105 protein-coding genes and 1 riboswitch (1 of these 106 running past the window's edge) are annotated in these 115343 nt (G+C 35.2%); of the genes, 46 read left to right on the forward strand and 59 right to left on the reverse strand.

Features of this window, described 5'->3' with window-relative positions:
- Window positions 1-136: 136 nt before the first annotated feature.
- A complete protein-coding gene (gene murI, locus H3T80_RS11015) occupies window positions 137-964 on the reverse strand; it encodes a glutamate racemase (protein WP_198201720.1) in 828 nt (275 codons plus the stop codon).
- Window positions 965-1174: 210 nt separating this feature from the next.
- Between murI and metK the strand changes: the two genes are divergently transcribed.
- The 4 genes from metK to H3T80_RS11035 all read left to right on the forward strand — a co-directional run bounded on the left by metK (window position 1175) and on the right by H3T80_RS11035 (window position 4281).
- Window positions 1175-2326 (forward strand): methionine adenosyltransferase, encoded by a 1152-nt coding sequence (gene metK / locus H3T80_RS11020; protein WP_198201722.1) that lies wholly within the window; start codon window positions 1175-1177, stop codon window positions 2324-2326.
- Window positions 2310-2813 (forward strand): SprT family zinc-dependent metalloprotease, encoded by a 504-nt coding sequence (locus tag H3T80_RS11025; RefSeq protein ID WP_198201725.1) that lies wholly within the window; start codon window positions 2310-2312, stop codon window positions 2811-2813. Before metK ends, H3T80_RS11025 begins: the two co-directional genes overlap by 17 nt.
- 257 nt (window positions 2814-3070) lie before the next feature.
- Window positions 3071-3445 carry a hypothetical protein gene (locus tag H3T80_RS11030; RefSeq protein ID WP_110448542.1) on the forward strand — a complete coding sequence of 125 codons (375 nt, stop codon included), beginning with the start codon at window positions 3071-3073 and terminating at the stop codon, window positions 3443-3445.
- Window positions 3439-4281, forward strand: coding sequence for a 23S rRNA (adenine(2030)-N(6))-methyltransferase RlmJ (locus H3T80_RS11035; RefSeq protein WP_110448543.1), 843 nt, complete (start codon window positions 3439-3441; stop codon window positions 4279-4281). Before H3T80_RS11030 ends, H3T80_RS11035 begins: the two co-directional genes overlap by 7 nt.
- An 83-nt stretch (window positions 4282-4364) precedes the next feature.
- Here the strand turns inward: H3T80_RS11035 and H3T80_RS11040 are convergent, their stop codons facing one another.
- The 32 genes from H3T80_RS11040 to pgk all read right to left on the reverse strand — a co-directional run bounded on the left by H3T80_RS11040 (window position 4365) and on the right by pgk (window position 40953).
- Window positions 4365-4733 (reverse strand): diacylglycerol kinase, encoded by a 369-nt coding sequence (locus H3T80_RS11040; protein ID WP_144190411.1) that lies wholly within the window; start codon window positions 4731-4733, stop codon window positions 4365-4367.
- 20 nt (window positions 4734-4753) lie between these two features.
- Complete coding sequence (accA, locus tag H3T80_RS11045; protein ID WP_086362808.1) at window positions 4754-5713, reverse strand: acetyl-CoA carboxylase carboxyl transferase subunit alpha; 960 nt, start codon at window positions 5711-5713, stop codon at window positions 4754-4756.
- 240 nt (window positions 5714-5953) lie between these two features.
- Entirely contained in the window at window positions 5954-9433 is a 3480-nt protein-coding gene (dnaE, locus tag H3T80_RS11050) for a DNA polymerase III subunit alpha (RefSeq protein ID WP_198201727.1), read from the reverse strand.
- Window positions 9434-9600: 167 nt separating this feature from the next.
- Window positions 9601-10692, reverse strand: coding sequence for a glycerol dehydrogenase (locus H3T80_RS11055; RefSeq protein WP_198201729.1), 1092 nt, complete (start codon window positions 10690-10692; stop codon window positions 9601-9603).
- 238 nt (window positions 10693-10930) lie between these two features.
- Window positions 10931-12175: a beta-ketoacyl-ACP synthase II gene (gene fabF / locus H3T80_RS11060; RefSeq protein ID WP_065614599.1), complete on the reverse strand. Its 1245-nt coding sequence runs from the start codon at window positions 12173-12175 to the stop codon at window positions 10931-10933.
- 158 nt (window positions 12176-12333) lie between these two features.
- Window positions 12334-12567, reverse strand: a complete 234-nt coding sequence (gene acpP / locus H3T80_RS11065; RefSeq protein ID WP_025316503.1) for an acyl carrier protein — start codon at window positions 12565-12567, stop codon at window positions 12334-12336.
- A gap of 150 nt (window positions 12568-12717) precedes the next feature.
- Window positions 12718-13452 carry a 3-oxoacyl-ACP reductase FabG gene (gene fabG / locus H3T80_RS11070; RefSeq protein ID WP_198201730.1) on the reverse strand — a complete coding sequence of 245 codons (735 nt, stop codon included), beginning with the start codon at window positions 13450-13452 and terminating at the stop codon, window positions 12718-12720.
- A gap of 18 nt (window positions 13453-13470) precedes the next feature.
- Window positions 13471-14406: an ACP S-malonyltransferase gene (gene fabD, locus H3T80_RS11075; protein ID WP_198201731.1), complete on the reverse strand. Its 936-nt coding sequence runs from the start codon at window positions 14404-14406 to the stop codon at window positions 13471-13473.
- A 35-nt stretch (window positions 14407-14441) separates the two neighbouring features.
- Complete coding sequence (locus H3T80_RS11080; RefSeq protein ID WP_110448550.1) at window positions 14442-15395, reverse strand: beta-ketoacyl-ACP synthase III; 954 nt, start codon at window positions 15393-15395, stop codon at window positions 14442-14444.
- 4 nt (window positions 15396-15399) lie between these two features.
- On the reverse strand, window positions 15400-16446 hold the full coding sequence (plsX, locus tag H3T80_RS11085) for a phosphate acyltransferase PlsX (RefSeq protein WP_232350190.1): 1047 nt from the start codon (window positions 16444-16446) through the stop codon (window positions 15400-15402).
- Window positions 16447-16479: 33 nt separating this feature from the next.
- Window positions 16480-16647 (reverse strand): 50S ribosomal protein L32, encoded by a 168-nt coding sequence (gene rpmF, locus H3T80_RS11090; RefSeq protein WP_025316508.1) that lies wholly within the window; start codon window positions 16645-16647, stop codon window positions 16480-16482.
- A 4-nt stretch (window positions 16648-16651) separates the two neighbouring features.
- The gene (yceD, locus tag H3T80_RS11095) at window positions 16652-17161 is read right to left on the reverse strand and encodes a 23S rRNA accumulation protein YceD (protein WP_198201732.1); all 510 of its coding nucleotides are present in this window, start codon (window positions 17159-17161) and stop codon (window positions 16652-16654) included.
- Window positions 17162-17458: 297 nt separating this feature from the next.
- The gene (locus H3T80_RS11100) at window positions 17459-19378 is read right to left on the reverse strand and encodes a transcription antiterminator (RefSeq protein ID WP_198201733.1); all 1920 of its coding nucleotides are present in this window, start codon (window positions 19376-19378) and stop codon (window positions 17459-17461) included.
- A gap of 3 nt (window positions 19379-19381) precedes the next feature.
- Window positions 19382-20122 carry a KDGP aldolase family protein gene (locus H3T80_RS11105; RefSeq protein WP_198201734.1) on the reverse strand — a complete coding sequence of 247 codons (741 nt, stop codon included), beginning with the start codon at window positions 20120-20122 and terminating at the stop codon, window positions 19382-19384.
- The gene (locus H3T80_RS11110; protein ID WP_198201735.1) at window positions 20122-21261 is read right to left on the reverse strand and encodes a DgaE family pyridoxal phosphate-dependent ammonia lyase; all 1140 of its coding nucleotides are present in this window, start codon (window positions 21259-21261) and stop codon (window positions 20122-20124) included. The genes H3T80_RS11105 and H3T80_RS11110 overlap by 1 nt, the downstream gene beginning before the upstream one ends.
- Complete coding sequence (locus H3T80_RS11115; protein WP_198201736.1) at window positions 21239-22393, reverse strand: amidohydrolase/deacetylase family metallohydrolase; 1155 nt, start codon at window positions 22391-22393, stop codon at window positions 21239-21241. The genes H3T80_RS11110 and H3T80_RS11115 overlap by 23 nt, the downstream gene beginning before the upstream one ends.
- A gap of 49 nt (window positions 22394-22442) precedes the next feature.
- Window positions 22443-23096: a DUF4310 family protein gene (locus tag H3T80_RS11120; RefSeq protein WP_086358844.1), complete on the reverse strand. Its 654-nt coding sequence runs from the start codon at window positions 23094-23096 to the stop codon at window positions 22443-22445.
- Between the two features lie 18 nt (window positions 23097-23114).
- On the reverse strand, window positions 23115-23867 hold the full coding sequence (locus H3T80_RS11125; RefSeq protein ID WP_110448556.1) for a DUF4311 domain-containing protein: 753 nt from the start codon (window positions 23865-23867) through the stop codon (window positions 23115-23117).
- A 15-nt stretch (window positions 23868-23882) separates the two neighbouring features.
- Window positions 23883-24179: a DUF4312 family protein gene (locus H3T80_RS11130; RefSeq protein ID WP_065578355.1), complete on the reverse strand. Its 297-nt coding sequence runs from the start codon at window positions 24177-24179 to the stop codon at window positions 23883-23885.
- Between the two features lie 13 nt (window positions 24180-24192).
- Window positions 24193-24561, reverse strand: a complete 369-nt coding sequence (locus tag H3T80_RS11135; protein WP_034884881.1) for an SFCGS family glycine-rich protein — start codon at window positions 24559-24561, stop codon at window positions 24193-24195.
- 45 nt (window positions 24562-24606) lie between these two features.
- Window positions 24607-24936: a PRD domain-containing protein gene (locus tag H3T80_RS11140; RefSeq protein WP_110448617.1), complete on the reverse strand. Its 330-nt coding sequence runs from the start codon at window positions 24934-24936 to the stop codon at window positions 24607-24609.
- Between the two features lie 356 nt (window positions 24937-25292).
- The gene (locus H3T80_RS11145; RefSeq protein WP_198201737.1) at window positions 25293-26210 is read right to left on the reverse strand and encodes a YgcG family protein; all 918 of its coding nucleotides are present in this window, start codon (window positions 26208-26210) and stop codon (window positions 25293-25295) included.
- A 5-nt stretch (window positions 26211-26215) separates the two neighbouring features.
- Window positions 26216-26815 (reverse strand): LemA family protein, encoded by a 600-nt coding sequence (locus H3T80_RS11150; RefSeq protein ID WP_086358839.1) that lies wholly within the window; start codon window positions 26813-26815, stop codon window positions 26216-26218.
- 361 nt (window positions 26816-27176) lie between these two features.
- Window positions 27177-27488, reverse strand: a complete 312-nt coding sequence (locus tag H3T80_RS11155) for an antibiotic biosynthesis monooxygenase (RefSeq protein WP_198201738.1) — start codon at window positions 27486-27488, stop codon at window positions 27177-27179.
- Window positions 27489-27572: 84 nt separating this feature from the next.
- Window positions 27573-31793: a DNA-directed RNA polymerase subunit beta' gene (gene rpoC, locus H3T80_RS11160; RefSeq protein ID WP_198201739.1), complete on the reverse strand. Its 4221-nt coding sequence runs from the start codon at window positions 31791-31793 to the stop codon at window positions 27573-27575.
- A gap of 90 nt (window positions 31794-31883) precedes the next feature.
- On the reverse strand, window positions 31884-35912 hold the full coding sequence (rpoB, locus tag H3T80_RS11165) for a DNA-directed RNA polymerase subunit beta (RefSeq protein ID WP_198201740.1): 4029 nt from the start codon (window positions 35910-35912) through the stop codon (window positions 31884-31886).
- A gap of 243 nt (window positions 35913-36155) precedes the next feature.
- Window positions 36156-36524, reverse strand: coding sequence for a 50S ribosomal protein L7/L12 (gene rplL, locus H3T80_RS11170; protein ID WP_034901671.1), 369 nt, complete (start codon window positions 36522-36524; stop codon window positions 36156-36158).
- A gap of 58 nt (window positions 36525-36582) precedes the next feature.
- Window positions 36583-37080: a 50S ribosomal protein L10 gene (rplJ, locus tag H3T80_RS11175; RefSeq protein WP_086362789.1), complete on the reverse strand. Its 498-nt coding sequence runs from the start codon at window positions 37078-37080 to the stop codon at window positions 36583-36585.
- 223 nt (window positions 37081-37303) lie between these two features.
- Window positions 37304-38005, reverse strand: a complete 702-nt coding sequence (gene rplA, locus H3T80_RS11180) for a 50S ribosomal protein L1 (protein ID WP_198201741.1) — start codon at window positions 38003-38005, stop codon at window positions 37304-37306.
- 3 nt (window positions 38006-38008) lie between these two features.
- A complete protein-coding gene (rplK, locus tag H3T80_RS11185) occupies window positions 38009-38437 on the reverse strand; it encodes a 50S ribosomal protein L11 (RefSeq protein WP_110448561.1) in 429 nt (142 codons plus the stop codon).
- Window positions 38438-38633: 196 nt separating this feature from the next.
- Complete coding sequence (fbaA, locus tag H3T80_RS11190) at window positions 38634-39713, reverse strand: class II fructose-bisphosphate aldolase (protein ID WP_086362787.1); 1080 nt, start codon at window positions 39711-39713, stop codon at window positions 38634-38636.
- A gap of 76 nt (window positions 39714-39789) precedes the next feature.
- Entirely contained in the window at window positions 39790-40953 is a 1164-nt protein-coding gene (gene pgk, locus H3T80_RS11195; protein ID WP_198201742.1) for a phosphoglycerate kinase, read from the reverse strand.
- 230 nt (window positions 40954-41183) lie between these two features.
- Here pgk and rpsT point away from each other — a divergent pair, with 230 nt between their 5' ends.
- The 4 genes from rpsT (at window position 41184) to dtd (ending at window position 43449) form a co-directional block, all read left to right on the forward strand.
- Entirely contained in the window at window positions 41184-41447 is a 264-nt protein-coding gene (gene rpsT / locus H3T80_RS11200; protein WP_034901681.1) for a 30S ribosomal protein S20, read from the forward strand.
- 116 nt (window positions 41448-41563) lie between these two features.
- Complete coding sequence (locus tag H3T80_RS12440) at window positions 41564-42151, forward strand: SPOR domain-containing protein (RefSeq protein ID WP_110448563.1); 588 nt, start codon at window positions 41564-41566, stop codon at window positions 42149-42151.
- Window positions 42152-42164: 13 nt separating this feature from the next.
- A complete protein-coding gene (locus tag H3T80_RS11210) occupies window positions 42165-43007 on the forward strand; it encodes a virulence factor BrkB family protein (protein WP_198201743.1) in 843 nt (280 codons plus the stop codon).
- Between the two features lie 7 nt (window positions 43008-43014).
- Window positions 43015-43449 (forward strand): D-aminoacyl-tRNA deacylase, encoded by a 435-nt coding sequence (dtd, locus tag H3T80_RS11215; RefSeq protein ID WP_034901687.1) that lies wholly within the window; start codon window positions 43015-43017, stop codon window positions 43447-43449.
- A gap of 54 nt (window positions 43450-43503) precedes the next feature.
- On the opposite strand, the gene H3T80_RS11220 is transcribed toward dtd, so the two are convergent.
- Complete coding sequence (locus tag H3T80_RS11220) at window positions 43504-44883, reverse strand: histidine-type phosphatase (protein ID WP_198201744.1); 1380 nt, start codon at window positions 44881-44883, stop codon at window positions 43504-43506.
- A 192-nt stretch (window positions 44884-45075) separates the two neighbouring features.
- Here H3T80_RS11220 and dauA point away from each other — a divergent pair, with 192 nt between their 5' ends.
- Both dauA and H3T80_RS11230 read left to right on the forward strand, forming a co-directional pair.
- A complete protein-coding gene (gene dauA, locus H3T80_RS11225) occupies window positions 45076-46749 on the forward strand; it encodes a C4-dicarboxylic acid transporter DauA (RefSeq protein WP_198201745.1) in 1674 nt (557 codons plus the stop codon).
- A 187-nt stretch (window positions 46750-46936) separates the two neighbouring features.
- Window positions 46937-47482 (forward strand): HdeD family acid-resistance protein, encoded by a 546-nt coding sequence (locus H3T80_RS11230; protein ID WP_198201746.1) that lies wholly within the window; start codon window positions 46937-46939, stop codon window positions 47480-47482.
- Window positions 47483-47572: 90 nt separating this feature from the next.
- On the opposite strand, the gene rsgA is transcribed toward H3T80_RS11230, so the two are convergent.
- Window positions 47573-48598: a small ribosomal subunit biogenesis GTPase RsgA gene (gene rsgA, locus H3T80_RS11235; RefSeq protein ID WP_198201747.1), complete on the reverse strand. Its 1026-nt coding sequence runs from the start codon at window positions 48596-48598 to the stop codon at window positions 47573-47575.
- Between the two features lie 80 nt (window positions 48599-48678).
- Here rsgA and orn point away from each other — a divergent pair, with 80 nt between their 5' ends.
- From orn to H3T80_RS11260, 5 genes are all read left to right on the forward strand, one after another.
- On the forward strand, window positions 48679-49251 hold the full coding sequence (orn, locus tag H3T80_RS11240) for an oligoribonuclease (RefSeq protein ID WP_065614655.1): 573 nt from the start codon (window positions 48679-48681) through the stop codon (window positions 49249-49251).
- Window positions 49248-50516, forward strand: coding sequence for a lipid IV(A) 3-deoxy-D-manno-octulosonic acid transferase (gene waaA / locus H3T80_RS11245; RefSeq protein WP_232350191.1), 1269 nt, complete (start codon window positions 49248-49250; stop codon window positions 50514-50516). The genes orn and waaA overlap by 4 nt, the downstream gene beginning before the upstream one ends.
- Before the next feature lie 3 nt (window positions 50517-50519).
- Complete coding sequence (gene hemH, locus H3T80_RS11250; RefSeq protein ID WP_198201748.1) at window positions 50520-51497, forward strand: ferrochelatase; 978 nt, start codon at window positions 50520-50522, stop codon at window positions 51495-51497.
- A gap of 155 nt (window positions 51498-51652) precedes the next feature.
- Window positions 51653-52984 carry a CoA-disulfide reductase gene (locus H3T80_RS11255; RefSeq protein ID WP_198201749.1) on the forward strand — a complete coding sequence of 444 codons (1332 nt, stop codon included), beginning with the start codon at window positions 51653-51655 and terminating at the stop codon, window positions 52982-52984.
- 139 nt (window positions 52985-53123) lie between these two features.
- A complete protein-coding gene (locus tag H3T80_RS11260; protein WP_198201750.1) occupies window positions 53124-54545 on the forward strand; it encodes a cation:dicarboxylate symporter family transporter in 1422 nt (473 codons plus the stop codon).
- A 90-nt stretch (window positions 54546-54635) separates the two neighbouring features.
- On the opposite strand, the gene galU is transcribed toward H3T80_RS11260, so the two are convergent.
- From galU to H3T80_RS11290, 6 genes are all read right to left on the reverse strand, one after another.
- Complete coding sequence (gene galU, locus H3T80_RS11265; RefSeq protein WP_198201751.1) at window positions 54636-55550, reverse strand: UTP--glucose-1-phosphate uridylyltransferase GalU; 915 nt, start codon at window positions 55548-55550, stop codon at window positions 54636-54638.
- A gap of 20 nt (window positions 55551-55570) precedes the next feature.
- The gene (locus tag H3T80_RS11270; RefSeq protein ID WP_198201752.1) at window positions 55571-56071 is read right to left on the reverse strand and encodes a DUF2569 domain-containing protein; all 501 of its coding nucleotides are present in this window, start codon (window positions 56069-56071) and stop codon (window positions 55571-55573) included.
- Window positions 56072-56081: 10 nt separating this feature from the next.
- The gene (locus H3T80_RS11275; RefSeq protein WP_198201753.1) at window positions 56082-56531 is read right to left on the reverse strand and encodes a hypothetical protein; all 450 of its coding nucleotides are present in this window, start codon (window positions 56529-56531) and stop codon (window positions 56082-56084) included.
- Between the two features lie 102 nt (window positions 56532-56633).
- Entirely contained in the window at window positions 56634-56783 is a 150-nt protein-coding gene (locus tag H3T80_RS11280) for an entericidin A/B family lipoprotein (RefSeq protein WP_065578372.1), read from the reverse strand.
- A 24-nt stretch (window positions 56784-56807) separates the two neighbouring features.
- Window positions 56808-58004, reverse strand: coding sequence for an amino acid aminotransferase (locus tag H3T80_RS11285; protein ID WP_198201754.1), 1197 nt, complete (start codon window positions 58002-58004; stop codon window positions 56808-56810).
- Window positions 58005-58269: 265 nt separating this feature from the next.
- The gene (locus H3T80_RS11290) at window positions 58270-58653 is read right to left on the reverse strand and encodes a RidA family protein (protein ID WP_110448577.1); all 384 of its coding nucleotides are present in this window, start codon (window positions 58651-58653) and stop codon (window positions 58270-58272) included.
- 147 nt (window positions 58654-58800) lie between these two features.
- Between H3T80_RS11290 and ffh the strand changes: the two genes are divergently transcribed.
- The gene (gene ffh, locus H3T80_RS11295; RefSeq protein WP_065651701.1) at window positions 58801-60168 is read left to right on the forward strand and encodes a signal recognition particle protein; all 1368 of its coding nucleotides are present in this window, start codon (window positions 58801-58803) and stop codon (window positions 60166-60168) included.
- A gap of 68 nt (window positions 60169-60236) precedes the next feature.
- Here the strand turns inward: ffh and H3T80_RS11300 are convergent, their stop codons facing one another.
- A complete protein-coding gene (locus tag H3T80_RS11300; RefSeq protein ID WP_198201755.1) occupies window positions 60237-61109 on the reverse strand; it encodes an EamA family transporter in 873 nt (290 codons plus the stop codon).
- A 166-nt stretch (window positions 61110-61275) separates the two neighbouring features.
- The gene (gene ispB, locus H3T80_RS11305) at window positions 61276-62259 is read right to left on the reverse strand and encodes an octaprenyl diphosphate synthase (RefSeq protein ID WP_110448580.1); all 984 of its coding nucleotides are present in this window, start codon (window positions 62257-62259) and stop codon (window positions 61276-61278) included.
- A 155-nt stretch (window positions 62260-62414) separates the two neighbouring features.
- Between ispB and H3T80_RS11310 the strand changes: the two genes are divergently transcribed.
- Entirely contained in the window at window positions 62415-63260 is an 846-nt protein-coding gene (locus H3T80_RS11310) for a TonB family protein (protein ID WP_110448581.1), read from the forward strand.
- A 106-nt stretch (window positions 63261-63366) separates the two neighbouring features.
- On the opposite strand, the gene pepP is transcribed toward H3T80_RS11310, so the two are convergent.
- Together pepP and H3T80_RS11320 are read right to left on the reverse strand one after the other, a co-directional pair.
- Window positions 63367-64680, reverse strand: a complete 1314-nt coding sequence (gene pepP, locus H3T80_RS11315; protein WP_232350192.1) for a Xaa-Pro aminopeptidase — start codon at window positions 64678-64680, stop codon at window positions 63367-63369.
- A gap of 32 nt (window positions 64681-64712) precedes the next feature.
- Window positions 64713-65255, reverse strand: a complete 543-nt coding sequence (locus H3T80_RS11320) for a UPF0149 family protein (RefSeq protein WP_086362765.1) — start codon at window positions 65253-65255, stop codon at window positions 64713-64715.
- A gap of 123 nt (window positions 65256-65378) precedes the next feature.
- Here H3T80_RS11320 and H3T80_RS11325 point away from each other — a divergent pair, with 123 nt between their 5' ends.
- The 4 genes from H3T80_RS11325 (at window position 65379) to crr (ending at window position 68415) form a co-directional block, all read left to right on the forward strand.
- Window positions 65379-65723, forward strand: a complete 345-nt coding sequence (locus H3T80_RS11325; RefSeq protein ID WP_034901722.1) for a hypothetical protein — start codon at window positions 65379-65381, stop codon at window positions 65721-65723.
- A gap of 142 nt (window positions 65724-65865) precedes the next feature.
- Window positions 65866-66123 carry a phosphocarrier protein Hpr gene (gene ptsH / locus H3T80_RS11330; protein WP_034901724.1) on the forward strand — a complete coding sequence of 86 codons (258 nt, stop codon included), beginning with the start codon at window positions 65866-65868 and terminating at the stop codon, window positions 66121-66123.
- 51 nt (window positions 66124-66174) lie between these two features.
- Window positions 66175-67902 carry a phosphoenolpyruvate-protein phosphotransferase PtsI gene (gene ptsI, locus H3T80_RS11335; protein WP_086356827.1) on the forward strand — a complete coding sequence of 576 codons (1728 nt, stop codon included), beginning with the start codon at window positions 66175-66177 and terminating at the stop codon, window positions 67900-67902.
- Window positions 67903-67911: 9 nt separating this feature from the next.
- On the forward strand, window positions 67912-68415 hold the full coding sequence (gene crr / locus H3T80_RS11340; protein ID WP_065614627.1) for a PTS glucose transporter subunit IIA: 504 nt from the start codon (window positions 67912-67914) through the stop codon (window positions 68413-68415).
- 63 nt (window positions 68416-68478) lie between these two features.
- On the opposite strand, the gene pgi is transcribed toward crr, so the two are convergent.
- Window positions 68479-70128 (reverse strand): glucose-6-phosphate isomerase, encoded by a 1650-nt coding sequence (pgi, locus tag H3T80_RS11345; RefSeq protein WP_198201756.1) that lies wholly within the window; start codon window positions 70126-70128, stop codon window positions 68479-68481.
- Between the two features lie 256 nt (window positions 70129-70384).
- Here pgi and H3T80_RS11350 point away from each other — a divergent pair, with 256 nt between their 5' ends.
- A complete protein-coding gene (locus tag H3T80_RS11350) occupies window positions 70385-71134 on the forward strand; it encodes an IclR family transcriptional regulator (RefSeq protein ID WP_198201757.1) in 750 nt (249 codons plus the stop codon).
- A 55-nt stretch (window positions 71135-71189) separates the two neighbouring features.
- Here the strand turns inward: H3T80_RS11350 and H3T80_RS11355 are convergent, their stop codons facing one another.
- Window positions 71190-72332, reverse strand: coding sequence for an iron-containing alcohol dehydrogenase (locus H3T80_RS11355; protein ID WP_198201758.1), 1143 nt, complete (start codon window positions 72330-72332; stop codon window positions 71190-71192).
- Between the two features lie 219 nt (window positions 72333-72551).
- On the opposite strand from H3T80_RS11355, the gene H3T80_RS11360 reads away from it, so the two are divergent.
- From H3T80_RS11360 to fucO, 13 genes are all read left to right on the forward strand, one after another.
- The gene (locus tag H3T80_RS11360; protein ID WP_198201759.1) at window positions 72552-73457 is read left to right on the forward strand and encodes a dihydrodipicolinate synthase family protein; all 906 of its coding nucleotides are present in this window, start codon (window positions 72552-72554) and stop codon (window positions 73455-73457) included.
- Between the two features lie 33 nt (window positions 73458-73490).
- Window positions 73491-75011: a UxaA family hydrolase gene (locus tag H3T80_RS11365; protein WP_198201760.1), complete on the forward strand. Its 1521-nt coding sequence runs from the start codon at window positions 73491-73493 to the stop codon at window positions 75009-75011.
- 44 nt (window positions 75012-75055) lie between these two features.
- Window positions 75056-76354: a lactate racemase domain-containing protein gene (locus tag H3T80_RS11370; protein WP_198201761.1), complete on the forward strand. Its 1299-nt coding sequence runs from the start codon at window positions 75056-75058 to the stop codon at window positions 76352-76354.
- Between the two features lie 75 nt (window positions 76355-76429).
- A complete protein-coding gene (locus H3T80_RS11375) occupies window positions 76430-77707 on the forward strand; it encodes an MFS transporter (RefSeq protein WP_198201762.1) in 1278 nt (425 codons plus the stop codon).
- A gap of 124 nt (window positions 77708-77831) precedes the next feature.
- Entirely contained in the window at window positions 77832-79133 is a 1302-nt protein-coding gene (locus H3T80_RS11380) for a LarC family nickel insertion protein (RefSeq protein ID WP_198201763.1), read from the forward strand.
- Window positions 79130-79951 (forward strand): hypothetical protein, encoded by an 822-nt coding sequence (locus H3T80_RS11385; protein WP_198201764.1) that lies wholly within the window; start codon window positions 79130-79132, stop codon window positions 79949-79951. Before H3T80_RS11380 ends, H3T80_RS11385 begins: the two co-directional genes overlap by 4 nt.
- 24 nt (window positions 79952-79975) lie before the next feature.
- Window positions 79976-80653 carry a nickel pincer cofactor biosynthesis protein LarB gene (gene larB / locus H3T80_RS11390; RefSeq protein WP_198201765.1) on the forward strand — a complete coding sequence of 226 codons (678 nt, stop codon included), beginning with the start codon at window positions 79976-79978 and terminating at the stop codon, window positions 80651-80653.
- A 16-nt stretch (window positions 80654-80669) separates the two neighbouring features.
- On the forward strand, window positions 80670-81446 hold the full coding sequence (locus tag H3T80_RS11395; protein WP_198201766.1) for a class I SAM-dependent methyltransferase: 777 nt from the start codon (window positions 80670-80672) through the stop codon (window positions 81444-81446).
- A gap of 614 nt (window positions 81447-82060) precedes the next feature.
- Window positions 82061-82819 carry an IclR family transcriptional regulator gene (locus H3T80_RS11400; protein WP_110448589.1) on the forward strand — a complete coding sequence of 253 codons (759 nt, stop codon included), beginning with the start codon at window positions 82061-82063 and terminating at the stop codon, window positions 82817-82819.
- 28 nt (window positions 82820-82847) lie between these two features.
- Window positions 82848-84053, forward strand: coding sequence for an L-rhamnonate dehydratase (gene rhmD / locus H3T80_RS11405; protein WP_086362754.1), 1206 nt, complete (start codon window positions 82848-82850; stop codon window positions 84051-84053).
- A 144-nt stretch (window positions 84054-84197) separates the two neighbouring features.
- Window positions 84198-85463 (forward strand): MFS transporter, encoded by a 1266-nt coding sequence (locus H3T80_RS11410; protein WP_198201767.1) that lies wholly within the window; start codon window positions 84198-84200, stop codon window positions 85461-85463.
- A gap of 55 nt (window positions 85464-85518) precedes the next feature.
- Window positions 85519-86325 carry a 2-keto-3-deoxy-L-rhamnonate aldolase gene (gene yfaU / locus H3T80_RS11415; RefSeq protein ID WP_198201768.1) on the forward strand — a complete coding sequence of 269 codons (807 nt, stop codon included), beginning with the start codon at window positions 85519-85521 and terminating at the stop codon, window positions 86323-86325.
- Between the two features lie 18 nt (window positions 86326-86343).
- Complete coding sequence (gene fucO / locus H3T80_RS11420) at window positions 86344-87495, forward strand: lactaldehyde reductase (RefSeq protein ID WP_198201769.1); 1152 nt, start codon at window positions 86344-86346, stop codon at window positions 87493-87495.
- Between the two features lie 86 nt (window positions 87496-87581).
- Here the strand turns inward: fucO and metA are convergent, their stop codons facing one another.
- The 6 genes from metA to rne all read right to left on the reverse strand — a co-directional run bounded on the left by metA (window position 87582) and on the right by rne (window position 95065).
- Entirely contained in the window at window positions 87582-88514 is a 933-nt protein-coding gene (metA, locus tag H3T80_RS11425) for a homoserine O-succinyltransferase (protein WP_198201770.1), read from the reverse strand.
- Between the two features lie 188 nt (window positions 88515-88702).
- A complete protein-coding gene (locus H3T80_RS11430) occupies window positions 88703-89515 on the reverse strand; it encodes an ATP-binding cassette domain-containing protein (RefSeq protein ID WP_086365112.1) in 813 nt (270 codons plus the stop codon).
- A 21-nt stretch (window positions 89516-89536) separates the two neighbouring features.
- The gene (gene sapD / locus H3T80_RS11435) at window positions 89537-90526 is read right to left on the reverse strand and encodes a putrescine export ABC transporter ATP-binding protein SapD (RefSeq protein ID WP_086362748.1); all 990 of its coding nucleotides are present in this window, start codon (window positions 90524-90526) and stop codon (window positions 89537-89539) included.
- Between the two features lie 2 nt (window positions 90527-90528).
- Entirely contained in the window at window positions 90529-91389 is an 861-nt protein-coding gene (locus tag H3T80_RS11440) for an ABC transporter permease subunit (RefSeq protein ID WP_198201771.1), read from the reverse strand.
- Window positions 91382-92311 (reverse strand): ABC transporter permease subunit, encoded by a 930-nt coding sequence (locus tag H3T80_RS11445; RefSeq protein WP_198201772.1) that lies wholly within the window; start codon window positions 92309-92311, stop codon window positions 91382-91384. The genes H3T80_RS11440 and H3T80_RS11445 overlap by 8 nt, the downstream gene beginning before the upstream one ends.
- A 69-nt stretch (window positions 92312-92380) precedes the next feature.
- Complete coding sequence (gene rne / locus H3T80_RS11450) at window positions 92381-95065, reverse strand: ribonuclease E (RefSeq protein WP_198201773.1); 2685 nt, start codon at window positions 95063-95065, stop codon at window positions 92381-92383.
- 743 nt (window positions 95066-95808) lie between these two features.
- Between rne and syd the strand changes: the two genes are divergently transcribed.
- From syd to gluQRS, 5 genes are all read left to right on the forward strand, one after another.
- Entirely contained in the window at window positions 95809-96342 is a 534-nt protein-coding gene (gene syd, locus H3T80_RS11455; protein ID WP_198201774.1) for a SecY-interacting protein, read from the forward strand.
- A gap of 129 nt (window positions 96343-96471) precedes the next feature.
- Window positions 96472-97647, forward strand: a complete 1176-nt coding sequence (locus H3T80_RS11460) for an amino acid aminotransferase (RefSeq protein ID WP_198201775.1) — start codon at window positions 96472-96474, stop codon at window positions 97645-97647.
- Window positions 97648-97906: 259 nt separating this feature from the next.
- A complete protein-coding gene (gene folK / locus H3T80_RS11465) occupies window positions 97907-98392 on the forward strand; it encodes a 2-amino-4-hydroxy-6-hydroxymethyldihydropteridine diphosphokinase (protein WP_198201776.1) in 486 nt (161 codons plus the stop codon).
- Between the two features lie 136 nt (window positions 98393-98528).
- Complete coding sequence (gene dksA / locus H3T80_RS11470) at window positions 98529-98984, forward strand: RNA polymerase-binding protein DksA (protein WP_110448602.1); 456 nt, start codon at window positions 98529-98531, stop codon at window positions 98982-98984.
- A 35-nt stretch (window positions 98985-99019) separates the two neighbouring features.
- Complete coding sequence (gene gluQRS / locus H3T80_RS11475; protein ID WP_198201777.1) at window positions 99020-99910, forward strand: tRNA glutamyl-Q(34) synthetase GluQRS; 891 nt, start codon at window positions 99020-99022, stop codon at window positions 99908-99910.
- On the opposite strand, the gene moaA is transcribed toward gluQRS, so the two are convergent.
- The gene (gene moaA, locus H3T80_RS11480) at window positions 99890-100864 is read right to left on the reverse strand and encodes a GTP 3',8-cyclase MoaA (RefSeq protein WP_110448604.1); all 975 of its coding nucleotides are present in this window, start codon (window positions 100862-100864) and stop codon (window positions 99890-99892) included. The genes gluQRS and moaA overlap by 21 nt on opposite strands.
- A riboswitch (molybdenum cofactor riboswitch) is annotated at window positions 100861-100986 on the reverse strand. Its footprint overlaps the gene before it by 4 nt.
- 407 nt (window positions 100987-101393) lie before the next feature.
- Between moaA and ppnN the strand changes: the two genes are divergently transcribed.
- The gene (gene ppnN / locus H3T80_RS11485; protein ID WP_110448605.1) at window positions 101394-102770 is read left to right on the forward strand and encodes a nucleotide 5'-monophosphate nucleosidase PpnN; all 1377 of its coding nucleotides are present in this window, start codon (window positions 101394-101396) and stop codon (window positions 102768-102770) included.
- 94 nt (window positions 102771-102864) lie between these two features.
- Here the strand turns inward: ppnN and radA are convergent, their stop codons facing one another.
- The 3 genes from radA to H3T80_RS11500 all read right to left on the reverse strand — a co-directional run bounded on the left by radA (window position 102865) and on the right by H3T80_RS11500 (window position 105766).
- A complete protein-coding gene (gene radA, locus H3T80_RS11490; RefSeq protein WP_086320860.1) occupies window positions 102865-104241 on the reverse strand; it encodes a DNA repair protein RadA in 1377 nt (458 codons plus the stop codon).
- A 9-nt stretch (window positions 104242-104250) separates the two neighbouring features.
- A complete protein-coding gene (serB, locus tag H3T80_RS11495) occupies window positions 104251-105225 on the reverse strand; it encodes a phosphoserine phosphatase (RefSeq protein ID WP_086360351.1) in 975 nt (324 codons plus the stop codon).
- Between the two features lie 199 nt (window positions 105226-105424).
- Window positions 105425-105766, reverse strand: a complete 342-nt coding sequence (locus tag H3T80_RS11500; RefSeq protein WP_232350194.1) for a helix-turn-helix domain-containing protein — start codon at window positions 105764-105766, stop codon at window positions 105425-105427.
- A gap of 111 nt (window positions 105767-105877) precedes the next feature.
- On the opposite strand from H3T80_RS11500, the gene H3T80_RS11505 reads away from it, so the two are divergent.
- A complete protein-coding gene (locus H3T80_RS11505; RefSeq protein WP_198201778.1) occupies window positions 105878-106417 on the forward strand; it encodes an NAD(P)H-dependent oxidoreductase in 540 nt (179 codons plus the stop codon).
- A 56-nt stretch (window positions 106418-106473) separates the two neighbouring features.
- Here H3T80_RS11505 and rsmB read toward each other — a convergent pair whose 3' ends face one another.
- Window positions 106474-107763 (reverse strand): 16S rRNA (cytosine(967)-C(5))-methyltransferase RsmB, encoded by a 1290-nt coding sequence (gene rsmB, locus H3T80_RS11510; protein ID WP_198201779.1) that lies wholly within the window; start codon window positions 107761-107763, stop codon window positions 106474-106476.
- A gap of 31 nt (window positions 107764-107794) precedes the next feature.
- Entirely contained in the window at window positions 107795-109138 is a 1344-nt protein-coding gene (locus H3T80_RS11515) for a Na+/H+ antiporter family protein (RefSeq protein WP_110448607.1), read from the reverse strand.
- 361 nt (window positions 109139-109499) lie between these two features.
- Here H3T80_RS11515 and H3T80_RS11520 point away from each other — a divergent pair, with 361 nt between their 5' ends.
- From H3T80_RS11520 to fdnG, 4 genes are all read left to right on the forward strand, one after another.
- Entirely contained in the window at window positions 109500-110372 is an 873-nt protein-coding gene (locus tag H3T80_RS11520; RefSeq protein WP_198201780.1) for a shikimate dehydrogenase, read from the forward strand.
- Between the two features lie 23 nt (window positions 110373-110395).
- Window positions 110396-111160 carry a type I 3-dehydroquinate dehydratase gene (aroD, locus tag H3T80_RS11525; protein ID WP_086360357.1) on the forward strand — a complete coding sequence of 255 codons (765 nt, stop codon included), beginning with the start codon at window positions 110396-110398 and terminating at the stop codon, window positions 111158-111160.
- A gap of 349 nt (window positions 111161-111509) precedes the next feature.
- Window positions 111510-113930: a glycerol-3-phosphate 1-O-acyltransferase PlsB gene (gene plsB, locus H3T80_RS11530; RefSeq protein WP_198201781.1), complete on the forward strand. Its 2421-nt coding sequence runs from the start codon at window positions 111510-111512 to the stop codon at window positions 113928-113930.
- A gap of 293 nt (window positions 113931-114223) precedes the next feature.
- On the forward strand, window positions 114224-115343 hold the start of the coding sequence (gene fdnG, locus H3T80_RS11535; protein WP_198201782.1) for a formate dehydrogenase-N subunit alpha. The gene runs 1949 nt beyond the window's last position; only the first 1120 of its 3069 coding nucleotides appear in the window; the start codon lies at window positions 114224-114226; its stop codon lies off the right edge, out of view.

Consider the following 115343-nt stretch of genomic DNA (forward strand, 5'->3'; position numbering starts at 1 on the left):
TAAAATTTTTGACCTTGCTCACTAACACTGGTTTTGTCTGCTTGTCGCTGACGCCGTGTCAGTGGATGCGCATTATAGGCACTTCTTTTTTTTTGGCAAGTGAAAAATTGCAATTATTTATTTGTTCGAATAAGCTTTAATCAGCATGAACGCTAATGCAATGATATTTATTAAGATTATATTCAGTGAATTTTTTAGTTAATTTTTCAACCTGCTGATTATGTAATGTACTTATTACAATATTATCTAGAGTGGATAGTTCACTTAAACTATTTAGATCATACTGATCATTAAGCAATGTATTGACTCTTGAAGCAATTGCATATCCTGAATCGATGAAAGTTGTATTAGGAAAAAGTATTTTTAACTCATCTTTAATAAATGGATAATGAGTGCAGCCGAGCACAATAGTATCGGGGATAGTAGATAAATTAAGCCATGGCTGCAATAATGTTTCAAGTTGCTGCATATCAACAGCAATCCCTTGTAGCTTATTTTCAGCGATATGAGCTAATTCTGATAAACCAAGTAACTTTACACTACAATCTGGCGCAAATTCTTGGATCAAATTATTTGTATATGCCCGTTGTATTGTTGCCTTTGTTGCCAATAAACCTATGCATTTATTTTTAGTAACTTTGCTGGCAGGCTTAATTGCAGGTACAACACCAACAATTGGAAAGGTAAAGTTTGTTCGTAAACTGGGTAAACAAATAGTGCTAGCGGTATTACATGCAATGACTGTTAAATCAATAGAGTATGATTGTAAAATGGTAGCAATGATACGATTCACTCTAGTGATTAAATATTCAGATGATTTATCACCATAGGGAAAACCTTCATTATCAAAAGCATAAATATAATGTAGATTCGGTATTTTATTATAGATTTCATTATAAATAGATAATCCACCGATACCCGAATCAAAAACTAATACTGTGGGAGATTGTTTTACAATATTCATATATAGTTAATGAAGGTTAAAAAAATAAACGAGCCATATCCTAAATTGATTAAAATTTTATGCAAGTAATTTTGTTTGCGGTAGTGCTGGCTTTTTTTAAAATAAATCATTAAAATGGACGTCTAGATGGTAAAACTGCTAAACACAAGCATCTTTCATCGTTATTTTATATTTAGAGAATTGCACTAAATAAGTTAAAGAAGGTAAAACATGTCAGAATTTCTATTTACTTCAGAATCTGTATCAGAAGGTCATCCAGATAAAATAGCCGATCAAATATCTGATGCAGTATTAGATGCTATTTTAGAACAAGATCCTAAAGCACGAGTTGCTTGCGAAACTTACGTAAAAACAGGTATGGCATTAGTCGGTGGAGAAATTACAACTTCGGCTTGGGTTGATATTGAAGAATTAACCAGAAAAACCATTAATGATATTGGTTATACTAGTTCAGAAATGGGTTTTGATGCCAATTCTTGTGCAGTTCTCAATGCAATTGGTAAGCAATCGCCGGATATTAACCAAGGTGTTGATCGTCAAAATCCACTGGAACAAGGTGCTGGTGACCAAGGTATTATGTTTGGCTATGCTACCAATGAAATGCCTAACTTAATGCCAGCAGCAATTAGTTATGCTCATGATCTTATGCGTCGTCAAGCTGAAGTAAGAAAAAATGGTAGTCTCCCATGGTTAAGACCTGATGCCAAAAGCCAAGTCACATTAATTTACCAAGATGGAAAAATTCAAGGCGTTGATACTATAGTTTTATCGACCCAACATTCAGAAGACATTGAACAAAAAGCATTACATGAAGCGGTAATGGAAGAGATCATTAAACCAACCCTACCAAGCGAGTGGTTAACTTCAAGAACAAAATATTTTATCAATCCTACTGGACGTTTTGTTATTGGTGGTCCTATGGGAGATTGTGGTTTAACTGGTCGAAAAATTATTGTTGATACTTATGGTGGTGCCGCACGACATGGTGGTGGAGCATTTTCAGGGAAAGATCCTTCAAAAGTGGATCGTTCAGCAGCTTACGCTGCAAGATATGTTGCCAAAAATATTGTAGCCGCAGGACTTGCTGATAAATGTGAATTACAAATTTCTTACGCTATCGGTGTTGCTCACCCAACTTCTATTTATGTTAATACTTTTGGCACTGAAAAAATTGCTCAAGATAAAATTATATCATTAATAAAAGAATTTTTTGATTTACGTCCTTATGGATTAATTCAAATGCTTGATCTTATCCAGCCAATTTATCAAAAAACAGCAAGCTATGGCCATTTTGGTCGAGATATCTTCCCATGGGAAAAAACCGATAAGGCAGCTATTCTTCGCGATGCAGCAGGATTATAAACGCGTACCAATTTATCTCCAAAATCAAGTATTGGCTTGTTTAAGAACACACTTAATTCAAGCCAATCAAATATTAACAACCAATTATAAAGAGCCTAAAATCAGTTACAAACCAAAAGGTACTATTGCTGGATGCGCATTATTAACCCGTTGGGAAATACAACTTAATAGCACAATGCTCTATGAGAATAGGGAAGATTTTATTAATGAAGTTGTGCCTCATGAATTAGCTCATCTCATTACTTTTCAATACTTTGGTAAAGTAAAACCACATGGCAAAGAATGGCAATATGTCATGTCTGAAATAATGAAAAAAGAACCAAAAGTGACCCATAATTTCAAGATTAAACGCAACGAATATATATATTTTTGTGACTGCCAAGAGCATTATTTATCACCAATACGACATAACAAAATTATAAATAATAAAACTAGTTATCAATGTCGTAAATGCGGTACTATACTAAAACTTAAAAACTTTAGTTAATTTTAAAATAAATTATGCCTAATTTTGATACCCACTTTTACAAAAGTTCTATATTTATTGTACTCTTAAGCTTTTTCTTATATATCGTAGGTAACTTTTGTCTGCCATTATATGGCAAACTAACCGTAAGTTTAGTCGAACATCTCCAGTCATTATTTTTATTATTTATGTGCGGTTATAGCTATTTTTATGCGAAAAGTGTTAAAAATCATTCAAACCTGTATAAATTTTGGATTTGGACAATATTTTGGTGGTTTATGCTGTTTGGTAGAGGTATCAGCTGGGGACGAGATTTTTTCCCAGATGTTCCTCGTTTTTATTATAAAATTATTGCTGGTATTATCATGGCAATTCCATTACTAACTACATTTTTGCCAACTATTCGCCAAGAAATAATTCGTCGATATAAATATGAAACAATTCCGGTCTGGCATCTATTTTTCGCCTTTTTATTCTTAGGTATCGCCGATACTGCTGAACACCGTCGTTTAGGTTACCAATTTTTGGTGTTAGATCCACAGCGCAAAGATTTAATTGAGGAGTTAATGGAAATACCCTGCCTGTTAAGTCTAGCTTTAACTACTTTTTATATGCAAAAAAATGAAAAAAAGAGGTTAAATAAGTCATGTTAAGCTATCGTCATAGCTATCACGCAGGCAATCATGCCGATGTATTAAAACATATTGTATTAACATTATGTATTAACTCATTAAAAGAAAAAGAAAAACCATTTTTATACTTAGATACTCATTCTGGAGCTGGTCGTTATTTACTACAAAGTGAACATTCTGAAAAAACAGGAGAATATTTATCTGGTATCAATTTAATTTGGCAACAATCCGAAACACCTGAATTACTTAATACTTATTTATCGGTTTTAAAACGTTATAACCCTTTCGATAACTTGAAATATTATTTAGGCTCACCTTTAATTGCTAAACAATTACTAAGAGAACAAGACAAAATCAATCTTACAGAACTTCATCCTACAGATTATCCATTATTGCGACAAGAATTCAGTAAAGATAAACGGGCCCGAGTTTTAAGAGAAGATGGATTTTCACAATTAAAATCAAAACTACCTCCCGAATCTCGTCGAGGCATCGTTTTGATTGATCCTTCATATGAAATAAAAGATGATTATCAAAAAATCCCTAAAGCATTATTAGAAGCATATAAACGTTTCGCAACTGGCATTTATTTAATTTGGTATCCGGTTGTTTCTCGAACTCAAACGCAAAAGATGATAGATGAAATTGTCAACTTAGGCATTAAGAAAATTTCTCAATTTGAATTTGCAATCAAACCAGATAATAACCAGAAAGGTATGACGGCTTCAGGTATGATCGTTATTAATCCGCCATGGAAATTACAGCAACAAATGCAAACCATTATGCCGTGGTTGAAAAACACCCTTGATACAGAAAAAACAGGGAATTATCTTATCAAGGAATTAGTTCCAGAATGATTTCTAATGGTTATAGATCAAAAATGCGAGAATCTCTCGCATTTTTAATAAATAATATTTAAACAACAGCTAAATATTTAAAATTAAGGAAAGAAATGACAAGCAAACAGATAAATCCATAAAATTATAGTTAGTAACAGGGAAAGGAAAACCGCTGCAGAACCATAATCTTTTGCCCGTCCAGACAATTCATGCCTTTCACTACCAATACGATCAACCACGCATTCAATGGCACTATTGAGTAATTCAACAATCATCACAACGCCAATTGATCCCAATAATAAAATGCGTTCATAAATTGAAAAATCGATTAACATTACTGTTATATAAGCAAGAATTAATACAATTAATTCTTGACGAAATGCGACTTCATATTTAATTGCAGACTTAAATCCCTTCAAAGAATATTTTGTCGCATTAATAATGCGTTGCAATCCGGTCGGTTTATTCATATTTACCTTCGATCCCTAAATTATCGCACATAACCGTAGTTCATAAGGCGTTGGAATCTTCTTTCAAGCAGTTCAGGTAATGCTAAACCTTCTAATTCATCCAGATCAGCTAATAATTGTGCTTTAAGTGAAGTAGCAACAGCAGTATAGTCACGATGAGCACCACCAAGAGGTTCAGGTACGACAGAATCGATCAGATTCAATTTTATCAATTTGTCAGCTGTCATATTCATTGCTTCTGCTGCTACTGGTGCTTTATCAGCACTTTTCCATAAAATCGATGCACATCCTTCCGGAGAAATAACGGAGTAAGTACTATACTGTAGCATATTGACTTTATCTGCGACACCAATTGCAAGTGCTCCGCCCGAGCCACCTTCACCAATGACAGTACAAATTGTTGGTACATTTAATCGTGACATCTCACGCAGGTTACGCGCAATTGCTTCTGCTTGTCCTCTTTCTTCTGCACCAATTCCAGGATATGCACCTGGCGTATCAATAAATGTAATAATTGGTAACTTAAATCGCTCAGCCAGTTGCATTAATCTCAATGCTTTACGGTAACCTTCTGGAGCTGGCATACCAAAGTTACGATAGATTTTCTGTTTAGTTTCACGACCTTTTTGATGGCCAATCACCATAACAGGGCGATCATCTATACGCGCTATACCGCCAACAATTGCCTTATCATCAGCATAAGCTCTATCTCCAGCTAACTCATCAAAATCAGTAAAAATTTCATTAATATAGTCTAATGTGTAAGGACGATTAGGGTGCCTAGCTAACTGAGCCACATCCCAAGGCGATAGATTAGAAAATATTTTTTTAGTCAATTCACGACTTTTCTGATTTAATTGCTTAATTTCTTTATCTAAATTAATATCTAATTCAACTTGTTGCGAATCAATATTCTTTAAGGAATTAATTTTTGCTTCTAATTCCGCTATCGGCTTTTCAAATTCCAAAAAATTGTTCATAACGCTTGTGATTGCCTCTTGTATTATTTGTATTTTATAAAAAATACGTTACTAAATTTAGTATACAGACTATTTATTAAAAGAAAATTAAATCAATTTTACTATGTAATCGTCATTGAAGTCATCAATATTTATTATTAATACACTTAAACAGGTTAAATAGCACCTTTAATGTTTATTTAAATCTTTACATCTAAATAGCCCAGATTTTTTATTACTTATTCGATTAATATAACTTAATTAATCAAATTCAAAATTCACACGTTCATTACCTAGTAAGGTTTTTAGTTCTATTATTAATGCATCTTCAGGTACTATACGCCAAGTGGTACCAAATTGCAGGCGTACGATGGAGTCTTCTCTTTGATAATATAAATTAACAGGCACACTACCATGTCGATAAGGTTCTATAATTTGTTGAAGCCTTTGTAGGATTGTCCGATTAACCTCAATATCAGTTAATGTAACAGCTAACCCTTTAACATATTTAGCCCGAGCATCTTTTAAGTCAACAATGTCTCGCACAGATAATTTAAAGCCACCATTGAAATCATCATGACTTACTTGACCAGAGACAATTAAAATTTTATCTTTTACAAGTAAATGCCCAAATTTATCTAATGCTTCAGAAAAAAGCATTCCATCAATTCGTCCTGACCTATCATCTAAAGTGAATAATCCAATTTTATTACCTTTTTTGGTAATCCGAACTCTGGCATCAACAACTATACCGGCAAAAGTAGCCATTTTTCCCCATCCAGTAGGTGCTGCCTCGCTAATACGAACACCTCCGGAATATCGATTGAGTTCTTTTAAATATTGGGTAACCGGATGTCCGGTTAAATAAAGTCCTAATGCTTCACGTTCACCTTCAAGTAAAACTTGTGCTGGTAATTCAGGTACAGCAGCATATGCGTGCTCAACTTGTTCTGGCTCTTCAGCAAGTACGCCAAACATATCTTCTTGACCAATATTCTGCGCTTTAGCGTATTGATCTGCCGCTTGCATGGCATCATTGATACTATGTAAAATAGCCGCTCTATGTGGTCCTAATTTATCAAAGGCACCAGCCATAGTTAATTTTTCTAACACCCGACGATTAATTTTTTTCATATCAGTTCGAGCACAAAGCTCAAAGATATTTTTAAAATAACCACCACTATTACGAGCTTCAACAATAGCTTCTATTGGGCCTTCCCCTACTCCTTTTATAGCACCAATACCGTAAACAATTTCACCTTTATCATTGACATGGAAATGGTAAAGACCACTATTAATATCAGGAGGATTAACTTGCAACCCCATTCTTAGACATTCGTCAACTAAACCAACAATTTTATCAGTATTATCCATATCAGCAGTCATTACTGCAGCCATAAATTCAGCTGGATAATGTGTCTTTAACCATAAAGTCTGATAGGAAACAAGCGCATAAGCAGCAGAGTGAGATTTATTAAAGCCATAACCAGCAAATTTTTCAACCAGGTCAAAAATATGCATTGAAAGTTCACCATCAACGCCTTGCTTTTCCGCACCTTCTTTAAAAACAGAACGCTGCTTAGCCATCTCTTCTGGTTTTTTCTTACCCATCGCTCGTCGTAACAAGTCTGCGCCACCTAGCGTATAACCAGATAGTGTTTGGGCAATTTGCATAACTTGTTCTTGATATAAAATTATGCCATAGGTTGGCTCTAATATTGGTTTAAGAGATTCGTGTTGATGATTGATATCTGGATAAGATACTTCTTCTCGTCCATGCTTACGGTCAATAAAATTATCCACCATCCCTGACTGTAACGGCCCAGGTCGAAATAAAGCAACTAAAGCGATCATATCTTCAAAACAGTCGGGCTTTAACCGCCTGATTAAATCTTTCATACCACGCGATTCCAATTGGAAGACCGCTGTTGTTTCAGCCTTTAATAATAATTGGAAAGATTCTTCATCATCTAATGGAATACGCGTAATATCAACTATTGGCTTACCATCCCTTAACTGGCGCTCATTAATCATTTTAATCGCCCAGTCAATAATGGTTAAGGTGCGTAATCCTAAGAAGTCAAATTTAACCAGTCCTGCATATTCAACATCATTTTTATCAAATTGAGTTACAGGATGGAGCCCCTCGGGATCACAATAAATAGGAGAAAAATCAGTAATCTTAGTTGGTGATATTACGACACCTCCAGCATGTTTACCCGCATTTCGAGTAACACCTTCCAACTGTCTTGCGATATCAATAAGAGACTTAACTTCTTCATTATTATCATAAAGCTCTTGCAATTGTGGTTCAGCTTCAAATGCTTTAGCTAAGGTCATACCAGGATCAAGAGGAATTAATTTTGATATACGATCAACAAATCCATAAGGATGGCCAAGTACTCGCCCTACATCACGAATAACCGCTTTAGCAGCCATAGTACCAAAGGTAATAATTTGAGATACCGCATCTCGACCATACATATCAGCAACGTGATCAATAACCATATCACGCTTTTCCATACAAAAGTCGACATCAAAATCCGGCATGGAAACCCGTTCTGGATTCAAAAAACGTTCAAAAAGTAAATCAAATGCTAATGGATCTAAATCAGTTATTTTTAAAGCATACGCAACCAGTGATCCTGCCCCTGATCCACGCCCAGGGCCAACGGGAATATCGTTATCTTTTGACCATTGAATAAATTCCATCACGATCAAAAAGTAACCAGGAAAACCCATCTGATTTATTACGTTTAATTCTGTTTCTAATCGCTCATCATATTCTGGACGTTTTTGTTTTCGTTCTTCCGGATCAGGAAAAAGAAATTCTAATCTCTCCTCTAAACCTTCTCGAGATTTATGTACCAAAAAATCTTCCGTCGACATATCACCAGTAGGAAATTGCGGTAGGAAATATTCACCAAGCCTTATAGTCACATTGCATCGCTTAGCTATTTCTACGCTGTTTTCTAATGCCTCTGGAATATCTGAAAATAAATCGCACATCTCTTGTTCAGTACGCAAATACTGTTCAGCAGAATAATTTTTCGGTCTATTAGGATCTTCAAGTGTATTACCATCATGAATAGCAACTCGAATTTCATGAGCCTCAAAATCAGAAGGTTTCAAAAATCGCACATCATTAGTCGCCACAACAGGTAAGGAATATTGTTCAGCCAGCTTAATGGCGCTATGAATAAATAATTCTTCATTAAGGCGATTAGTACGAACTAATTCAAAATAAAAGTGTTGATTAAAATTTTCTCGATAAAAGTTAATTGCATCTTCAATAATTTCCTGATTATCGCGAATAATACCAATACCTATATCACTGTCACGACCAGCTAATATAATTAAACCATCGCGATGCGACCTTAACCATTCCTGATCAACAACCGGCATATCTCCAATATAGCCACGCTGGTAAGCTTTAGAGATTAATAATGTAAGATTTTGATAGCCTTCATTGTTTGCTGCTAACAATGTTAATCGATAAACATCATCACTTAATTGTGAATTTTTAACGGCTAAATCGGCACCAATAATCGGTTTGATGCCCTTACCCATTGCTGAACCATAAAACTTCACCAGTCCACACAGATTGGTAAAATCAGTAATGGCAAAAGCAGGCATTTGCAACTTGCTTACTTCATTAACTAAAGTACCTACTTTAGCTATGCCATCAATCATTGAAAAATCGCTATGTAAATGAAGATGAATAAACTTAGGTTCAGTCATATTTACCAAAAATAATTACCCAGAAAATTAGCCACAATTATAGCATAAACCATATGAATATTCTTATTGTCTTTATTTATCACTAAATATACCAACTATCCAATTACAAAAACGTCCGTTATATAACAACGGACGTTAATCGAATTAGTGTTGATAAATGCGAAACGTTATTTGCGTCGTAAACCTTCAGCATTTGCGGCTTTTATTGCTGCAAATACTGTGTCGGGAGTGATTTCAGCAGGAGAATTATAAATTGACTCACCTTGCGCACAAGCTAAAATTGCCACTTGCATTAAGTCATCATCGCTAACATTAGCTAAGCCAATTTCTGCTAATGTGATTGGCAACCCAACGGACTGACAGAAATCATAAACGGTTTCAATCATTTGTGGATCACTATCAATTAACATTAACATAGCAAGTGTACCAAACGCCACTTTTTCACCATGCCAGTAATCATGTGTCGCTTCTAATGCAGTAAATCCATTATGAATGGCATGTGCAGCTGAAAGGCCACCACTTTCAAATCCTAATCCAGATAGTAACGTATTAGCTTCAATAACGTGTTCCAGTGCTGAGGTTACTACTTTTTGTTCACAAGCATTTTTAGCTTGTACACCATATTTTAACAATATTTCAAAACAAAATTTTGCTAGCGCAAATGCGGTCATTGGGCCAGGTCGCCCACTCATATTCCCTGCTTTTGATTGCCTACAATCTTCGGCTTCAAACCAAGTTGCTAAAGCATCGCCCATACCTGCAACTAAAAATCTTGCAGGAGCATTAGCGATAACTTTTGAATCAACTAAAACAACATCAGGATTTCTTGGTAGCACAAAATAGCGTTTAAATTCACCTGTTGAAGTGTAAATTACTGATAAAGCACTGCAAGGTGCATCTGTTGAGGCCAGAGTTGGCACAACAACACAAGGATAATGAATAGTTGCGGCTACTGCTTTCGCTGTATCAATAACCTTCCCTCCACCTATACCAACAATCACATCAATGTTTTGAGTTTTGGCTAACTCAATTATTCTTGTAATTTCTTCATCACTACATTCTCGGTTAAAAATATCAACGACACTTTCAATCTTATCTGATAGTGATTTTTCGATAGTTTTAGATAAATTTTTGTGGGCAGATGGACTTTCAAGCAATAACGCTTTTTTTCCAAGTCTCGCTAATTCTTCGCCTAAACTATTTTCAATTGCATTAAAGCCTTGAATGTATCGATTGGGGAAAAGTGCAGTAGTAATCATAATAACAGCTCCTAAAAATTAAAAAATCCTGCATAGATAAATCTTATTACCATTATTCAGCAAAATATTTTTTATCCATGTATTAAGTTAAAACATACGCTTTTATTAATATTAAGCTACTAAATATTTTTAAAAATGAGGTATATGCCACATTTTTTAATCTGTGAAGTGTATTATCAAAAAAAAAGATAATAGAATAGGTGATTCCCATCACTTAATTGTGATGGGAAGAAAAAGATTAGATCTTCTTGAATAAAACTGAACCGTTAGTACCACCAAAACCAAATGAATTACAAAGCGCATATTCTAAGTTTTTCACTTGACGAGCTGTATGTGGAACATAATCCAGATCACAACCCTCATCAGGGTTATCAAGATTAATTGTTGGTGGAACAGCTTGATCACGTAATGCAAGCACTGTAAAGATAGATTCAACAGCACCAGCAGCACCTAATAAATGCCCAATCATCGATTTAGTTGAACTTACCATTACTTTATTAGCATTTTCTTGGAAAATACTTTTAACTGCTTGCGTTTCTGCTTTATCGCCAGCCGGAGTTGACGTACCATGCGCATTAATATATCCAACTTGTTCAGCCGTTATACCTGCATCACGAATAGCACATTTCATAGCTAATGCTGCGCCACTACCATTTTCTGGAGGTGAAGTCATATGATAAGCATCGCCACTCATACCAAAACCAACGATCTCAGCATAAATTTTAGCGCCACGTTTTTTAGCATGTTCATATTCTTCTAAGAACATGATACCTGCACCATCACCAAGCACAAAACCATCACGATCTTTATCCCATGGGCGACTAGCAGCTTTAGGATTATCATTGTTTGTTGATAATGCACGAGCAGCACCAAAACCACCGATACCCAATGGTGTACTAGCTTTTTCACCACCACCGGCTAACATTGCATCGGCATCACCATAAGCAATCATACGTGCAGCATGACCAATATTATGCACGCCCGATGAACAAGCGGTAGCAATAGTAATACTTGGCCCCTTTAATCCGTAGATAATTGATAAATGACCAGCAATCATATTGACTATTGTTGATGGCACAAAAAATGGGCTAATTTTACGAGGTCCACCATTGACTAATGCACTATGATTTTCTTCAATTAATCCTAGTCCACCAATACCTGAACCGATAGCACAACCGATGCGTTCTGCGTTTTCTTCAGTAACTTCAATGCCAGCATCTTGCATTGCTTGCATACCTGCAGCAATACCATATTGGATAAAATAATCCATTTTACGAGCATCTTTACGTGAAATATTATAATCTTCGCCATTAAAGTCTTTAACCATCGCTGCGAAGCGGGTTGCAAAAGGGGCTGTATCAAAGTGTTCTATAAGTTCTACGCCACTTTGACCTGCTAATAAAGCTTGCCAAGTAGACTCAACTGTATTACCTAATGGAGATATCATGCCCATTCCAGTAACAACAACTCTGCGTTTAGACACATTGTCCTCCAGAAAAGGATTGAAATGAAATTTGAATCATTGAAAATTTTATTATGAGTTTTCAGAATTAAATTATGTCAAATTCACTCTATAAAAATAGAGACATAAATAAAAACTAGGCGATCATTTGACCGCCTATTGTGAAAACTCTGCTAACCTTATTGATTTGCAGTAATATAATCAATTGCTGATTGTACAGTTGTAATTTTTTCAGCTTCTTCATCAGGAATTTCTGTATCAAATTCTTCTTCTAAAGCCATAACTAATTCAACTGTGTCAAGAGAGTCAGCGCCAAGATCTTCAACGAAAGAAGATTCATTCTTAACTTCGTCCTCTTTCACACCAAGTTGCTCAACAATAATTTTCTTAACTCGCTCTTCAATAGTGCTCATACTCTTTTTTTTCCTATAAATATCGCCGAAAGTGGCGGTGAATGTAAGTTTATAAAATGTTGAAAAAGATGCCAATCATTTTTCAACCCAATTGCTTATTTTTTGTTCAAAACTTCAAATTATTGGTTCATTTTACACTATTCTGATCAATTACACCATATACATGCCGCCATTGACATGTAAAGTTTCACCTGTAATGTAAGATGCTTCATCAGAAGCCAAAAATGCCACCGCATTAGCAATCTCAGCCGGTTCACCTAAACGTCCTGCTGGTACTTGCGCTAACGTTAAAGCTTTTTGCTCATCCGTTAGGGCTTCTGTCATATCAGTTGCAATAAATCCTGGTGCAACAACATTAACTGTAATTCCACGAGATGCAACTTCACGTGCTAAAGATTTACTAAATCCGATTAATCCGGCTTTTGCTGCAGCATAATTAGCCTGACCAGCGTTACCCATAGTGCCTACAACTGAGCCTATAGTAATAATTCGACCATAACGTTTTTTCATCATAGTACGCATTAATGCTTTTGATAAACGAAAAACTGATGTTAAGTTAGTATTTAAAATATCTTGCCATTCGTCTTCTTTCATTCGCATTAATAGATTATCACGGGTAATACCTGCGTTATTAACTAAAATATCAATATCGCCAAACTCCGTTTTAATTGCATTAATAACTGATTCAATAGATGCTTCGTCAGTTACATTTAGTGCCAAACCTTTTCCGTTAGAGCCTAAATATTCACTTATTGCCTGTGCGCCTTTTTCTGTCGTTGCAGTACCAATCACTGTTGCACCACATGCAACTAATTTTTCCGCAATGGCCTTTCCAATTCCACGGCTTGCACCAGTTACTAAAGCAATTTTTCCTGATAGGTTCATAACTACCCCTTTTGTATTCTATTTAGTATTTTCAATTGCAACATCTAATGACGCTTTATCATTAACAGCACAAGCTGATAATGAATCAACAATACGTTTAGTTAAGCCCGTTAAAACTTTACCTGGGCCCATCTCAACTAACAGTGTTACACCTTGTTTTGCCATTTCTTCAACTGTTTCAGTCCAACGAACTGGGCTATATAACTGAGCTATTAATGCCGCTTTAATATTATCTGCCGATGATTCAACTTTTACATCAACGTTATTAATCACAGCAAATTGAGGTGTATTAAACGTCATGTTATTTAAAGTTGTCGCTAGTTTATCAGCGGCTGGTTTCATTAATGCGCAATGTGAAGGAACACTTACCGCCAATGGTAACGCACGTTTAGCGCCGGCCTCTTTACAAAGCGCACCGGCACGTTCAACGGCTTCTTTATTACCGGCAATAACAACTTGGCCTGGTGAATTAAAATTAACTGGCGCAACAATTTGACCTTGAGCCGCTTGTTCACATGCTTTTTGAATTGAATCGTTATCTAAACCAATAATAGCAAACATTGCACCAGTACCACTAGGCACTGCCTCTTGCATTAATTTACCGCGTAACTCTACTAATTTAATAGCGTCTTTGAAATCAATCACGCCAGCACATACTAATACAGAATACTCACCCAAACTGTGACCAGCCATAAATTCTGGTTGAGGGCCATTAATACTTTGCCAAACTCGATAAATCGCAACCGATGCAGCAAGTAATGCCGGTTGTGTTTGCCAAGTTTTATTTAATTCTTCAGCGGGACCATCTTGAACTAAAGCCCATAAATCATAACCTAATACTTGTGATGCTTCATCGAAAGTTGATTTCACAACTGGATAATTTTCAGCAAGATCTTTTAACATACCAACAGCTTGTGAGCCTTGTCCTGGAAATACCATTGCAAATTTGGTCATTTTGAAATCCTTGATTACCTAAATAATTTATAAAATTAAAATCTAACGAGTGCTGAGCCCCAAACAAAGCCGCCACCGAAAGCTTCTAATAAAATTAGTTGTCCTCGTTTGATACGCCCATCTCGCACACCTGTATCTAATGCACAAGGTACTGATGCAGCAGAAGTATTACCTTGTTTATCAAGTGTAACAATCACCTTACTCATATCCATATCAAGACGTTTGGCTGTAGCTGAAATAATCCGTAAATTAGCTTGATGTGGTACTAACCAATCTAAATCAGATTTATTAAATGTATTTTCGGTTAAAAGTTCATCAACTAGATTAGAAAGTTCTTTGACTGCAATTTTGAATACATCGTTACCTTGCATTGTCATATAGAGAGGATCATTAAGTGATCGGCGATCAACATATGGGTATTTTAATAATTCGCCATAACGGCCGTCGGCATGTAAATGAGAGGCAATAATACCAGGCTCTTCAGAAGCTCCAACCACAACTGCTCCAGCACCATCACCAAAAATGATAATTGTACCTCTATCTGTTGGATCAACACCACGGGTTAACATATCAGAACCAACAACTAAGGCATATTTTATTACACCACTTTTTACGTATTTATCAGCAATATCTAATGCATAAATAAATCCAGAACAAGCTGCCGACACATCGAAGGCAACCACATCACCGAGATCTAATTTAGCTTGTAATTCTGTAGCCGAGCTAGGAAAAGCGTTAGCAGACGTTGCTGTTGCAACAATAATCAAACCAATCTCTTGTTTATCAATATCCGCCATTTCAATAGCTTTAATCGCCGCTTCATAGGCCATACTAGTAACAGTTTCATCGGGTGCAGCTATCCTTCTTTCTTTAATACCCGTACGAGTAGTTATCCATTCGTCACTAGTATCCACCATTTTTTCAAGATCGGCATTAGTTCTTATTTGTTTTGGAAGATAACTTCCTGTTCCTAATATTTTTGTATACATCGAATTATTCGCTCTTGGGTAGTGCAGAAGAAAGGCTATTGGCAATCTTCTCTGGTATATTTGTTTCGATAGCTAAAATAGCTTGCTCTATTGCTGCAAAAAATGATTTTTGATTGGCACTACCGTGACTTTTAATCACAATACTTTGAAGACCAAGTAAACACGCACCATTATATCGCCCAGGGTCTAAATAACCAAAATTTTTTACTAATTTTCTTTGCAGCCATTTACTCAAAAACTTCATAACTAATGAGTTGTGCCCTAAAAGCATTTTGAACGAAGATAGAAAAATTTTAATTAACCCTTCTACCGTTTTCAAAGTCACATTACCAACAAAGCCGTCACAAACTAATACATCTGTTTTACCAGTTAATAGCTCATTACCTTCTAAATAACCAATATAATTAATTTGATGATTAGCTTTCAAAATAGACGCAGCAGCACGAATTTTATCCAATCCTTTGATGTCTTCTTCACCAATATTAAGCAAAGCAACACGAGGATTTTCAATATGAAGAACCGATTTTGCTAGTATTTCACCCATTATAGCAAATTGAACCAGCATATCGCTATCACATTCAGCATTTGCTCCCAAATCAAGTACCACAGTATTTTGATTATTTAACGCCGGAATGGTGGCAACTAATGCTGGTCTATCAATACCGGTTAGAGAATGTAATAATAACTTAGACAACCCCATCAGCGCACCCGTATTACCAGCACTAACACAAGCTTGAGCTTTATTATTTTTTACTAACTCTAATGCAATTCTCATTGACGAACCTTGACTATGCCTAATCGCATAAGAAGGTTTCATATCATTAGTAATGATAGATGTTGATTCTGTCACCATCAAGCGACCAGTTTCTTGGTACTGGGTAACTAGCTTGGTATTTTCTTTAGATAAAAAAAATCTAACTTCCTTTATGTCACCAACAAGAAAGATAGAAAGATTTGGATAATGATGTAATGCTTGAATTGCAGCAGGAACAACAATACGAGGACCAAAGTCCCCGCTCATAGCATCTAACGCAATGGTTAGATTATCCAAAATGTCACCTGAAGATTTCTAATTACTAATTAATTATTTAGAAATCACTTTTCGGCCGCGATAATAACCATCAGCGGTTACGTGATGACGTAAATGAGTTTTACCTGATTCATCAACTGAGATATTAGCAACAGTTAATGCATCATGAGAACGACGCATACCACGTTTTGCACGAGTTTTACGATTCTGTTGAACAGCCATGGATTTACCCCTTATTCTTTAAACTAACTAAAATTGCAAATGGATTTGGTTTTTCATTCTCAGCAGGAATTTCACCAAACACCATATCTGCCTCTGACACTTCGCAGTGTTTACTATCATGCACCGGCGCAATTGGTAATGAGAGAATAATTTCGTCCTCAATTAACGCTAATATATCTACTTCACCAAACTCGTTAACTAAAACGGGTTCATAATGTTCCGGTAATGTCTCTGCTTGAGCATCGCTCTTAACAGGACTAAATTTATTCATCACATGAACTTCAGTGATAAAAGGTTTAAAACAACGCTGACAAATTTGTTCTAGCGTCATTTTTGCATCAATAGTGATAACGCAAAGTCTTTGCTCATCAAAATCAAAAGACAAATGACATTCGATATCACTTTTTGGACTTTCAATCCTTGTTGCACTTTTTGCTGGATAATATCCAGCATAATCAAGTCTTTTTTGTGCTGCTTTGATTGGGTCAATTGTTAATGGTAATTTATTTTGCATAAGATATGCATGCCTACCTTAAAAATTATTAAGTGCAGCTAAAAACCACACAAAGCCATAAGGCGCGCATAATACCTTTAAATCACCATTTCGTCAATGGGCAAGCACATGATAATTTGTTTTAATTGTTGATTATTTCTTAAATATTTATAATTATAATTTTACTTATTTCTTAACAAAAAATTTTGAGGAACGGGGTTTTTTAGCGTTCACAATTGTTATTTATTTAATCACTAAATAACTTGTGTTACTCGCTTAGTTAAATCCCTTTTTTAATTGCAAATTAAATCGAGTTTATTACGATAAACGCCCAAAACTATCTTTTACAATAGCTTGAAAATCATCAAAATTACGACTATTTAACAACCGCTTAGTTGATCTCTCTTTAACAAAATTGACGACTAAGTTATAAATTCGCATCGCATCTTCGTATTCATCTTTGCTAATTGCTAATAAGAAAATAACATGCGCAATTTCATTTTTATTCCATTCAATACCTTGAGGAGCCAAAATAGTGGTAACTACTGTCTTTTTGGCCAACAACCCAACTGAATGAGGAATAGCAATATTTTCACCGATTAAAGTCGATACAATACTTTCTCGTTCTACTACCGATGGATAAAAGTCCTGTCCCACATATCCAAATTTTTCCAGCCGTTGACAAACTCTCTGGAATAGTTCGCTTTGTGTCATCGGTTTGTCAATAATTAGGAAAAATTTTTCATTAAAAAAACGCTCAATAATATATGGCATAGTGCGATCAACCATTGATAAACGCCCTAATTGTTCTAGTTGATAAGGCGTTGGAAATGGTGCTATTTTCACTATTTGCTTATCTTTTTCGTTTAAGCGAACCGTCGATACCACAAAATCTTCTTCAATATGCGTTAACTGTTCATATTCTCTATAAGAAATCGTTCGATTAATTAAAATATGAGGAAAATCGCGTTTAATTTTTGATTCAATCATACGTAAAGTGGCGTTACCTAATTCACTGACTAATAAAATTTGCACTAATCTTTTATATCCTGCACTATAATTGCGCTCTAATGCTACCCCTATATGAATTGCTAAATAGCTGATTTCGTCTTCAGTCATTTTCACATCAGTAAACTTAGGAATATTCGCTAATGCCGATAAAGTAATATCATAAGCAAAAGGATAATATTGTTTAATTTCATGTAATAACGGATTAGAAGTATGAATTTGATATTTTATACGAGATAGCAACGATGAAATATGAATTAACATATCTTGACGTAGCTTCATATCTTGTTTCAAATTATAGTGATAAGAATCATTGATATAAGATAAGATATGTTCAAATAACTCTAAACTTTTAGCTTGATTAGGTGATTCCATAATAGTGCGCGACATAATCTGCACACATAAATAGTTGAATTCAGCATCAGAAAGGGTACTACCTAAAAAATAGGAGAAGCCTTCAGAAACCTCACGTGCAGCGCCAATAACAGTCGAATCAATATTATCGACTTGATATTCAACTAGTTCATACCCTTGCGTAATTCTGGTGATTGAAACAGCACAACAATAGAGCAAATACCCTTGCCCTTCCGAGGTTAATTTTAATTCAAAACGTTCAAACTGATTTTGTAGTACACTTTCCAGATAATCTAAATCAATATCAGATAATATCGTCTGAATTAACCGATTAACATTGATAGTGTCCCCTGTGATATGATGTTGCCATAAAATATCAGTTAAACATGCTCGAATAGCCGATTCCTCACCAACTAATCGCATACCTGAATAAGGACGATTATCCAGCGATAAATGGTATTTATCTAAATATTGCTTAACTTCAATAACATCATTTTGTAATGTATTACGGCTCAAGAACCATTCACCTGCAATATCATCCAATTTTACCGACTTTGATTGAGTTAAAAATGCAATCAATAAAGCGGAAACGCGCTCTTTATTAGTTCGAGGAACCCGTTCTATTTGCTGAACAACCGGAATGGTTGCATACAGATTAGGATCTGTTATGACAAGGTGATAACCAACGTTTTTAATATAATCAACTTGCGCACCATACTTATTTAATACATCGTTAAGCGCAACAATATCAGATCGAATCGTTCTGATTGATACTGTAAAACGATTTGCTAGCTCTTTTTGAGGTAGCAATTCGTTTTTTATGGTATCAAAAATATACGCTAATCGTTGATAAGGGAATAGCAATTTAGATGCCATTACTCATCCTGCTAATTTTTGCGTAATCGCTAATAGTTGTTTAACATCTTCAGTTCTTGTCGCCCCAGTTGTTTTATCAATAATTGAGGTATAAATATGTGGAATAACTTTTTTCACACCGGCATTTAAGGCAATTTTTAAAATTGTTTCATAATTGTCTAAATCAATACCACCAGTAGGTTCTAGATAGAAATTATGTTCAGCACAGCATTTAGCCACATACTCATATTCATCTATATGTTTTAACCCGCCCATAGGAAAATATTTAATTGAGCTTCCTCCCATATCTTTTAATAAAGCAATAGCGGTTTCAACCGGAACGATAGCAGCTGGTGATTTTGAGCTTAGTGGTCCTGTAGCTATATTAACTAATCCTACTTTCCCTGTTGGTGATACAAGACCATTAATTACCGTTTCTTTTTGTCCTAATAAAGCACGACTTGTTGCCACCCCTGTAAAAACTTGATTAACATGTTGAGGCTGTAGAACTGCAGATATTTCTGACACCATAGTAGATTGATTAGGATCACCCGCTCCCAGACCAACTGAAATAGCATTATCAATGGCTAACGCATATTTTTTCATATCTTCTATTGCTTGCTGATTATCTGGATAATTTTTAGATAACACTCCCACAACAACATAAGTTTGTGCAGCTTCATAAATAGCACTAGCATTATCAATTGAATTGGCTAATACGTTTAAACAAACGCGTTCGTTAAAATAATTTGGTGTCAATTGCATTATTTAACTCCTTGAATAATTTTTATAATTTTGTTATAGACAATATCAAGCTGTTCCGCCGTTACACTACGAACATCTGCATCTACTTTACCCTCATTGGCTTTATATTCCCGAAAATAGACTGCAATCTCGCCTTGCTTCATCAGGTCTATCATTTCAACAGCACTTTTACCAATAACCTTTGCATCAAATGATATTTCTGCACGAGCAATATCTCGGCCAGCACCATCCCAGACAACTTTTGCCGATATACCATTAATAGAATTTAACTTTTCGATAAATGGTGTCATTTTGACAACCATTTCTTGCCCAGTTTCTTGTTTAGGATCGTTAATATATAACTCAATTGCCCTGGTTAAGCCTAAAATACCTTCTTTACCAACCTTCATTGGTCGGCCAATACCTTGAGACTGAAGTTTAAGCCATTCAATGGCTTGGTGGCGGCCAATAACTAAGCCACTAGTTGGCCCTTCAATTGCTTTTGCACCACTATAAATAACTAAATCAGCGCCTTGTTGATAATAGGTTTGTAAATCCTCTTCCGCTGCGGCATCAACAATTAATGGAATATTATATTTTTTGGCCACTGTTACGGCTTGCGCAACTGATAACATACTTTTTTGCACACAATGATGTGATTTAACATATAAAATAGCTGCGGTATCAGAATTAATTAATGATTCAATGTGCTCTGGTTTGCACTCATTTGCATAACCCGCTTCAACCACAATTCCACCACCTAGAGCGACCATAGTACTAATAGGTGCACCAAAATTTACGTTATGTCCTTTTGGCACAATAATTTCCCTTGCTACCCATTTATCAGAACTATGTAAATTAAATAATAAATCACGATCATCTTTAACGATTAAACCTGCGACAGCTTGCGCAATGCCAGCAGAGGCACATGATACGACCACAGCGTTTTCGACATTGAGTAATTTAGCAATGTATTGACCAGTTTTATCAACTAAATCTTTTATTTCAAAATATTCATTTAATCCGTGGGATACAGTATCAACCACTTCTGCTCTAGGTGTTGAAACACCTAAAATAGTCATTCGCCCCGAAGCATTAATCACTTTTTTCAAGTGGTATTTACTGTATATTTCTTTTTCAGTTTGAGATTCTGAGCTCATTTTTACTACCTTCTTGTGTTATTTCAATGTGTGTAACTTTTTTGGTTGTATTCGTTACGATAGCGGCTAAAGGAACAAACTGTTCATGGCATTCCCTCTGCTCACCTTCTGAATCAGTTAAAGAGACGGTTTGCTGTTTTATATCAAAAATAGTCAAATCGGCATCATAGCCAATAGCTATTTCCCCTTTATCGTTTAAATGCAAAATTTGTGCCGCATTTTTAGTGACACTATCAATAATTCTAGTTTTGCTATAACCTAGACAGATAAATTTATTCATCACATTTGCTAAGTTAAATACAGGACCTTGCAAGCGATTTTTAGAATATATATCAGAGCTGATAGTGTTTGGATAAACATCTAAGCATTTAGCTCGCTCAGCTACCGAAAAACTGAAACTTTCACCACCATGACCAATATCTAAAATCACCCCACGTTCAATGGCGCGTTTAATTGAATCACGCAGATTATTCTGCTTATCAAATATTTGGTTTGGCTTACCATTAAAACAATGAGTAATAATATCGCCTTTAGTTAATAAATCAGCAATTTCATCAAGTTCAGGCGGATTATTTCCTACATGAATCATTAGTGGCAAACCCGTCTTTTTCTGCATCTCTTTCGCTTTGATTAACGGTAAAATACCATTTTCGCCAACAACGCTACGACTCATCCTAACTTTTATTCCAATAATAAAATTAGGATATTTAACTAAAGTTTGGTCAAATAACGGCACATCTATATCTTGCATATCAGCAAGCTCACTTTGCCTTATTAAACCAATTTTTGAGATATTTAAAAAAGAATAAACATGAGTTTTAGCCAGCATCGCTAAATCATAAAATTCGTCCGCATCAAGTGCGCCAACACTACCAGCATCAACCACTGCCGTCACACCAGTTTTAACACCAATGAGATCTGGTTCATCGTGGTAAATTGGTGAGTGAGCAAAGCAATGAGTATGGGAATCTATCCAGCCGGCACTTATATAGTGTTGATTTTGTAAATCCAATACTTGATTTGATGTTGTGATTATATTTTTGCCAATTTCCACAATTTTGCCTTGTTGAATGGCAATATCGGTTATTGAATTATCAATGAGTTTGGCATTTTTTATAATTAAATCATACATAATTTAATCCAATCCCCTCGACCATAATCATGATAGAGGGGACATAATATTATATAATTGGGAAGATACCGCCAAAAATCATGGCACCTAATATTGCACCACCTGTAATAGGCTTTTTCCATACATAAAATAATAGTGCACCAAGCAATGACCCTATACCAATAGGAATAGATGCAACCATAGCTGATAAAATAATCATTGGGCCAAGAAATCGACCTGATGCATTTCCCGCTCCCATCATGACATCTGCGCCAAAGGTTGATCCACCACCACTGTTAACCGTAAATTTACGAATAAGGATGATAAGTAAGCCGATTACCATACCGAGCAATAAACCGGTTAATAACGCTACCAAAAAATTCTCAATTGGCAATGTATAGCCACCCGCTAATAACAACGCTGGCACACCTAAACCAATACCTGTTTGTAGCGCACCACCAATATCAAGTATCCCAACCAGCGATCCCTCAATGACACGCGCAAATAAAAAGCTAGCACCAAAAGCGGCTACGGCACCATAATCACCTGTCGTCATACCAGATTTAAGCATTGCAACAAATGCTATTTCGTTAAAAGCACCAATCCCATATACATAAAAAGTATGTGTTCCAGCGAAAATACCTGCAGAGAGTAATCCACAAAGAATAGGGAATGACCAATCGGCATACCAAAAACTTTTATTAATGGTTGTTTGAGTATTCATAATCTGTTGTTCCCTATATTATTTAAACCAATAAGACAAACCATCTCGGAATGAATTAATCATTTTCATATCAAATCCACGGAAATATCCGCTCATGATAAATAAAACAATTACCGCAGCTAACATGATTTTCATCACTCGATTCCAACCACTATCATCCACTCCTTTACCAATCAAAATACCTAACACTAAACCAGGTACTGCATTACCCATAATTAATTGCGCTAGCCCACCAAACAAAGTTCCCCAAAAACCACTTCTTCTACCGGCATCTAAAGCTGCCAACCAGAAAATAACCGGCATCACAGTCGCGACTAGTAAATTTGCGGCTGGAACTAAAACTTTAGTTGCGGTAATTTTTAAAGAATCAGGAATAACCGAGGTGGTTGTATTTAAAAATAACACAACAATCACACCGATAAATGCACAAGCAAAGGCCATTTTCTTAGGATCATGTAACGTTTGTGCTAAATTTCGGTTTTTTATCATCAATAGTGCAGCACCCCAGTTTGGAATGATACGATGATCAACATCTTGGGTAAATGAACCAGCAGCAACAGATGAAGCCCAGGCATTAAAAAAGAATCCTAAGCCAAATGAAAAATGTGCAGCAGGATCACCCTCACAAGAATTAAGTTCACCTAGGGTACGAAAAGCCCCCATACCTTGATAAGTTGGAGCATGAAACATTCGAGCTGCACCAGCGCCTACTCCAAATCCACACAGTCCACCAATTACAATGGACTTCAATGCTATAATTAGAATTTCCATGACTTTCCTTTTACGTTATTTAGAGATAAATTTAATATCGTTCAGATCGATAAACGTAACATTTACTGAGACATCGAGTGTGATGTCATAAAATGTCTTTTTTCTAGGTAAAAAGATAAATAAAAAGCGTTCTGTAGTTATCTTTTCAATAGCAGAAACAACACTAATATCAAGCGGTTCAATTCGTAACATGACATTATTAGTATTTTTAAGTACCTGCTTTTGCACTTGATTTAGCGCTATAGCAAACGCACGCTGCTTCGAATCTCCTTGCCCAGTTACTCTTACTTGTATCTGCTCAGTTTTTTTCATATTTCTAACCTATTTAAGAACGAGGATATTTTTTCAAAAATGCTTGGGCTATACGTTGGCCAAGTTCTACTGTATCCATAAAACCAAAACCTAATACTTTACAACCGTCATTAATGGCTGTTTCACCTTCTTCAATTGAACGCATACCGTGTCGTTGAGAATAGCCATATTTATTTTGTGCCGTTATGGCGCCTGCACCGCCACTGCCACAAAACGAAAGCCCTAGATCTGCATTCTCATTATTCATTACGTCACCCAATTTCATATCAGCTGCCATACCTGGAATAACAATTGCACGACACCCTTCTATAGAATTAATTCCCTCTGCAATTTTTTGTCCTTTGCCCATTCTATCGCCGATGACAATGATTACTTCTGCCATAATTATGCTCCTATCAATTATTGTTTTTTAAATTTATTAATTCGTTTAATTTGCTATAGCTACTTCATAATGAACAGCCAGTAAATAAGCCTCTTCCATTGGTAGACTATTGAATAATTGTATGGTTTTACGTGCAAGCATTAAGGATTGCTCTGAGAGCTCATCAAATAAAGAAGGATCAACCTCAGGTAATTTTTCTAGCGTTTTCGCTCTTTCAACCATTGCTTTAACATGTGATAACAACATCGCTTTTTGCACGTCATTTTGGGATATTTGATGATCAGTCAACCAACGATTAATAATTTCTATCGTTTGCGCAGTCACAACTTCGGGATCTAAATCATCTTCGATCATACGGAATTGTATTTGTGCCATAGTCATTCTAATTCTCTTGTTTCTTTTTAAGATGACTTAGCCTAAAGGAAATAATTATCAATGTGGAGAGAGACTTTTTCCTATTGCAAAAGGAAATTTATTGTCAGGCAGGCTAAAAGCTATTGTAAACAAGGATTATTATGTAGGATGTAATTGAAGATTAACTAAATTGATTTTAAATTTAAACAAACTATTACTTAAAAGTATCATTAATAAATTTTTATGATATAAAAAACCCCTCTCCTCAAAATTTTTCAAGCACAGATAGTTATTTTTGTTATCGAGGCTATAAACCTAAGTGGTATTTTTGTTAAAAAAGTAAATTGTCAATTTCTTTTGGTACTTTTTAAGAAAGGTTACCAGCTGCCAGAGGCACCGCCGCCACCACTACGGCCACCGCCTCCACCACCAAATCCGCCGAATGAACCTCCGCCAAAACCACCACCATTACCCCCACCGAAACCGCCTCCTCGACCACCACGTCCGCTACCGCCACTCATAGTTAAAATTCCACTTAAAATCGCACTGGCAACAAATGCTAAAAATATTAGAGGTAAGACAATATGTAATGAATAACCATTGAACAAAGTAAAACCGCCAACTGATATAGCATTTAGTAAACCAGTACCTAAACTTCGGCTAGCACTACGTTTAGAGGAAGTAATCGAAAATAAGCTAGCAATAGTGAAACAAATAAAAAAGGATGCTAATCCATAACTAAATAAATTGGCACCAAAATCACCAGCAAGTACCGTTTTGAGATCTGGATCACTATTAGTCGCTGGTACCTGTTGAGGATCATTCAACTTATTAATTAAAACTGAAAGCGCATCATGTATACCTTGATAATAGTTATTTTGTCTAAATTGTGGCACTAATTGTTCACGAATGATATGACTAGCAATTAAGTCGGTAATGATGCCTTCAAAACCATAACCAACTTCGATTCGCATCAACTTATCATCTTTAACAATTAATAATAAAATACCATTATCTTGCTCTTTTTTACCTATTTTCCATTGAATAAACACCCTATCGGCATACTGTTCAACCGTTTCATTATCGAGTTTGGGGATCATTAATACCGCGATCTGTGCACCATCAGTTCGCGTTTTCTCAAAAGAAATCAAGCTTGATTCCAAATCATCTATTTGTGATGGTTCTAAAGTATCTGACGTATCAATAACACGGTGATCAAATGTTGGAATTTCAGTTAATGCATAACTTACAACACTAAAAAACAGTAAACAAAAGAGCAGATAATATTTTTTCATTATGCTTATTGTCCAAAATTGACTGCTGGTGGATTCGAAATTTGTTGTTCATTTTCAACAGTAAACTGTTGTTTTGGTTGTACCCCTATAACATTTGCAATCCACTTGGTTGGTAATTGACGGATATAAGTATTAAATGATTGTACTGTTTCTATATATCGGCCTCTAGCAACCGTTATCCGGTTTTCAGTACCTTCCAATTGGCTCATTAAATCTTGATAAAGTGTGTTTGCTTTAAGTTCTGGGTAATTTTCACTAACCGCAATTAAGCGACTTAATGCGGAACTTAATTCTGATTGGGCTTGTTGGAATTTTGAGAATAAAGCGGGATCGCTAAGTTGATCTGCATTAATTTGGATCGAACCCACTTTCGCTCTCGCATCTGTTACCTGAGTAAAAACATCTTTTTCATGAGTTGCATATCCTTTTACTGTATTGACAAGATTCGGAACTAAATCTGCTCGACGTTTATACTGATTAATCACTTCCGACCAAGATGCAGCAACTTTTTCGTCTTGAGTTTGAATACTGTTATAGTCTTTAAAAAAGAAAAATCCACCAACAATGATTAAAATAAGAATAAGCAATAGTAATTTCGATTTCATGGCAAGCCCCTGTAAATAGTTAAACTTTCAAATAACTTAAAAAAGCTATGATAATTAGAAAATACTAACCAGTAGCCTAAAAATTTGGTTACTAACAAACTTATAATGCTTAATTGAAGAATATATTTTTACAACTTTTTATAAAAATAATTATGAACTATAAAATATAAAGAAGAGACTTTTAGATAATGGACTTAACTTACATGGGCTGATCGCCTTCTTTAATAGATGTTATGCTCATGTAATTTTATTTGATTATATCTTTTTTTATGTAATTTGCGAAGAATTATCATCGGTAATTTTTTATTGGTATTGCTCACAATGCTTATTTTTAAATTTGATTTTTTAGTTTAAAAATTACTTAGATAATGACTTCAAAACATTCAAGTTGAGCCGGTTCAAAATAGATATCTTCGTTATTTGGACGACTATCGGTGTTACGGTGAGTATGTTTGAAATGAGCAGAATTAACCCAATTTTCAAAATCTTGTTTTGATTCCCATTCGACATATGATGAAAACAATGTGTAATCTTCATAAGTTTTACCTCTAAGGAAATAAAAACGATTAAAACCTTTCATCTCTTTTAAATGGCTATCACGATTACGCCATATTTCAATAAAAGTGTCTTCACTACCTAACTTAATTTTAAAACGATTCATTACAATATACATCTAATACTCCTTTCATACCTCATACACTCGACAAAAAAAATAGCACGTGATAACACGTGCTACTTTAGTCGATTTATCTAAAATCTATTGATTTTCTTCTGCTGAATTCAATAATTCCGCTAAGTTAGCTGTAGCTTCCTCAGCTGAAACAGTTGTTGGTTGAATTGCATCATCAGATGGCATTGCGCGTTTACGCAAACGCTCTTTATGATATGCATAACCAGTACCAGCTGGAATTAAGCGACCAACAATAACGTTTTCTTTCAGACCACGAAGTTCATCATTTTTACCTGCAACTGCTGCTTCAGTTAATACGCGAGTCGTTTCTTGGAACGATGCCGCAGAAATAAATGACTCAGTAGTAAGTGATGCTTTAGTAATACCAAGCAAATCATGCAAGTAAACAATTGGTTCTTTACCTTGTGCTTCAAGCTCACGATTAATAATCTTCAAGCGTGAAACTTCAAGTTGTTCACCATCAAGTAAACGAGAACCACCAGGATGAATAACAGTTGCTTTACGTAACATTTGACGAACAATAACTTCAATATGTTTATCATTAATTTTTACACCTTGTAAACGATAAACTTCTTGAACTTCATTCACAATATAACGAGTTACTGCATTAACACCACGTAGACGTAAAATATCATGTGCTGATTCAGGACCATCAGAAATCACATCACCACGGCCAACTTGTTCGCCTTCGAATACGTTAAGTTGACGCCATTTTGGAATCATCTCTTCATATGGTTCACTACCATCTAGTGGAGTGATAATTAAGCGACGTTTACCTTTAGTTTCTTTACCGAATGAGATAATACCATCAATTTCAGCAAGAATTGCCGGCTCTTTAGGTTTACGAGCTTCAAATAAATCAGCTACTCGAGGTAAACCACCGGTGATATCTTTAGTACCTACAGATGCTTGTGGAATCCGTGCAAGTGTATCACCAACATTAATTTCCGCACCATCTTCTAATTGTACTAATGCTTTACCTGGTAAGAAGTACTGCGCAAGCATTTCTGTACCTGCCACAAAGATATCATTACCTTTAGCATCAACAATTTTAATTGCTGGACGTAGATCTTTACCAACACCAGTACGTTCTGCTACATCTAAGATCACGATAGAGGATAAACCTGTTAACTCATCAGTTTGACGAGTAATGGTTTGGCCATCGATCATATCAACAAAACGAACAAAACCTTTCGCTTCCGAAATAACTGGCATTGTATGCGGATCCCAGTTTGCTACTGTTTCACCGGCATCAACCGCTGCACCATTACCTTTGGTTAAAATCGAACCGTAAGGAACTTTATAAGTTTCTTTCATTCGACCTAATTCATCAATAATAGTTAATTCAGCATTACGTGAAGTAATAACTAGTTTCTGATCTGGGTTAGTCACAAATTTAGCATTAGTTAGTTTAATACTACCTTTGTTTTTAACTTGAACACTAGATTCTGCTGCTGCTCGAGATGCCGCACCACCGATATGGAACGTACGCATGGTTAACTGTGTACCTGGCTCACCGATTGATTGAGCTGCAATAACACCGATTGCTTCACCTTTGTTCACTAAGTGACCACGAGCTAAGTCACGTCCATAACATTTCGCACAAACACCAAAATCAGTATCACACGAAACGACTGAACGAACTTTGACACTATCAACAGATTCTTGTTCAAGTAGATCACAATAACTTTCATCAAGTAATGTATTGCGAGGGATTAAAATATCCGCACTACCTGGTTTTAATACGTCTTCAGCTGTTACACGACCTAATACACGTTCACGTAATGGTTCTTTAACATCACCACCTTCGATCACAGGTGTCATTACCACACCTTCTAACGTGCCACAGTCATCTTCAATAACAACTAAATCTTGAGCCACATCAACTAAACGACGAGTTAAGTAACCTGAGTTCGCTGTTTTCAATGCGGTATCAGCAAGACCTTTACGCGCACCATGGGTCGAGATAAAGTATTGAAGTACGTTTAATCCTTCACGGAAGTTTGCCGTAATTGGCGTTTCGATGATTGAACCATCTGGTTTAGCCATCAAACCACGCATACCCGCTAACTGACGAATCTGAGCTGCAGAACCACGAGCACCAGAGTCGGCCATCATATAGATGCTATTAAATGAAGATTGAACTTCTTCTTCACCTTCTCGGTTAATCACTTTTTCAGTTGATAAGTTATCCATCATCGCTTTAGCAACACGCTCATTAGCTGCTGCCCAAATATCGATAACTTTGTTATAACGTTCACCTGCAGTCACTAAACCTGATTGGAACTGTTCTTGAATTTCCGCAACTTCGATTTCAGCTTCATTGATAATTTGTAATTTCTTAGCAGGAATTTCCATATCATCAATACCAACCGATACACCAGAACGAGCTGCATAAGCAAAGCCGGTATACATAACTTGGTCAGCTAAAATAACAGTTTCTTTCATGCCCAATTGGCGATAACAAATATTTAAAATTCGTGAAATCGCTTTTTTACCAAGCGGTTGATTGATAACTGAGAAGCTCATACCTTTAGGCATAATTAACCATAAGATAGCTCGACCAACAGTAGTATCAATTACAGAAGTCGTATCTTCCCACTCACCAATACTGTTACGATGACTTTCAGTTATACGTACTTTAACTTTAGCATGTAATTCAACTAGACCTAAACGATACAGTTTTTCTGCTTCTTTAGGACCAGTTAATACCATGCCTTCACCTTTAGCATTGACTTTATCACGAGTCATATAGTAAAGACCTAATACCACGTCCTGAGATGGAACGATAATAGGTTCACCACTTGCTGGTGAAAGAATATTGTTGGTTGACATCATTAACGCACGCGCTTCTAATTGTGCTTCTAACGTTAATGGAACGTGAACCGCCATTTGGTCACCATCGAAGTCAGCATTAAATGCCGCACAAACTAATGGGTGCAATTGGATCGCTTTACCTTCAATTAGGATAGGTTCAAACGCCTGAATACCAAGTCTGTGAAGTGTTGGTGCACGGTTTAATAATACCGGATGTTCACGAATAACCTCATCTAAGATATCCCAAACAATTGCATCTTCACGTTCAACCATCTTCTTAGCAGCTTTAATGGTTGTTGCATAACCACGACGTTCTAATTTACCGTAGATAAATGGTTTAAATAGCTCAAGAGCCATTTTCTTCGGTAAACCACATTGATGTAAACGTAAGTATGGACCAACAGTAATTACTGAACGGCCTGAATAGTCTACACGTTTACCTAATAGGTTTTGACGGAAACGACCTTGCTTACCTTTAATCATATCGGCAAGTGATTTTAATGGTCGTTTGTTTGAACCAGTGATTGCACGACCACGACGACCATTATCTAATAATGCGTCTACAGATTCTTGTAGCATACGTTTTTCGTTACGTACAATAATATCTGGTGCAGCTAAATCTAATAAACGTTTTAAACGATTATTACGGTTGATAACACGACGATATAAATCATTTAAGTCTGATGTTGCAAAACGACCGCCATCAAGTGGTACTAATGGTCGTAAATCTGGTGGCAACACAGGTAACACATTTAAGATCATCCATTCAGGCTTATTTTCTGATTGGATAAATGCTTCAATAATCTTAATTCTTTTGGTTAACTTTTTACGTTTTGTTTCAGAATTAGTGGTTGAGAGTTCATCACGTAATGCTTCACATTCAGCTTGAACATCAATATTACGTAATAATTCTTGAATAGCTTCTGCACCCATGCGTGCATCAAACTCATCACCGAACTCTTCTAACGCATCTAAATACTGTTCTTCGGTTAAGATTTGTCCACGATCTAAATTTGTCATGCCTCCATCAAGAACCATAAATGATTCAAAATAAAGTACACGTTCAATATCACGAAGTGGCATATCAAGTAATAAACCAATACGAGATGGTAATGATTTTAAAAACCAAATATGTGCAGTTGGTGATGCAAGTTCAATGTGGCCCATACGTTCACGACGTACTTTCGCTTGTGTGACTTCTACACCACATTTTTCACAAATAACACCACGGTGTTTTAAACGTTTATATTTTCCACACAAACATTCATAATCTTTAACTGGCCCGAAAATACGCGCACAAAACAATCCATCACGTTCAGGTTTAAACGTACGATAGTTAATTGTTTCAGGTTTTTTAACTTCACCAAAAGACCATGAACGAATCATATCAGGAGAGGCAAGGCCTATCTTGATAGCATCAAAATCTTCAGTTTTTGTTTGTGCTTTTAGAAACTTTAGTAAGTCTTTCACAATTGACTCCTATGGAGTTAAACCAATTAGATAACTTATCATTACTGATAAGTTATCCCTATAAATAGAAATCATTTTAGTTAGCTAAGATTACTCTTCATCTAACTCGATATTAATACCTAACGAACGAATCTCTTTTAACAATACGTTAAATGATTCAGGGATCGCAGGTTCCATACGATGATCACCATCTACAATATTTTTATACATCTTAGTACGACCGTTCACATCATCTGATTTAACAGTTAACATTTCTTGTAAGGTATAAGCTGCACCATATGCTTCAAGTGCCCATACTTCCATCTCACCGAAACGTTGACCACCAAATTGAGCTTTACCACCCAATGGTTGTTGAGTAACCAGACTATATGAACCTGTAGAACGGGCATGCATCTTATCATCAACTAAGTGATTCAATTTCAACATGTACATATAACCTACAGTTACTGGACGTTCAAATTGTTCACCGGTACGTCCATCATACAAGGTAATTTGACCTGAAGTTGGTAAATCACCAAGTTCAAGTAATGCTTTAATTTCTTGCTCTTTTGCACCATCAAATACCGGTGTTGCAAGTGGCATACCATTACGTAAATTTTGCGCCAATGTCATCACTTCCTGATCGGTAAATTCAGCAACATTTACTTTTTGTGCTGCACCTAAACCAAGGTCATAAGCTTTTTGGATGAAATCACGTAATTTAGCTAACTCTTGCTGTTCTTTTAGCATTGCATCGATCTTCTGACCAATACCTTTCGCTGCCATACCCAAGTGAGTTTCTAAAATCTGACCGATATTCATACGAGAAGGAACACCAAGAGGATTCAATACGATATCTACTGGGCGACCTTTATCATCATATGGCATATCTTCAATTGGGTTGATTTTAGAGATAACCCCTTTGTTACCATGACGACCAGCCATCTTATCACCAGGCTGAATTTGACGTTTAACAGCTAAGTAAACTTTAACGATTTTGAGTACACCAGGTTGTAAATCATCACCTTGAGTGATCTTCATTCGTTTAGCTTCAAGTTTTTTGTTAAACTCAGCTTTAATTTCTTCGTGTTGTTCAGCTAGTTGCTCTAATTGAGCTTGCTTACTTTCATCGGCAATACCAATGGTTAACCATTTTTCACGTGGTAACGCATCTAATTTTTCTGCTTTAATGCCACCAGAAATCAATACATCACGAATACGAGCAAATAATGCTGCTTCAAGGATTTTAAGTTCTTCTGTTAAGTCTTTGCGAACTTGTTTAAGTTGCATCTCTTCAATTTCAAGTGCACGTTTATCTTTCTGTACACCATCACGAGTAAAGACTTGAACATCAATAACTGTACCTGAAACACCATTTGGTACACGAAGTGAAGTATCTTTAACATCTGACGCTTTTTCACCAAAAATAGCGCGTAGTAATTTTTCTTCTGGTGTTAATTGTGTTTCACCTTTTGGTGTTACTTTACCAACCAGAATATCGCCACCTTTAACTTCAGCACCAATATAAACAATACCTGATTCATCTAGTTTAGAAAGAGCCGCTTCACCAACATTTGGAATATCTGCGGTAATTTCTTCTGCACCTAGTTTAGTATCACGAGATACACAAGATAATTCTTGAATATGAATCGAAGTGAAACGATCATCTTGTACCACTTTTTCAGAAACTAAAATAGAATCCTCAAAGTTATAACCATTCCATGGCATGAATGCCACACGCATGTTTTGACCTAAAGCCAACTCACCTAAGTCAGTTGATGGACCATCCGCAAGGACATCACCGCGCTCAACTTTTTCACCTAATTCCACACATGGAATTTGGTTAATACAGGTATTTTGGTTTGAACGGGTATATTTAGTTAAATTATAAATATCAATCCCTGTTTCACCAGCGTACATTTCATCATCGTTAACATTAATTACAATGCGTGATGCATCAACATATTGTACTGTACCACCACGACGAGCAACTGCAGTTACACCTGAGTCAACCGCTACTGCACGTTCCATACCTGTACCAACAAATGGTTTTTCTGCCTTTAATGTTGGTACCGCTTGACGTTGCATGTTTGCACCCATCAATGCACGGTTCGCATCATCATGTTCTAAGAATGGGATTAATGAAGCACCAACCGATACGATTTGTTGAGTTGATACGTCCATATAATGAACTTGTTCAGGACTATATAAACCAGACTCACCATTTAAACGACAAGTCACTAAATCTTCTTTAAAACGACCATCGTCATCAAGATTTGAGTTAGCCTGGGCAATAACAAATTCACTTTCGTCAATTGCTGATAAATAGTTAATTTCATCAGTTACCACACCATCAACTACTCGGCGGTATGGAGTCTCAAGGAATCCATACTCATTAGTACGAGAATAAACCGCTAGTGAGTTAATCAAACCGATGTTTGGACCTTCTGGTGTTTCAATCGGGCATACACGACCATAATGAGTAGGATGTACGTCACGTACTTCAAAGCCCGCTCGTTCACGTGTTAAACCACCTGGACCTAATGCAGAAATACGGCGTTTATGCGTAATTTCAGATAATGGATTGTTTTGATCCATAAACTGAGATAATTGGCTTGAACCAAAGAATTCGCGGATAGCTGCTGAAATTGGTTTAGCATTAATCATATCTTGTGGCATTAGTGAATCTAAGTCACCTAATGATAAACGTTCTTTTACAGCACGCTCTACACGCACTAAACCAATACGGAATTGGTTTTCTGCCATTTCACCAACACTACGGATACGACGGTTACCTAAGTGATCGATATCATCGACTTCACCATGACCATTACGAATGCTGATCAATTTCTTCATTACATCAACGATATCAGTTTTAGTTAAGACACTTTCGCCTTCAATATCGTCACGTCCTAAAGAACGATTAAACTTCATACGACCTACTGCTGATAAGTCATAACGCTCATCAGAGAAGAATAAGTTATCAAATAAAGCTTCAGCTGCTTCTTTTGTTGGTGGCTCACCCGGACGCATCATTCGATAAATTTCAACTAATGCACCTAGTCGATCTCGAGTAGAGTCAACATTTAAGGTTTCAGAAATAAATGCACCATGATCTAAATCATTAGTGAATAATGTTTCGATTTTCTTATAGCCAGCATTAGTTAATTCAAGCAATAGCTCTAGTGAAATTGGTGTATTAGCAAAAGCAACAACTTCACCTGTTTCTTGATTTACATAATTTTTCGCTAATACTTTATTAACAATATATTCAACTGGAACATCGATCTTAGTTACTTTATCTTTTTCAAGCTCACGAATATGACGAGCTGTAATACGACGACCTTTTTCTGCGTAAACTTTGCCTTTTGATTCAATATCAAATAACGCTGTTTCACCACGTAAACGCTCTGGCACAAGATCCATTTTTAATTTTGATTTGCCCACTTCGAAAATAGTTTTTTCGAAGAACATATCTAAAATTTCTTCAGTTTCATAACCTAACGCACGCAAAATGATTGTTGCAGGAAGTTTACGACGACGGTCAATACGAGCAAAAAGATTATCTTTTGGATCAAATTCGAAATCAAGCCAAGAGCCACGATAAGGAATAATCCGAGCATTATATAAAACTTTACCAGAAGAGTGTGTTTTACCTTTATCACTATCAAAGAACACACCTGGACTACGGTGTAATTGTGAAACGATAACACGTTCTGTACCGTTAATCACAAACGTACCATTGTCAGTCATTAAAGGAATTTCGCCCATATAGACGTCTTGCTCTTTAATATCTTTAACTGTTCCTTCTGGCGCATCTTTATCATAAATAACTAAACGTAATTTAACGCGCAATGGTGCTGAGTAAGTGATCCCTCTAATTTGACATTCTTTTACATCAAATACAGGTTCGCCCATCTTAAAGCTCACGTATTGTAACTCAGCGCTACCACTATAACTTTTTATCGGAAATATTGAACGAAAAGCGGCTTCTAAACCATATTGACCTTCAGGGTCTTGCTCAATAAACTTCTGGAACGAATCAAGTTGAATAGAAAGAAGATACGGTATATCCAAGACTTGTGGACGCTTACCAAAATTCTTACGAATTCGTTTTTTCTCGGTATAAGAGTAAACCATTAGTTCCTCAACTTGCTTATCTGCTATTTTAGCATGATTAAATATTCATCAGGGTACTACGAAATAATAACGCCTGACACCTCATCGAAAATATCTATAAATATCAAATGATTAGGCTTAATAAATATATTATTTCTTTATTACTTTTTATTGATAATCTTCAAATAAAATTCTTTGACTTATTACAGCGCAAAAAGGCTGGAGGTATAAAACCCCCAGCCAGTTAGCTTGTTATCGATAAACTTACTTAAGTTCGACAACTGCACCAGATTCTTCAAGTGCCTTTTTAAGTTCATCTGCGTCAGCTTTACTAACACCTTCTTTAACAGTTGCTGGAGCTGATTCAACAAGGTCTTTAGCTTCTTTTAAGCCTAAACCAGTTGCACCACGAACTGCTTTGATAACAGCTACTTTGTTAGCGCCAACATCTTTTAAGATTACATCAAATTCAGATTTTTCTTCTGCTGCTTCAGCTGGACCAGCTGCTGCAACTGCTACAGCTGCTGCTGCAGAAACGCCAAATTTTTCTTCCATCATAGATACAAGTTCAACAACATCCATTACAGACATTTCAGCAACTGCATCTAAAATTTGTTCTTTAGTGATAGACATAATATAGTTTCCCAAATTTACATTTTTTTAATTAATAAAATTCACAATCATACTGCTATTAAGCAGCTTCTTTTTGATCGCGAACCGCTGCAAGAGTACGAACCAATTTGCCAGCTGCGGCTTCTTTCATGGTTGACATCAAGCGAGCTAATGCTTCTTCATAAGTAGGTAATGTTGCTAAGCGATCAATGTTCGCTGCAGTAATCAACTCACCTTCAAAGGCTGCGGCTTTAATCTCAAAATTATCATTTTCTTTTGCAAACGCTTTAAAAATACGCGCTGCAGCACCTGGGTGCTCATTTGAAAACGCAATTAGAGTTGGACCAACAAACGTATCTTTTAAGCACTCGTATTGAGTTCCCTCAACAACACGGCGTAATAAGGTGTTACGAACAACACGCATATAAACACCAGCTTCACGAGCAGATTTACGTAATGCAGTCATTTTTTCTACAGTTACGCCACGAGAATCAGCAACAACTGCAGATAGCGCACCTTTGGCTATTTCATTAACTTCAGCAACAATTTCTTGTTTATTTTGAAGATTTAGTGCCATTGGTATTGCTCCTGGATTAAACTAGGCAAAGCCTAGAATTACTTTAACTAACTACAAATGTAGTTAGCACAATCACGATGAGCAGAATTCCTGTATTATATCTTATCAGGTTCTGTCACCGTCTACGTAGGAAAATTAAGTAATCAAATATCAATTACACCTACGGTCTTGGACGGGGTCTGGTTAAGGCCAGACACCAACCGATTCTTTGTTTAATTGTTAATTAAACAGATGTATTTAAAGTTGCTTGATCGATAGCAACACCAGCGCCCATTGTAGTAGAAAGGCTAACTTTCTTCACAAATACACCTTTTGAAGATGCTGGTTTTGCACGTTTTAAAGCAACAAGTAATGCTTCTAAATTCTCTTTAAGTTTATCTGCATCAAAATCAGCTTTACCGATAGTAGTATGGATAATACCATTTTTATCATTACGGTAACGGATTTGACCTGCTTTAGCATTTTTAACCGCTTCAGCTACGTTAGGTGTTACAGTACCAACTTTAGGGTTTGGCATTAAGCCACGAGGTCCTAAAATTTGACCTAATTGACCAACAACACGCATTGCGTCTGGAGATGCGATAACAACGTCAAAGTTCATTTCGCCTTTTTTGATTTGATCTGCTAGATCATCCATACCAACTAATTCAGCACCAGCTTCTTTAGCAGCATCAGCATTTGCACCTTGAGTAAATACAGCAACACGAACACTACGTCCCGTACCATGTGGAAGAACGATAGCGCCACGCACATTTTGATCTGATTTACGTGAGTCGATACCTAAATTAACAGCAACATCAACGCTTTCAGTAAATTTAGCTGTAGCAAGTTCTTTCAATAAAGCGACTGCTTCATTGATATCATATAGTTTAGTAGCGTTTACTTTTTCGCGGATAAGTTTAGCTTTTTTAGATAATTTAGCCATGAATTAACCCTCCACTTCCAAGCCCATTGAACGTGCAGTTCCTTCGATAGAACGCATCATCGTTTCAATGGTTGCACCATTCATATCAGCAGCTTTTAATTCAGCGATTTCGCGAATTTGAGCGCTAGTTACTTTACCGACTTTTTTCTTATTCGGTTCACCAGAACCAGACTTGATTTTAGCCGCTTTCTTTAATAATACTGCAGCAGGCGGAGTCTTAGTTATAAAAGTGAATGAACGGTCAGAATATACAGTGATAACTACTGGAATAGGTAAACCTTTTTCCATGCTTTCTGTTTTAGCATTAAATGCTTTACAGAATTCCATAATATTCACACCGTGTTGACCAAGTGCTGGACCAACTGGTGGACTAGGATTTGCTGCACCAGCTGCAACTTGCAACTTGATGTAGGCTTGTACTTTTTTTGCCATTTTAGTTTCCTTCTCTCGGGTGCAAACGCCTCTATTAATAATAGTTATTAATAAATAGACAGCTCCCCTAAGTTAAATGAGGGCGAAATTATCCTACAACTAATACAAAAATGCAACATTTATTTGTTGAAGGATAAAACAAAAGCAGAGTTCATTACTCTGCTTCTATATATACAATAAAAAATATTAGAAAGTTTTACAGTACGTCGATAGCGTTAAGTTCTTTAAATGCAAGTTCTAAACGAGCAACTAAAGATTCTTGACCTTTACGTAACCATACTCGTGGATCGTAATATTTTTTATTCGGTGCATCGATACCTTCAGGGTTACCTAATTGACCTTGAAGATAAGCTTCATTTGCTTTGTAGTAATCTAAAACACCCGCCCAGTTTGCCCATTGAGTATCAGTATCGATATTCATTTTAACAACACCATAGCTAACTGCTTCAGCAATTTCTTCTTGAGTTGAACCTGAACCACCATGGAAAACGAAGTTTAATGATTTAGCTGGTAAATTAAATTTCTCAGATACATATTTTTGAGAATTATCTAGAATTTTTGGCGTTAATTTCACGTTACCTGGTTTGTAAACACCATGAACATTACCGAATGATGCAGCAATAGTAAAACGTGGGCTAATTTCGCTTAAACGTTCATAAGCATAAGCAACATCTTCTGGTTGTGTATATAACGCAGAACTATCCATATGGCTATTATCTACACCATCTTCTTCACCACCAGTACAACCTAGTTCTAACTCTAATGTCATTTTCATCGCAGACATACGAGCAAGGTATTGACAACAAATATCAATATTATCTTTTAATGTTTCTTCAGAAAGATCGATCATGTGAGAAGAGAATAAAGGTTTACCTGTTTTAGCAAAGTGAGCTTCACCAGCATCAAGTAATCCATCAACCCATGGAAGAAGTTTTTTAGCACAGTGGTCAGTATGAAGAATAACTGGTACACCGTATTTTTCAGCCATAAGATGAACATGTTTAGCACCTGAAACCGCACCTAAAACTGCAGCTTCTTGTCCATCTAATTTTAAGCCTTTACCAGCGATAAATTGAGCACCGCCATTAGAAAATTGAACAATTACTGCTGAACCAACTTTAGCTGCAGTTTCAATTACTGCGTTAATTGTATTTGTATCAACACAGTTAACAGCAGGTAAAGCAAAATTATTCTCACGCGCGATTTGAAAAACTTTTTGAACATCATCACCAGTAACAACACCAGGTTTAACGACATCAGAAATCTTTGTAGCCATTTTAATTCCTATAGATTTATTTATATAAAAAGTAAAGGATGAGTAATTGGCTCATCCTTATTATCGAAATAGAATATTAAGCTTTTGCTCTCTCTTCTAACATTGCAACAGCTGGTAGTTTTTTACCTTCAACAAACTCAAGGAATGCACCACCACCAGTAGAAATATAAGAAATTTTATCTTCAATACCAAATAAGTCAATTGCAGCTAATGTATCACCACCACCAGCGATTGAGAAACCTTGGCTATCGGCAATTGCTTTAGCAACAATTTCAGTACCACGACGGAAATTAGGGAACTCAAATACGCCAACAGGACCATTCCATAAAATAGTTTTTGCGTTTTTGATAATTTCAGCTAATACTTCTGCTGATTGATCACCTAAATCAAGAATTTGTTCATTTTCTTTAACATCTTTAACTGATTTTTCAGTTGCAGTCGCTGTTTCACTAAATTCAGTTGCTACACGAACATCGGTAGGAACAGGAATTTGACAGTTAGCCATTAATTTTTTTGCTTCAGGAATTAAATCAGCTTCGTAAAGAGATTTACCAACATTGTAGCCTTCTGCTGCGATGAATGTATTTGCGATACCACCACCAACAATAATTTGGTCAGCAATTTTTGATAAAGAATCAAGAACAGTTAGTTTAGTTGATACTTTAGAACCAGCAACAATCGCAACCATTGGACGAGCAGGATTATCAAGTGCTTTACCTAATGCATCAAGTTCAGCTGCCAATAATGGGCCAGCACAAGCAACTGGAGCAAACTTACCAGCACCATGAGTAGAAGCTTGAGCACGGTGAGCTGTACCAAACGCATCCATTACATAAATGTCGCAAAGTGCCGCATATTTTTTAGATAAAGTTTCATCATCTTTACCTTCACCTACGTTAAAACGTACGTTTTCAAGAACGACAAGTTCACCTTCGTTAACTTCAACACCATCAAGGTAATCTTTAACTAAACGAACTGGGAAAGAAACATGTTCTTTTAAGTAATCAACCACAGGTTGTAAAGAGAACTCTGGGTTATATTCGCCTTCAGTTGGTCGACCAATATGAGAAGTAACCATTACTTTAGCGCCTTTTTTAATGGCTTCTTCAATAGTAGGTAATGATGCTTTAATTCGCGCATCTGAAGTAACCTTACCATTTTTAACCGGCACATTAAGATCTGAGCGAATAAATAAACGTTTCCCTTTTAGATCAAGATCTTGCATTCTAATGATAGACATGAGACTTCCTCTTATAAATATAAAAACAATAAAATTTTTGCTATTCTAACATAAAATTTCTAATTAGGTTACAATCAATATCGGTTATATAGTAAACATTTACTCGAAATTAGTGATTTATACTTTTTATAGTAAATTTTTTTATGTAACAGCATTGACAATGGAAAGAAAATCAGGCATATTTCCCCGCCTTATTAATATGTATTTTTATTTAAACTTGGGAGTTGACTTTGGCTAATATCAAATCAGCTAAAAAGCGTGCGGTTCAATCCGAAAAACGTCGTAAACATAATGCTAGTAACCGTTCAATGATGCGTACTTATGTTAAAAAAGTTTACGCAGCTGTTGCAGCTGGTGATAAACAAACAGCTGAAGTAGCATTCAAAGACATGCAAGCAGTTGTTGACCGTCAAGCGGCTCGTGGCCTAATCCACAGAAACAAAGCTGCACGTCATAAAGCGAATTTAATTAAACAGATTAAAGCGCTAGCTTAATTTTCTAATCTGTTGACAATAGAGTTAAAGAAAATTGAAAAAAGTGGTGTAAGCCACTTTTTTTATTTATATACTGTCATTTAAATTTATATGAATAAAAGAAAAGAGAGCATATTGTGGTTCAACGTGATTATGTAAGAAAAAAGAGCCAATCAAAATCAAAAGCTAAAAAAAATAAGTCACGAATATTGCCATCGTTAATGATATTTCTTGCGGTTATCATTATTGTTCTGTTTTCTGCTATTTTATACTTACTTTCAACAAATCATCCTGAAAAACCTATTGAGCGTCCAAAAGTAAAAACTGAGTCACCAGTAGCAACTCTACCTGAACAACCACAAGAACGTTGGACTTATCTTAAAGAATTAGAAACACCAAATGCAAGTAGTGGTACTAACTCTACTACAAGTGAAAGACAACAAATATTAGATAGTTTTATCAATAATTCTTCTACAACGACTCCGACTACATCAACCAATATGGATGATAGTAAATGGTTACTACAGTGTGGTGCATTTAAAGAAAAAACAAATGCAGACACACTAAAAGCTTCTCTAGCTATGACCGGTATTAGTGGTAATATAACCACAAGTCAACAATTATATCGAGTTACTGTTGGCCCATATACAAATAAAACTGATGCACAAAAAGTATTAAACACATTAAAAACTAATGGGATCAATAATTGCATTATATCTAACTAAATGAAGGTATATTATGGGTATACTTAAGCATATGCAGTCATTTTTAGTAATGTTGTGGGCTCGAATAAATCATGATAGATTAACTACTTCAGCAGCAGAACTAGCTTACACAACCATACTTGCATTAGTCCCTCTGATAACGGTAATTTTTGCATTACTCTCAGCCTTTCCTATGTTTGACGAGGTGAGTCAATCATTAAAACAACTCATTTATAGTAATCTCGTTCCAACTGCTAGTGATACTATCCAAAATTATCTTGAGCAATTTATCGCCAATACAAAAAAAATGACCTTGGTCGGAATTATCGGCTTAATAGTGACATCACTATTACTTATTAACTCTATTAATAATGCACTTAATCGTATCTGGCGAACTAAGCGGAAACGTTCGTTCATGTATAACTTAACTATGTATTGGACTATTTTGACTTTAGGTCCTATTTTAGTTGGTTCAAGTGTTGCTGTAAGCTCTTATATATTCTCACTAAAATGGTTATCCGATGCAGCCAGTGGTGATGTACTACTAAGTACCTTACCATTTATTATATCTATTGTCGGATTTTGGTTACTTTACAGCATTATACCTACCGAATCGATACCATTTAAAGAAGCTGTAATTGGCGCATTAGTCGCTGCGATATTATTTGAAATTGGTAAACGTGCTTTTGCGCTGTACGTGACATCATTTCCTACTTATCAACTTATTTATGGTGTAGTATCCTCAATTCCTATTATGTTAGTTTGGATATATTGTTCTTGGTGTATTGTCTTATTTGGCGCTGAATTTGCAGCAACACTCACTGACTATAATAGACATAGCAAAATGCCCCTAAAACATTCTTCCCAATCGGAGTAATATAAAAATGATTGCCTTAATCCAACGAGTAAAACAAGCTTCAGTTTCTGTAAATAACCAAATTATTGGTGAAATAAATCAGGGATTATTGGTTTTACTTGGTGTTGAACAAGGCGATAATGAACAGAAAGCGCTCCGTTTAAGTGAAAAAGTGCTTGGCTACCGTATTTTCAGTGACAATGACGGCAAAATGAATCTCAATGTGCAACAAATTAATGGCAAACTATTAGTTGTTTCTCAGTTTACACTAGCGGCTGATACTCAAAAAGGTATGCGGCCAAGTTTTACAAAAGGGGCTTCGCCAGATATGGCCAATGAGCTTTACCAATTTTTTGTCAAACAGTGCCAACAGCATATTGAAACACAAACAGGGCAATTTGCAGCCGATATGCAAGTATCACTGATTAATGACGGCCCAGTAACATTTTGGCTACAAGTTTAATTATGCTGTCTTAAAGGAATGATATTCTAAATTTTTTAATTAAATATAACGTATTTATTTAATTTTATTTAGCCATTTTAATACCACTCCTTGGTCGGTAAGCCCCCAGTTATTTAATTTATTTTCATAGAACTTCTTCAATTCGTCCCATTGATAATAAGGGTAATCGTTGGTTTTTAAAGGTAAATGGACTTCTCGCTCATTTAACATTACTTTAACTAATATAGGCTGATCAGCTTGTTCACTTCTATAAAATATCCATTGAATATTTGCTGACATTGGAATAATTTTATCGGCTTGCCAAACGGAAGGATAATCAGTTACTGGATTAGCTACCGTATTGGTACCTTCAATTTCCATCAATGTTGCTAATGGTGATACAGTTTCGGCATGAGCAAATCGCAAATTGGCATCAATATCCTTATTAGCTATCGCACTATCAGCTGTTTTTAACATATCTAATAATAGTGGTGCAGCAATCTTAATTTGGATGCCATTACTATCAAAAGCAGGACCAATTTGTAAATAATTTTTTGCTGTGACGACAGTGTTAAACCATAATAGCTGATCTTGTGTGAAGTAACCGCTAAAATCAAGATGATTATCAGCTAATACTAGTGGTGAAAAGGATAATAATTCTTGATAAAGCTGATAAACAGAAAGCACAAAATTTTGCGTTTTAACTAAAGAATTTTCTGATAGCGAGATACCATTATTTAATTGATGAATAAAATCAGATGTGAAGATCAAACTTGCGATATTTTCACTCATCTCTACTGATTTAGTAGCATTTTCTAAAGATTTTAGTGTATTTTTAATTATTCTATTTTTCTTATATTTAGCATAAGCAGGCGAATATTCAAAAAAACGTAACAACGTTTGCTGATCTTCTGGTTGTTGATTAACGTTTAGCTTGGAATATTTGGTTTTGAATGTATTAATAAAGATTTCAGCCGTTTCTTTAGCCCGTGGAGAGGTTGATGAAATAACCGCTATTTTTTGACCTTTAAACACTGTTGGATTATTCTTTAACATCCGTTGACTAATTAAACTTATATCTTTTCGCCCAAGATCACTAAGTTCACCATAATGATCTTTATTAAGTTCTCTAATAGTAGTAATTTGCGTTAATAATAATTTCCCTTTTTCAGTTAATTGATTATTTTTTTCCGCCAATACCAAAATTTTATAAGCAATATCTTCATATTTAGCTTTGCTGATATAGCGGGAACCATGACGACCAATATGATCAATATAAAACGCTTGATACCCACTAGGCGCAGGAGTAAGAGATTGTCTTGCATCATATTGATATGCAGTCTTTGAACCAGAAATCATCATTCCAGCAAAACTCAATGGCGTAAAAAGCGTAAGCATAATCGCTAATATCTGATTTGCTGGTTGAATAATAGAAAAATTTTTTATAAAAGACATAATTACCCCTATCTATAATTAATAATATAAGAGCAAAATAACAGGCCATTACTTATAAGCTTATTTTATCTCATTAATAACATTATTTAACTGAAAATAATGCAATTATTTTAATAACACTCTTTCAATTTTTGAAAAAAGGATTATCTTATTATGTATTTTTTCCAACTCATTTAATTGATTTAAAACATAATGAAATTATATGGCCTTTCTGGTACTAAAATTAGTAGTGCATTTATTTCGGCATGCATTAACACCCCTTATAACACAACTCGTTTTCTTAAAGACTTGATTGCCGGAATAACTGTTGGCATTATTGCTATTCCGCTTGCTATGGCGTTAGCTATAGCAAGTGGTGTTGCACCTCAACATGGCTTATATACTGCGATTATCGCTGGTTTCGTGATAGCACTGACAGGTGGTTCTCGTTTTAGTGTTTCCGGCCCAACAGCAGCTTTTGTGGTAATTTTATATCCGGTTTCGATACAATTTGGTTTATCAGGTCTATTAATTGCTACCTTACTTTCAGGCATATTTTTAATATTAATGGGCATAATTAGGTTAGGTCGCTTAATAGAATATATTCCTCTACCTGTGGTATTAGGTTTTACCTCTGGTATTGCAATAACAATTGCAACAATGCAAATTAAAGACTTTTTTGGTTTAACACTGGAACATATGCCGGAAAACTACATCAATAAAGTTATTGAACTAGTGAAGACGTTGCCAACGATTAATATCGCCGATACATCAGTAGGATTAATAACACTTATTGTGCTAATTGTTTGGCCAAAATTTCGAATGAAAATTTCTGGCCATTTACCAGCATTAGTCGCAGGTGTATTAATAATGCTAATCTTCAATCAATTTGGCTATCAAATAGAAACAATTGGTTCACGATTCACGTATACATTGGCAGATAATACTACTGGTCATGGTATTCCGCCAGTTTTACCAGAATTTATCTTACCATGGGAACATGCTGGTTTTACTTGGGATTGGACAACATTCAGTGCATTAATTCCAATCTCAATCACTATGGCAATGTTATGTGCTATTGAATCACTACTTTGTGCCGTAGTTTTAGATGAAATGACACATACTAAACATCATTCGAATAGTGAATTGATTGGCCAAGGTCTAGGTAATATCATTGCGCCATTTTTTGGTGGAATTTCAGCAACAGCCGCTATTGCACGTTCAGCAGCAAATGTAAAAGCTGGAGCGACTTCACCCATTGCTGCGGTATTGCATGCGTTAATTGTTTTATTGGCACTCATCTGTTTTGCGCCACTATTATCCTTTATTCCATTATCAGCAATGGCAGCATTATTATTAATTGTTGCATGGAATATGAGTGCCGTACAGCGAGTTATTTATATCATTAAACGCGCACCTAAAGATGATATTATAATCATGCTTATTTGCATGTCACTGACTGTATTATTCGATATGGTTATTGCTATAACAATTGGTATTGTATTAGCTTCTATCTTATTTATGCGTCGTATTGCAAGAATGACTCGTTTAGTCGAATTAAATCAAGGAAATGAGAAAACATTAGTACTGCGTATTAGTGGTCCATTGTTCTTTGCCGCTGCTGAGCGTACCTTTTTAGAGTTATACCAAAAAATTAATGGTTATCAAAACATTGTTCTACAGTGGGATGCAGTACCTATTCTTGATGCTGGGGGCTTAAATGCGCTTATTCATTTCATTGATGAATTACCTGCGCAGGTGGAGCTCTCAATTTGTGAATTACAATTTCAACCATTAAAAACTTTAGCCCGAGCAAAAATTGTACCAATTCCAAACAAATTAATGTTTTATTCAACTTTAGATGAAGCACTGAAAGATAAAATTTAAGTGCGAAATTCGTTTTATTATATTGCTTAAATACTATACTTAGTGAAAACATAGTATCTGATTTTCACTAAGTATTTTGCATCACCTATATACCTTGTCCTTTTCCAAAATAATATAAGTAAAAGTTAGCCTTGCAAGATAGTATTTGTTTAATTCTTTACATTAACAACAAAAATAGGAAATTAATATGACAACTAATAAAAACACTATTCAAGATGTTAAACATAAAGCGAATTGGTTTATTGTAATTGGTGTGATTTTGATTGTTCTCGGTTGCTTGGCATTGGGTTATCAATTCATGGCTACCGTTTTTTCTGTTTATTTTATCGGGTCACTGCTGTTAATCGCCGGCATCATTCAAGTTGTACACGCATTTAATATCAAAGGTTTTGGCCAAACAGCCTTATGGGCAATCATGGGGATTTTATATATCTTTATCGGTGGGATGGCTTTTTTCCAACCGATAGCAGTTTCATCAGCACTAACTTTATTGATTTCATTATTATTGACTATTAGTGGGTTTAGCCAAATTTTTGCTGCCATGAGTAATCGCAATATCCCTCGTTGGGGATGGGTAGTCTTTTCGGGAATTATTAACATCATTTTAGGACTAATGTTAATTGCTGGTTGGCCATATGATAGTGTTTGGGTATTAGGAATGTTTTTAGGTATCGATCTAGTTTTCCAAGGTTTTGCCTATATTGCTATTGGTTTCGCATTAAAAAATCACTAAATAGCGATAGTTTATCTTATTGCTCACAACACAACTTGTGAGCAATATTCCACAACATATCAAAAATAAAAATCTGCTAATTAGCAATGGCTATTTATAACTCTTATTGGTTTTCGCTTTAACCTCACGCATTGATTGCAAAATTCGATGATAATTATCTAATCTTGATGGTGCAATTATTCCTTCTGATACCGCTTTTTGTAATAGACACCCAGGTGTATCTAAGTGATTGCAATCCCTAAATTGGCAACCACCTAAATAATCCTCAAACTCAACAAAACCACCAATAACTTGCTCTGGCTCTAAATGCCATAAACCGAATTCCCGAATTCCCGGAGAATCAATAATATCGCCACCATTAGGTAAATGGTAAAGTCGAGTTGAAGTTGTAGTATGTTGGCCAAGACCTGATATCTCAGACACCTCACCAGTTAACGTCGCTTGATCATGAGGTAATAGCAGATTAATAATACTTGATTTACCCACACCAGATTGGCCAACCAATATCGATATTTTGTCATCCAGTACCTTTTGTAAAGGTTCAATACCCTGCTGTGATAGACATGAAACATATAAAACTTGATAACCAATTTTAGTGTAAATTTGTAACTGCTGCTCAATTTCCTGTTTTTTGTGCTTATTAAGCAAATCAATTTTATTTAATACGATAATTGGGGTAATTTTAGTCGCTTCACATGCAACCAAATAACGATCGATGATATTAAATGATAATTCAGGTAATACCGCAGAAATAATAACAATTTGATCGACATTAGCGGCAACAGGTTTAACGCCATCATAAAAATCAGGTCGTACTAATTCGGAATGACGAGGATGAACGGCTTCAATAATACCATTAGTATTTGGTTCTAAACTTTCACGCCATAATACTTTATCACCCGTTACCAAAGACGGCAGCGTACGACGAATACTACAACGATAAATAATTCCAGTGTTATCTTCAACATCAGCAGATTTGCCAAAGCGACTAATCACCACCCCTTCTTGTGGCGCAGAGAAATTAGACAGATTTTCATCTAGCTTAGTTTCTAAACGCTGCTGATGCTTAGCGGCCATACGCCTTTGTTGATTTTTTGAAAGTTGTTTTTTTGCCACGATAACTAATTTTTTGCTCAAACGATTTAGTACTTATGCTACACTACTCGGCATTAAAAAGAAAATTAATACCGCAAATTATGACTACACAATCAAATATAAACAGTAATAATCTAATCTGGATTGACCTTGAAATGACAGGGCTCGATCCAAACAGAGATCGTATTATTGAAATTGCCACCATCGTAACTGACTCTAATTTAAATATCCTTGCTGAAGGTCCAGTTATTGCTGTTCATCAATCAGATGAACAACTTGCACTTATGGATGATTGGAATCAAAAAACTCATGGTAAATCAGGCTTAATCGAACGTGTTCGACAAAGTACCATTGCCGAACAGCAAGCAGAACAACAAACAATTGAATTTTTAAAACAATGGGTGCCTGAAAACTGTTCACCAATCTGTGGCAATACCATTGGTCAAGATCGCCGTTTTCTATTTAATTACATGCCAAATTTAGAAAAGTATTTTCATTACCGTTATCTAGATGTTAGTACGATTAAAGAATTAGCCAGACGTTGGAAACCGGAAATATTAAAAGGTATCAGTAAACAGAGTTCACATCAAGCGTTGGATGATATTCGTGATTCAATTGCCGAATTAGTTTATTACCGACAACACTTTTTTAATCTAACTAATGAATTATCATGAGTATTTTATACACGATTTTACTTTATTTAATTCAACCGTTTGTCTGGATAAGACTACTTTGGCGTAGCCGTAAAGCGCCAGATTATCGTAAACGCTGGTTAGAACGTTATGGATTTTGCAAAAATAAAGTCAAATCAGGTGGAATTTTAGTACATGCCGTATCGGTCGGCGAAACCCTTGCTGCAATCCCGCTGATTAAAGCGCTGCAAAATCAATATCCACAGTTACCCATTACAGTCACAACCATGACGCCTACCGGATCAAAGCAAGTTAAATCATTACTAAAAGACAGTGTTGGCCATGTCTATTTACCTTATGATTTACCTTGCGCAATACATCGTTTTTTAAAAACAGTCCAACCTAAATTAATAATAATTATGGAAACAGAGCTTTGGCCAAACTTAATTAGCCAATGTCATAACAAAAAAATTCCATTGATCATTGCTAATGCCCGTTTATCTGAACGTTCAGCCAAAAGATACCATAAACTAGGGAAAGCAATTAGTAAATTATTTGCTAAAATCAGCACCGTTGCCGCCCAAAACAAACAAGACGGCGATAGATTTATCTCATTGGGCCTACCGGCAGATCATTTAGTGGTAACGGGTAGTATTAAGTTTGATATTGAACTCACGGCCAAGCAACAACAGAATCTTGCGCAGTTAAAACAGCAATGGCAATTACATCGACCAGTACTAATCGCTGCCAGCACACATTCAGGTGAAGATGAAATCATTTTATCAGCATTTCAACAGCTTCTTAAAAATCATGGCAACTTATTACTTATTTTGGTCCCTCGTCACCCTGAACGTTTTAAAACCGTTGAAAAACTAATTGCCGATAATGGCTTGAATTATATTACACGCAGTAGCAAACAAAACCCTACAGATCAGACACAAGTGATTTTGGGTGATACCATGGGAGAGCTGTTAGAACTTTATGGGATGGCGAATATTGCCTTTGTTGGCGGTAGTTTAATTGAACATGGTGGTCATAACCCGTTAGAACCAGCACTACACCATATTCCAATTATTAGCGGTAAACACTTTTTTAACTTTAAAGTCATTGGCGAACAATTGATCGATGCTAATGGTATGCTGGTATGTAATAGTGATATTGATTCGCTTTATTTAACCATAAATAGTTTATTGAATGACAAAAATCGCTGTCAGCAAATCGGCGAAAATGCCTATCAAGTATTAAAAAGTAATCAAGGTGCTTTACATCGTCTATTGACGGTTATTCATCACTATCTTGAGGAATGACTTGTGAATAAAAAACAGGGATTATTGATAGTTAATTTAGGAACGCCAAGTGCCGCAACACCAATGGCAATTCGCAACTACTTGACCGAGTTTTTACTCGATCGCCATGTTGTCGACCTATCTGCTTTTATTTGGTATCCAATTTTAAAATACCTTGTACTACCTAAACGCGTCCCCTACATCATCAACCATTATCAAAAAATATGGATTGAGGGTGAATCACCATTACTTCATTACAGTAAACGCTTAATTAATCAATTACAATTAGCATTACCTAATATACAATGTGAATTAGCCATGACCTATGGTGAACCAAACTTACTCTCGGCGTTAAATAACTTAAAGTCATGCGAACAGATTACATTATTACCGTTATTTCCACAGTATTCTACGACGACAACTCAAGCGGTATTAGATAAAGTTAAGCAACTTATTGCAGATAATAATATCAAGATTAATCTTAGCTATATTCATGATTATGCCGACCACCCAAGTTATATTGATGCTCTTTATTCACAAATCCTGCAAGCGTTTTCAATCCAAGGGCAGCCTGATGTATTACTCCTTTCTTATCATGGTATTCCTGAACGCTATATTGATAAACGCCATGACGACTATGTGCAAAGATGCCAGTTAACCACTAACTTATTGACAAACAAATGCCAAGAAAATGGTATCGACTTAACAATAAAAATGGCTTATCAATCAAAATTTGGTAAAGGGAAATGGGTTGAACCCAACACTAGCGATATATTAGAAAAATTGGCTAAAACAGGCTCTAAATATGTCCAGGTTATCTGTCCAGGTTTTTCAGCGGATTGTATTGAGACCCTTTATGAAATTGATGAACAAAATCGAGAAATATTCCTAAATGCTGGCGGTAAACAATTTTATTACATCCCGGCCTTAAACGATACGTCTCTACAGGTTGAATTAATCAAAGATATACTTGAAAAACCGCCTTTCCTCAAAAAATTTTAACTGATTAAGATTTATTTTTAACAGGAATCAAATCTTATCAACACAACTTTAAATTGATTAATATTAAAGCTAAATAACCAACTAATCTAACTAGTGTGATTAACCTGTGTTACGATGATAGTTAAAAGTTATTTGCGCTCAAAGGAGAACACTCGATGAAAATAATCATCATTGGCGCTCAAGCTGCTGGTGCCAGTGCCGCAGCAAAAGCCAAAAGAAAGGATCCTAATGCAACCATTCGCATTTATGAAAAATCAGATATTGTTTCATTTGGTGCTTGTGGATTACCTTACTTTATTGGCAATCATTTTCAAGATGAAAATGAAATGATATCTAGAACACCAAATCAATTTGCAAAAGATGGGATTGAAATCAAGACGTTACATAAAGTTATTGCTATTGATGCAAAATTAAAAAAAATTACAGTCAAAGATCTTAATACCAATAACTGTTTTGATGATGATTATGACAAATTACTTATTGCGGTTGGAGCAGTACCAATAATTCCGCCTTTAGAAAATCGCCAACTGGAAAATATTTTCACTTTACGTGATATATATGATGGTCTGGCAATAAAAAGCGCCTTGGCTAATCCACAAAATACCAATGTTGTAGTTATTGGTGCTGGTTACATAGGACTTGAAGTAACCGAATCTTTAGTGGAATTAAACAAAAATGTAAAATTAATTCAATTAGATGATAGAGTATTGGTCGATGCCTTTGATCCGGAACTTACCGAGATTATTGAAGAAAACTTAAAACAACATTGTGATTTACATCTACAAGAACGAGTACAAGGTTTTGAAGGTGTACAGACAGTTACCCACGTTATTACAGATAAAGCTAAATATGCAGCAGATATTGTCATTATAGCTACAGGGGTAAAACCTAATAGTGAAGTATATAAAGATCTGGATATTGAAACACTTAATAATGATGCAATTATTATTGATAATTATGGCCAAACAAATATTGCAGGTGTTTATGCTGCTGGTGATTGTGTCGCACTATATCATCGAGTTAGTCAATCAATGACTTATATACCACTAGCTACTGGTGCCAACAAATTAGGTAAAACAGTTGGTGACAATTTAGCTGGTGGAAATAACCAATTCCCAGGCACACTTGGTACATCAGCATTGAAAGTCTTTGATATTGAAGCCGGACGAACAGGTCTAACAGAATCACAAACAATCAAAGCAGGGATCCCTTACAAGACAGTAATCGTTAAAGATAAAAATCACAGTAACTATGTTGAAGGGCAAACTGGCGTAATCGCTAAACTCATTTATCACGCCGAAACTCGTATTTTATTAGGTGGCCAAATAGCGGGAGGGAACGGTGCTGCATTAAGAACGAATAGTTTAGCCACAGCCATTTGGGCCAATATGAAAATTGATGAATTAGCCATGATGGACTTTTTATATGCACCTCCTTTTTCAAGACCATGGGATATTTTAAATATAGCCGGTGGTATAGCTAAATAGTATTAAAACATATTAATTATTTACAATATGTTAAGTTATTAACATTAAAAATATGTGGTAGGGTTAATAATTTATTAATCCTACCACAATAGATCATTACATAATTAATTCAATTTTATCCAAAAGCTGGGGGTAAACCATGTCAGATGCCATTTTTCAGGGGACTTTTTTTGAAAAGTTCTTATCTATCACCCATTATCAAACCTTAATAGGCATTGGCTTATTGCTGTTTTGCTTTTTTGCGATAATGCGACCACTGCAAACCAAAAAAGTTAATTTTTCTATTCGTATGCTAGTTGGCTTAGTACTTGGTGCCGTACTGGGTTTAGGTATTCAAGCCGCTGCAGGTTTTCCAAATAGCTCAACAATTTGGATGCAAGAAATCGCAACATGGTATGGTTTATTCGGACGAGCCTTTATAGCCTTTATTCGCATGCTAGTTATTCCTCTGATTTTCGTCTCAATTGTAAAAGTGATTATTGATTTTTCTGGTAAAGAAAATTTACCACAAATCGCATTCAGAGGTATTTTTTGGCTACTATTCACTACAGCCATTGCTTGTATTATTGGGATTATCTTGGCTAATGTATTATCATTAGGTGAACTAAGTTCAACCTCAGCCAAAACCGCTGTTGCAAAACAATATACCAATATCATTGATACATTCGTCAATCTTATCCCTAGTAACATCATTGCTTCCATGGTAAAAGAGAATATTGTTGGTTTAGTCATCTTTTCGGCATTAATGGGACTTGCAGCTAATCGCATGGAAAAAAAGAATCCTCAACCTATTGCCCTGTTTAAAACTTTTATTGAAGCACTTTATAAAATTATCATGTCAATTGCCATGACGGTCATCAAATATATGCCTTATGCAGTAATTGCCTTACTTGCTCGCACCATTATTTCCAATGGTATTCCTGCAATAGTCGAAGTATCAAGCTTTGTATTAGCAATTTACCTTGCTACCATATTAATGCTTGCAGTACATATCTTGATTGTGATGGTACATGGTATTTCACCAATCACATTTATTAAAAAAGCACTTGGTACATGGTTACTGGCTTTTACCAGCCGTTCATCAGTCGGTACATTACCTATGACAATATCAACATTGACCGTCAGAATGGGAGTAAATACCGGTACTGCTAATCTAGTAGGATCATTGGGTAGTACAATGGGAATGAATGGTTGTGCTGGATTTTTCCCTGCACTGCTTGCCGTAATGGTTGCCCATATGGTGGGCATTAATACTGATATCCAATTTTATATTATGCTAGTAATTGTGGTCGTTATCGGTTCGATTGGTATCGCCGGTATCCCAGGTACTGCAACTGTTGCAGCAACCGTTGTACTATCAGGCATGGGAATGGCAGAATACTTCCCTTTAATCGGTATGGTGCTAGCCGTTGATCCAATCATTGATATGGCCAGAACCTTAGCCAATGTATCTGGTGCAATGACAGCAGCAATTGCAACCGATCATGAAGTTGGATTAATGAATATGGATATCTATAACGATCCTAACGTGACCTTAGATAATGAGCAGTCAGAAGTTTAATGATAAAAATTACACTTTCGATGTATTCTAAACAAATAGCAAAAAGACGCCAATTGGCGTCTTTTTTATATCAGTTGATTAGACAAAAAATTAAATCGTTTTTAACCACGCTTTAACATCATCGCCTAAACTTTTATGACGCATTGCATATTGTACAAAAGTTTGGACATAACCTAATTTATTACCACAATCATGGCTTCGGCCTTTAATGCAATACGCATCAACAGGATCTTCTGCAAGTAACATCGCAATTGCGTCAGTTAATTGAATTTCACCACCAGCACCTAATGGTGTTTTGGCTAATAAAGGCCAAATTTTTTCTGACAATACATAACGACCTACCACTGATTGATTAGATGGTGCTTCTTCAATTGACGGTTTTTCAACTACACTATACATTTGTGTTACATTACCTGCAGATAACTCTTCACCACGGCAGTCAACAATACCATAAGATGAAACAAGTTCTTTTGGTACCGGCTCAACCATGATTTGGCTATGTTTAGTCTCATGATAATTATGAATCATCGCCGCTAAATTATCTTGAGTAAGATCACTTTCATACTCATCGATAATCACATCCGGTAACACAACAGCAAAAGGTTCATCACCAACTAAAGGATAAGCACAAAGTACCGCATGACCAAGCCCTTTGGCTAAACCTTGGCGAACACTTGTGATAGTAACATGTTTTGGTAGTATTGCTTGCACTTCTTGCAAGAGTTGACGTTTAACTCGCGCTTCTAACATAGCTTCAAGCTCGAAGCTAGTATCAAAATGGTTTTCAATCGAATTTTTAGAAGAATGTGTAACAAAAATAATTTCAGTTATTCCTGCCGCAATACACTCTTTAACAACATATTGTATAAGTGGTTTATCCACCACGGGTAACATCTCTTTAGGAATCGCTTTGGTTGCAGGCAACATTCTCGTGCCAAGGCCTGCGACTGGAATTACGGCTTTCTTAACTTTTCCCTTTAAAGATGGTTCAAAATTTGATGACATTTTAGTTCCTTAAAAATATATTAACTAATAATATTGTTATTACTTTCCACTCTACGACGCCCATTAACAAACGTGTTATAAACTCTTTCAGATTTTAACATATAAGAAATACAAATAACGCTCAAAATAATGTTTTTGGCTATATTAAACAAATCACGGCTTTCAATTTTAAATGTGGTAAATTGATGAGTAATAAACTGATCTAAAAGCATCAATCCAATAACTAACAGTTCAAAACAAATCATCAAAGATGGAAATTTATAATTTTTAGTGAAAAAAAGATAAAGTAAGTAGATATTAAAAAAAATAAGAATCAAATTCATGCCAATTTCTAATGGATAAATCCAGTTAAGATTTTCACTATAAAAAATGGAATTTGAATTAGTAAAATTAGCCAATCTTATAAAGATAATGCTTATATAAATAATCAAAAATATATTACTGATACAACTCAAAATTAATCTTATTGCAACAACAATAAGCCAGCCACCTAATCCTCTAAGGGGTAAGTTATCAGTCATATAAATATCCTTATTTAATAATAGATAAATCCGCAGATTCGATTAATGAAGGATTATCTCTATCTTTAGCTAAAGAATCAATGGAAATATAAATAATCTGACAGTTTTCTAATACCGCTTCTTTGACTACAAATTTTGCCTTACGATCACGAGTTTCCTTCTGTTTAGAACTAATATACAAATCATCATAACCGTCATCATACATTGATGTTCGTTCAAATATATTAGGACTCCGCCAAAATGTCTCTTTCGGATAATCTCGTACAAAAGTTTGACCAGTTAATCTGCCTTTTAAACCAACATAGTTAGTTGTTAAATGACGACTAGCTCGACTTTGAGAAAGGTAAATATGGGAATATGTTGAAACATTGCTATCAAGTTGGTTTAACTTGAATTCAATACCTGAACGATTTTGATACTGGCAATTTTCCATTGTTAAAGGTGTAGTTCGAAAATTCAACGAACTACACCCTACAAGTAAAAATATAAAGAAAATATTAAAAATACGATACATCATTTGTTGTTTACTTATAAAATATTTATAAGTAACTCCAGCTACTATTTACATCTTTTCACTAACATTTTCAGCAGTATTCGTAATTGCTTTACCGCCAGATTGAACATCTTTACCGACACCTTTAAACGTGTTACAACCAACTACCATTGTTGTCATCGCAATACTTACCATTAAAATAAATACTTTACGTAACATGTGATTCTCCTCTAGTTAGTCACATTATGATTTTATTGTGGCAAATGCTTCTGCTACACGATGTATATTATGGTGATTTAATCCTGCCACACACATTCTTCCGCTGCCCACCAAATAAACGGCGAAATCATCTTTTAGCTGTGTGACTTGCTCTTTAGAAAAACCTGTATAGCTAAACATACCTCTTTGTTTAACCAAATAATCAAAATTTTGTGCCGGTGCTGCTGTTTTTAATAAATCGACTAAGGTTGAACGCATGGTTACAATACGGTTGCGCATGGTTTGAACTTCATTAAGCCATAAAGCTTTAAGTTCCGTATTATTTAATACATATGAGACCAATTGCGCTCCATACGCAGCTGGGCTGGAATAGTTACGACGAACTGTTGCTTGTAACTGACCAAATACACAATTTGCTGCTTGGCTATCATCACATAATACGGATAATCCACCTACCCGTTCTCCATACAGTGAAAAAGTTTTAGAAAAAGAATTACTGATCAAACCACATAATCCTTTCTCAGCGACTTTTTTGATTGCATAACTATCATTTTCGATACTTTCACCAAAACCTTGATAAGCAATATCCATAAATGGGATAAGATCACGATTTTGTAAAACTTCAATTACTTTATCCCACTGCGGCTGTGTTAAATCGACACCAGTAGGATTATGACAACAAGGATGTAATAGCACGATACTTTTAGCCGGTAAGCTATTTAATGTATCAAGCATAGCGTCAAATTTTACACCACAAGTTGTTGGGTCAAAATAAGGATATTTATTTACTTTAAAGCCTGCACCACTAAAAATAGCAATATGATTTTCCCAAGTTGGATCACTCACCCATACTTGAGAATTCGGAAAATAGTGATAAAGAAAATCAGCACCAACTTTCAGGGCACCTGACCCACCTAACGTTTGAATAGTTGCAATACGTTTAGCTTGAATAGCAGGATTATCTTCACCAAAAAGCAGTGATTGGATCGCTTGGCAATAACTAGGTAAACCACTCATTGGCAAATAAAGTTGTGCGCCTTGTTGATGTTGATAAATATAATCACGAGCCGTTTTAACACATGATAACTGCGGAACCTCACTGTTTTCATCATAATAATATCCAATACTTAAATTGGTCTTATCCTGACGGCTATCATTATTAAATTCTGCGACTAATGACAAAATTGGGTCACCAGCATACGACTCTACTTTTTCAAACATTTTTCCAACCTAATTAACCAATAAATAGCAATGTATAATTGTAGATTATTGCACCAACTCAATTAGCAATCAATCACTAAATAACAGTTTAAATATAAATAATTTTAGGCGAATAAAATCGACTTTTAAACAGCCAGATACAGATAGAAAAACATCATAACTGATGACCAAAAAATAGGAAAATTTAGCAAGAAAAGCCGCGAAAAAACTTCCCTCAACTTTTTTGCTTCATTAGCACCTATTGGTGCTAATGATTTTGGCAAACTTATTTAACAGCAATAACTTCTATTTCAACTTTAGCATCTTTCGGAATTCGAGCTACTTGCACACAAGAACGAGCTGGAAAGCTTGCTTGATTTTCGGTAAAAAATTCTTCATAGACACTATTAACATCAGCAAAATCATTCATATCAGCTAAAAAAATAGTTGTTTTAACGATATTTTTAACTTGATAACCCGCCTCAGTAATAATTGCTTTAACATTAGCTAAACTTTGCTTAGCTTGTTCTTTCACGCAAGTTGGCATCTCACCCGTTGCTGGATTAATTGGGATTTGACCTGATGCAAATAACATATTACCCAAATCGACACCTTGTACATAAGGACCAATAGCTGCAGGGGCTTTATCGGTATTAACTACTTTCACCATAGATAACTTTCTCCTTTCATTTATTATGACTCTCATTTCAACAGGAACACAATTTTGTGTCAAGCCATAACAAATTTATGATCATGGGACTTCTGCAAATTTTCTGATATGATAGGTGATAATTTTTTTAATTTGTTGAGAGTTAGTATGTTTGAGAATTTAACTGACCGTTTATCACAGACATTCCGCAATATTAGTGGTCGTGGACGTCTGTCTGAAGATAATATCAAAGATGCGCTACGTGATGTCAGAATGGCATTACTTGAAGCTGATGTTGCCCTACCTGTAGTACGGGAATTTATTAACCAAGTTAAACAAAAAGCCGTCGGTTTAGACGTAAATAAAACACTAACCCCAGGCCAAGAGTTTATTAAAATCGTTCAAGCTGAACTGACTGCAGCAATGGGTGAAGTTAATAGTTCACTTAACTTAGCTACTCAGCCTCCAGCGGTAATGCTAATGGCTGGTTTACAAGGTGCAGGTAAAACAACTAGCGTTGCAAAACTAGCAAAATTCTTAAAAGAAAAACAAAAAAAGAAAGTATTAGTTGTTTCTGCCGATGTTTATCGACCCGCAGCGATAAAACAATTAGAAACACTTGCTAAAGCAATTGATGTCGAGTTCTTCCCATCAGATATCAATCAAAAACCAGTTGATATTGTTAATAAAGCAATTTCACATGCGAAATTACAATTTTTTGATGTACTGATTGTCGATACCGCTGGTCGATTGCATGTTGATAGCGACATGATGGATGAAATCAAAGCACTACATGATGCAATCAATCCAATTGAAACACTATTTGTTGTCGATGCAATGACCGGACAAGATGCCGCCAATACAGCTAAAGCATTTAATGATGCCTTACCACTAACCGGTGTCATTTTAACTAAAGTTGATGGTGATGCTCGTGGTGGTGCAGCATTATCAATCCGCCATATCACTGGCAAACCAATTAAGTTTTTAGGGATGGGAGAAAAAACGGATGCATTAGAGCCTTTTTACCCTGACCGTATCGCTTCGCGCATTTTAGGCATGGGAGATGTTCTCTCTTTAATTGAAGAATTACAGAGTAATGTTGATCGTGAAAAAGCGGAAAAAATCGCTAAAAAGTTAAAAAAAGGCGATAAATTTGACTTTAATGATTTCCAAGATCAGCTTAAACAGATGCGTAATATGGGTGGAATGGGGGCCATGCTGGCTAAATTACCTGGTGTAGGACAACTACCAGATCATATTAAAGCGCAAATGGATGACAAAATCACCATCAAGATGGAAGCAATAATTGGCTCTATGACTTTAAAAGAGCGAGCAAATCCTGAAATCATCAAAGGATCACGCAAACGCCGTATTGCAAATGGATCCGGAACACAAGTACAAGATGTTAACAAACTACTTAAACAGTTTGAAGATATGCAAAAAATGATGAAAAAAATGAAGGGTGGCGGCATGATGAAGATGATGCGTCAAATGAAAGGCTTAATGGGCGGAGGCATGGGTTTTCCGCCTCGATAAACGTTCACTATACTTCTCTTTCTCTTAATTACTATCGCGTGTTTGAGCGCGATAGTAATTCAATACACTCAATCTTCTCGATTTAGTGCTTTAATTTTACTTGGTCGATGCATAGTTAATACCGTACCAATCGAAGAAACAATAATAAACATAATAGCTAACCACTGGTAATGTGTTAACTGTTCATGTAAAACAATTAATCCCGAAAATGCCGCAAATACTGGCGACAAACTCATTAAGGTACTAAAAGTTTGGGCTGGTAAACGGGGTAATGCGACCATATCAAGACCATAAGGAATCGCTGATGCTAACAGTGAAACCATGAAAGCTAATGGTAAAATGTCCAAGGAAAACATTGTGCTACCACTTTGCCATACCCCAATAGGAAAGAGTAATACTGAAGCAACAATCGAGCCGAGTGCAACACTTGGTGCACCATATATTTCGCCTGCCTTACGACCAAAAAGAATATAACCAGCCCAACAGCCTCCAGCACCTAAAGCAAGTAAAAGACCTATCGGATCTAAATCACTGGCTGCTTGATGAATAGGCAACAACATAACTAATCCAATTATGGCAATAGCTAACCAAATAAAATCGCTTAATCGTCGACCGGAAAACATAGCGACCATAATTGGCCCCGTCAATTCAATTGCGACAGCAATACCTAAAGGAATACGAGAGATAGCATTATAAAAAGATAAATTCATGCATCCCATGGCAATACCATATAAAATAATATATTTAATTGCTGGTTTAGAAATCGTTTTACGCCAAGGTTTAAAGATTATGACCAATAAAATAGCGGAAAAAAATAAACGCCAAGCAGTCATTGCTTCTGGTCCAAGTACTGGGAATAAATATTTAGCAAATGAAGCGCTTGATTGTACAGAAATCATCGATACGAAAATTAAAAAAACCGGCCAAGACCTTTTGAACATAATAATAACCTTATTTGAACAATGGGATTGTTATAAAAAGGGCACAACCTATTTGCATAACATAATAAAATTCAATTTGAAATATTCACCATCAATGGTAAAAAACAATGTTAATTAAACAAATTGTATAACTAATGTATTTAAAATTATCAAATAAACATCACTGTCAGTTTTCCCTTTTTACTGATAACAATGCCAGATCTTGTAGTGCTTTTTTATAAGGAGAATCTGGTAAAATTGAAATCACATTAAACGCTTTATTTGCCTCTTGCTGGGCTGTTTCTAAAGTAAATTCAAGCGATCCGCATGACTTCATCACCGCTAAAACATGATCTAATAAATGGCGTCCATTTCCTTGTTCAATTGCTTGCCGGATTAAAGCCGCATCCTGTGCATTAGCATGATGCATTGCATGTAGTAGTGGTAATGTCGGTTTACCCTCATTAAGATCATCACCTAAATTTTTACCCAATTTTTGATTACTATCGGCACTATAATCTAATAAGTCATCAATAATTTGAAAAGCAGTTCCTAAATATTTTCCATATTCTTGTAAGGCAAATTCTTGTTCTGGGGTTGCTTCAGCAAGGACAGCAGCGGAATGAGAAGTCGCTTCAAATAGTCTTGCTGTTTTACGATATATGACTTGTAGATACTGTTCTTTAGTAATATCTGGATCATTACAATTAAGTAGTTGTTGGACTTCACCTTCTGCGATAACATTCGTGGCCTCAGACATAATTTGTAATACTTTAAATGATTCGGTACGAACCATCATTTGAAAAGAACGAGTATAAATATAATCACCGACCAAAACACTAGCAGCATTACCAAATAATGCATTAGCTGTTGATTTGCCTCGGCGTAAATCTGACTCATCAACAACATCATCATGCAATAAGGTTGCAGTATGAATAAATTCAATAAAAGCAGCCGTTATAATATGTTTATCACCCTGATAATTCAGTGCTTTAGCAATGAGTAGCGCAATGATTGGACGAATACGTTTACCGCCACTACTAATAATGTAATTGCCTAATTGATTGATTAATACAACATCAGAGCTAAGCTCTGCTTGTATTGCCTGATTAACCTTCACTAAATCTTCTTGAACTAGATCGAGTATCTGTTTTATCGATGGATTATTCATCAGTCTAACCGCTACAAATGAGAGATATTTACTTACTATTATCTGATAAATATTTTTATGCAACAAGTTATTGATAAATCATATTTAAAAAAATGCTACAAATGATAAGCATTTTCATTTAGAATACACGCCCTAAGGGATAAATTATTACTGCTATGAAGATCAATTTTGATATAGATATCAATACAGAAAAAGAGCCACAATCACCTATTGCTAACAAGCAACAGGATAATTATATATATGTATTTGTATCTGTTGCTGTGATATCACATCTACTTTTATTAGGATTATTATTTAGCTCAGCGTTGTTTGCAAATAACATCATGGTTGATGAAGGTGATGATTCAATTAAAGCCGTAATGGTTGATCTTACTCAATTAGCAGCCCCTGAACAATCATTAGTTGAAAATACACCTGATATTCAAGGCGCAGAAAACAGTGAAATCATAGATAATAAACCTATTGAAGAACAACCCGTTGAACCTGTTGTTGAGCCTGAAATCGTTAAAGAAGAAACACCTGATCCTACACCGGAAAAAGAACCCGAAAAACCTACTGTTGAACCTGATAAACCAACAATAGTAAAACCAGAACCAAAACCGAAACCAAAAAAGAAAAAACCACCAACACAAAAAGCCTCTCGGCAACAAGTTAGACAAGAAGCAATTAGTGATAATACTGCCAAAACGTCAGTAGCACCTAAAATTTCTGATAATCAGCAATATTCGGGTAATCCAACACCGATTAGCCGAAATCGCCCAGAATATCCAAGAAGAGCACTAGACATGCGCTTAGAAGGTCATGTTATTGTCATGTTTGATGTAAATAGTGAAGGACGTGTTGAAAATATTAGAATTATTGAAGCTCAACCCAATAATATTTTTAATCGCGCAGTGATCACGGCAATGAAAACATGGAAATACAAACCAATTGCTGGTAAAAATATCAAAATGAAGATTATCTTTAATCGCGATAGTTCAATTAGTTTAGGTAATAACTAAACTGACATTTATCAATCCATAACTATCATTCAATAGTATTTATTTGAAATAAAACTTAATGGCGCTAATCTTAAATTATTGATTAGCACCTTACTTGATCATAAGTCTATTGATTGATTTGCATTAATTGTTCAATTTGTTGAGGATCTTTAGGCACCATTGCGGTTAAAACTTCATTGCCTGAATCAGTAATTAAAATATTATCCTCTATACGGATGCCAATGCCTTTATAACGTTCAGGAACATCGGCTTCTTGATTAATATAGAGCCCTGGTTCAACCGTTAACACCATGCCTGGAGCAAGGATGCGATCACGATCGCTACCGACATCATGCACATCAATACCTAACCAATGTCCTAAACCATGCATATAAAATGTCATGTAAGCTTTATTTGCAATTAACGTCTCGATATCGCCCTGCATAATGCCAAGTTTAACTAAACCTTCAACCATAATTCGAATAATTTGTTGGTTTACTATTGATATTGAAGTACCTGGTTGTAATAATTTGATTGCCGCGTATTGTGCCGTTAACACAATGTCATATATTTCACGTTGTGACTGATTAAATTTACCGTTTATAGGAAATGTACGGGTGATATCCCCAGCATAATACTGATATTCACAACCAGCATCAATTAAGACTAAATCGCCATCTTTCAATTGGTCGCTATTATTTTCATAATGCAATATACAACCATTATTTCCCCCACCAACAATAGTGTTATAAGATGGCGAACGAGCACCATACCAAGCAAATTCATGTAAAATTTCCGCTTCTAACTGATATTCATACAAACTAGGCTGACACTTTTGCATTGCGCGAATATGTGCCTTAGCACTTATTTCACAAGCTTCGCGCAATATAGCCATTTCGAAATCCGATTTAAACATACGCATTTCATGAACAATAGGTCGCCAATCAATCATTATATTTGGGACAACAAATTTGTTGCGAACACCTTGCCTTAAATTATGTAATGTTGTTTTAACTATTTCATCAGCATATTCGTATAACTGGTCAGCATGATAAATAACCTTTCTACCATTCAATAAATTTGGCAAAAGATTATTAATATCATCAAAAAGATAAGCTTCATCTACGCAAATTTTTTCTAATGCTACCTGCTGACCTAATCGATATCCGGTCCATGTTTCCGCTAAAGGATCCTTTTTACGGTTAAATAATACGTAACGAGCTTGATTATCAGACTCCTTTATCACCGCCAATAGAGCTTCTGGCTCAGCAAAAAAAGTAAAATACCAAAAATCACTATCTTGCCGATAAGGATAGTGAGTATCATTGCTTCGCGTAACCTCTGGTGAAGCAAAAAACAAAGCGATGCTATTTGGCTCCATTTGTGCCAATAATTTATTTCGTCGCGCTAAAAGTTCTGTTTTGCTATGCATATCTACCATAACTTGCACCTTAAAAATCAATGATACTAATATTAATGAATAGTTGGGGTTATATCAGATTCGTTAAATTCATCAAAACAAAGCATCGCCGTAATCCGAACGTATTCTTTAATTTCTTCAAATGCAAAGCCTAACTCTTGCTGATCTTCATTTTCATCATAACCCAATTTAACGATTTGTCTCAGGTCGTATATTGCCTCACCAACATCACCTTTAACACGATTAATTTTAGGTTGAACCAAACCAATTCCTAATAAAAAATGATTAACCCATCCGACTAAATCATCAATCTGAGTAAATAGATCTTGATCGCCGAGTAACAATTGAAATTCAAAATCTTCATCAATAAGTTGTTGTTTAGTTGAATGATATAATTTTTCAATTTCTTTGTTTAAAGGTTCAGCAATGCTTTGCCCATCATTTAACATATCCTTAGTTAAAATTTTCCAGCTTTCATCATGATTACCTCCTGCTAAAATACCTGATAAAAAACCATGTAATTCAGCCGCTGTCATGCCGATTTTATTTTGGATAAGTTGGCGATTAAGCTCATTGTAATTATTGCTATTAGTCATTAAATCCACCTTAGTCTTAAATACCGTAAAAACACACCCCTGCACTTTCACGGATTAATAGTATATAATTTATGCCTAGCTATAAATAATAAACAGGTTATTGTGCTTTATAAAGGAAATATTTTGAACATTTTTAGATTGATCGTAGCATTGCCCTCGCTATTTTTATTCTTTGTTATGTCATTAACTGCATGTAGTTCATGGGTGCCCAATAAAGGCGTGATTGTTCTTAATGTACAGAATCAAACAAATACCTCTATAACTAGCCAAGATTTACCTAAAAATTATCATTTAGGCAACAGCGAACAAGAGCTTGAAAAATTTGAATCTTTTTGCCACGAAGAGATCCGAGCTTCACAACTTGATGGTAGTGAAGAAGTTGTGTTTGAAAATATCAAACGAGGAATTCACGGGCAGGTAGAATTTAAAAAATGTCGTGATAAAATCACTCGAATTTACCGATATTAACAATAATATCGGCGAACTTGGTTGATTTATCACCATCAAAATTAGACGAATTGTTAAAGAACAGTGAAATCTTACTAGCCTTTCACGCTGTTTTTATTTATATTGTCGTCTGAAAAAACATATTTTTGGGAGTAAAATAATTATGTACAAACAAGATGTAACCATTACTGCATCGAATGGCCTTCATACTCGCCCTGCTGCGCAATTTGTAAAAGAAGCAAAAAACTTTAATGCTGAAATTACTGTCACATCAAACGGAAAAAGTGCTAGCGCTAAAAGCTTATTCAAATTACAAACATTAGGCTTAACTCAAGGCACAACGATTACTATTTCAGCCGAAGGTGAAGATGAAAAAGAAGCAGTAACTCATTTAGTAAAATTAATTCCTGAATTGGAATAATACTCCCAATTATTATTGAACGGTTTTAATATTGAATAAGGATTAAATGTTATGGTATCAGGTATACTTGTTTCCCCAGGTATCGCTTTTGCAAAAGCGCTATTATTAAAAGAAGAACCTATTGTAATTAATAATAGGCAAATTCTTGATAACAAAATTGACGCTGAAATCGAGCGCTTTAAAGAAGCGCGTCAAAAATCAAGCGAACAGCTAAATGCTATTATGGAGAGAGCAAAGACCACATTAGGTGAAGATAAAGCTGCCATTTTTGAAGGTCACATAATGCTTCTTGAAGATGAAGATCTTGAACAAGAAGTTATCTCTCGTATCCAAAGTAAACACTCAAGTGCTGATGCTGCCGTTCAATCTGTATTTGAAACGCAAGCAAAAGAGTTAGAAAACTTAGATGACGAATATTTAAAAGAACGTGCTGCAGATATCCGTGATATTGGCAAACGTCTATTGAAAAACATTCTCGGTATTGAAATTGTTGATTTAAGTGCTATTAGCCAACCATGTATCCTAGTTGCAACTGATTTAACACCATCAGAAACTGCACAATTAAATTTAGATATGGTATTAGGCTTTATCACTGATGCAGGTGGCCGTACGTCACATACCTCAATCATGGCTCGTTCATTAGAAATTCCAGCAATTGTTGGTACATCTAATGCAACACAAGCAATCAAACAAGGTGATTTTGTTATTTTAGATGCGATTAACAATGCAATCTATATTAATCCTGATCACACAACTGAAGAAAAATTAAAACAAGTTCAAACAAAATATATTGCTGACAAGGAAGAATTAGCAAAATTAAAAGATTTACCTGCGGTAACTCTTGATGGTCACCAAGTGGAAATTTGTGCCAATATCGGTACGGTACGTGATATTGCCGGTGCGGATCGCAATGGCTATGAAGGTGTTGGCCTTTATCGTACTGAGTTCTTATTTATGGATCGTGATGCGTATCCTAATGAAGAAGAACAATTCAAAGCATATAAAGAAGTTGCCGAATCAACTAATGGCTTATCAATTATTGTTCGTACTATGGATATTGGTGGTGACAAAGATGTACCTTATATGCATTTACCAAAAGAAGAAAACCCATTCTTAGGTTGGCGTGCAATCCGTATCTGTTTAGATCGTAAAGAGATATTACATGCACAATTACGCGCAATTCTACGTGCTTCAGCCTTTGGTAAATTACGTATCATGTTCCCAATGATTATTTCAGTTGAAGAAATTCGTATCTTAAAATCTGAAATCAATATTCTTAAAGAACAATTAACCGCCGAAGGTAAAGCGTTTGATAAAGAAATTGAAATTGGTGTTATGATCGAAACACCTGCAGCAGCAGTTATTGCTCGTCACTTAGCTAAAGAAGTTGACTTCTTCAGTATTGGTACTAACGATTTAACCCAATATACACTTGCTGTTGACCGTGGTAATGAGCTTATCTCACATCTTTATAATCCGTTTTCTCCATCAGTGTTAACATTAATTAAAAATGTCATTGATGCTTCTCATAAAGAAGGCAAATGGACAGGAATGTGTGGTGAACTTGCAGGTGATGAAAGAGCAACTATCCTATTATTAGGTATGGGACTTGATGAGTTTAGCATGAGTGCTGTATCAATTCCTAAAATCAAAAAATTAATTCGTAATACCAATTACGAAGAAGCGAAAAAATTTGCTGAAACTGCACTAGAAAAAGCAACCGCTAAAGAAATAACTGATTTAATTGAAAAATATACTGCTGAAAAGCAAATTTGTTAGGAGGCCATAATGGGTCTATTTGATAAAATAAAACAGTTTGTCTCTGACGATAACAAAAATAGCATTGAAATTATTGCACCTCTTAGTGGAGAGATCGTTAAAATCGAAGATGTGCCTGATGTTGTATTTGCTGAAAAAATCGTTGGCGATGGCGTTGCAATTAAACCATCTGGCAACAAAATTGTCGCACCATTAAATGGTAAAATTGGCAAAATTTTTGAAACTAATCATGCTTTTGCGATTGAGTCAGATGAAGGTATTGAACTTTTTGTTCATTTTGGTATAGATACCGTTGAACTAAAAGGTGAAGGTTTTACTCGTGTTGCTGAAGAAGGACAACAAGTTAAAATTGGCGATACTATCATTGAAATTGATCTACCTTTACTTGAAAGTAAAGCCAAATCAGTTTTAACTCCTGTTGTAATTTCAAATATGGAAACAGTAGTTGAACTAACCAAACTAACTGGATCTGTTGAAGCAGGTAAAACGCCAATTATGCGTGTTAAAAAATAATCATCTATAAAAAAAACCTTCAGTTAAAACTGAAGGTTTTTTCTATCTACTGTACAACTCGCTCTAACGCCATTTCTTGTATTGATTGATTAAGTTGTTAGTTGAATCATCATGAGAACTCACAGGTTTATCATCGGCTAATTCAGGTAAAATACGACCAGCTAGCTGTTTACCGAGTTCAACACCCCATTGATCAAAACTAAAGATATTAAGAATAACACCTTGTGTGAAGATTTTGTGTTCATACATAGCAACTAATGCACCTAATGCATAAGGTGTGATTTTTTTGACTAAAATAGAGTTGGTTGGCTTATTACCAGCAAAAACTTTAAAAGGAATAATAGATTTAACTTCATCAAGGCTTTTACCAGCCGCAAGGAATTCTTGTTCTACCTGTTGCTCAGTTTTACCAAAAGCTAAAGCTTCAGTTTGTGCAAAGAAATTTGAAAGTAATTTAGGATGATGATCTCCAACCGGATTATGGCTAATTGCTGGTGCAATAAAATCACAAGGAATCAGTTTAGTACCTTGATGAATCAATTGATAGAAGGCATGTTGGCCATTAGTACCAGGCTCACCCCAAATAATAGGTCCAGTAGTATAAGTCGTTTTATTACCATTACGATCAACGCTTTTACCATTTGATTCCATATTACCTTGTTGGAAATAAGCAGCAAAACGATGCATATATTGATCATAAGGTAAAATTGCTTCAGTTTCTGCGCTACAGAAGTTATTGTACCAAAGACCAATTAACGCAAGTAATGTTGGAATATTTTTCTCAACCGGCGCTGTTTGGAAGTGTTTATCCATTGCATGGCCACCAGCTAAAAACTGTTTAAAATTCTCGTAACCAATAGAAAGAACGATTGATAAACCAATTGCCGACCAAGACGAATAGCGACCACCAACCCAATCCCAAAATTCAAACATATTAGCAGTATCAATACCAAACTTTTCAACTTCTTTAGTATTAGTTGATAATGCAACAAAATGCAGTGCTACTGCTTTATCATCTTTAGCTGCATCAAGTAACCATTGACGGGCAGTTTGAGCATTAGTCATCGTTTCTTGAGTTGTAAAAGTTTTCGACGCAACTAAAAAGAGTGTTGTTTCTGGATTAAGACCTTTTAATGCTTCTACAATATGAGTACCATCAACATTAGATACAAAGTGCATCGTTAAATGGTTTTTATAAGGTCGAAGGGCTTCAGTAATCATGTGAGGTCCTAAATCTGAACCACCAATGCCGATATTAACAACATCGGTGATAGTCTTGCCGGTATAACCTTTCCATTCACCACTAATCACTTTTTTACTAAAGGACTCCATCTTAGCAAGCACTGCATTGACATCATCCATAACATTTTTGCCATCAACATAAATTGGAGTATTAGATACATTACGAAGTGCAACGTGTAACACGGCTCGATCTTCTGTGCGATTAATTTTTTCACCACTATACATCGCTTTAATTGCGCCACCTAAATCACACTCATCCACAAGCTGATAAAGAATTTCTAATGTTTCTTGCGTTAAACGGTTTTTTGAAAGATCAACCAAAAACTCATCCTCAAACGGAATACTCAGTTTTTCGACGCGCTTGGGCTCGTCTTTTAATATTTCGGCTATAGTTTTATTATGATGTTTTTGATAACTAGCTTGAAGGGATTTCCAAGAAGATGTAGAGGTTGGATCTATTGATTTTAACATAACTCATTCCTTAAATAATATAGCATTGCTACTCATAATATAACTATGCCTAACATGATGCAAGATAAGGATTTATCGATTTAAATACACTAAACAGGAAAATAATAAAAGTTATTTTCTTTTCCTTATCAAGTAACTTGAATATAATGTTAAAGATAAGACACTTAATACACTAAACCGTTCAAAAAATGTTTTTCTAAACAATTAGTATCAATAAAATAAATATATTTCTTACATTATTATATTAGGATATTTCATGCCAAATATTCAGACACTTGTACCAGCATTAGATAAAATTGTCCGTATTTGTGATTATTTAGATAATCACCGAGGGGCTACTTTTAGTCAAATATTTCAGGATCTCAATTTACCTAAAAGCAGTACATCAACACTATTAAATGCCTTAGTTATGCATGGTATTTTGCGACAAGATCAAAATAAGTATTATCTTGGGTTAAAATTACATGAATGGGGAGATAAATCCTTAGAACAGTTTGATATCACTAAAATAGCCGAACCGTTAATGATTAAACTGCGAGATAAAACCAACTTGACCTGCCATTTAGGTGTTCTTGACGGTCTTTATTCTGTTTACATTGCTAAAATTGAAAATGATCAGGCTATTGGTATTCGTACTTGGATTGGTAAAAAATTGCCTTTACATAGCTCTGGTATTGGTAAAGCATTAATAGCTTGGTTACCAGACGAAAAAATTGATCAACTTATTCCCGAAGATAAATTAATCAAATATACCGACACAACAATAACCAGCAAGAAACAGTTAAAAAAAGAGCTTGCAAAAATTAGGTCTCAAGGTTGGGCTTATGATAATCAGGAAGATGTTCAAGGTGTTCATTGTATCGCTGCACCAATCTTCAATAAAAATAACGAACCCATCGCCGCTATTAGTATTTCGGGAGTTCTTTTTCAACTACCTGTGGATAAAATCGATAAATATTCACAATTAGTACGTGATGCATGCCAACAATTGACGGATAAGTTTTAATAATATTGAATCATTATGATTCAATATTATTTTAACTCATTAGATAAATTAGCTGTTAAGCTATTTTCTTAAATAACTCAATCAGTTTTTGTTTATCAAAAAATACTGGATTTGCTCCGGCACAAGCATCTTTCATCGAATTTTCAGCCAATAATTCAAAATCTGGATTATCAACACCAATTTCTTTTAAAGATTTAGGAATACCTACCTCTTGTGCCAAATCTTTAATTCGTTTTATCACATAATCAACACACTCTTGATCCGTTTTATTTTTAGTATCTAATCCGATTGTTTCTGCGATAACTCTAAATTTTTCTGGCGCATGTTTAGCATTTTCTTCTTCAACTACCGATAATAACATTGCATTACATACCCCATGAGGTAAATCATAAAGACCACCTAGTTGATGAGCCATAGCATGAACATTACCCAGACCAGCATTACTAAAGGCAATCCCATTTAAAAAACAGGCATAACTCATCTGTTCTCTTGCTTCGATATCATTACCATTTTTAACCGCTCGAGCTAAATATTTAAAGGTTTGACCAATCGCATATAATGCGGTTGAATCAGTAACATCCATCGCGCCTTTAGCCACTACAGCTTCAATAGCATGAGTTAATGCATCCATACCTGTTGCCGCAGTTAAATTGGCTGGTTTTGAGATCATTAAATCAGGATCACTAACCGTTATTGACGCCAATGTATTCGGATCAACCATAATCATTTTTACATGTCTACTTTCATCGGTAATAACATAGTTGATCGTCACCTCAGCAGAGGTACCGGCTGTTGTTGCTATTGCCACAATTGGTAAGCATTTATGTTTACTTTTATGCATCCCTTCATAGTCAGTAATTTTACCGCCATTTGTCGCTAACACAGCAACTGCTTTACCACAGTCCTGAGGTGATCCACCACCAATAGAGACAATAAAATCACAGTTAGATTCTTGACATAATTTTAGTGCATTTTCAACATTAGCAACGGTTGGATTCGGTTTTACATCGTAAAAAATAACCGATTCAATGCCCTCTTTTGCTAAGATATCTACTACTCTATCTACAGTACCATTGCCCACTAAAAACTTATCACTAACAACAAATGCTTTCTGACAATTAAGTTTTTTAACTGGTACACCTAATTCAGATAAGCATCCTTTACCTAATAAATTAACCGGCGGAATGTAATAAATCATATTTACCTCTTAATTAATAATATTCAAAAATTCCCACGAAAAGAACTATATTTCATTATACGGAAAAATTTAATTACCCAAAAAATTATTTTCGACAATGAGAGGATGATCACAAAATTAATTTTCTTTTGAATTAATACATTGCAATTCTAAATTTTTTTACCAATAATTTGTTCATGTGTAAGAAACAATGTTCTACATTATGAACAAGGAGCAAAAATGAATTTAGAAAAATTTAAAGGTATATTCCCTCCAGTCCCTACTATCGTTAATAAAAAAGGGGAACTAGATAAAAAAGGAATGGGCAAATTATTAGATCATCTAATCGATAACGAAGCTGATGGTGTTTTAATTCTAGGTAGTGGTGGTGAGTTCTGCCATATGCCGCCTAAGTTGCGATATGAAGTTGCTGAATTCGCAGTAAATTATATCAATAAACGTATTCCAGTTATGCTTGGCATATCAAGCCCAAGCACTGCTGAGACGATTCAATATGGCAAACATGCAGCCCAAATTGGTGCTGATGCAGTTTTAGTTGTTAATCCTTATTATGCTTTATTAAATAGTGATGCGATTTATAACCATTATAAAACTGTTGCTGAAAATATCGATATCCCTGTACTACTTTACAATTTTCCGGCATTAACCGGTCAAGATATAGGTATTGATGTTATTACAAGACTGGCAAAGGATTTGCCAAATATTATTGGTTTGAAAGATACTATTGATAATATCAGCCATACCCGAGAAGTCATCAACAGAGTTCACGCCTTCCGTCCAGATTTTATCATTTTCAGTGGCTTTGATGAATATATGTTAGACACCCTTATTCTTGGCGGCCACGGTGGTATTCCTGCAACCTTTAATTTTGCACCAAAAATTACTAAAGGAATTTATAAAGCTTTCGTTGAAAAAGATTATGAAAAAGCATTCAAATTACAACGTCAACTTGCAAAATTAATGCCAGTCTATGCCATTGAATCACCTTTCTTTGGCGTAATCAAACAAGCAATAAAACTTTCTGGCGTCGATATTTCGACGGAAGTTTTAGCTCCAGTAATGCCATTAACCTCCGATAAAAAGAAAGTTCTAGAAAAATTATTATCCGATTCAAAGATTTTATAAAAATTTATTACTAATTAGTTTTAGGAGCAAATTATGAGCGAAGTATCTAAAGTAATCATACTTCATCCCAATGACGATGTTGCCATAGCTCGTTTTCCAGTATCCAAAGGGTACATGATTCAAGAAACAAATGTTTCTGTACTTTCCGATATAAAAGAAGGACATAAAATAGCACTTCACAATATCGAAAAAGATAAACCAATTAAACGCTATAATCAAATTATAGGTTATGCAATTTGTGATATTCAAGCTGGAGAACATATCCATTTACATAATTTAAAAATGGGTGATTATGGACACGAATATGACTTTTGTGCAGATAAACAAGAAACGCCAATGGCTAGTGAAAAAAGGACTTTCATGGGCTATAAGCGTAAAAACGGCCAAATAGCAACCCGTAACTATATTGGCATACTAACATCCGTCAACTGTAGTGCAACAGTTGCACGTCGCCTTGAAGATCACTTTAAAGCTAAAGGATTAGCTGATTATCCCAATATAGATGGAATCGTAGCCCTACCTCAAAGTTTTGGTTGTGCCATGGATATGAAAGGTGATTTGATGAAGATGATGCAACGCACAATGAGTGGTTATGCAAATCATCCTAACTTTGCCGGTATTCTAATAATTGGACTTGGTTGTGAATCAAATCAAATCAAAGATCTTATTCAAGTAAAAGGATTAAATGAAGGTCCTATGCTACAACATATGACTATTCAAGAAACTGGTGGATCACAAAAAACTTTCGATAAAGGTGTAACTATTATTGAAAGCATGTTAAATGAAGCAAATCAATACACCAGAGAAGAAGTGCCTGCATCAGAATTAGTTTTGGCACTTGAATGTGGTGGTTCTGATAGTTATTCAGGCATTTCTGCTAATCCTGCACTTGGCGTAGCTGTCGATTTACTCGTACAACAAGGAGGTACAGCAATACTCGCCGAAACCCCTGAAATTTATGGTGCTGAATATATCCTTACTCGCCGAGCAACTTCCAAAGAAGTGGGCGAAAAACTAATTAATCGAATCTTATGGTGGGAGGATTATGCCAAAAGATGTCACGCAGAATTAAATAATAATCCATCTGCAGGCAATAAAGAAGGTGGATTAACGACCATTCTTGAAAAATCACTTGGCGCGATTTGTAAAGCAGGAAGTACTAATCTGATTGATGTATATGAATATGCAGAACCAGTAACCGCAAAAGGCTTGGTATTTATGGATACCCCTGGATATGACGCATTTGCATGCACGGGCCAAATTGCTGGTGGAGCCAACATTATGTGTTTTACAACAGGAAGAGGATCTGCATATGGTTCAAAACCAACACCATGCATAAAGATCGCATCCAACAACTTTCTATGGCGTCGCCAAGAAGAAGATATGGATATTAATTGTGGTGATGTAGCTGATGGACAAGAAACATTAGAGCAAGCAGGTAAGCGAATATTTGAAACAATCTTAGCTGTTGCTTCTGGTGAAAAGACTAAAAGTGAAAAATTTGGATACGGCTCACTTGAATTCGTCCCATGGCAGCCCGGTGCAATTATGTAATATTTCTTTTAAATCTTAATGATATTACAAATAAGGAGAAAACTATGTCATTTGTTGATGAATTACTTAATGATGTAAAAATACCTAGGATGGTAAGGGTTAAGCAACACTTTGAGTCACCCGAAGAAATTCAAGATATTGATGCCAAAGTTCACGCTGAATTTTCGAAGCCAGAAATCAAAAATTTAATAAAAAAAGACATGTTCATTGCAGTTGGTCTCGGTAGTAGAGGTATAGCTAAAATACACTTAATTGCAAGAGCGGTTATTAATGAGTTAAAAGCTCTAGGCGCTAAACCTTATGGTGTTCCAGCTATGGGGAGTCATGGAGGAGCTACTGCGGAAGGACAAATTCATGTACTTGAAAAATTAGGTATGACAGAGGAATTTTTAGGATGTGAAATTCGCTCTTCAATGGAAACAATAAAAGTAGGACAGTTACCTAATGGGCTTGAAGTATTAATGGATAAAAATGCCATGCAAGCTGATGGTATTATTTGTATTAATCGTATAAAAGCACATAACGCATTTACTGCACCAATTGAAAGTGGAATTATAAAAATGCTTTCAATTGGTTTTGCTAAACAAAAAGGCGCTGATTCTTGCCATACTTATGGATTTGGTTGTATGGCAAATAATATTGTCGAGATGGCAAAAGTTAAAATTGCCAATACACCTTTCTTATTCGGAATCGGAACAATCGAAAACGCCTATGATCAAGTTGTTGATATCGAAGCTATTCCTGCCAATAAACTTGAAGAGCGCGAAAAAATATTGTTATCAAAATCGAAAAGCTATTTCCCAAAAGTGATGTTTGATAATGTCGATGTTTGTATTGTTGATCTAATGGGAAAAATTTATTCTGGTGGAGGTATGGATTGTCATGTAACAGGCCGAGCTTGTACACCATTTATGCAACCTATTGCCACAATCCGTCCTGATCGTATAGTTGTTTTAGATCTACATGAAAAAAGTGGTGGAAATGCTACCGGAATGGGATTTGCGGATTTTTCAACTCAACGTTTGTTAGATAAAGTAGATTTTCCTGAGACTTATCCAAATGTACTAACCTCTCGATTAAGCCAAGATGGCTATGTACCAGTAATATTAGCTAATGATAAACAAGCCATGCAAGCAGCTATTAAGACATGCATTATTTTAGATGGACGAAAAGAAGCACGCATTATCAGAATAGCTAATACATTACATATTGATGAGTTTTATATTTCAGAAAATATGCTTGAAGATGCAAAGTCAAATCCACAAATCGAGATTCTAACTAAACCTGAATACATATCTTTTGATGACAATAACAATGTAACTGATATAGGTATTGGCATGTAAATATGTGATTAATAATAGCTAAGAATTATTAAAAATTTAAATTATAGTCTTCAATTGAAGGCTAGGGAGTTCTCTATGAGTAATATTAACTTATTATCGGTAATAAAAAAAACAAAAATTCGATTAATTCCATTTATGTTAATACTTTATGTTTTAGCATTTTTAGACCGTTCAAATATTGGTTTTGCCAAAGAAAGTTACCAAATTGACATTGGATTAAGTAATGAAGCTTATGCACTAGGAGCAGGATTATTTTTTGTAGTATATGCATTTTTAGGTGCACCAGCAAACTTATGTCTAAAGAAATTTGGTGCCAGAAATTGGATTGGTGTAACTACATTGGCTTGGGGTGTTTTATCAGCAGGAATGGGATTTGCTGATTCAGAAGTTAAATTCTTAACAATCAGGATATTACTTGGTATTACTGAAGCTGGGTTCTTTCCAGGTATGATCTATTTAACATCACAATGGTTCCCTCAAGCAAATCGTGCCGCCGTGATGGGCTTATTTTATATGGGGGCGCCATTAGCTATGGCATTCGGTTCACCGCTTTCTGGCGCTCTTTTAGAACTTCATGGATTTTTAAACCATCCGGGATGGTTTTGGATGTTTATAATTGAAGGTGCACTTGCAATTATTGCAGGTATTTGGACATTCTTCTATTTAGACAATACCCCTGAAACAGCAAGATTCTTATCTGCCGAAGAAAAACAACTACTGGCAAATCAAATGCAATCAGAAGAAAACAACAAAAAAGCTGCTTCAGCTAAGCTTATGGATGCATTAAAAAATCCAAGAATATGGCACTTTGCTATTATTTATGGTTGTATTCAATGTGGTGTATATGGTCTTATCTTCTTTTTACCAAGTCAAGTTGCTAGCATCATGGGAAGCAAAGTTAACTTCATGACATCTTTAGTTACAACATTACCATGGTTATGCGCATTATTAGGTACATTTTTTATACCTAGATATTCAGATAAAGTTCAAGAAAGACGTAATACCTGTGCAACAACATTATTAGTCGGTGGACTAGCATTGGGATTATCGGCTTATGTTGGAGCTGTACCTGCCATTATTGCGCTATGTATCGCGGGTACAGCTTATTTTGCCTGCCAACCTATTTTCTGGATTATGCCTTCATCAATTCTAACTGGTAATGCGTTAGCTGCTGGTATTGGTTTTGTCAATATGTTTGGTGCATTGTTTAGTTTTGGCGCCCCTATTTTAAGACAACATTCTGAAAATATCATCGGTACTCCTGCTGCCGGTTTATTATCAATTGGTATTGTGGTGGTAATTGGTTCTATTCTTATTTTTATTCTGCCCAAAAATGTAGGTACAAATAATTAGGTTATAAAAAAATAACCAAATAAATTAAGTAAGATACAAATTAAATAACTAATCTAAATAATACAATGTATTTAGAATCAATTTTAAGTACATTGTATTTTGGAAAACTTTAAAGGTTTAAATAATGCATATTCATCTGGACATAGTTGGAGGGATAGCAGGAGATATGTTCTGCTCAGCAATACTAGATGCATTTCCTGAACTAGAATCCCCATTACGGATCTTTTTATCTCGTTTAGCTATATTTAACACATATCAATTTGAAATCAAAACAACACGGCAAAAAGAGATTCTAGGTAAACAATTTGTTGTTTTAAAAAATAATCAATCAATTGATGATACTCAACATCTGACATTAAAACCATTAAAAGCGCAATCTCACTTTATCACTCAAAACACTCAAACAACTAATCATGAACACTATACATGGAAAGACATCTTAGAAAAATTAAATCAAATTAAAGCAAATGATAAAATTTACCAATGTGCAAAAGAAATTTATATGATTCTTGCTCAAGCAGAAAGCGAGATACATGGCATTGATTTACAAAATATAGCTCTACATGAAGTAGGTGCCGACGATGCCATAATCGATATAATCACAGCTGCATTTCTAATCACCAATAGCAATGTATCAAGTTGGTCTTGTTCCGCTCTACCATGGGGACAAGGTTCGATAAAATGTGCACATGGAACCTTACCCGTTCCTGCGCCAGCTACATTAAAAATACTAACAAATTTTCAATGGATTCATGATGATGAAATTGGTGAGCGCATCACCCCAACAGGTGCGGCTATTCTTACTTGGTTAATGAAGCACAATTCAAGCTTCTTAAATGGTTCATTTGTTAAAAGTGGTTATGGTTGCGGACAGCGAACTTTTAAACAAAAACCAAATATTTTAAGAGCCAATGTTTTTACAACACAATCACAAGCTAATTTAGAACAAGATAGTATTTTTATTATTCAATGTGATATTGATGATATGACATCTGAAAGCCTTGCAATAGCAGAAGATAAATTAAGGATATTATCTGGCGTAATTGATTTAGTTAGCCTACAAATAAAAGGCAAAAAAGGACGTTGGATGAACCGAATAGAGATATTATGTTTATCTAAACAATTAACCGATATCTGCCACCAATTATTTATAGAAACCAGTACATTAGGCGTTAGATATTGGCCTGTTAATCGTTTCAAACTTTCAAGAAAGCAGATCACGTTAAATGTAGACCAACAACAATGGCCAGTGAAAATCGCTACTCGCCCTAATCATAATTACACGGCGAAATTAGAATCTGACAAATTAAAATTAATAAATCAATCATATGCTGAATGCCAAATAATTAAATATAAAATTGAGCAAACAGCCTTAAAAAACCTTAGTCAAAAATTTAATGATCATGAAAAGGATATCAAATCATGACAACTTTAGATATTGAATCAACCATTTTATCACTAACAAAATGGTTCCAAACAATCACAACATGCACAATTGCGACAAGTGGTGGCATTGATAGTATGTTACTTGCTTATATAGCCAATAAAACTATAGGAAAAGAAGCTCTAATTGCTCATTCAACATCGGTTTCTGTTCCTATTTTAGATGCTAATCGTATCCGAGAATATGCCAACAAATATTGTTGGCATATAGAATTTATTGATGCTGGAGAGTTAAATAATGAATCTTATAGAAATAACCCCGTCAATCGCTGTTATTACTGTAAAAGCTGTCTATTTGAAAAATTGAAAAAACTAAACCATGGCGTTTTGATAACTGGAACAAATCTAGATGATTTAGGTGATTATCGACCAGGACTAATAGCAGCAAAAGAACAAAATGTAAGACAACCCTATGTTGAACTAAACATTGATAAAGCAATGATAAGGGAAATAGCTAATTATTTTCAACTTGATGATTTAAAGGATATTCCTGCATCACCTTGTTTATCAAGTCGTATTGAAACAGGTGTTAAAATTAACGCTAATTATCTACAAACAATTGATAAAATTGAAAATATCATTCGTTTAGAATTAAAAGCATCTTTGGTTAGATTTCGGATACGTAATGATAAAGTAGTACTTGAATTGGAATCTCATATTGTTGAACAATTAACAAATTATCAAAGAGATCTTATTATCAATAAAATAAAAATTATCATTACTCCGCTAGCCATTCCACATGATATCGAAATATCAACTTATGAAAAAGGAAGTGCGTTTATTGGTGTTAAAAACAGTTGATTATATTTCAAAGGAGCAATAAAAATGAAATCCACTGATATTATTATGGATTTTGAACGAAGCCAAAGATGCGGTATTTCAGAAGCTGTGTTTAGCCAATATAAAACAGTTACACAACTTGAAAAGATCTTATCTATTGCTGAACAAAACCAAACATCACTACTATTCACTTGTTTATCTTATGAAAAATATAATAATTTAAATAACTATTGGCAAAAACAAATCAAGTATCATGAAATTAGTCAATGTGCTATATTTGCTAAACAAGAATCAGTATATGAAAAAGAACAAACTCATATAGCTATTGTCTCTGCTGGTTCGTCTGATGCTTCAGTGTGTGAAGAAACACTAATTACATTAAATTACCATGACATAAAAGCAGATTTATATCAGGATATTGGTGTTGCAGGATTATGGCGTCTACAACAACAACTTTCTAACTTACAAAAATACAGCATTATTATTGCTATTGCAGGTATGGAAGCGGCATTACCTACTGTTTTAGCTGGCCTTATTGATACTCCTATTATTGCTGTGCCGACATCCGTAGGATATGGTGTAGCTAGTGGAGGACATGTTGCTCTCAATGCTTGCTTATCAAGTTGCGCAGGAGGAATTATGACAATGAATATTGATAATGGCTATGGTGCTGCCTGTGCTGCAATAAAAATTTATAAAAAAATAATTAAAAATTCAAAATAAAAAGCGAGAAGATTAAGTGATATTAGCGAATAATATTGATGATAATATTTTAAGGGATCTTATCATTTATTGGGCAAACCGAGCAAAAGAGTACAGTCAAACCAATCAAGATGAACTAGCAACTGAAAAAAGAATTATCTGGCAAAAGTTAATTCTGCATCATGCTCCACAAAAAGAAAAACTACGTGTATTAGATATAGGCGCTGGGCCCGGCTTTTTAGCTATCACGTTAGCTTTAGCCGGACATGAGGTAACTGCTGTAGATGCTACTGAAGAAATGATAAATCAAGCAAAAAACAATGCAATACAATACCAAGTAAAGGTTAATTTTGTTTTATCAGATGTTCATTGCTTACCATTCGAAAACAGTAGTTTTGATTTAATTATATTGCGTAATGTTACGTGGAATTTGAGTAATCCAATTTTAGCATATCAAGAATGGTTTAGAGTGTTAAGTGCTAAAGGTAAATTACTTAATTTTGATGCCAACTGGTATCTATTTCTTTTTAATAAAGATCTTTATTCACAATATATGCAGGATAGACAAAATACCATGAATTATGGCATTGAAGATCATTATCGACAAACCAATACGCAAGAAATGGAACGAATCGCCAAATTACTACCATTGAGTAAAGAAATTAGACCTGAATGGGATAAGAAGATTTTACAATCAATTGGTTATAAAAATATTCATATTGAAAACGACATATCAAAGATAGTCTGGGATGAAATTGAACAAATTAACTATCATTCAACGCCAATGTTCTTAATAGCAGCAGAAAAACAATAAAAACATATTTCGCATAGAAATATAATTACTTAGGTTCGAGTTACTGAATTTGATTTGTAAAAATAATTGAGGATTCTATACCATGTTATTAAGTTTTAAGTATGAGTAAACTACTCATAAAAACGTGCAAAAATGAGTAAAGATATAATAACATTAACCTTTAACCAGTGTTTTTGCCAATAGTATGGTATGTATTAATCTTTATCAATCAATATTCTTATTGGTTAATTATTTTTTCAGATAATTATTATCTTTGCTTGATTGATAAAGTTTATTTGTAAAAATAATTGAGGAGTCTATACCACCTAACTAATATTTTCATGTTATCTTATTTATACTACTAAATCGTTTCTAATTTAAAACCACACTATTTCATCATTTCAATTTAAATCACAACATTCAAATTTAAGACATCTTATAAATTAGACTATTTTAAATTCCTTTATATTGGAACAACCCCAAAAATTCCAATATAAAGGAATAACCGATTGTAAATTATAAATTTTTTATGATCAAGTTCACAATAATACGATTAAATAGTTGTACCAATATTTGATAAAAGTACAATCTACTTCATCCAATATACAGGATAAAAGTACAATATATAGGAATGTATGTCTAAAGTACCCGCTTTACAAAGAACAATCAAAATACTTAACTTTATCTCATCTAAAGGTAGATGCAGTGCCGCAGAAATAATCAATGGCCTACAAATACCTAAAAGTTCTGCTTATCTTTTACTAGAAGAACTAAAGTCATATCAATTTATTAAACAAGATCAGAATGGTGATTATTTTTTATGGATCAAATTAGTCGAGTTAGGTGAGCTTGCTTCAAATTGTTTTGATATTAGAGAAATAGCCAAAAAACATCTTGCCAGATTAACCAATAATACTGGGCTGTTAACTCATTTAGGAATTTTAGATAACAAAACCGCTTATTATATTTTGAAATGTGAATCACACAGCACAATCAGTGTTCGTTCTTATGTAGGAAAACAAGTATCGCTTTATCGTTCTGGCGTCGGCAAATGCTTATTAGCCTTCCAACCTAGCGAAAAAATATCTGAAATCGTTAACCAACTTTCTTTCGAACAAAAAACTGCAAATACAATTATGTCCATTAGTTCATTACATACTGAATTGGCCAAGATTCGTCAACAAGGTTGTAGTTTTGATAATGAAGAAGATTATATCAATATAAGATGCATAGCGGCACCTATATTTAACGCACAAAATAATATTGCTGCGGCAATATCGGCTGTAGGAACAACATTTCAAATAACCGACCATGTATTACCGGAAATTACGATTAAAATCAAGGAATGTGCAAAAGATATCTCAAAAGAATTGGGTTGTCTTATGTACGAATAATTTTTGTAACTTTTAAAGGAGAAATTAAATGAAGCTACCAAAAATAAAAGAAGTTAGAGCTTATTTTATGGGAGGAGCAACCGCCGAGAAAGGTAGTGGCGGGGCAGACTATCACGATCAGGGCGGCCACCACTGGATCGACGACCATATCGCCACGCCAATGAGCAAGTATAAAGACTATGAACAATCACGTCAATCTTTTGGTATCAACGTCCTTGGAACACTTATTGTCGAAGTTGAAGCTGATAATGGACAAATTGGATTTGCCGTATCAACAGGCGGAGAAATGGGATGTTTTATTGTTGAAAAACATCTAAATAGATTTATTGAAGGAAAATGTGTTTCTGATATCAAACTAATTCACGACCAAATGATGAATGCAACTATGTATTATTCTGGTTCAGGTGGTTTAGTAATGAACACGATATCATGTGTTGATTTAGCCCTTTGGGATCTATTTGGTAAAGTGACTGATCTACCTGTCTATAAATTATTAGGTGGTGCAGTCCGTGATGAAATTCAATTTTATGCAACTGGTGCTCGACCTGATTTAGCAAAAGAGATGGGCTTTATTGGTGGCAAGATGCCTACACATTGGGGACCACATGATGGAGATCAAGGCATCAAAAAAGATGCGGAAATGGTTGCCGACATGCGCGAAAAGTGTGGACCTGATTTTTGGCTAATGCTTGATTGCTGGATGAGTCAAGACGTAAATTATGCCACAAAGCTTGCTTATGCTTGTGCGCCTTATAACTTAAAATGGATTGAAGAATGTTTACCTCCGCAACAATATGAAGGATACCGAGAGTTAAAACGCAATGCACCGCCAGGAATGATGGTCACATCTGGTGAACATCATGGAACAATTCAGTCATTTAGAACATTATCTGAAACTGGCATTGATATCATGCAACCCGATGTTGGTTGGTGTGGAGGCTTAACCACATTACTTGAAATTGCTGCAATTGCGAAATCAAAAGGACAACTGGTCGTACCTCATGGTTCATCCGTTTATTCTCACCATGCAGTGATTACATTCACAAATACCCCATTTAGTGAGTTTTTAATGACGAGTCCTGATTGTTCAACACTTCGTCCGCAATTTGATCCAATATTGATTGATGAACCCGTTCCTGTAAATGGAAGAATTCATAAATCAGTACTTGATAAACCAGGATTTGGTGTTGAATTAAATCGTGAATGTAAATTAATTCGTCCTTATTCTCATTAATTATATGAGGAAGAATAAGTTTATTTATTGATTTATTGCAGTTTTAAAAGGAACTTAAAACTGCGATTTTAGATTAAATAAAATTATTTTCTTCATATGAACATCATTTATATCTCTGTAATTTTTATGGAGAGGGGGATTTTTATGTCTAATATTCTCGAAAAAGCGGTAAGCAAAACCCGTTTAAGACTTGTTCCATTCATGTTAATACTATACGTATTAGCATTTTTAGACCGTGCAAATATTGGCTTTGCCAAATCAGCATATCAATTAGATACAGGGCTCAGTAATGAAGCATTTGCACTTGGAGCCGGTATTTTCTTCGTAGCTTATGCTTTTTTAGGCGCACCAGCCAATTTATTAATGCGTAAATTTGGTGCTCGTTACTGGATTGGCGGTACAACTTTAGTATGGGGATTATTATCCGCCGCAATGGCTTATGCTGATTCCGAATGGAAATTTTTAACTGTTCGTGTACTGCTTGGTATGGCGGAAGCCGGTTTCTTCCCGGGGATGATCTATTTAACTTCGCAATGGTTCCCACAAAAGCACCGCGCAGGAATAATGGGGTTATTTTATATGGGAGCACCTTTAGCGTTAACATTTGGTTCACCGCTATCTGGTGCTTTATTAGAAATGCATGGCTTTTTAGATCACCCAGGTTGGTACTGGATGTTTATTATTGAAGGTATTCTTGCTGTTATAGCTGGTGTTGTCACTTTTATTTACCTTGATGACAACATCAGTAATGCTAGATTTTTAAATGAAAATGAAAAACAAGCATTACAAGAAAAATTATCATCAGAAGAGAGTGTAAAAACAACATCTAAAATAATCGATGCTATCAGTAATGTCACTGTTTGGCATCTAGCCATTATTTACATGATAATTCAAATTAGTGTTTATGGGCTAATTTTCTTTTTACCAACACAAGTTGCTCAATTAATGGGAACAACGGTTGGTTTTAAAGCCTCACTCGTAGCGGCAATTCCTTGGATTGCTGCATTATTCGGTACTTATTTTATTCCTCGATATTCAGACAAAGTTGGAGAAAGAAGAAATATCGCTGCTATAACATTATTGGTAGCAGGTTTAGGTATTGGAATTTCAGCACTTGCAAGTCCTAGCATTGCAATTATTGCCCTTTGTTTTGCGGCGATTGGTTTTATTGCGGTACAACCTGTTTTTTGGACTATACCAACTAACCTTTTATCTGGAGCTGCCCTAGCAGCAGGCATAGGATTTATTAATATGTTTGGTGCATTTGGTGGTTTTTTAGCACCAATTATTCGTGTAAAAGCAGAAACGCTTTTTAATAACAATATAGCAGGCTTACTAACTTTAGCACTGATAACAATAATCGGCACTATAACTATATTCATGCTAAAACAAACTAACAAAAATAGTTAACAAACAGAGCTTATTGATTTTATCAATAAGCTCCTAATACATTAGGGATAACATAATGAAAAAACTATTGGAAAATAAATTTAAACAAGAAATTACCAAAGGAAATTTACAAATTGGCCTTTGGTTATCTTCAGCGACATCTTATATGGCTGAAATTGCTGCAACCTCAGAATATGATTGGTTACTACTTGATGGTGAACATGCACCAAATACAGCACAAACATTACTCACCCAGCTACAAGCAATCGCTCCATATGCCAGTCATCCTGTCGTGCGCCCTTTAGAAGGTAGTCAAGCTAACATAAAACAGATTTTAGATATTGGTTCTCAGACATTATTAATACCAATGGTTGAAACAGGTGAACAAGCAAAAGCTGTAGTTTCAGCGACACGTTATCCACCCGAAGGAACCCGAGGCGTAGGCGCTAGTGTAGCAAGAGCTGCCCGCTGGGGGAAAATTGAAAAGTATATGCAACAAGTCAACGATTCACTCTGTCTGTTAGTACAAGTTGAAAGTAAAAAAGCACTCGAAAATCTTGATGAAATTGTTATGACCGAAGGAGTAGATGGCGTATTTATTGGCCCTGCAGATTTATCCGCATCCTTAGGTTATCCAGATAATGCTGGGCATCCGGAAGTACAAAAAATAATTGAAAAAACAATTAGAAGAATTAGGCAATTAGGTAAAGCAGCTGGGTTTTTAGCTGTTGATATCGAAATGGCACAAAAATGTATCTCATGGGGAGCAAATTTCGTTGCTGTAGGTGTGGATACAATGCTGTATATGCAGGCTATTGATGAAAGATTAAAACACTTTAAACAGTTAAAAAGCCCCAATAAATTATCTTCAGTTTCATATTAATAAAGAAAGAGGTTAAAAATGAGTCATAGAATGATTTTGAATCAAACCGCATATTTTGGGGTGAATTCGATTCATAATATTATCGATGAAGTAAAAAAACGCGGCTATCAAAAAGCTTTAGTTGTTACTGATAAAGAACTGATTAAATTTAAAGTTGCAACTAAGGTTACTGAGTTACTTGATTCGGCAGAATTAGATTATCAAATATTTGATGAAGTTATGCCTAATCCAACAATTAGTATAGTAAAACAAGGAATAGAGATATTTAAGCAATCAAATGCAGATTATTTAATAGCGATTGGTGGTGGTTCACCGCAAGATACCGCTAAAGCGATTGGAATTGTAATAAATAATCCTGAATTTTCTGATATTCGTAGTTTAGAAGGTTTAGCGGAAACCAAAAAACCGTCTATCCCAATCATTGCTATTCCAACAACATCGGGAACAGCAGCAGAAGTGACTATCAATTATGTTATTACCGATGAAGAAAATAAGAGAAAATTTGTCTGTGTAGATCCTCACGATATACCTGTTTTGACTTTAGTTGATCCTAATATGATGATTAGTATGCCAGCCAGTTTAAAAGCAGCAACGGGGATTGATGCACTAACTCATGCAATAGAAGGCTATATCACAAAAGGTGCATGGGAGATGAGTGATATGTTTCATTTGAAAGCAATTGAAATTATCTCTCGTTCACTACGCGATTCGGTGAATGGTGATCTCAATGGCGTTGAACAAATGGCTTTAGGTCAATATATTGCTGGAATGGGATTCTCAAATGTTGGTCTCGGCTTAGTTCATGGTATGGCACATCCATTAGGTGCTTTTTATAATGTTCCTCATGGTGTTGCGAATGCAATATTACTTCCTCATATCATGCAATATAATGCACCGTACACAGGTGAAAAATATCGTCATATAGCCAAAGCAATGGGGATAAAAAATACTGAAGATATGACAATTGAAGATGCTCGAAATGCAGCCGTGAATGCCGTTTTCCAATTAAATAATGATGTCAAAATTCCAACAAACTTACATATGGTTGGCGTGAAGAAGGAAGACATAAAAGCATTAGCCGAAGCAGCGTATGCTGATGTATGTACACAAGGAAATCCAAGAGAAACAAATATATCAGATATTGAAAAACTATATCATTCAGTTTTTTAATTTTAGTAACTTAACATAATTAACAATATTTAATAATTATCAAATAGATGGAGTTATTCATTTAATAAATCCATCTATCATTAAAGTTAATCATCAATTGTCAAATTACGAGTCGTTAAATCAAATGGCGTTAATTGATAAACGTAATAGTTGAGCCAATTACTAAATAGTAAATAAGCATGACTTCGCCATGTTGCTTTTGGCGTTAAATTAGGATTATTTTCTGGGAAGTAATTAAAAGGTATTTTAGGGTTTATACCTGCTTTCAAGTCACGATAATACTCATTAGCCAAAGTAAATGAATCATATTCTGGATGCCCAGTAACAAACGCCATTCGTTTATCGGCGGTTGCCATTAAGTATGGGCCAGTTATATCTGACTCAGCTAAAATATTTAAATCGGTATAGTTTTTAATTTTATCCATTGGAAAATCAGCATTACGAGAATGTGGTGCTAAAAATGTATCATCAAAACCACGGGTTAAAATAGCATTTGGTTGCAAGATTTGGTGTTGATAAACACCGGATAACTTTTGTGAACGGGTGAATTTAGGTAAATCATATAAGACATTTAATGCCGCTTGCACCGCCCAACAAACAAACATAGTTGAAGTTACATGATCTTTCGCCCAAGTAATAATTTCAGCTAACTTAGGCCAATACACAACATCTGAAAAAGCGACTTTACCTAATGGTGCGCCAGTAATAATAAGTCCATCAAAATTCTGTTCACGAATATCATCAAAATCACAATAAAAGCTATTCAAATGTTCTATTGGCGTATTTTTAGATTCACGCTGATCTATTCTTAATAACTGAATATTCACCTGTAAAGATGAGTTAGAAAGTAACCGCAAAAATTGATTTTCAGTCTCTATTTTTTTCGGCATCAAATTTAAAAAAAGAAGCTTAAGTGGACGAATTTCTTGAGTATTAGCACGCGTTGAAGTCATCACAAATACATTTTCATTACGAAGAACATCAACTGCCGGTAATGAATCAGGAATACATATAGGCATAACAAAAGCTCCTAACAATAATAAATTATCTTCTATAACACTGAAAAACGGACGTCTAGAAATCTATATAGCTAAATATAGAGCGTTTTAAAAAATTTGTCGAGTATTTATTGGAAAATAAATAGAATATTTTAAACAAAATCAGAATAATAACTGCATTATTTGGTTAATGCTGCTGCAAAATAAAACTAAAAAGCTCGAGTATCTGTCCGCCAAGTATCGGCTGTTAGTGCTTCACCAAAATAACTATTGATAAGCTTTTGAGTAATGTCACTTAATGGCGAAGCTAAAACTTCGGCTGTATTACCATATTCGACCACTTCACCATTATGCATAACGATAATTTGGTCACTAATATGTTTCATCATACCGATATCTTGTGTGACATAAACATAAGATATCTGTTGCTCTTCTTGTAATGACAACATTAAATTAACAATTTGTGAACGCATTGAAATATCTAATGCAGCTAAAGCTTCATCAAGAATTATCACTTTAGGCTTTAAAATTAGTGCTCTAGCTAAAGCGACTCGTTGTTTTTGCCCTGCTGCCATCACTGACGGATAATAAGAGGCATGTTCCGGTAATAAACCAACTTGCTTTAAAACATCATTGATTAATTTTTCCCGTTCATGACTGCTATAATTGGCATTGCGTTTAAGTGGAATTTCAAGCAATTGGCCAATACGAAGCCGTGGATCAAATGAACTTTCAACATGTTGAAATATCATTCGAATCAGTTGCGAACGATGGCCAAAATCGCCATATTCTACTTTATTACCATCAATCCAAATATCGCCACTATCTGGTTTAATCATACCAACCAGCATTTTAGCTAATGTCGATTTTCCGGAACCATTTTGTCCAATTATGGCTAACGTTTTCCCTTCATTTAGCGAAAATGACAAAGGTTTAACAGCATCAATTTGTAAATGACCAAAGAGTCCTTTAGGGATTTTAAATCGCTTTGATAAATTTCGGACTTTTAATATTGGGTTCATTAACTATTCCTATATCTCAAACTACTCATCAGTATTTAATGGAAAATGACAGGCTACCGAATGATCTTTAATTGGGATAAGTTCTGGTGCTTGTATACATTTTTTTTGTGCATAAGGACAACGAGGCCCCAACCGACAACCAATGGGTAAATGTTCCAATGATGGAATAACACCAGGTAAGGTATTTAAAGGGCTTTTATGAGGCATCGCTTTACCAAAATCAGGGATAGCATAAATCAATGCCTGAGTATAAGGGTGATAAGGTGATTTAATCAAATCTTCACTATCAGCAACCTCAACAGTTTGTCCGCAATATAGGACATTGATACGATCAGTCCAGCGAGTAACCATTTGCAAATCATGGCTAATCAATAAAATAGTCGTCCCCATATTTTGATTCATACTTGCAAGCAAACGAAATATTTGCGCTTCGGTGGTCGCTTCCATGGCATTGGTTGGTTCATCGGCAATAAGTAATTTAGGTTGATTAGCTAATGCTATAGCGATCATCACTTTTTGACATTCGCCTTCCGTTAATTCAAATGGGTATGATTTAAGTATTTCTTTATGATCTTTAATCCCAACACGATGTAGTAACTCAATCGCGCGATTCTTACGCCAAAACAGTCGTTGCCACCAATGACCTTTAAATGTTCTTCGGGGAATGGCCTCAATTAATTGTTGGCCAATTTTCATAGACGGATCTAAACAAGATTGTGGCTCTTGGAATACCATGGATATATTATCACTAATCACTTTTCGCCGTTGTTTCGGTGTCAACTTCAATAAATCAACATCATTAAAATAGAAGCGATCAGCAGAAATCTTCCAATTATGATTAGTGACACCAAGTATCGCTTTAGCAATTAGACTTTTACCTGAACCTGATTCACCAACTAGACCTCGAATTTCACCTTCTGATAGTTTTAAATTGACGCGATCAATCGCCCGTAACAGGCCATCAGGAGTAATAAATTCAATAGTTAAATTACGAATGTCTAATAGTGCCATGATTAATGCCCTACTCGCTGACCATATAACCCAAAATTGAATAAATAAACCAAAATAATCGTAACAGAGACGGCAATTCCTGGAGCTAAAAAGGCCAATAAATTAACATCCATTATGTCTTTCATTTTAAACATCATCATGCCTAAATCAGGTCGAGAAAAATCATTCGCAAAGCCTAAAAATGTAATGGTTGTGATAGCTAAAATAACCGAACCAAATAATGACACTATCTCGGTCAAATAAACCGGTAAGATATTAGGTACAATATAATGGTTTAAAATAGAAAATGAAGATAAACCATCAAGTCGATAAGCGGTGATGTAAGTTTTATTCCATTCTTTGATAACACGTTGATGGATATTATAAATAAATCTTGGCGCATAAGATAAACCAATGATCACTAAGATATTGGTAATATCATCTTCTAATAGCAAACTAATTACAATCACACCCAATAATGGTGGTACAACCATAAAGAATCTAAAGATAAATAAGATAAACGGTCGAATAAATGCGACAAAAAACATCAAATAATTAATCACACCACCAATGATAATGACATAAAAAACCGCTTTTAATGTCATTGAAATAGTTGACCGATAGCCGATCAATAAATAATCGAAAATATCTTGTCCTTGAGCCGTTGTTCCTAATATATGATTGATATCACCAGTTGGCCACCAAGCAGGAGGCAAAGAAGCGACATATACTGGATTTAAATGAGCATGAAAAAACCATTTAGTTGATAATGCAATAAAAGCTATGCCCAAAATCCCATAAAAACTGACAATTAAGTACAAATTACTATGCAGTTTATGCAAGCATATTTTCATGTTCTTGGCTAACTGGTTCATCCTAGACATAATGTTCCTTATGACGTAATGGATAAATAGCAATAGCAGTTATCTCACCTAATAAAGTTAATAAGCTAATTACTGTTCCACAAGCAAGGATTGCTATCGAAATAATAAAATAATTATGATTACGATAAGCCAACATAACCCATTGGCCAAGACCAACACGGTTAAACAAGATTTCAATCACCATCGTTGAAAATAATAGAGTCGTTGTATTATATGTCAATTGTGGGATTGTCGCCGGAATCGAATTTGGTAATAAGTGTCGACGTAAAATCTTAAATGGTGAGCGCTCGCGTATAATTGCCATTTTAATATAGTTTTGCCTTGAAGTGTTTTTAACATTTTCACTGACTAATTGAATAGTCACAATGCTTGGCTGAATCGCTAAAATGATTGTTGGCAAAAGTAAATAATGCAGTTGTTCCCAAAGTGCCGGTAATTTGTCTGCTCGCGATGAAAGAATAATATCTAATAAAGAACTCCCCGTTACTGATATTGATATATCGAAGTTCATTGACATTGGCAATGTTGATGAAAGATAAAACATCACTAATGTTGCTAACATAACAATCGGACAAGAATAAAAGATTAAACAACCTAATCGAATTGTGGTATTTAGCCAATTTATATTACTTAAACCAAGAAAAATCCCTAACGGAATACCAATAAATAACGCAACAAGTAACGCTAAAATACAAAGCTCAAATGTCGTTAATAACGTATCGAAAAAAGGAACGGTTTCACCAGACATTAACCTAAATTGACCTTGCAATAGTTGCTTAAAAAAAGCGCTATAGGCATCAATAAAAGTTAAATCACTAAAAATAGATTGAGGAACAAAATAAACCAGACAAAAGCTGATCTGGGCAAGCACGCAGATAATAAATAAAAACGTTACTATTTTTTTTAAAATATAGATAATCATTGTTTATCTTTATCGCTTTTATGAGTTAAGAATAACGGTGACATTTGTCACCGTTATTTATCTATACAACTACTCAGGTATAACCGGTTTACTTGCAGCTGCATAAGCGTGATCTTGTGCACTTAAGCCACCCGCATTACCTTTACCTTCATAATGATAATCCAACTCTTCTCGAGTTTTTATCCCACTATTAGATTCTACATAATCTGGAGCAGGAGCCTTTGTCATCACTGATGAAGAATAACCAGCAGTCGTTTCTGTTGCCGGCATGGTGACAACTTCATCTGTCTGCGGTTTATTTTCTTGAACATCAATATCAGCTTGAGAGCTCGTTGCTGCTTTTGGTTGTGGTTGTGGTTTTGGGTCACTAACAACCGCTTTTTCAGCACTATTGGTATTCACCTCATCTTTAATTACGATTGGTAATAAAAGTGAAGGAATGACTGGTACGACGTTATTTGGTTGTTCACTATTCACTTGACTATAATCAACCGCTACCCGACCTAATGCTAGCTCTAAAGACGCAGCAGCAAATGACAACGGCACTGGCGACTGTTTTAGTTCAGTATTTTTACCACGACGTTTGGTACGCGGTGTATTCATACGCAAATGTCGAGATGTGCGTCGTTGACGTTTTGGTTGTGATTCGCCAACAGTTTTATTTTCACCTGTTTCTGGAACAATAATTGGTAACAATAAAGAAGGGATCACAATACGCTCTTGTTCGTTCTGAACTGGCGCATCACTATTTTTAACCCGAACACTCTTAGTTAAGTTTCGTGGTTGTCTGCGTGGCTTAGCTTCTTTTTGTTTTGGTTGTGCAGTCTCATTAACTACTTTATCTGCCTTGATATTATTCGCTGTATTGGTGTTGCCATTGTTATTTTGTTTGCTACGACGATTGTTACGTGTCGGCTCTTTAACTTCTTCAGTAGTTGTATTATTTGCTGCAGCTGCCGCATTATTGTTACGATTATTACGTTGACGTCGATTATTTGAACGTTGATTGTCTCGTCGTCTATTTTGCTGAGGCTTAACTTCAGGTTTTGGAGCCTCTTTTTCAGTAACAAATAGTTGGCGAATCTTTTTAAACAATCCACCGAATAAACCAGTTGATGTTTCAACTTTTTTCGGCTCAACTTTTGCTTTTGGCGCTTTGCTTGCTTCTACTTTAGGGCCAGATAATACTGCTTCTTCTACCACCAATTCAGTAACTTGATCTTCTTCCTCTTCTTCAAGCTCACGAATCAATTTAGGTAAATTGTAGCTTAATACATCGGTCTCCTCACCACGACGTTTACGAATGACTTTATAAAGAGGTGTTTCCATCTCTTCATCACCAGCAATAACAATTTTAACATCTGGATGCATTCTTTCGATATTGGTAATGGCTCGACGTTTTTCATTAAGCAAATAACTTGCAATTGGCACTGGCACAATCACGTCAATCTGCACGGTATTATCTTTCATCGCTTCTTCTTGAATTAAGCGAAGAATTGACAGTGATAATGAGTTATTATCACGAACTGTACCTGTCCCTTGACAACGAGGACAAATATGGTGAGTAGCTTCACGCAACGAAGGGCTTAAACGTTGACGAGACATCTCAAGTAGACCAAAACGAGAAATCCGTGTGGTTTGAATTCTTGCTCGGTCAGTTTTCATCGCTTCTTTCAAGCGATTTTCAACTTCACGCTGATTACGGATTGGCGTCATATCGATAAAATCGATAACAATTAAACCACCTAAATCACGTAAGCGTAATTGGCGAGCAATCTCTTCCGCTGCTTCAAGGTTAGTATTAAATGCTGTCTCTTCAATATCGCTACCACGGATAGATTTCGCTGAGTTGATATCAATAGCTGTTAATGCTTCGGTCGCATCAATAACAATAGAGCCACCAGATGGTAATCGAACTTCACGTTGGAATGCTGATTCAATCTGCCCTTCAATTTGGAAATGGTTAAATAATGGTACATCACCCTCATAAAGTTTTAGGCGACTAACATACTCAACTCGGCCTAAATCAGCTAATCGTTTTTTAGCAATTTCAAGCACTTTTGGATTATCAATGAGAATATCACCGACATCATCACGCAAGTAATCACGGAATGCGCGAGTAATTATATCGCTTTCTTTATGGATTAAACTTGGCGCTGGATGATTTTTAGATTCATTTTGAATCGCAGTCCAATAGTTGACTAAAGCATTCAAATCCTGTTGCAACTCTTCCTGGCTTTTACCAACCCCTGCGGTTCTCGCAATAACACCCATACCTTTTGGTTTTTCTAGCGCATCAATAATACGCTTAAGGTCAGCACGTTCTTCACCTTCAATACGACGAGAAACGCCACCGGCTCTAGGATCATTTGGCATTAAAACTAAATAGCTACCGGCTAAACTAATATAAGTCGTTAAAGCGGCACCTTTTTTACCACGAATTTCTTTTTCTATTTGAATAAGAACTTCTTGGCCTTCTTGTAAATGTTTAATACTACGACGACCAGAAATATTGGAAGGGAAATAGCTTTCAGCAATCTCTTTTAGAGGTAAAAAACCATCTCGTTCACCACCGTAAGAGACAAATGCAGCTTCTAAACTAGGATTGATTTTAGTGATTTTGCCTTTATAAATATTGGCTTTTTTTTGTTCGTGACCAAGGCTTTCGATGTCTAAATCATACAAGCGTTGGCCATCAACAAGGGCAACACGCAGCTCTTCTTGCTGGGTTGCGTTGATTAGCATTCTTTTCATTATTCTACACTCTTCATTAATCTAAATTAACTGTAGGTAGAATTTTATTATTAACAATAAACGCTTATTTTTAACAATGATAAACAATAGTACTTACTTAAATATTTTTTATACCGTATTCATTATTTTATTTGTGTTATTTTTGTTATTATTTTATGTGAAATCAGTATAACTTATCCAACATCAATACACTTTTTAGAGGTAATATTACATTCAAAACACCTATGCACTTTTTGAACACCACTAAACATACAATTATTGATATTATTTCAATGATGAGTTTGCAAATTCTATTTTTTCTACAATTTAACAAACCACTAAATCTTTATATGATTGTTTAAAATAAACATATTAATTAATTATAATAATTCTACTTACGCTATTTTATTTTGACAAACTGTAATGTCTAACGCCATTGCTGCATTACATGGATAAAATATCCGTGTCTATTATTCACGTTTCAGCAACGGATAGCAAGTAAATTAAACTGACTATTTTATAAACAATTTAATACTGGTTTTGTACTGCCCTAAAATTAAACTGAAAACACAATAAAAAAAGGCTTTATCCATTAATTTTTCATCATTTAATTGGGAATAACTTTGGCAAATTTTCTATATCAATTTATAACACAATCCATGAATTTAAAAACTTAACTTTAACAATTGTGTATATGCCAATTTAGTCCGTATAATATTAAACAACTATCGATTATAAAATGAACTATGAGATAATATTTAGTTATGGAATCGCCAGAAAAAGTAGCATTGCTTGATTATACCCAGCGTTGGATCGCTCAATTTGAACATGCTCCACAAAGTGAAGAATTACATGGTTTACCCTCGCCTTGCATTATCAAAACTGAAAATCTAGTCGTTTATTGGCAACCTTTTTTACTTAATCCTCCAAGAGATTTAACCATAGCAGAACAAGTTATTAACATCAAAATCCACCCAAGTGCACATACATTTTACGGTACACAATATGCTGCAAATCTGACAGCAAAATTTGCTGACGTTAATTTAATTTTATTGCAAGCATGGAATGACGATGACTTTTCAAATTTAGAAAAAAATTTAATTGCTCACCTATCGCAACAAAAAAAATTAAAGCGAACGCCGACCATTTTTATCGCCTCAACCAATGAAGATACTGAAATCGTCGCATTAAATAATTTGACTGGTGAAGTAGTTAAAGAAGATTTAATAACTGGACAATTGACAACATTATCATCTGATTTAGCGTCATTTCTTGAAAAACTTATCGTTATAGCATAATAATTAGCTTTCGATAATCACTAAGCTGTGGTACAAATGAGGTTCAAGTGCATTGTGGTTTACAAATTGTAACTTGCCAAACAATATGTATATAATGCAATAAGTGTCACTAAAAGAAATAGGTAACTTATGTTTGAATATTTATTAGCAGCACCAGCAGATCCTATTTTAGGCTTAGCGGATCTCTACAACAAGGATGAACGTACCAACAAAATTAATTTAAGTGTTGGTGTTTATAAAGATGAAACCACCAAAACACCTATTTTAGAAAGTGTAAAAAAAGCTGAGCATCTATTGCTAGATGATGAAACCACAAAAAGCTATTTACCCATTGATGGTGTTAATTCATTTAATATTGCCACTCAAGTTTTACTGTTCGGTAGTGAAAATCAACGAGCGAGAACTGCGCAAGCCCCTGGCGGAACCGGTGCATTACGCATTATGGCAGATTTTTTATCTCGCCGTACGAAAATAAAACGAGTTTGGATAAGCAATCCATCGTGGCCTAATCATCGTAGCGTATTTCAAACTGCAGGATTAGAAGTTCGAGAATACCGTTATTATGATGCTCAAACTCGAAGCCTAGATTTTGATGGTTTAATGAGTGATTTGAATCAAGTTATTGCCGGTGAAGCAGTGCTATTTCATGGTTGCTGCCATAACCCTACCGGTATCGATCCGACTCCAGAACAATGGCAAACAATTTCAGAGTTAGCCTTAAAAAATGGTTGGTTACCACTATTTGACCTCGCTTATCAAGGGTTTGGTCAAGGTATAGACGAAGACGTATATGGACTTAGATTGTTTGCTAATAATCAACCTGAACTACTGATTGCTAGCTCTTACTCAAAAAATTTCGGTCTATATAATGAGCGTGTTGGTGCATTCACTTTAATTGCAGCTGATAGCGAAATTGCCGATCGGGCATTTAGTCAGGTCAAAACTATTATCAGAGCCAACTACTCTAATCCTCCAGCCCATGGTGCTAAGATTGTCTCTTATATATTAAACAATGCTGAATTAAAAGAAGAGTGGATTGATGAATTAACTGGCATGCGTCAACGTATTCATCGTATGCGCCAACTATTTGTGAAAACGCTACAAGACAAAGGCGCTAACCAAGATTTTAGTTTTATTGCCAAACAAAATGGTATGTTTTCATTTAGTGGTTTAACTGAAGAACAAGTACTTAAATTGCGTAATGATTATAGTATTTATATTGTTAATTCAGGACGAATCAATGTTGCCGGAATGACTATCGATAATATGTCTAGACTTTGTGAATCAATTGTCGAAGTTTTATAGTATAAACTAAAATAACGTATATTCTTCATAATTGGATGTGTTTAAGGTTAAATTGAACCAAATTCACATCCAGTTTTAGTGAAAATATTATAAAAAAAATAATAAATAGATAGTTATAAAACTCAAAAAAACTGCTCCTCAATTTTTTCAAAAATTTAATTGAAACATTATTCTATATTCTATTTCCTTTATTAGTTACTAACTTGTTTATATGCTAAAATATCACCATGTTTTAACATCACCTCAATTGAATCTAATTATGCCAATTTGTTATATTGCCTTAGGCAGTAATCTTAACGATCCATTAGAGCAAGCTAATCAAGCTATTGCGGCCTTAAAACAATTACCTGAAACAGTTGTTTCTGATATTTCGCCATTTTATCGTAGCAAACCATTGGGACCACAAGATCAAAATGATTATCTCAATGCAGTCATCAAATTAACCACGTCTCTGACACCAATAGCACTATTAGATCATTTACAAGCCATTGAAAAGTCACAAGGTAGAGTCCGTAAAGAAAATCGCTGGGGGGCAAGAACATTAGATTTAGATATATTGTTATATGATGACTTAGTTATAGATACAGAAAGGCTTACCATACCACACTATCATATGAAAAAAAGAGAATTTGTGCTTTATCCTTTATTTGATATTTCACCTGACCTAATATTACCTGATAACGATAACCTATTTAATTTATTAACAAAATGTCCCATGAATGGATTAAAAAAATGGCATGAATAATTAATCTTATTAATAACATATAGTTGTAAATTTTTATGGTCTAAATGCAAAAAAAATAATAAAAAAAATTTGCCAAAGGCTAAATTATTGCTATAGTTTACCGCTCGCAAATAATCTGTACTTAAGGGGGATTGCTGTGAAAAAGGAACAAAAAGTAAATACATCTTCTCTTAGCCTGCTTGCTATTGCTGGGCTTGAGCCTTATAAAGAGGCGAAAGATGAGGAGTACATGAATCCTAAGCAATTAAAACATTTCAAACTTATCTTAGAAGCATGGCTGTCACAGTTACAAGGTGAAATGGGTAAAACAGTTTCTCACATGCAAGATGAGGCTGCAAATTTCCCAGATCCGGCTGACCGTGCTACTCAAGAAGAAGAATTTAGCTTAGAATTAAGAGCGCGTGACAGAGAACGTAAATTAATCAAAAAAATTGAAAAGACATTAAAGAAAATTGAAATCGATGATTTTGGTTTTTGTGAATCATGCGGTGTTGAAATTGGTATTCGTCGTTTAGAAGCAAGACCGACAGCTGATCTATGTATCGATTGCAAAACATTAGCTGAACTTCGTGAAAAACAAATGGGTATGTAATTTCCATTTAAACTATTATTTTACTCAATACGCCCATGCAATATATTGGTCGTTTTGCACCCTCACCATCTGGACCATTGCATTTTGGTTCGTTGGTGACGGCTCTCGGTAGTTACCTACAAGCCAAAGCCAATTTTGGTAAATGGCTTGTTCGCATTGAAGATATTGACCCACCACGAGAAGTCAAAGGCGCTTCATCCTTAATATTAAAAACATTAGAAGCTTTTGAACTGTATTGGGACGACCAAGTTTTATATCAATCAAATTGTATTGAACGTTATCGAGCCGTATTACAATCGCTTATTACTCAGCAAAAAGCTTATTATTGTGATTGTACCAGACAAAGGATCCATAATCTTAGCAATGGGATATATGATGGCTTTTGTCGTGATCGACAGTTAGCATCAACTAATCAACAACAATGTGCTATTCGATTAAAGCAAAGTCAGCCAGTTTTTTCTTTCGATGATAAAATTCGTGGTCAACAAACTGTTGATCCAGCCAATGCTCAAGAGGATCTTATTATTCATCGCAAAGATGGGCTATTTGCTTATAATTTAGTTGTAGTATTAGATGATAATTATCAAGGAATAACTGAAATTGTTCGAGGAGCAGATCTACTACCCGTTACAGCTAAACAAATTTCGCTTTATCGATTATTTAATTTTACTATTCCTAATTACTGCCATTTACCATTGGCTTTAGATAATCATGGTAATAAGCTGTCAAAACAAAACCATGCTAGCCCTATTGATAGTAAAAATACGAATTTATTAACTGCACAAGCATTACAGTTTTTAGGTCAGCAATTACCGGAAAGCTGGCAAGATGCCTCACAAAAACAGTTATTAGATTGGGCAATAACTCACTGGAAAATTAACCAAATACCGAAACAAAACCAAGTGTTAACCACCGATATAAGATAAATTAGGTGTGATGCCTAGATTATGCTCATGTAATAAATGTTTTTCTGGTTTTATTAATAGTGAAGCTAACACGCGTGCTTTAAGTTGTGCTTTCTGTTCTGGACTGTTTAGCAAATCCCGTAAATCAACAGCTGCATCACCAAAAAGGCAATAATGTAATTTACCAAGCGATGAAACCCGTAATCGGTTGCAACTTTTACAAAAATCCTGCGAATAAGGCATAATTAGACCAATTTTACCCTGATAATCACTATGAGCATAAACTTTCGCTGGGCCAGATAATGCCTCTTTTGCTTGTAATTGCCAACCTTGTTCAACAAGTTGAGACTCCATCGCTTGACCAGCTAAATGATAATGATTAAATAATTGACGGCTTTCGGTTGTTTCCATCAGTTCAATAAAACGTAATTCTACTGGCCGGTGTTTAATCCAAGCTAAATAATCACTCAGATGATCATTCATATTTTTCATTAGAACGGTATTAATTTTAACTTTCTCAATACCAACATCTAATGATTTTTCAACTCCTTGCATTAACTCTTGGAGTTTGTCTTGGCCTGTTATTCGTTTAAAAATATAAGGAGAAAAACTATCAATACTAATATTAATAGCATTAAGTCCAGCTTGTTGCCAATAATGGACATTTTTTAATAATCGTGAGCCATTGGTGGTAATTGCCAATTGTTTAATACTTGGATAAGCCGAAATAATTGACAAAATATCCATAAAATCTCGACGCAAAGTCGGTTCACCACCAGTTAAGCGAATTTTATGCACACCAAGTTCGGTAAATGTTGATATGACATTATCAATTTCATTTAACGATAAAAATTTATGATCTTTATTAGGTCGATACCCATTAGGTAAACAATACTGACATTGAAAGTTACATAGTTCAGTAATTGATAAACGCAAATATTGAAAGCGACGCTGATAATTATCCACTAATTGCATATATATAATAAACACCTTATCCAAATCGGGAAGCATAGCCATTTCTGTGCTATACCGCGGCTAAATTACCATATGAATAATATTATCACTTAGGCAAATCAGCTTCAGAGTTTAGTTTAGTCTAGCATAGCGTTTATTTTTTGACTATGAACAATTATTTAATATCAATCTAATAAAAAACAATTTATTTTTATCTAACATTCAACATAGTTATTACTATACTCAGTAGCGATAATGCTAAGCCAATCAGGTAATGTCCTTGTTTAGCTGGCTCTAGCCGTAAAAAAAATCTGTTTTCATTGATGACACACTTATTTAATAACTAAAATTGCGATAATTTTTTACTACAATGATATTTAAATCATTGGTTAATGTAATATTGAAAAATTCAATTTAAAAAAATAGTTACATATTTTCATGTTAAATTAATTTAATTGATAAATTAGGTTATTATCAGCTTTACTTATTTTTTATTCTGTTTGAATATATAATGATTTTTTGTCGATAAAACCGTCAAATGGAGGTTGTAATGATTACCCATATTAGTCCATTAGGATCAATGGATTTACTTGCCCAAGCAGAAGTCGATATTCTGAAAAAGTCAGCAAATAGTGAACTATACCAATTATTTAGAAATTGTTCACTAGCCACACTAAATGCAGGTAGCAAAACTGATAATACTCAAGAATTATTGGATAGATTTAAATCTTTCGAAATTAACGTTATCAGCAAAGAACGAGGGGTCAAATTAGAGCTTATTGATGCTCCTGAAACCGCATTTGTCGACAAAAAAATTATTCGCTCCATTCAAGCCAATCTATTTGCGGTGTTGCGTGATATCCTGTTTTTAAATAGCCAAATTAGTGCAATTAAACATTTGGTGCCTAATGATAAACTAGAAAAAGAACACTCCTATTACATCACCAATCTTGTTTTCTCAATTTTACGTAATGCCAATGCTTTACATGTGGGTGAAGAACCTAATTTAATTGTCTGTTGGGGTGGGCATTCCATTAACGAAAGTGAATATTATTATGCTCGTCAGGTTGGTATGCAGTTAGGGCTACGCGAACTCAATATCTGCACTGGCTGTGGACCGGGTATTATGGAAGCACCAATGAAAGGGGCTGCAGTTGGTCACGCTCAACAAAGGATCAAAGATAGTCGCTTTATTGGTATGACCGAACCATCCATTATTGCCGCAGAGCCACCAAATGCACTGGTTAATGAACTTATTATTATGCCGGATATTGAAAAAAGACTTGAAGCCTTTGTGCGTATGGCGCACGGTATTGTTATCTTTCCTGGAGGCCCTGGTACCGCAGAAGAATTGCTTTATATTTTGGGGATAATGCTCAATCCTGCTAATAAAAATCAAACTTTACCAATTATTTTAACTGGTCCCAAAGAGTGTGAAGATTATTTTGCTGCAATTGACCAATTTATCCGCAACACCTTAGGAGATGAAGCAACTAAACTGTATGAAATTATCATTGATTCGCCAGAACAAGTCGCTCGCATCATGAAACATGGCGTTAAACAGGTTAAATCATCACGTTTAGCGACTGGAGATGCTTACGGATTTAACTGGTTACTTAAAATTGATGAATCATTACAGCATCCATTTGAACCAACTCATGAAAATATGGCATCACTTAATTTACATAAAAATCAACCTGTTGAAATGTTAGCAGCTGACTTACGTCGAGCTTTCTCAGGTATTGTAGCCGGTAATGTTAAAGAATTCGGTATGAAGCAAATCGCCGAACATGGACGCTATAAATTACAAGGTGATCCAGAGATCATGAAACAATTAGATAATTTACTGCTTAACTATGTAAAACAAGACCGTATGAAGCTACCTGGAGGCAGTGCTTACCAACCTTGTTATGAAATTTGTTATTAACGCTAAAATTAAATAACTTCTTTTCCGTCGATAGTTAAATTCTAAGATTAAATTGCAGAATTAAATCGGCGGAATATTTTCAGCAAGAATCCCCCTACAAATCACTTAAAATATCTAGTGCTTCAGATACTTTCTTAACCGCAAAGATCTGCATATTTTCTGGTTTCTTTTTCGGCATATTGGCAATAGGTACTATCGCTTTTTTAAAGCCATGTTTAGCCGCTTCTGAAATACGCTCTTGACCACTTGGTACCGGTCTGATTTCACCACCTAATCCTATTTCACCAAAAATTACCACATCTTGTGGTAAAGGACGATTACGGAAACTCGATACCAATGCGGCAATTAATGCTAGATCTGCGCTCGTTTCAGTCACTTTTACCCCACCGACAACATTAACAAAAATATCCTGATCGGCCATTTGTAAACCACCATGACGATGTAAAACAGCCAATAACAGTGCTAATCGGTTCTGATCAAGTCCGACAGTTACTCGTCTTGGATTACCATAAACAGAGTGATCAACTAACGCTTGGATCTCAACTAATAATGGCCGAGTGCCTTCCCACAGCACCATTACTGAACTACCAGATAACATCTCTTCACCACGACTTAAAAAGATTGCTGATGGATTGCTAACCTCTTTCAAGCCTTGTTCGGTCATGGCAAACACACCAAGCTCATTTACGGCACCAAAACGATTTTTATGGCTACGCAAAGTACGGAATCGAGAATCCGCATCACCATCAAGTAAAATCGAGCAGTCAATACAGTGTTCAAGCACTTTAGGTCCTGCCAGCGAACCATCTTTAGTCACATGGCCAACCATGATAATGGCAATTCCTTTGGTTTTCGCAAAGCGAGTTAAATAAGCTGCTGTTTCTCGAACTTGTGCCACACTGCCTGGCGAAGATTGGATATCAGCAAGATGCATCACTTGAATTGAATCGATAACCATTAATTTTGGTTGAGATTGTTCGGCCAGTAAACAGATCTGCTCGATACTGGTTTCAGACAACATATTAATATTATCAGTAGGTAAACCTAAACGATGGGCACGCATTGCTACTTGTTGCAATGACTCTTCACCAGTAACATAGAGTGTATTCATTTGTGCAGACAATTTACTCATTGTTTGCAATAACAAAGTACTTTTACCGGCACCAGGATTACCACCAATTAAGATAGCACTACCTGGTACCACGCCACCGCCAAGTACGCGGTCAAATTCTGAAAATCCAGTTGAAAATCGAGGTAAGGCCTCTAAACTAATCTCAGATAGTTTTTGGATCTTAGTTTGCCCTGCACCACCAGCATAACCGGTTAATCGATCATTGCGTGATGAGGTACTGGCTAACCTCACTTCAGTAATAGTATTCCAAGCATGGCAAGCACTACATTGACCTTGCCAACGAGGATAATCGGCGCCACAATCATTACATACATAAGCGCGCTTTACTGTTTTGGCCAAATTTTTCTCCTAACCTTCACTTAATAAACTGGTAGATAAAATGCACCATAAACCAGTTAAATCAGCATAATTGATACTAATTTTTGCTTTTTCAACCACTTTCGGCTTGCCGTGATAAGCAACCCCAAGTCCAGCAATTCGAATCATCATTAAATCATTGGCACCATCGCCAATCGCAACAGTTTGTTCAATCGGAATATCTAAAGAAGCAGCCAATTGTTGTAACATTCGAGCTTTATATTTAGCATCAACAATTTGCCCTATCACTTTACCAGTTAACTGGCCTTTTTTAATTTCTAACTCATTAGCATGAGCAGCAACCAGTTTCAACTTCTGTTTTAAATGGTCAGCAAAATAGGTAAATCCTCCAGAAACAATAGCAACGTGCCAATTTTTTTTATGTAGCTCTTTAACTAAACAAGTCAATCCCGGCGTTAGCGGTAGTGTTTTTTTTACTTGCTCTAAAATATCTTGTGGAGCACCAGTTAACGTCGCCACGCGTTTGCGTAAGCTGGAGGCAAAATCAAGTTCACCTCGCATAGCAAGTTCAGTAACTGCAGCAACTTGTTCACCCACACCTTGTAGCTTTGCCAACTCATCAATACATTCAATACCAATAGCGGTTGAATCCATATCCATAACCAATAGGCCAGGAGAATGTAAGGTTGGTAAATTATCGATTGGTGCAACATCAATCCCTAAGCTTAACGAAATCGATTTGGCTTTTTTCGGCATTACCCCTGCAATACGTACAATTTGATAGGTTTTAATTTTCCATGAAGAAACCACAACCATCGGCATTGCCAACTGTCTTTGAAATTTTGACAGCAAGGTTTTATTTAACTTTTTACCATAAATAATCCAACCAGTTTTTCCGGCATTGTAATCTAATGGAACTACTTCACAACCATTTAAAGATAAAGGTAAACCTTGCCAATATTGTATATTTTCGGGGAGATCACTATAGGTTAATGTGTAAGCCATATTTCGAGAGTCTTAAAAGTGCAAAACAGATTCGGAATTTACCATATCTGCCAAAGATTGTCCAAGTAACGATGATAAGATGTTATTGATTAAATTTTATCGCTTAAAAAACCCCGTTCCTCAAAATTTTTTGAGTAAGAATTTAATTCATCATTAATCATTGCAAATCAACTAACAATTAAAAAGACAAAAATGACAACTAAACGCCTTCACCCCATAAACAGAGTTGTTCAAGCGCGGGACCAACTTTTTCACCAAGTGGAGTTAGTTTATATAACACTTTAAGTGGTGGTTTTTGGCCATAAACACGGCGAATAATAAGCCCATCTTGTTCCAATTTTTTAAGTTGAATGCTTAATGTCATATCGGTAACTTCTGGAATCAATATCTTTAACTCACTAAATCGTTTTTCCCCTGAAAGTAAATAATAAAGGATTACACCTTTCCATTTTCCACCAATTAAATCCATTGCTAAACTTATTGGGCAATAATAAGTTTTATTGTTATAGCGTTTTGACAGCCGTTCTTCACAACTTTGCATACATATTCCTAACTATACTATCAAGTTTGATAGATATTGCTTAAAAAATATTTGTCAATAAACTAAATAGAGTAACTCAATTTTTTATAGTATAAAAACAAAGGAAATTTTATGCCATTAATTATTTTAGCTCATCCTAATATTGAACAATCAACAGCCAATAAAACTATTGTTGAAACCTTACAAAATGAAGTTAAAGATCTTGAAGTTCGAAATATTCATCAGCTTTATCCAAACTATCAAATTAATGTGCAAGAAGAACAAACCGCATTGCTAAGACACGAGCTAATCATTTTACAATACCCGATGTATTGGTTTAACATGCCAGCAATCCTAAAATTATGGTTTGATGAAGTATTTACTTATCAATTTGCCTATGGTTCAAAAGGCGATAAATTAAAAGATAAAAAATTACTAACCAGTTTAACTATCGGACAAGTTGAGAAAAATTATAGTGATTATGACCCTAATATAATCGATCATCTACATCAACCAGTAAAACTATCCACACTTTATAGCCAAATGCAATACCTAACACCAGTTGTTTTATATGGGGTATCACCAGTAACCGCTGAGCCAAATGAAATAAAGGCCAAAGCAATACAACATAGTGAAAAATTAGTTGCAATGATTGAAAAATATAAGCAATAGAATAATGGTGATGATTTATATTTGCACAATAAATCATCAAACATCATTGCTAATAACTATTCTTTCTTTAATACAGCATAGAAAAAACCATCACCAGCCAATTCAGTCGGTAAAAACTGCCTAAGTTCTCCCTGCTGTTTGGCGTTGGGGGTTTGTTGTAAAAAACGGGCGATTTGTAACTTATTCTCCTCTGGCAATACGGAGCAAGTGGCATAAACTAAAGTGCCACCTGCTTTTAAATAAGGCCAGATACGTGTCAAAATAGCATATTGTAGTTCGGTGAGTTGAGTGATATCGCTATCACGTCGTAACCATTTTATATCAGGATGACGACGAATAACCCCGGTAGCCGAACACGGAGCATCAAGCAAGATGCGATCAAACTGACGCCCATCACACCACTTTTCAGGAGTTAAACCATCACCAACTTTGACTTGTGCATGTTGTTTTAGGCGTGTTAAATTTTCATCAATTCGTTTAACTCGGTTGGCATCAACATCTACAGCTAATACATTAGCTGTTGGCGCAAGTTCTAAAATATGGGTGGTTTTACCGCCAGGAGCGGCACACATATCTAAAATTTGCTCACCATTTTTAGGTGCTAATAGATAAGCCGCATATTGTGCTGATAAATCTTGTACTGTTACCGCTCCTTCAGCAAAAAACGGTAACTTAGTCACATTTACCGCAGTAGTTAAGCGAATAGCACAAGGGATATCAGCAAAAGACTCGGAAGTAATCTGTTGTTTTTCAAGTAATTGTTGGTATTCACTAACCGAATAATGGTTAAGATTAACTCGTAACCACATAGGTGGTTTCTGATTATTCGCATTAACAATTGCTTGCCACTTTTCTGGATAAGCTGATTTTAAACGATTTAATAACCAACTAGGATGTAAGGTCTGACTAATTTGTTGTTTACTATCTTGCTGAAATTTTTGTTTTAATGATGCCTGTTGGCGTAAAAATTCACGTAAAACACCATTAATCACACCTTTTAATTGCGGTTTTTTTAAATCATTAACCGCACCAACTGTTTCGCCTACAGCGGCATGTTCAGGAATTCGGGTATAAAGAATTTGGTACAATCCAGTTAGCAATAAGTAATGTAAAATTCTATTTTTCCCAGTTAAGACCTTGCTCATTAAGTTATGAATATAGAAATCCAGTTCTGGTAGCACTCGCATTACACCAAAACAGATCTCTTGCACTAGTGCTTTGTCTTTATCAGCAACTTGATTATTCAAAGATGCTAAAGCCGTACTAAGTGATTGTCCTTCTTCAAGTACCGCAAAAATAGCTTTTGCACAAAGCGCACGAATATTTTGGTATGACTTTTTATTCATAACTAATAATAGCCTTAATTCTTTTAATTGTTTAAAGAATCAATGATCCCACCCATCCAGCAATAAATAACGGAATATTGAAATGGGTAAAGGTTGGAATAACACTGTCTCTAATATGGTCATGCTGTCCATCACTATTTAAACCAGCAGATGTGGCTAAAATAGTATCTGAAGGTGGTGAACCGGCATCACCGATAGCTCCTGATGCACCAATTAAACAAACTGTTGCAATTGGTGAAAATCCTAATTGAACGCATAACGGAACATAAATTGCCGCAATAATAGGAACAGTAGAAAATGACGAGCCAATTCCCAGCGTAATGACCAAACCAACTAACATCATCATGAAAGAGGCCACGACTTTGTTTCCAGCAAATAACGCTGCACTATTAATGACTAAAGGTTCTATTTCATGCGTCTGTTTTAATACTTCGGCAAACCCTTGCGCAGATATCATCACAAAACCAATCATTGCCATCATTTTGATACCATCGGTGAAGATTCCATCTGCTTCGCCCCATTTGATTGAACCTGAAACAATAAAGCAAATAAAACCAATTAACGCACCTAATATCATCGATCCAGTACAAAGTTGCACGGTGAAAGAAAGAACAATCGCTAATAATGAGATAATAAGTGAACGAGCACTTACATTACTAAACTGTTCGGCATGACTCTCTTCACGGATAAGTTCATACTGTCTCGGTTTACGATAACTGACAAAAATAGCCCATAGTAAACCAACAAACATACCGAAAGCAGGAATAGCCATAGCATGCATGACATTAACATGACTAACATCCATTCCAGACGAAATAATATTTTTTAACAAAATTTGATTTAGAAAGATATTACCGAATCCGACCGGTAAAAACATATATGGCGTAATCAAACCAAATGTCATAATACACGCAATCATTCGTCTATCTAGTTGTAATCTCGACATCACATATAAAAGTGGTGGAATTAAAAGCGGAATAAAGGCGATATGAATTGGAATAATATTCTGTGAGGAAATACTAACTAACCCGATAATAATAACTAATAACCATTTAATTCGTGTTTTGGCATCATTAGTAGTTAATTGTTTAATGGCTTTATCAGCTAATAATTCTGGTAAGCCTGATTTAGAAATAGCCACGGCAAACGCACCTAACATAGCATAAGATAAGGCAATATTAGCCCCGTTACTAATACCTGCATTAAAAGCGTCTATGGTTTCTTTTAGGGTTAGATGACTGCATAAACCACCTGCAAATGCACCAATAATTAAGCTAATTACCACATGAACTCGGCAAAGCGAAAGCACTAACATTAAAATAACAGCAACAACAACTGCATTTACTGAGGAAAACAGCTCAAGAATAGTATTCATAAATAGATTCTTCGTAGCGAGATAAAGGTGGTTATTCTAGGCGATAGCTATTTAAAGTGCAATTGTTAGTATACGCTTACTCGCATAAAGCCTTTTTTAATCACCAATTAACTGACCATGTTAAAATATGAATCCATAAAACAAATAATATTGTTATATCTTTAGGTTGTAGCACACTTGATCTCGTGTCATTATAAAAGCAATAGCAAAACTGAAATTACAATTAAATAATTATCCTATTGAATTAAATAAGCTAAGGTCTAAATTGCCAGCTTTTTGGCTAAACAAAGTTAATATATACAAACATCATGGTATATGATCAGTTTTGGACAAAATTTAGATTAGTTACGGAGAATTTCAAATGAGAAGTAATATTGATGGTCATTTTCTATTGATTGGTTTAATGGCTTATCCGATTCGTCATAGTTTATCACCGCAAATGCAAAATACCATTTACTCTAAATTAAATATTCCATTTATTTATTTAGCATTTGAAGTCGATCAACTAAAGCTACCCGATGCAATAAAAGGTTTACGAGCACTAGGGTTACGAGGTAGTGCTATTTCAATGCCCAATAAACAACTTGTTTGCCAATACCTTGATAAATTAACACCTGCGGTAGAAATGAGTGGTGCCTGTAATACTATTTCAAATGATAATGGCGTATTGACTGGTTATAACACTGACGGCATTGGCTATATGCGTATGCTAGCAGAAGCTGGCATTAATATACTAGAGAAAAAAATAACCATTCTCGGTGCCGGAGGTGCGGCAACCGCAATTGCCGTACAAGCAGCACTTGATGGTGTAAAAGAAATTGCCATTTTTAATCAGAAAGATGAGTGCTATACAAAGATAGAATCGGTAATAAAAAAATTAAATGAACAGACAAAATGTAAAGTACATATTACCGATCTAGCTGATGAGAATGAGTTAAGAAAACAAATTGCTGATAGTGATGTACTTTGTAATGCCACTGGTGTAGGAATGAAGCCATTAGAAGGACAAAGTTTAATTACCGATCCAACAATCTTGCGATCAGATCTCGTTGTTACAGATTGTATTTATAGCCCACGCAAAACTAAGCTATTAGAAATGGCCGAACAACAAGGATGTAAAACACTTAATGGCATCGGTATGATGCTATGGCAAGGAGCGGCACAAATAAAAATTTGGACAGGCGAAGATGCACCAATTGATTATGTCAAAGAACAAATGGGATTTAATGATTAATTTTGTGGTGAACAGGAAATAAAATGAATATAGTAACAGTTAAACAGCTTGAGATAGGTAAAGGTACTCCGAAAATAATTGTGCCAATTATTGGAAAAACCGAAGAAGAACTCATTGATGAAGTAAAGTTTTTACAATCTATTGATTTTGACGTTTTAGAATGGCGAGTTGACCACTTTACGCAAGTTGATAATATTGATGCAGTCAAATCCATAGCACAAAAAATAGCGACCTTATTGCCCAATAAACCAATTTTATTTACTTTCCGTACCGCAAATGAAGGTGGCGTAAAACCATGGCCATTAGATGCTTATATGCAACTAAATAAAGCAATGGCAAGCAGTGGCTTAGTTGATTTAATTGATGTTGAAGTCTTTATTGGCGATGACAATGTAAAAGAAATTATCGATATTGCGCATAAAAATAACGTATTCGTGGTAGCCTCAAACCATGACTTTGAAAAAACACCATCACAAGGTGATATTGTCTATCGATTAAGAAAAATGCAAGACTTAGGTGCAGATATTCCTAAAATTGCCGTGATGCCACAAAATACTAATGATGTATTAACATTACTTGCCGCAACCAGCGAAATGAATGAAAAATTTGCTACACAACCAATTATTACCATGTCAATGGCCGGTCTTGGTGCAATCAGCCGCATTGCAGGGACAACCTTTGGTTCAGCCATGACATTTGGTGCTGCCAAAAACGCCTCAGCTCCAGGTCAACTCGATGTTAAACAATTACGTTACATTTTAGATGTAATGTATCAAAGCAAAGCTTGATAATAGACTGATGCCATCACGATTTAAACTGGATTGTGATGGCTAGTTTTCGCTCATTACTACAACCATTGTGATAACTTAATTTCAATAAACTATATAGTGTTGCTATTAATATGTCTTTATAATGGGTAGACATAGGCATCTATAAATTAAAACAATCTAGCTGAAAGATTATGCAAATTAACTAACAGTTAGACAATAACACATATATACTTGGATTAATGTTTATTGTTAAAAAATAAAATAACAATATAAATTTGCAATTTATGCATCGACAAGTCAGTCGATAAACGAATGGCTAACAATGAGTTAATTATATAATTAGCCACAAAATATGAGGTTTATTTTTATGTTTTCTTGGTGGACAAAAGTTTATTTTTCACTAATTCAGATCCCTGTTAAGCTTTTTGTTAAAAGTAAACCAATTCCTACCGATCCTATTACTGAATTGGATCTCGATATCCATCGACCAATTTTGTATGTGCTACCTTATAATTCGCAAATTGACTTAATGGTAGTGAGATCACTTTGTCTTAAATATGATTTGCCAGATCCTTTATTAGGCATTGATATTAATGGTAATACTATTCCTGCTTATATTTATATTGATAAAGGGCCGGGTATTTTTGCGTCTAAAAAGCAAAAAAATAAATCAATTGAAATTTTAAGGGAATATATCTCAGCGCATCAACAAAATGATGAAATAGATGTGCAAATGTTGCCAGTTTCCGTTATGTTCGGGCGAAAACCAGATAAAGAAGGTAAAAAAATGCCTTCACTACAAGTTTTAGGCGCAACGTATAAACTTTATAAAATCTTAATTTCTGGCCGCGACTGTTATACTCGATTCTCTCGAACGGTATCATTTAAAAATATTAAGGTTGACAATAATCAAGATATCTCTGTTTTAGCCCACAAACTTGCTCGAGTCGCACGCATACACTTTGCCAAACAAAGGGCTGCCTCTGTTGGTCCGAAGTTACCTATTCGTCAGGAGATGCTTAACAAATTACTTACTAATCCTGCCCTTGCCGAAGCTATACAAGAAGAAGCTAAAAGCAAAAAAATAGATCAGGATAAAGCCAAAAAGAATGCCCTATCATTATTAAACGAAATTGCAGCTAATTTTTCTTACCGCATGCTTAGAGTGACCGATTTTGTTCTGACTTGGGCATGGAATAGACTTTATCAAGGTTTAAAAGTCACCAATGCTGACCCAGTTCGAGAATTAGCTGAAAATGGCCATGAAATTGTCTATGCGCCATGTCATCGCAGTCATATGGATTACTTATTACTATCCTATGTACTTTATCGACAAGGACTGGTGCCACCACATATTGCCGCAGGTATTAATTTAAACTTCTGGCCAGCAGGCCCTATTTTTAGGCGCTTAGGGGCATTTTTTATTCGCCGTTCATTTAAAGGTAATAAACTTTATACCGCTGTATTCCGGGAGTATTTAGCTGAGTTATTTATCCGAGGTTATGCGGTCGAGTATTTCATTGAGGGTGGTCGATCACGCACAGGTAGGTTACTTGATCCTAAAACAGGAATGTTAATGATGACAGTCCAGACTTTATTGCGTGGTGATCCTCGGCCAATCACAATCGTTCCTGTTTATATTGGTTATGAACATGTTTTAGAAGTTGCCACTTATGCCAATGAACTTCGTGGCGCAAAAAAAGAAAAAGAGAGCTTGTGGCGTACAATTAAAGCATTTTTAAAATTGAAAAAATTAGGCTTTGGTTATGTTAACTTTGGTGATCCTATCCCTTTAAATCAATTTTTAAATCAACAAATTCCCGATTGGCGAGATGCGATTGATCCAACAGGAACACAACGCCCTAGCTGGTTAACACCCACAACTAACCTGCTGGCTACACAAATAATGGAACACATAAATTCATCTGCTGCAATTAATGCGATGAATTTATGTTGTTCAATATTGTTAGCTGCTGACCAATGTACATTAACCAAAGTAAAATTATTAGAAAATATTGATTATCTCTTAAAATTATTAAAAAACATTCCTTATTCCGACTTAATTACCATTCCTGCTCAAACTGCTGAACAGATGTTCGAACATGCTAAAGAGATGGGCAAATTTGTCATTACCACTGATGAAGTTGGTGAAATGGTAGGTCTAACAGCCGATCAAGCTGTATTGATGACCTATTATCGTAATAACATTCAGCATTTACTGATCATTCCAGCAATTGTCGCGCGAATTTTGCTTAAAAATAACCGTATTTCGCTTGATGAAGTACTTATGCAAGTCAAACTGCTGTTCCCATTAATAAAATCAGAACTATTTTTATATCACAATGATGAACAACTAACTGAGTATGTGAATAAAATTATTGCAACTTATGCTGAATTGAATCTAATCAGTTACACGCCAGACAAATTAACCTTGAACTACTTAAAAATGTCAGGTTTACAGCTATTGGCATCATCCTCAAAAGATACATTACAACGCTATGTCATTGCATTTTCATTATTGCAAAAAGATCCAACTATCAGCCGAGCAAGTTTAGAAAAAGAAGGGCGATTAATAGCAGAACGTTTATCGATACTTCATGGTATTAATGCACCAGAATTTTTCGATAAAGGCGTCTTTTCAACATTGGTTGCTTCACTAAGAGAACAAGGTTATTTAGATGATAAAGGTGATGCTAATTTAGCGAAAATCGAAATCATGAATAAAATTCTTAAACCTCTTATTACCACTCGTGTAATGCAAACCATCGATGAAATTAATCCAAAATAATAAATTGGTTAAGGCTTACTTGATTATTATCAGTAAGCCAAATATACTGCATTTATAATCATTAATTTAAACAATTTTTTCACTTAATTAATTTCACTAACAATATATTTATATCTAAATAAAACCCTAAAACAATTAAATAGCAAACGATATTTTTGACATATATCAAACTTTTGAATATTTATCCCTTTATTTCCATTCAATTAAATATTATCATTACAATTAATAAGGATGTTTATCCATTCCAACATAACAATCTAAATAATGTAATGTCAGCTTTTTAAGGAGTTCATATGCTATTTAACCGTAGACAGTTCTTTAAGATCTGTGCTGGTGGCATGGCAGGAACCACAGTAGCTACGCTGGGTCTTGCCCCGAGCATAGCTCTTGCACAAACTCGCCAATATAAATTATTAAAATCAAAAGAGACGCGAAACAATTGTACTTACTGCTCCGTTGGATGTGGAATGCTCCTCTATAGCCGAGGAGATGGAGCAAAAAATGCCGAATCATCTATTTTTCATATCGAAGGTGACCCTGACCATCCTGTTAGCCGTGGCTCTCTTTGTCCGAAAGGAGCTGGAGTACTTGATTATATTAAAAGCGAACAACGGGTTAAATATCCTGAATATCGTGCTCCTGGTTCTGATAAATGGCAACGGATTAGTTGGGATGAAGCAATTGATCGCATTGCACGACTCATGAAAGCTGACCGAGACAAAAACTTTCAAGAAAAAAATGCACAAGGTACGACAGTTAATCGCTGGACAACAACCGGCTGGTTGGTTACCTCAGCAGCAAGTAATGAAACTGGTTGGTTAGCGTTTAAAGTTGCTCGTTCATTAGGAATGTTAAGCCTCGAAACCCAAGCTAGGGTTTGTCATGGTCCTTCTGTTTCTAGCTTAGCTGCGACATTCGGTCGAGGCGCGATGACCAATAATTGGAATGATATCAAAAATGCTAATGTTGTTATCGTTATGGGGGGTAATGCAGCGGAAGCCCACCCTGTTGGATTTAAATGGGCTATTGAAGCTAAAATTACTAACGGTGCGGAACTGATTGCAATTGATCCACGTTTTCATCGAACTGCCTCCGTCGCCGATCATTATGTACCAATTCGTGCTGGTTCTGACATTGCTTTTTTACTTGGCATTATTAACTACCTTATCTCACATAACGAAGTAAACTTTGAATATCTAGTTACCCACTCTAATGCCAGTTTAATTGTCCGTGATGATTTTAACTTCGATACAAATAGTGGTTTATTTAGTGGTTATGATGCCGCTAACCGCCAATACGATCAAACCAGCTGGGCATATCAAAAAGATGAAAAGGGTTATGCATTAAGAGATAAAACACTAAGTCATCCACGTTGTGTATGGAATTTATTAAAACAACATGTTAGTCGTTATA

Source organism: Gilliamella sp. W8145 (assembly GCF_016101145.1).
Classification (GTDB): Bacteria; Pseudomonadota; Gammaproteobacteria; order Enterobacterales; family Orbaceae; genus Gilliamella; species Gilliamella apis_A.

Coding starts and splice junctions, on each gene's coding strand:
- gluQRS (WP_198201777.1), top strand. CDS start 99,020: ATGCAATATATTGGTCGTTTTGCACCCTCACCATCTGGACCATTGCAT.
- yfaU (WP_198201768.1), top strand. CDS start 85,519: ATGAAAAAACTATTGGAAAATAAATTTAAACAAGAAATTACCAAAGGA.
- H3T80_RS11380 (WP_198201763.1), top strand. CDS start 77,832: ATGCATATTCATCTGGACATAGTTGGAGGGATAGCAGGAGATATGTTC.
- larB (WP_198201765.1), top strand. CDS start 79,976: ATGAAATCCACTGATATTATTATGGATTTTGAACGAAGCCAAAGATGC.
- dauA (WP_198201745.1), top strand. CDS start 45,076: ATGAAATTATATGGCCTTTCTGGTACTAAAATTAGTAGTGCATTTATT.
- serB (WP_086360351.1), bottom strand. CDS start 105,225: ATGGCTTACACATTAACCTATAGTGATCTCCCCGAAAATATACAATAT.
- H3T80_RS11280 (WP_065578372.1), bottom strand. CDS start 56,783: ATGTTACGTAAAGTATTTATTTTAATGGTAAGTATTGCGATGACAACA.
- H3T80_RS11385 (WP_198201764.1), top strand. CDS start 79,130: ATGACAACTTTAGATATTGAATCAACCATTTTATCACTAACAAAATGG.
- H3T80_RS11035 (WP_110448543.1), top strand. CDS start 3,439: ATGTTAAGCTATCGTCATAGCTATCACGCAGGCAATCATGCCGATGTA.
- H3T80_RS11365 (WP_198201760.1), top strand. CDS start 73,491: ATGAGCGAAGTATCTAAAGTAATCATACTTCATCCCAATGACGATGTT.
- H3T80_RS11100 (WP_198201733.1), bottom strand. CDS start 19,378: ATGGCATCTAAATTGCTATTCCCTTATCAACGATTAGCGTATATTTTT.
- moaA (WP_110448604.1), bottom strand. CDS start 100,864: ATGCAATTAGTGGATAATTATCAGCGTCGCTTTCAATATTTGCGTTTA.
- H3T80_RS11230 (WP_198201746.1), top strand. CDS start 46,937: ATGACAACTAATAAAAACACTATTCAAGATGTTAAACATAAAGCGAAT.
- rsmB (WP_198201779.1), bottom strand. CDS start 107,763: ATGAATAAAAAGTCATACCAAAATATTCGTGCGCTTTGTGCAAAAGCT.
- sapD (WP_086362748.1), bottom strand. CDS start 90,526: ATGGCACTATTAGACATTCGTAATTTAACTATTGAATTTATTACTCCT.
- H3T80_RS11290 (WP_110448577.1), bottom strand. CDS start 58,653: ATGGTGAAAGTAGTTAATACCGATAAAGCCCCTGCAGCTATTGGTCCT.
- dnaE (WP_198201727.1), bottom strand. CDS start 9,433: ATGACTGAACCTAAGTTTATTCATCTTCATTTACATAGCGATTTTTCA.
- H3T80_RS11105 (WP_198201734.1), bottom strand. CDS start 20,122: ATGCAATTGACACCAAATTATTTTAACGAACGCGTTTGTTTAAACGTA.
- H3T80_RS11440 (WP_198201771.1), bottom strand. CDS start 91,389: ATGTCTAGGATGAACCAGTTAGCCAAGAACATGAAAATATGCTTGCAT.
- accA (WP_086362808.1), bottom strand. CDS start 5,713: ATGAACAATTTTTTGGAATTTGAAAAGCCGATAGCGGAATTAGAAGCA.
- waaA (WP_232350191.1), top strand. CDS start 49,248: ATGAGTATTTTATACACGATTTTACTTTATTTAATTCAACCGTTTGTC.
- H3T80_RS11355 (WP_198201758.1), bottom strand. CDS start 72,332: ATGATTTATTACATTCCGCCGGTTAATTTATTAGGTAAAGGATGCTTA.
- H3T80_RS11145 (WP_198201737.1), bottom strand. CDS start 26,210: ATGAAAAAATATTATCTGCTCTTTTGTTTACTGTTTTTTAGTGTTGTA.
- galU (WP_198201751.1), bottom strand. CDS start 55,550: ATGTCATCAAATTTTGAACCATCTTTAAAGGGAAAAGTTAAGAAAGCC.
- H3T80_RS11500 (WP_232350194.1), bottom strand. CDS start 105,766: ATGCAAAGTTGTGAAGAACGGCTGTCAAAACGCTATAACAATAAAACT.
- H3T80_RS11025 (WP_198201725.1), top strand. CDS start 2,310: ATGCAGCAGGATTATAAACGCGTACCAATTTATCTCCAAAATCAAGTA.
- folK (WP_198201776.1), top strand. CDS start 97,907: ATGCCAATTTGTTATATTGCCTTAGGCAGTAATCTTAACGATCCATTA.
- pgi (WP_198201756.1), bottom strand. CDS start 70,128: ATGTTAAAATCAATAGATCCAACCTCTACATCTTCTTGGAAATCCCTT.
- murI (WP_198201720.1), bottom strand. CDS start 964: ATGAATATTGTAAAACAATCTCCCACAGTATTAGTTTTTGATTCGGGT.
- metK (WP_198201722.1), top strand. CDS start 1,175: ATGTCAGAATTTCTATTTACTTCAGAATCTGTATCAGAAGGTCATCCA.
- H3T80_RS11150 (WP_086358839.1), bottom strand. CDS start 26,815: ATGAAATCGAAATTACTATTGCTTATTCTTATTTTAATCATTGTTGGT.
- plsB (WP_198201781.1), top strand. CDS start 111,510: ATGTTTTCTTGGTGGACAAAAGTTTATTTTTCACTAATTCAGATCCCT.
- H3T80_RS11210 (WP_198201743.1), top strand. CDS start 42,165: ATGGGTATACTTAAGCATATGCAGTCATTTTTAGTAATGTTGTGGGCT.
- ispB (WP_110448580.1), bottom strand. CDS start 62,259: ATGAATAATCCATCGATAAAACAGATACTCGATCTAGTTCAAGAAGAT.
- pgk (WP_198201742.1), bottom strand. CDS start 40,953: ATGTCTATCATTAGAATGCAAGATCTTGATCTAAAAGGGAAACGTTTA.
- H3T80_RS11040 (WP_144190411.1), bottom strand. CDS start 4,733: ATGAATAAACCGACCGGATTGCAACGCATTATTAATGCGACAAAATAT.
- H3T80_RS11460 (WP_198201775.1), top strand. CDS start 96,472: ATGTTTGAATATTTATTAGCAGCACCAGCAGATCCTATTTTAGGCTTA.
- fucO (WP_198201769.1), top strand. CDS start 86,344: ATGAGTCATAGAATGATTTTGAATCAAACCGCATATTTTGGGGTGAAT.
- H3T80_RS11030 (WP_110448542.1), top strand. CDS start 3,071: ATGCTGTTTGGTAGAGGTATCAGCTGGGGACGAGATTTTTTCCCAGAT.
- orn (WP_065614655.1), top strand. CDS start 48,679: ATGACTACACAATCAAATATAAACAGTAATAATCTAATCTGGATTGAC.
- H3T80_RS11055 (WP_198201729.1), bottom strand. CDS start 10,692: ATGATTACTACTGCACTTTTCCCCAATCGATACATTCAAGGCTTTAAT.
- fabD (WP_198201731.1), bottom strand. CDS start 14,406: ATGACCAAATTTGCAATGGTATTTCCAGGACAAGGCTCACAAGCTGTT.
- fabG (WP_198201730.1), bottom strand. CDS start 13,452: ATGAACCTATCAGGAAAAATTGCTTTAGTAACTGGTGCAAGCCGTGGA.
- pepP (WP_232350192.1), bottom strand. CDS start 64,680: ATGGTAGATATGCATAGCAAAACAGAACTTTTAGCGCGACGAAATAAA.
- H3T80_RS11255 (WP_198201749.1), top strand. CDS start 51,653: ATGAAAATAATCATCATTGGCGCTCAAGCTGCTGGTGCCAGTGCCGCA.
- aroD (WP_086360357.1), top strand. CDS start 110,396: ATGAATATAGTAACAGTTAAACAGCTTGAGATAGGTAAAGGTACTCCG.
- dtd (WP_034901687.1), top strand. CDS start 43,015: ATGATTGCCTTAATCCAACGAGTAAAACAAGCTTCAGTTTCTGTAAAT.
- H3T80_RS11300 (WP_198201755.1), bottom strand. CDS start 61,109: ATGTTCAAAAGGTCTTGGCCGGTTTTTTTAATTTTCGTATCGATGATT.
- H3T80_RS11125 (WP_110448556.1), bottom strand. CDS start 23,867: ATGGAAATTCTAATTATAGCATTGAAGTCCATTGTAATTGGTGGACTG.
- H3T80_RS11515 (WP_110448607.1), bottom strand. CDS start 109,138: ATGAATACTATTCTTGAGCTGTTTTCCTCAGTAAATGCAGTTGTTGTT.
- H3T80_RS11505 (WP_198201778.1), top strand. CDS start 105,878: ATGCCATTAATTATTTTAGCTCATCCTAATATTGAACAATCAACAGCC.
- fbaA (WP_086362787.1), bottom strand. CDS start 39,713: ATGGCTACAAAGATTTCTGATGTCGTTAAACCTGGTGTTGTTACTGGT.
- H3T80_RS11135 (WP_034884881.1), bottom strand. CDS start 24,561: ATGGCAGAAGTAATCATTGTCATCGGCGATAGAATGGGCAAAGGACAA.
- H3T80_RS11220 (WP_198201744.1), bottom strand. CDS start 44,883: ATGTCTTTTATAAAAAATTTTTCTATTATTCAACCAGCAAATCAGATA.
- rpmF (WP_025316508.1), bottom strand. CDS start 16,647: ATGGCTGTTCAACAGAATCGTAAAACTCGTGCAAAACGTGGTATGCGT.
- H3T80_RS11120 (WP_086358844.1), bottom strand. CDS start 23,096: ATGAATACTCAAACAACCATTAATAAAAGTTTTTGGTATGCCGATTGG.
- rplK (WP_110448561.1), bottom strand. CDS start 38,437: ATGGCAAAAAAAGTACAAGCCTACATCAAGTTGCAAGTTGCAGCTGGT.
- H3T80_RS11410 (WP_198201767.1), top strand. CDS start 84,198: ATGTCTAATATTCTCGAAAAAGCGGTAAGCAAAACCCGTTTAAGACTT.
- H3T80_RS11260 (WP_198201750.1), top strand. CDS start 53,124: ATGTCAGATGCCATTTTTCAGGGGACTTTTTTTGAAAAGTTCTTATCT.
- H3T80_RS11155 (WP_198201738.1), bottom strand. CDS start 27,488: ATGTATATTGTAATGAATCGTTTTAAAATTAAGTTAGGTAGTGAAGAC.
- H3T80_RS11130 (WP_065578355.1), bottom strand. CDS start 24,179: ATGAAAAAAACTGAGCAGATACAAGTAAGAGTAACTGGGCAAGGAGAT.
- rplL (WP_034901671.1), bottom strand. CDS start 36,524: ATGTCTATCACTAAAGAACAAATTTTAGATGCAGTTGCTGAAATGTCT.
- metA (WP_198201770.1), bottom strand. CDS start 88,514: ATGCCTATATGTATTCCTGATTCATTACCGGCAGTTGATGTTCTTCGT.
- ffh (WP_065651701.1), top strand. CDS start 58,801: ATGTTTGAGAATTTAACTGACCGTTTATCACAGACATTCCGCAATATT.
- rne (WP_198201773.1), bottom strand. CDS start 95,065: ATGAAAAGAATGCTAATCAACGCAACCCAGCAAGAAGAGCTGCGTGTT.
- rpoB (WP_198201740.1), bottom strand. CDS start 35,912: ATGGTTTACTCTTATACCGAGAAAAAACGAATTCGTAAGAATTTTGGT.
- rhmD (WP_086362754.1), top strand. CDS start 82,848: ATGAAGCTACCAAAAATAAAAGAAGTTAGAGCTTATTTTATGGGAGGA.
- H3T80_RS11110 (WP_198201735.1), bottom strand. CDS start 21,261: ATGAGCTCAGAATCTCAAACTGAAAAAGAAATATACAGTAAATACCAC.
- ppnN (WP_110448605.1), top strand. CDS start 101,394: ATGATTACCCATATTAGTCCATTAGGATCAATGGATTTACTTGCCCAA.
- yceD (WP_198201732.1), bottom strand. CDS start 17,161: ATGCAAAATAAATTACCATTAACAATTGACCCAATCAAAGCAGCACAA.
- H3T80_RS11270 (WP_198201752.1), bottom strand. CDS start 56,071: ATGACTGATAACTTACCCCTTAGAGGATTAGGTGGCTGGCTTATTGTT.
- H3T80_RS11400 (WP_110448589.1), top strand. CDS start 82,061: ATGTCTAAAGTACCCGCTTTACAAAGAACAATCAAAATACTTAACTTT.
- H3T80_RS11310 (WP_110448581.1), top strand. CDS start 62,415: ATGAAGATCAATTTTGATATAGATATCAATACAGAAAAAGAGCCACAA.
- rplA (WP_198201741.1), bottom strand. CDS start 38,005: ATGGCTAAATTATCTAAAAAAGCTAAACTTATCCGCGAAAAAGTAAAC.
- H3T80_RS11370 (WP_198201761.1), top strand. CDS start 75,056: ATGTCATTTGTTGATGAATTACTTAATGATGTAAAAATACCTAGGATG.
- H3T80_RS11080 (WP_110448550.1), bottom strand. CDS start 15,395: ATGTATACAAAAATATTAGGAACAGGAAGTTATCTTCCAAAACAAATA.
- ptsI (WP_086356827.1), top strand. CDS start 66,175: ATGGTATCAGGTATACTTGTTTCCCCAGGTATCGCTTTTGCAAAAGCG.
- ptsH (WP_034901724.1), top strand. CDS start 65,866: ATGTACAAACAAGATGTAACCATTACTGCATCGAATGGCCTTCATACT.
- H3T80_RS11360 (WP_198201759.1), top strand. CDS start 72,552: ATGAATTTAGAAAAATTTAAAGGTATATTCCCTCCAGTCCCTACTATC.
- H3T80_RS11520 (WP_198201780.1), top strand. CDS start 109,500: ATGAGAAGTAATATTGATGGTCATTTTCTATTGATTGGTTTAATGGCT.
- H3T80_RS11115 (WP_198201736.1), bottom strand. CDS start 22,393: ATGTATGATTTAATTATAAAAAATGCCAAACTCATTGATAATTCAATA.
- rplJ (WP_086362789.1), bottom strand. CDS start 37,080: ATGGCACTAAATCTTCAAAATAAACAAGAAATTGTTGCTGAAGTTAAT.
- H3T80_RS11430 (WP_086365112.1), bottom strand. CDS start 89,515: ATGAACCCAATATTAAAAGTCCGAAATTTATCAAAGCGATTTAAAATC.
- H3T80_RS11445 (WP_198201772.1), bottom strand. CDS start 92,311: ATGATTATCTATATTTTAAAAAAAATAGTAACGTTTTTATTTATTATC.
- H3T80_RS11350 (WP_198201757.1), top strand. CDS start 70,385: ATGCCAAATATTCAGACACTTGTACCAGCATTAGATAAAATTGTCCGT.
- syd (WP_198201774.1), top strand. CDS start 95,809: ATGGAATCGCCAGAAAAAGTAGCATTGCTTGATTATACCCAGCGTTGG.
- H3T80_RS11375 (WP_198201762.1), top strand. CDS start 76,430: ATGAGTAATATTAACTTATTATCGGTAATAAAAAAAACAAAAATTCGA.
- H3T80_RS11320 (WP_086362765.1), bottom strand. CDS start 65,255: ATGACTAATAGCAATAATTACAATGAGCTTAATCGCCAACTTATCCAA.
- crr (WP_065614627.1), top strand. CDS start 67,912: ATGGGTCTATTTGATAAAATAAAACAGTTTGTCTCTGACGATAACAAA.
- acpP (WP_025316503.1), bottom strand. CDS start 12,567: ATGAGCACTATTGAAGAGCGAGTTAAGAAAATTATTGTTGAGCAACTT.
- H3T80_RS11140 (WP_110448617.1), bottom strand. CDS start 24,936: ATGGCACAAATACAATTCCGTATGATCGAAGATGATTTAGATCCCGAA.
- H3T80_RS11285 (WP_198201754.1), bottom strand. CDS start 58,004: ATGTTTGAAAAAGTAGAGTCGTATGCTGGTGACCCAATTTTGTCATTA.